At 67.5% G+C, this 112,335-nt stretch carries 111 protein-coding genes and 3 pseudogenes (2 of these 114 running past the window's edge); 63 read left to right on the top strand and 51 right to left on the bottom strand.

What is annotated here, in order from left to right; translation table 11 throughout:
* The 4 genes in view from LQZ85_RS11425 to LQZ85_RS11410 are tightly spaced (each overlapping or abutting the next) and all read left to right on the top strand, a layout consistent with a single transcriptional unit that may run on beyond the window.
* Positions 1–1,495 carry the 3' portion of an ABC transporter substrate-binding protein gene (locus LQZ85_RS11425; protein WP_056279213.1) on the top strand. The gene continues 164 nt to the left of window position 1, outside the view, so the window shows 1,495 of its 1,659 coding nt (coding positions 165–1,659); its start codon lies beyond the left edge, outside the window; it ends in the stop codon at positions 1,493–1,495.
* The gene (locus LQZ85_RS11420; protein WP_082586693.1) at positions 1,492–2,448 is read left to right on the top strand and encodes an ABC transporter permease; all 957 of its coding nucleotides are present in this window, start codon (positions 1,492–1,494) and stop codon (positions 2,446–2,448) included. Before LQZ85_RS11425 ends, LQZ85_RS11420 begins: the two co-directional genes overlap by 4 nt.
* On the top strand, positions 2,445–3,311 hold the full coding sequence (locus tag LQZ85_RS11415; protein ID WP_056279216.1) for an ABC transporter permease: 867 nt from the start codon (positions 2,445–2,447) through the stop codon (positions 3,309–3,311). The genes LQZ85_RS11420 and LQZ85_RS11415 overlap by 4 nt, the downstream gene beginning before the upstream one ends.
* On the top strand, positions 3,308–4,891 hold the full coding sequence (locus tag LQZ85_RS11410; RefSeq protein WP_056279219.1) for an ABC transporter ATP-binding protein: 1,584 nt from the start codon (positions 3,308–3,310) through the stop codon (positions 4,889–4,891). The genes LQZ85_RS11415 and LQZ85_RS11410 overlap by 4 nt, the downstream gene beginning before the upstream one ends.
* Before the next feature lie 42 nt (positions 4,892–4,933).
* Here LQZ85_RS11410 and LQZ85_RS11405 read toward each other — a convergent pair whose 3' ends face one another.
* From LQZ85_RS11405 to LQZ85_RS11370, 8 genes are all read right to left on the bottom strand, one after another.
* Positions 4,934–6,610, bottom strand: coding sequence for an amidohydrolase (locus tag LQZ85_RS11405; protein WP_230100898.1), 1,677 nt, complete (start codon positions 6,608–6,610; stop codon positions 4,934–4,936).
* 4 nt (positions 6,611–6,614) lie between these two features.
* Positions 6,615–7,082, bottom strand: coding sequence for a DUF3237 domain-containing protein (locus LQZ85_RS11400; RefSeq protein WP_056279221.1), 468 nt, complete (start codon positions 7,080–7,082; stop codon positions 6,615–6,617).
* A complete protein-coding gene (locus tag LQZ85_RS11395; RefSeq protein ID WP_056279224.1) occupies positions 7,079–8,776 on the bottom strand; it encodes an ABC transporter ATP-binding protein in 1,698 nt (565 codons plus the stop codon). Before LQZ85_RS11395 ends, LQZ85_RS11400 begins: the two co-directional genes overlap by 4 nt.
* Positions 8,773–9,636 carry an ABC transporter permease gene (locus tag LQZ85_RS11390; protein ID WP_056279225.1) on the bottom strand — a complete coding sequence of 288 codons (864 nt, stop codon included), beginning with the start codon at positions 9,634–9,636 and terminating at the stop codon, positions 8,773–8,775. The genes LQZ85_RS11395 and LQZ85_RS11390 overlap by 4 nt, the downstream gene beginning before the upstream one ends.
* Positions 9,633–10,580 carry an ABC transporter permease gene (locus tag LQZ85_RS11385; RefSeq protein ID WP_056279229.1) on the bottom strand — a complete coding sequence of 316 codons (948 nt, stop codon included), beginning with the start codon at positions 10,578–10,580 and terminating at the stop codon, positions 9,633–9,635. The genes LQZ85_RS11390 and LQZ85_RS11385 overlap by 4 nt, the downstream gene beginning before the upstream one ends.
* A gap of 30 nt (positions 10,581–10,610) precedes the next feature.
* Entirely contained in the window at positions 10,611–12,260 is a 1,650-nt protein-coding gene (locus LQZ85_RS11380) for an ABC transporter substrate-binding protein (RefSeq protein ID WP_230100897.1), read from the bottom strand.
* Between the two features lie 73 nt (positions 12,261–12,333).
* Positions 12,334–12,768 carry a DUF3237 domain-containing protein gene (locus LQZ85_RS11375; RefSeq protein WP_056279234.1) on the bottom strand — a complete coding sequence of 145 codons (435 nt, stop codon included), beginning with the start codon at positions 12,766–12,768 and terminating at the stop codon, positions 12,334–12,336.
* A complete protein-coding gene (locus LQZ85_RS11370; RefSeq protein WP_056279236.1) occupies positions 12,765–14,423 on the bottom strand; it encodes a CocE/NonD family hydrolase in 1,659 nt (552 codons plus the stop codon). Before LQZ85_RS11370 ends, LQZ85_RS11375 begins: the two co-directional genes overlap by 4 nt.
* A gap of 146 nt (positions 14,424–14,569) precedes the next feature.
* Here LQZ85_RS11370 and LQZ85_RS11365 point away from each other — a divergent pair, with 146 nt between their 5' ends.
* The 10 genes from LQZ85_RS11365 to LQZ85_RS11320 all read left to right on the top strand — a co-directional run bounded on the left by LQZ85_RS11365 (position 14,570) and on the right by LQZ85_RS11320 (position 22,745).
* Positions 14,570–15,139 carry a TetR/AcrR family transcriptional regulator gene (locus LQZ85_RS11365; RefSeq protein ID WP_056279238.1) on the top strand — a complete coding sequence of 190 codons (570 nt, stop codon included), beginning with the start codon at positions 14,570–14,572 and terminating at the stop codon, positions 15,137–15,139.
* A gap of 238 nt (positions 15,140–15,377) precedes the next feature.
* Complete coding sequence (locus LQZ85_RS11360; RefSeq protein ID WP_082586635.1) at positions 15,378–15,845, top strand: GNAT family N-acetyltransferase; 468 nt, start codon at positions 15,378–15,380, stop codon at positions 15,843–15,845.
* Positions 15,846–16,136: 291 nt separating this feature from the next.
* The gene (locus LQZ85_RS11355; protein WP_162253855.1) at positions 16,137–16,811 is read left to right on the top strand and encodes an acyl-CoA thioester hydrolase/BAAT C-terminal domain-containing protein; all 675 of its coding nucleotides are present in this window, start codon (positions 16,137–16,139) and stop codon (positions 16,809–16,811) included.
* A gap of 175 nt (positions 16,812–16,986) precedes the next feature.
* Entirely contained in the window at positions 16,987–17,559 is a 573-nt protein-coding gene (locus LQZ85_RS11350; protein ID WP_056279243.1) for a GNAT family N-acetyltransferase, read from the top strand.
* A 273-nt stretch (positions 17,560–17,832) separates the two neighbouring features.
* Positions 17,833–18,114: a metal-sensitive transcriptional regulator gene (locus LQZ85_RS11345; RefSeq protein WP_056279245.1), complete on the top strand. Its 282-nt coding sequence runs from the start codon at positions 17,833–17,835 to the stop codon at positions 18,112–18,114.
* Between the two features lie 31 nt (positions 18,115–18,145).
* Entirely contained in the window at positions 18,146–18,475 is a 330-nt protein-coding gene (locus LQZ85_RS11340) for a cation transporter (protein ID WP_056279247.1), read from the top strand.
* Between the two features lie 55 nt (positions 18,476–18,530).
* Positions 18,531–20,633: a heavy metal translocating P-type ATPase gene (locus LQZ85_RS11335; RefSeq protein ID WP_230100896.1), complete on the top strand. Its 2,103-nt coding sequence runs from the start codon at positions 18,531–18,533 to the stop codon at positions 20,631–20,633.
* Positions 20,634–20,684: 51 nt separating this feature from the next.
* Positions 20,685–21,146 carry a DUF6153 family protein gene (locus tag LQZ85_RS11330; protein ID WP_230100905.1) on the top strand — a complete coding sequence of 154 codons (462 nt, stop codon included), beginning with the start codon at positions 20,685–20,687 and terminating at the stop codon, positions 21,144–21,146.
* A gap of 82 nt (positions 21,147–21,228) precedes the next feature.
* A complete protein-coding gene (locus LQZ85_RS11325; protein WP_056279253.1) occupies positions 21,229–21,819 on the top strand; it encodes a DUF305 domain-containing protein in 591 nt (196 codons plus the stop codon).
* A gap of 59 nt (positions 21,820–21,878) precedes the next feature.
* Positions 21,879–22,745 carry a sialidase family protein gene (locus tag LQZ85_RS11320; RefSeq protein ID WP_082586637.1) on the top strand — a complete coding sequence of 289 codons (867 nt, stop codon included), beginning with the start codon at positions 21,879–21,881 and terminating at the stop codon, positions 22,743–22,745.
* Positions 22,746–23,061: 316 nt separating this feature from the next.
* Here the strand turns inward: LQZ85_RS11320 and LQZ85_RS11315 are convergent.
* From LQZ85_RS11315 to LQZ85_RS11305, 3 genes and pseudogenes are all read right to left on the bottom strand, one after another.
* Positions 23,062–23,730, bottom strand: a pseudogene (locus tag LQZ85_RS11315) (DEAD/DEAH box helicase); the annotation flags it as partial.
* Positions 23,731–23,833: 103 nt separating this feature from the next.
* Complete coding sequence (locus LQZ85_RS11310) at positions 23,834–25,435, bottom strand: SPFH domain-containing protein (protein WP_053098808.1); 1,602 nt, start codon at positions 25,433–25,435, stop codon at positions 23,834–23,836.
* A gap of 250 nt (positions 25,436–25,685) precedes the next feature.
* Complete coding sequence (locus LQZ85_RS11305; RefSeq protein WP_053098809.1) at positions 25,686–26,114, bottom strand: MarR family transcriptional regulator; 429 nt, start codon at positions 26,112–26,114, stop codon at positions 25,686–25,688.
* A 151-nt stretch (positions 26,115–26,265) separates the two neighbouring features.
* On the opposite strand from LQZ85_RS11305, the gene LQZ85_RS11300 reads away from it, so the two are divergent.
* From LQZ85_RS11300 to LQZ85_RS11290, 3 genes are all read left to right on the top strand, one after another.
* Positions 26,266–26,634, top strand: a complete 369-nt coding sequence (locus LQZ85_RS11300; RefSeq protein ID WP_056276953.1) for a GyrI-like domain-containing protein — start codon at positions 26,266–26,268, stop codon at positions 26,632–26,634.
* A 176-nt stretch (positions 26,635–26,810) separates the two neighbouring features.
* Positions 26,811–27,779 carry a polymer-forming cytoskeletal protein gene (locus tag LQZ85_RS11295; protein ID WP_157538084.1) on the top strand — a complete coding sequence of 323 codons (969 nt, stop codon included), beginning with the start codon at positions 26,811–26,813 and terminating at the stop codon, positions 27,777–27,779.
* A gap of 296 nt (positions 27,780–28,075) precedes the next feature.
* Entirely contained in the window at positions 28,076–28,351 is a 276-nt protein-coding gene (locus LQZ85_RS11290; RefSeq protein WP_056276957.1) for a hypothetical protein, read from the top strand.
* A 22-nt stretch (positions 28,352–28,373) separates the two neighbouring features.
* Here the strand turns inward: LQZ85_RS11290 and LQZ85_RS11285 are convergent, their stop codons facing one another.
* From LQZ85_RS11285 to LQZ85_RS11280, 3 genes are read right to left on the bottom strand one after another with little or no spacing between them, the layout of a single operon-like run.
* Positions 28,374–29,360 (bottom strand): hypothetical protein, encoded by a 987-nt coding sequence (locus LQZ85_RS11285; protein ID WP_230100895.1) that lies wholly within the window; start codon positions 29,358–29,360, stop codon positions 28,374–28,376.
* Positions 29,327–29,680, bottom strand: coding sequence for a DUF5655 domain-containing protein (locus LQZ85_RS17955; RefSeq protein WP_056276962.1), 354 nt, complete (start codon positions 29,678–29,680; stop codon positions 29,327–29,329). Before LQZ85_RS17955 ends, LQZ85_RS11285 begins: the two co-directional genes overlap by 34 nt.
* Positions 29,681–29,705: 25 nt before the next feature.
* Entirely contained in the window at positions 29,706–29,909 is a 204-nt protein-coding gene (locus tag LQZ85_RS11280) for a hypothetical protein (RefSeq protein ID WP_056276965.1), read from the bottom strand.
* A gap of 191 nt (positions 29,910–30,100) precedes the next feature.
* Between LQZ85_RS11280 and LQZ85_RS11275 the strand changes: the two genes are divergently transcribed.
* Together LQZ85_RS11275 and LQZ85_RS11270 are read left to right on the top strand one after the other, a co-directional pair.
* Complete coding sequence (locus LQZ85_RS11275; protein WP_056276968.1) at positions 30,101–30,772, top strand: BON domain-containing protein; 672 nt, start codon at positions 30,101–30,103, stop codon at positions 30,770–30,772.
* 37 nt (positions 30,773–30,809) lie between these two features.
* Entirely contained in the window at positions 30,810–31,649 is an 840-nt protein-coding gene (locus LQZ85_RS11270; protein WP_056276971.1) for a universal stress protein, read from the top strand.
* Here LQZ85_RS11270 and LQZ85_RS11265 read toward each other — a convergent pair.
* The 3 genes from LQZ85_RS11265 to LQZ85_RS11255 all read right to left on the bottom strand — a co-directional run bounded on the left by LQZ85_RS11265 (position 31,646) and on the right by LQZ85_RS11255 (position 34,467).
* On the bottom strand, positions 31,646–33,412 hold the full coding sequence (locus tag LQZ85_RS11265) for a heavy metal translocating P-type ATPase (RefSeq protein ID WP_157538118.1): 1,767 nt from the start codon (positions 33,410–33,412) through the stop codon (positions 31,646–31,648). The two genes, LQZ85_RS11270 and LQZ85_RS11265, sit on opposite strands and share 4 nt — an antisense overlap.
* An 82-nt stretch (positions 33,413–33,494) precedes the next feature.
* On the bottom strand, positions 33,495–33,965 hold the full coding sequence (locus LQZ85_RS11260) for a universal stress protein (RefSeq protein ID WP_056276975.1): 471 nt from the start codon (positions 33,963–33,965) through the stop codon (positions 33,495–33,497).
* A 79-nt stretch (positions 33,966–34,044) separates the two neighbouring features.
* Positions 34,045–34,467 (bottom strand): pyridoxamine 5'-phosphate oxidase family protein, encoded by a 423-nt coding sequence (locus LQZ85_RS11255; RefSeq protein ID WP_056276978.1) that lies wholly within the window; start codon positions 34,465–34,467, stop codon positions 34,045–34,047.
* Between the two features lie 157 nt (positions 34,468–34,624).
* Here LQZ85_RS11255 and LQZ85_RS11250 point away from each other — a divergent pair, with 157 nt between their 5' ends.
* Both LQZ85_RS11250 and LQZ85_RS11245 read left to right on the top strand, forming a co-directional pair.
* Positions 34,625–37,141 (top strand): phosphoketolase family protein, encoded by a 2,517-nt coding sequence (locus tag LQZ85_RS11250; RefSeq protein ID WP_056276981.1) that lies wholly within the window; start codon positions 34,625–34,627, stop codon positions 37,139–37,141.
* Entirely contained in the window at positions 37,138–37,806 is a 669-nt protein-coding gene (locus tag LQZ85_RS11245; protein ID WP_056276983.1) for a BON domain-containing protein, read from the top strand. Before LQZ85_RS11250 ends, LQZ85_RS11245 begins: the two co-directional genes overlap by 4 nt.
* Positions 37,807–37,819: 13 nt before the next feature.
* On the opposite strand, the gene LQZ85_RS11240 is transcribed toward LQZ85_RS11245, so the two are convergent.
* A complete protein-coding gene (locus LQZ85_RS11240; RefSeq protein ID WP_056276986.1) occupies positions 37,820–38,473 on the bottom strand; it encodes a response regulator transcription factor in 654 nt (217 codons plus the stop codon).
* A gap of 180 nt (positions 38,474–38,653) precedes the next feature.
* Here LQZ85_RS11240 and LQZ85_RS11235 point away from each other — a divergent pair, with 180 nt between their 5' ends.
* A complete protein-coding gene (locus LQZ85_RS11235; RefSeq protein WP_056276990.1) occupies positions 38,654–39,256 on the top strand; it encodes a pyridoxamine 5'-phosphate oxidase family protein in 603 nt (200 codons plus the stop codon).
* A gap of 167 nt (positions 39,257–39,423) precedes the next feature.
* Here the strand turns inward: LQZ85_RS11235 and LQZ85_RS11230 are convergent, their stop codons facing one another.
* Positions 39,424–39,873, bottom strand: a complete 450-nt coding sequence (locus tag LQZ85_RS11230; RefSeq protein ID WP_056276993.1) for a universal stress protein — start codon at positions 39,871–39,873, stop codon at positions 39,424–39,426.
* The gene (locus LQZ85_RS11225) at positions 39,870–40,682 is read right to left on the bottom strand and encodes a universal stress protein (RefSeq protein ID WP_157538088.1); all 813 of its coding nucleotides are present in this window, start codon (positions 40,680–40,682) and stop codon (positions 39,870–39,872) included. Before LQZ85_RS11225 ends, LQZ85_RS11230 begins: the two co-directional genes overlap by 4 nt.
* Positions 40,683–40,787: 105 nt before the next feature.
* On the opposite strand from LQZ85_RS11225, the gene LQZ85_RS11215 reads away from it, so the two are divergent.
* The 6 genes from LQZ85_RS11215 to LQZ85_RS11190 all read left to right on the top strand — a co-directional run bounded on the left by LQZ85_RS11215 (position 40,788) and on the right by LQZ85_RS11190 (position 47,474).
* Entirely contained in the window at positions 40,788–42,485 is a 1,698-nt protein-coding gene (locus tag LQZ85_RS11215; protein ID WP_082586506.1) for a GAF domain-containing protein, read from the top strand.
* Positions 42,482–43,129, top strand: coding sequence for a response regulator transcription factor (locus LQZ85_RS11210; protein WP_056277004.1), 648 nt, complete (start codon positions 42,482–42,484; stop codon positions 43,127–43,129). Before LQZ85_RS11215 ends, LQZ85_RS11210 begins: the two co-directional genes overlap by 4 nt.
* A 272-nt stretch (positions 43,130–43,401) precedes the next feature.
* Positions 43,402–43,983, top strand: a complete 582-nt coding sequence (locus LQZ85_RS11205; protein ID WP_230100892.1) for a flavodoxin domain-containing protein — start codon at positions 43,402–43,404, stop codon at positions 43,981–43,983.
* Positions 43,980–45,413: an MBL fold metallo-hydrolase gene (locus LQZ85_RS11200; protein WP_056277010.1), complete on the top strand. Its 1,434-nt coding sequence runs from the start codon at positions 43,980–43,982 to the stop codon at positions 45,411–45,413. Before LQZ85_RS11205 ends, LQZ85_RS11200 begins: the two co-directional genes overlap by 4 nt.
* A 108-nt stretch (positions 45,414–45,521) precedes the next feature.
* Entirely contained in the window at positions 45,522–46,580 is a 1,059-nt protein-coding gene (locus LQZ85_RS11195) for a zinc-dependent alcohol dehydrogenase (RefSeq protein WP_056277711.1), read from the top strand.
* Between the two features lie 126 nt (positions 46,581–46,706).
* Positions 46,707–47,474 carry an SLC13 family permease gene (locus LQZ85_RS11190; RefSeq protein WP_230100891.1) on the top strand — a complete coding sequence of 256 codons (768 nt, stop codon included), beginning with the start codon at positions 46,707–46,709 and terminating at the stop codon, positions 47,472–47,474.
* 17 nt (positions 47,475–47,491) lie between these two features.
* Here LQZ85_RS11190 and LQZ85_RS11185 read toward each other — a convergent pair.
* Both LQZ85_RS11185 and LQZ85_RS11180 read right to left on the bottom strand, forming a co-directional pair.
* Positions 47,492–48,007: pseudogene (locus LQZ85_RS11185) on the bottom strand (PfkB family carbohydrate kinase); the annotation flags it as partial.
* 63 nt (positions 48,008–48,070) lie between these two features.
* Entirely contained in the window at positions 48,071–49,087 is a 1,017-nt protein-coding gene (locus LQZ85_RS11180; protein WP_056277017.1) for an NAD(P)-dependent alcohol dehydrogenase, read from the bottom strand.
* A 131-nt stretch (positions 49,088–49,218) separates the two neighbouring features.
* Between LQZ85_RS11180 and LQZ85_RS11175 the strand changes: the two genes are divergently transcribed.
* The 4 genes from LQZ85_RS11175 (at position 49,219) to LQZ85_RS11160 (ending at position 53,515) form a co-directional block, all read left to right on the top strand.
* The gene (locus tag LQZ85_RS11175; protein ID WP_157538090.1) at positions 49,219–49,917 is read left to right on the top strand and encodes a DUF2306 domain-containing protein; all 699 of its coding nucleotides are present in this window, start codon (positions 49,219–49,221) and stop codon (positions 49,915–49,917) included.
* Positions 49,918–49,999: 82 nt separating this feature from the next.
* The gene (locus tag LQZ85_RS11170) at positions 50,000–51,037 is read left to right on the top strand and encodes a histidine kinase (RefSeq protein ID WP_230100890.1); all 1,038 of its coding nucleotides are present in this window, start codon (positions 50,000–50,002) and stop codon (positions 51,035–51,037) included.
* On the top strand, positions 51,034–51,720 hold the full coding sequence (locus LQZ85_RS11165) for a response regulator transcription factor (protein ID WP_056277718.1): 687 nt from the start codon (positions 51,034–51,036) through the stop codon (positions 51,718–51,720). The genes LQZ85_RS11170 and LQZ85_RS11165 overlap by 4 nt, the downstream gene beginning before the upstream one ends.
* Before the next feature lie 250 nt (positions 51,721–51,970).
* Positions 51,971–53,515, top strand: coding sequence for a DUF5979 domain-containing protein (locus LQZ85_RS11160; RefSeq protein ID WP_230100889.1), 1,545 nt, complete (start codon positions 51,971–51,973; stop codon positions 53,513–53,515).
* 66 nt (positions 53,516–53,581) lie between these two features.
* Here the strand turns inward: LQZ85_RS11160 and LQZ85_RS11155 are convergent, their stop codons facing one another.
* Entirely contained in the window at positions 53,582–54,124 is a 543-nt protein-coding gene (locus LQZ85_RS11155; RefSeq protein WP_056277023.1) for a hypothetical protein, read from the bottom strand.
* A 154-nt stretch (positions 54,125–54,278) separates the two neighbouring features.
* Between LQZ85_RS11155 and LQZ85_RS11150 the strand changes: the two genes are divergently transcribed.
* Together LQZ85_RS11150 and LQZ85_RS11145 are read left to right on the top strand one after the other, a co-directional pair.
* The gene (locus LQZ85_RS11150; protein WP_056277026.1) at positions 54,279–55,499 is read left to right on the top strand and encodes a histidine kinase; all 1,221 of its coding nucleotides are present in this window, start codon (positions 54,279–54,281) and stop codon (positions 55,497–55,499) included.
* A complete protein-coding gene (locus LQZ85_RS11145; RefSeq protein WP_053098815.1) occupies positions 55,496–56,098 on the top strand; it encodes a response regulator transcription factor in 603 nt (200 codons plus the stop codon). The genes LQZ85_RS11150 and LQZ85_RS11145 overlap by 4 nt, the downstream gene beginning before the upstream one ends.
* Positions 56,099–56,304: 206 nt before the next feature.
* Here LQZ85_RS11145 and LQZ85_RS11140 read toward each other — a convergent pair whose 3' ends face one another.
* A complete protein-coding gene (locus LQZ85_RS11140) occupies positions 56,305–57,027 on the bottom strand; it encodes a cation transporter (protein WP_056277721.1) in 723 nt (240 codons plus the stop codon).
* Positions 57,027–57,362 (bottom strand): helix-turn-helix domain-containing protein, encoded by a 336-nt coding sequence (locus LQZ85_RS11135; protein ID WP_053099385.1) that lies wholly within the window; start codon positions 57,360–57,362, stop codon positions 57,027–57,029. Before LQZ85_RS11135 ends, LQZ85_RS11140 begins: the two co-directional genes overlap by 1 nt.
* Before the next feature lie 121 nt (positions 57,363–57,483).
* On the opposite strand from LQZ85_RS11135, the pseudogene LQZ85_RS11130 reads away from it, so the two are divergent.
* Positions 57,484–57,954 (top strand): annotated as a pseudogene (locus LQZ85_RS11130) (GNAT family N-acetyltransferase).
* A 16-nt stretch (positions 57,955–57,970) separates the two neighbouring features.
* Here the strand turns inward: LQZ85_RS11130 and treZ are convergent.
* Genes treZ through LQZ85_RS11110 form a run of 4 tightly spaced genes read right to left on the bottom strand, consistent with a single transcriptional unit; the run spans position 57,971 to position 64,561 of the window.
* Positions 57,971–59,728 carry a malto-oligosyltrehalose trehalohydrolase gene (gene treZ, locus LQZ85_RS11125; RefSeq protein WP_056277029.1) on the bottom strand — a complete coding sequence of 586 codons (1,758 nt, stop codon included), beginning with the start codon at positions 59,726–59,728 and terminating at the stop codon, positions 57,971–57,973.
* Positions 59,725–62,073, bottom strand: coding sequence for a malto-oligosyltrehalose synthase (gene treY, locus LQZ85_RS11120; RefSeq protein WP_056277032.1), 2,349 nt, complete (start codon positions 62,071–62,073; stop codon positions 59,725–59,727). The genes treZ and treY overlap by 4 nt, the downstream gene beginning before the upstream one ends.
* On the bottom strand, positions 62,070–64,280 hold the full coding sequence (glgX, locus tag LQZ85_RS11115) for a glycogen debranching protein GlgX (protein ID WP_056277035.1): 2,211 nt from the start codon (positions 64,278–64,280) through the stop codon (positions 62,070–62,072). The genes treY and glgX overlap by 4 nt, the downstream gene beginning before the upstream one ends.
* A complete protein-coding gene (locus LQZ85_RS11110) occupies positions 64,277–64,561 on the bottom strand; it encodes a hypothetical protein (protein ID WP_053098820.1) in 285 nt (94 codons plus the stop codon). The genes glgX and LQZ85_RS11110 overlap by 4 nt, the downstream gene beginning before the upstream one ends.
* A 178-nt stretch (positions 64,562–64,739) precedes the next feature.
* On the opposite strand from LQZ85_RS11110, the gene thrC reads away from it, so the two are divergent.
* Complete coding sequence (thrC, locus tag LQZ85_RS11105) at positions 64,740–66,143, top strand: threonine synthase (protein WP_056277724.1); 1,404 nt, start codon at positions 64,740–64,742, stop codon at positions 66,141–66,143.
* 5 nt (positions 66,144–66,148) lie between these two features.
* Here thrC and LQZ85_RS11100 read toward each other — a convergent pair whose 3' ends face one another.
* From LQZ85_RS11100 to LQZ85_RS11085, 4 genes are all read right to left on the bottom strand, one after another.
* Positions 66,149–66,559, bottom strand: coding sequence for a VOC family protein (locus LQZ85_RS11100; RefSeq protein ID WP_053098821.1), 411 nt, complete (start codon positions 66,557–66,559; stop codon positions 66,149–66,151).
* 94 nt (positions 66,560–66,653) lie between these two features.
* Positions 66,654–66,920: a thioredoxin family protein gene (locus LQZ85_RS11095; RefSeq protein ID WP_053098822.1), complete on the bottom strand. Its 267-nt coding sequence runs from the start codon at positions 66,918–66,920 to the stop codon at positions 66,654–66,656.
* A 62-nt stretch (positions 66,921–66,982) separates the two neighbouring features.
* Positions 66,983–67,381, bottom strand: coding sequence for a DUF1801 domain-containing protein (locus LQZ85_RS11090; protein WP_053098823.1), 399 nt, complete (start codon positions 67,379–67,381; stop codon positions 66,983–66,985).
* A gap of 40 nt (positions 67,382–67,421) precedes the next feature.
* Positions 67,422–68,432, bottom strand: a complete 1,011-nt coding sequence (locus tag LQZ85_RS11085) for an FUSC family protein (protein ID WP_056277037.1) — start codon at positions 68,430–68,432, stop codon at positions 67,422–67,424.
* Positions 68,433–68,520: 88 nt separating this feature from the next.
* Here LQZ85_RS11085 and LQZ85_RS11080 point away from each other — a divergent pair, with 88 nt between their 5' ends.
* A complete protein-coding gene (locus tag LQZ85_RS11080) occupies positions 68,521–69,864 on the top strand; it encodes a M20/M25/M40 family metallo-hydrolase (RefSeq protein WP_056277041.1) in 1,344 nt (447 codons plus the stop codon).
* A 58-nt stretch (positions 69,865–69,922) separates the two neighbouring features.
* Positions 69,923–71,377, top strand: coding sequence for an MFS transporter (locus LQZ85_RS11075; protein WP_056277045.1), 1,455 nt, complete (start codon positions 69,923–69,925; stop codon positions 71,375–71,377).
* 31 nt (positions 71,378–71,408) lie between these two features.
* Here LQZ85_RS11075 and LQZ85_RS11070 read toward each other — a convergent pair whose 3' ends face one another.
* The 3 genes from LQZ85_RS11070 to LQZ85_RS11060 all read right to left on the bottom strand — a co-directional run bounded on the left by LQZ85_RS11070 (position 71,409) and on the right by LQZ85_RS11060 (position 73,073).
* Entirely contained in the window at positions 71,409–71,720 is a 312-nt protein-coding gene (locus tag LQZ85_RS11070) for a hypothetical protein (protein ID WP_230100888.1), read from the bottom strand.
* Between the two features lie 147 nt (positions 71,721–71,867).
* Positions 71,868–72,272: a VOC family protein gene (locus tag LQZ85_RS11065; protein ID WP_056277047.1), complete on the bottom strand. Its 405-nt coding sequence runs from the start codon at positions 72,270–72,272 to the stop codon at positions 71,868–71,870.
* Between the two features lie 33 nt (positions 72,273–72,305).
* Complete coding sequence (locus LQZ85_RS11060; RefSeq protein ID WP_056277052.1) at positions 72,306–73,073, bottom strand: siderophore-interacting protein; 768 nt, start codon at positions 73,071–73,073, stop codon at positions 72,306–72,308.
* A gap of 102 nt (positions 73,074–73,175) precedes the next feature.
* Here LQZ85_RS11060 and LQZ85_RS11055 point away from each other — a divergent pair, with 102 nt between their 5' ends.
* From LQZ85_RS11055 to LQZ85_RS11040, 4 genes are read left to right on the top strand one after another with little or no spacing between them, the layout of a single operon-like run.
* Positions 73,176–74,168 (top strand): ABC transporter substrate-binding protein, encoded by a 993-nt coding sequence (locus tag LQZ85_RS11055; RefSeq protein ID WP_056277055.1) that lies wholly within the window; start codon positions 73,176–73,178, stop codon positions 74,166–74,168.
* 52 nt (positions 74,169–74,220) lie between these two features.
* A complete protein-coding gene (locus tag LQZ85_RS11050) occupies positions 74,221–75,219 on the top strand; it encodes an iron chelate uptake ABC transporter family permease subunit (protein ID WP_056277730.1) in 999 nt (332 codons plus the stop codon).
* Positions 75,212–76,237 (top strand): iron chelate uptake ABC transporter family permease subunit, encoded by a 1,026-nt coding sequence (locus tag LQZ85_RS11045; RefSeq protein WP_056277058.1) that lies wholly within the window; start codon positions 75,212–75,214, stop codon positions 76,235–76,237. Before LQZ85_RS11050 ends, LQZ85_RS11045 begins: the two co-directional genes overlap by 8 nt.
* On the top strand, positions 76,234–76,989 hold the full coding sequence (locus LQZ85_RS11040) for an ATP-binding cassette domain-containing protein (RefSeq protein WP_053098831.1): 756 nt from the start codon (positions 76,234–76,236) through the stop codon (positions 76,987–76,989). Before LQZ85_RS11045 ends, LQZ85_RS11040 begins: the two co-directional genes overlap by 4 nt.
* A gap of 3 nt (positions 76,990–76,992) precedes the next feature.
* Here LQZ85_RS11040 and LQZ85_RS11035 read toward each other — a convergent pair whose 3' ends face one another.
* From LQZ85_RS11035 to LQZ85_RS11025, 3 genes are read right to left on the bottom strand one after another with little or no spacing between them, the layout of a single operon-like run.
* The gene (locus LQZ85_RS11035; RefSeq protein ID WP_053098832.1) at positions 76,993–77,190 is read right to left on the bottom strand and encodes a hypothetical protein; all 198 of its coding nucleotides are present in this window, start codon (positions 77,188–77,190) and stop codon (positions 76,993–76,995) included.
* A gap of 38 nt (positions 77,191–77,228) precedes the next feature.
* Complete coding sequence (locus LQZ85_RS11030) at positions 77,229–78,188, bottom strand: hypothetical protein (protein ID WP_056277061.1); 960 nt, start codon at positions 78,186–78,188, stop codon at positions 77,229–77,231.
* Positions 78,189–78,222: 34 nt separating this feature from the next.
* Positions 78,223–78,924 carry a winged helix-turn-helix domain-containing protein gene (locus tag LQZ85_RS11025; protein ID WP_053098834.1) on the bottom strand — a complete coding sequence of 234 codons (702 nt, stop codon included), beginning with the start codon at positions 78,922–78,924 and terminating at the stop codon, positions 78,223–78,225.
* A 328-nt stretch (positions 78,925–79,252) separates the two neighbouring features.
* Between LQZ85_RS11025 and LQZ85_RS11020 the strand changes: the two genes are divergently transcribed.
* From LQZ85_RS11020 to LQZ85_RS11005, 4 genes are all read left to right on the top strand, one after another.
* Positions 79,253–79,561: a GNAT family N-acetyltransferase gene (locus LQZ85_RS11020; protein ID WP_053099389.1), complete on the top strand. Its 309-nt coding sequence runs from the start codon at positions 79,253–79,255 to the stop codon at positions 79,559–79,561.
* Between the two features lie 153 nt (positions 79,562–79,714).
* The gene (locus tag LQZ85_RS11015; RefSeq protein ID WP_056277063.1) at positions 79,715–81,160 is read left to right on the top strand and encodes an MFS transporter; all 1,446 of its coding nucleotides are present in this window, start codon (positions 79,715–79,717) and stop codon (positions 81,158–81,160) included.
* A 109-nt stretch (positions 81,161–81,269) separates the two neighbouring features.
* On the top strand, positions 81,270–82,424 hold the full coding sequence (locus tag LQZ85_RS11010) for an exonuclease SbcCD subunit D (protein ID WP_053098836.1): 1,155 nt from the start codon (positions 81,270–81,272) through the stop codon (positions 82,422–82,424).
* Positions 82,425–82,475: 51 nt separating this feature from the next.
* A complete protein-coding gene (locus tag LQZ85_RS11005; RefSeq protein WP_056277068.1) occupies positions 82,476–85,472 on the top strand; it encodes an SMC family ATPase in 2,997 nt (998 codons plus the stop codon).
* Between the two features lie 26 nt (positions 85,473–85,498).
* Here LQZ85_RS11005 and LQZ85_RS11000 read toward each other — a convergent pair whose 3' ends face one another.
* Positions 85,499–86,056: a nucleoside phosphorylase gene (locus LQZ85_RS11000; RefSeq protein ID WP_056277071.1), complete on the bottom strand. Its 558-nt coding sequence runs from the start codon at positions 86,054–86,056 to the stop codon at positions 85,499–85,501.
* A gap of 112 nt (positions 86,057–86,168) precedes the next feature.
* Here LQZ85_RS11000 and nadE point away from each other — a divergent pair, with 112 nt between their 5' ends.
* From nadE to LQZ85_RS10985, 3 genes are all read left to right on the top strand, one after another.
* Entirely contained in the window at positions 86,169–86,987 is an 819-nt protein-coding gene (nadE, locus tag LQZ85_RS10995) for an ammonia-dependent NAD(+) synthetase (protein ID WP_056277074.1), read from the top strand.
* A 68-nt stretch (positions 86,988–87,055) separates the two neighbouring features.
* Positions 87,056–90,526, top strand: coding sequence for a bifunctional RecB family nuclease/DEAD/DEAH box helicase (locus LQZ85_RS10990; RefSeq protein WP_082586510.1), 3,471 nt, complete (start codon positions 87,056–87,058; stop codon positions 90,524–90,526).
* Between the two features lie 24 nt (positions 90,527–90,550).
* Entirely contained in the window at positions 90,551–91,342 is a 792-nt protein-coding gene (locus LQZ85_RS10985; protein WP_056277076.1) for a hypothetical protein, read from the top strand.
* 28 nt (positions 91,343–91,370) lie between these two features.
* Here the strand turns inward: LQZ85_RS10985 and LQZ85_RS10980 are convergent, their stop codons facing one another.
* Both LQZ85_RS10980 and LQZ85_RS10975 read right to left on the bottom strand, forming a co-directional pair.
* On the bottom strand, positions 91,371–92,408 hold the full coding sequence (locus LQZ85_RS10980) for a methionine synthase (RefSeq protein ID WP_157538097.1): 1,038 nt from the start codon (positions 92,406–92,408) through the stop codon (positions 91,371–91,373).
* Between the two features lie 20 nt (positions 92,409–92,428).
* Positions 92,429–93,436, bottom strand: coding sequence for a putative oxygenase MesX (locus LQZ85_RS10975; RefSeq protein ID WP_056277081.1), 1,008 nt, complete (start codon positions 93,434–93,436; stop codon positions 92,429–92,431).
* A gap of 122 nt (positions 93,437–93,558) precedes the next feature.
* Here LQZ85_RS10975 and LQZ85_RS10970 point away from each other — a divergent pair, with 122 nt between their 5' ends.
* Complete coding sequence (locus tag LQZ85_RS10970) at positions 93,559–94,539, top strand: LysR family transcriptional regulator (RefSeq protein WP_056277084.1); 981 nt, start codon at positions 93,559–93,561, stop codon at positions 94,537–94,539.
* Here the strand turns inward: LQZ85_RS10970 and upp are convergent.
* A complete protein-coding gene (upp, locus tag LQZ85_RS10965) occupies positions 94,524–95,156 on the bottom strand; it encodes a uracil phosphoribosyltransferase (RefSeq protein ID WP_042538962.1) in 633 nt (210 codons plus the stop codon). The genes LQZ85_RS10970 and upp overlap by 16 nt on opposite strands.
* Positions 95,157–95,237: 81 nt before the next feature.
* Here upp and tadA point away from each other — a divergent pair, with 81 nt between their 5' ends.
* The gene (gene tadA / locus LQZ85_RS10960; protein ID WP_056277087.1) at positions 95,238–95,693 is read left to right on the top strand and encodes a tRNA adenosine(34) deaminase TadA; all 456 of its coding nucleotides are present in this window, start codon (positions 95,238–95,240) and stop codon (positions 95,691–95,693) included.
* A gap of 23 nt (positions 95,694–95,716) precedes the next feature.
* Here the strand turns inward: tadA and LQZ85_RS10955 are convergent, their stop codons facing one another.
* Positions 95,717–96,688: a cation diffusion facilitator family transporter gene (locus tag LQZ85_RS10955; protein ID WP_072590790.1), complete on the bottom strand. Its 972-nt coding sequence runs from the start codon at positions 96,686–96,688 to the stop codon at positions 95,717–95,719.
* A 60-nt stretch (positions 96,689–96,748) separates the two neighbouring features.
* Between LQZ85_RS10955 and proC the strand changes: the two genes are divergently transcribed.
* Together proC and LQZ85_RS10945 are read left to right on the top strand one after the other, a co-directional pair.
* The gene (gene proC / locus LQZ85_RS10950) at positions 96,749–97,588 is read left to right on the top strand and encodes a pyrroline-5-carboxylate reductase (protein WP_056277093.1); all 840 of its coding nucleotides are present in this window, start codon (positions 96,749–96,751) and stop codon (positions 97,586–97,588) included.
* A 1-nt stretch (position 97,589) separates the two neighbouring features.
* A complete protein-coding gene (locus LQZ85_RS10945) occupies positions 97,590–97,877 on the top strand; it encodes a DUF1905 domain-containing protein (RefSeq protein ID WP_053098847.1) in 288 nt (95 codons plus the stop codon).
* Between the two features lie 21 nt (positions 97,878–97,898).
* On the opposite strand, the gene LQZ85_RS10940 is transcribed toward LQZ85_RS10945, so the two are convergent.
* Both LQZ85_RS10940 and LQZ85_RS10935 read right to left on the bottom strand, forming a co-directional pair.
* On the bottom strand, positions 97,899–98,570 hold the full coding sequence (locus tag LQZ85_RS10940; RefSeq protein WP_047520565.1) for a TrkA family potassium uptake protein: 672 nt from the start codon (positions 98,568–98,570) through the stop codon (positions 97,899–97,901).
* The gene (locus LQZ85_RS10935) at positions 98,563–99,993 is read right to left on the bottom strand and encodes a potassium transporter TrkG (RefSeq protein WP_053098848.1); all 1,431 of its coding nucleotides are present in this window, start codon (positions 99,991–99,993) and stop codon (positions 98,563–98,565) included. The genes LQZ85_RS10940 and LQZ85_RS10935 overlap by 8 nt, the downstream gene beginning before the upstream one ends.
* 104 nt (positions 99,994–100,097) lie before the next feature.
* Here LQZ85_RS10935 and LQZ85_RS10930 point away from each other — a divergent pair, with 104 nt between their 5' ends.
* The 7 genes from LQZ85_RS10930 to LQZ85_RS10900 all read left to right on the top strand — a co-directional run bounded on the left by LQZ85_RS10930 (position 100,098) and on the right by LQZ85_RS10900 (position 102,911).
* A complete protein-coding gene (locus LQZ85_RS10930) occupies positions 100,098–100,514 on the top strand; it encodes a metalloregulator ArsR/SmtB family transcription factor (protein ID WP_056277731.1) in 417 nt (138 codons plus the stop codon).
* A 325-nt stretch (positions 100,515–100,839) separates the two neighbouring features.
* Positions 100,840–101,031 carry a helix-turn-helix domain-containing protein gene (locus LQZ85_RS10925; protein ID WP_053098849.1) on the top strand — a complete coding sequence of 64 codons (192 nt, stop codon included), beginning with the start codon at positions 100,840–100,842 and terminating at the stop codon, positions 101,029–101,031.
* Between the two features lie 135 nt (positions 101,032–101,166).
* On the top strand, positions 101,167–101,265 hold the full coding sequence (locus LQZ85_RS10920) for an AURKAIP1/COX24 domain-containing protein (RefSeq protein ID WP_003792170.1): 99 nt from the start codon (positions 101,167–101,169) through the stop codon (positions 101,263–101,265).
* A gap of 81 nt (positions 101,266–101,346) precedes the next feature.
* Positions 101,347–101,649 carry a rhodanese-like domain-containing protein gene (locus tag LQZ85_RS10915; RefSeq protein WP_053098850.1) on the top strand — a complete coding sequence of 101 codons (303 nt, stop codon included), beginning with the start codon at positions 101,347–101,349 and terminating at the stop codon, positions 101,647–101,649.
* The gene (locus tag LQZ85_RS10910) at positions 101,646–101,936 is read left to right on the top strand and encodes a glutaredoxin family protein (protein ID WP_053098851.1); all 291 of its coding nucleotides are present in this window, start codon (positions 101,646–101,648) and stop codon (positions 101,934–101,936) included. The genes LQZ85_RS10915 and LQZ85_RS10910 overlap by 4 nt, the downstream gene beginning before the upstream one ends.
* Positions 101,933–102,232, top strand: coding sequence for a Dabb family protein (locus LQZ85_RS10905; protein WP_053098852.1), 300 nt, complete (start codon positions 101,933–101,935; stop codon positions 102,230–102,232). Before LQZ85_RS10910 ends, LQZ85_RS10905 begins: the two co-directional genes overlap by 4 nt.
* A 34-nt stretch (positions 102,233–102,266) precedes the next feature.
* Positions 102,267–102,911: a hypothetical protein gene (locus LQZ85_RS10900; RefSeq protein WP_056277098.1), complete on the top strand. Its 645-nt coding sequence runs from the start codon at positions 102,267–102,269 to the stop codon at positions 102,909–102,911.
* A 12-nt stretch (positions 102,912–102,923) separates the two neighbouring features.
* Here the strand turns inward: LQZ85_RS10900 and LQZ85_RS10895 are convergent, their stop codons facing one another.
* The 3 genes from LQZ85_RS10895 to LQZ85_RS10885 are packed head-to-tail and all read right to left on the bottom strand — an operon-like array spanning position 102,924 to position 108,788.
* Positions 102,924–104,225, bottom strand: coding sequence for a M1 family metallopeptidase (locus tag LQZ85_RS10895; protein ID WP_056277101.1), 1,302 nt, complete (start codon positions 104,223–104,225; stop codon positions 102,924–102,926).
* Positions 104,222–108,151 carry a Pls/PosA family non-ribosomal peptide synthetase gene (locus LQZ85_RS10890; RefSeq protein WP_230100887.1) on the bottom strand — a complete coding sequence of 1,310 codons (3,930 nt, stop codon included), beginning with the start codon at positions 108,149–108,151 and terminating at the stop codon, positions 104,222–104,224. Before LQZ85_RS10890 ends, LQZ85_RS10895 begins: the two co-directional genes overlap by 4 nt.
* On the bottom strand, positions 108,141–108,788 hold the full coding sequence (locus LQZ85_RS10885; protein WP_056277108.1) for a hypothetical protein: 648 nt from the start codon (positions 108,786–108,788) through the stop codon (positions 108,141–108,143). The genes LQZ85_RS10890 and LQZ85_RS10885 overlap by 11 nt, the downstream gene beginning before the upstream one ends.
* Before the next feature lie 239 nt (positions 108,789–109,027).
* Here LQZ85_RS10885 and LQZ85_RS10880 point away from each other — a divergent pair, with 239 nt between their 5' ends.
* From LQZ85_RS10880 to LQZ85_RS10870, 3 genes are read left to right on the top strand one after another with little or no spacing between them, the layout of a single operon-like run.
* Positions 109,028–109,843 carry a transporter substrate-binding domain-containing protein gene (locus LQZ85_RS10880; protein ID WP_053098857.1) on the top strand — a complete coding sequence of 272 codons (816 nt, stop codon included), beginning with the start codon at positions 109,028–109,030 and terminating at the stop codon, positions 109,841–109,843.
* A gap of 34 nt (positions 109,844–109,877) precedes the next feature.
* Positions 109,878–110,675 carry an amino acid ABC transporter permease gene (locus LQZ85_RS10875; RefSeq protein ID WP_053098858.1) on the top strand — a complete coding sequence of 266 codons (798 nt, stop codon included), beginning with the start codon at positions 109,878–109,880 and terminating at the stop codon, positions 110,673–110,675.
* Positions 110,672–111,427: an amino acid ABC transporter ATP-binding protein gene (locus tag LQZ85_RS10870; protein WP_053098859.1), complete on the top strand. Its 756-nt coding sequence runs from the start codon at positions 110,672–110,674 to the stop codon at positions 111,425–111,427. Before LQZ85_RS10875 ends, LQZ85_RS10870 begins: the two co-directional genes overlap by 4 nt.
* An 84-nt stretch (positions 111,428–111,511) precedes the next feature.
* On the opposite strand, the gene LQZ85_RS10865 is transcribed toward LQZ85_RS10870, so the two are convergent.
* Positions 111,512–111,688 carry a YegP family protein gene (locus LQZ85_RS10865; protein ID WP_072590798.1) on the bottom strand — a complete coding sequence of 59 codons (177 nt, stop codon included), beginning with the start codon at positions 111,686–111,688 and terminating at the stop codon, positions 111,512–111,514.
* Positions 111,689–111,774: 86 nt separating this feature from the next.
* Positions 111,775–112,335, bottom strand: partial view of an ABC transporter ATP-binding protein gene (locus tag LQZ85_RS10860; RefSeq protein WP_056277111.1) — the 3' portion only. Its footprint extends 519 nt past the window's final position; 561 of the gene's 1,080 nt are visible here — the last part of the coding sequence; its start codon lies beyond the right edge, outside the window; the stop codon is at positions 111,775–111,777.

The raw sequence follows: 112,335 nt of genomic DNA, 5'->3' as shown, positions 1-112,335 counted from the left end.
CAGCGGCGACATCGACTCGTTCACGTTCGCGACCTATGCCGAGCCCTACTCGCTCGACTACGCCTACGCCTTCGACTACGCCGACAACTCGATCCTCGCCAACACCTGCGAGTCTCTGCTGCGGCTGAACCCGGACTACTCCCTCAGCCCCGGCCTCGCGGAATCGTTCGCGCATCCGACGCCCGACACCTGGGTGTACACGATCCGAGAGGGCGTCACCTTCCACGACGGCACTGCGCTCACAGCGGCCGATGCGGTCGCGTCGATGAGCAGACACCTCGACCCGGCCGTCGGATCGTTCTGGTACTCCGTCTACCAGAACGTGAAGTCGATCGAGCAGACCGGCGAGCGCGAGGTGACGGTGACGATGACCGGGCCCGACTCGCAGTTCAATCTCGGCATGGGCGGGTCCGCCGGCGTGATCGAGTCGGCCGCGACCCTGGCCGAGAAGGGCGCCGACTACGGCAACTCGACGGGCGGTGTGAACTGCACCGGTCCCTTCGAGCTGACCTCGTGGGAGTCCGGTGAGTCGATCACGATGACCCGCTACGACGACTACTGGGATGAGGGACTCCGGGCGCGGTCCGGCGAGGTCGAGTTCGTCTTCATGACCGACCCCACCGCGCGCATCAACGCACTCAAGTCCGGAAGCGTCGACGGATCGTGGATGGTTCCCATGGAGGCCGTCTCCACGCTCCGATCGGCGGGCAAGGGAGACGTGCTCTTCGGGATGAGCACCGCGGTGGGCAACATCGTGGTCAGCGATCTCGACGGTCCCCTCGGCGACGTGCGCGTGCGCAAGGCCCTGCTGCTCGCGATGGACCGTGACGACATCCTTCAGGCTGCGTACCGAGGCGTCGGCGAGACGACCGACGTGATGACCACCCCGTCGGTCTGGCAGGACGCCTCTGATGCCGCGCGCACCGCTGCGTTCGACGACGTCACCTCCTACGAGCAGGACCTCGAGCAGGCGAAGAGCCTCATCGCCGAAGCCGGCGCCGAAGGAGCCGAGCTGACCTACGTCACCGCGCCGATCAGCAACGACTTCGCCGTCATCTCGCAGGCGACCGTCGCCGCTGCCCGGTCGATCGGGCTGACGGTGAACGTCGAGACCGTCACCCCGAACGCCTACACCGCGCTGTTCTCCGACCCCACCGCCCGCGAAGGCGTCGACCTCTTCTACACGAGCTGGTATCTCTCGAGCCCGGATGCGTTGGAGATGTACTCCGTGCTTCGGACAGGCGACTTCAGCAACTACGGCGGGTGGTCCGACCCGGAGTTCGACGCGATCCTGCAGGAGGCCGTCACGATCGACGATCCGGCCGCGCGCAGCGAGCTCACAGCCGAGGCCCAGCGGATCGCGAATGCGGAGCTGCCGTGGCTCCCGCTGTATCAGGCGCCGATATCGCTCTATCTGGGCGAGAGGATCACCGGAGTCCAGCCGTCGATCGCCTTCATGTACTACCCGTGGGCGGCCACGATCGGCGCCCGATGACAGCCGCGCGCCGGGTCGCCGGGAAGCTCGGTGGGCTGCTGCTGACCCTGTTCCTGGCATCGCTGCTCGTCTTCTTCTCGCGCTTCCTCGTGCCCGGCGACCCGGTGAGCTTCCTGTTGCGCGGGCGCAAGCCCAGTGCAGAGGCGGTGGCGCAGGTGACCGCCCAGTACGGACTGGACCTGCCGCCGTGGGAGCAGTACCTGCGATGGGTTCTCGGTCTGCTCCACGGCGATCTCGGGCGCTCGCTGCAGTACCGGCAGGACGTCACCGAGGTGATAGGCGACCGGCTTCCCGTGACCCTCATGCTCGTCACGATGGCGGGGACGATCGTGCTGGTCGCCGGCGTCGTGCTCGGTGCTGTCGCGGCGCTGAACCGCGGGAGGGCGCTGGATCGCTTCGTCCTGATCGGACTCACGGTGCTCGGCGCGATCCCGTCGTTCGTCGGGGCGATCGTCCTCATCGCGGTGTTCTCCGTGCAGCTCGGCTGGTTCCCCTCCTTCGGGTCGGGCCAGGGCTTCATCGACATGGTCTATCACCTGACCCTGCCGTCGATCGCCCTGGCGCTCGTCTTCATCGTGCTGGTCGGCAAGGTCACCAGGTCGGCCATGGTCGATCAGCTGAGCCGTGAGCACGTCGAGGTGTCGACGAGTCGGGGCGTGCGTCGATCGATCGTCGTGCGGCGGCACGTGCTGCGCAACGCCCTCGGTCCGATCCTGACCGTGAGCGGCGTGCTCGTGGCGGGGCTCATCGTCGCCAGCTCGATCGTCGAGGCGGCGTTCGGGCTGTCGGGGATCGGGTCGCTTCTCGTGCAGTCCGTCGATCGGCTCGACTTCCCCGTGGTGCAGGCCATCGTCCTCTTCGTCGTCTGCGCGTTCGTCGTCATGAACGCGATCGTCGACGTCCTCGAACCCTGGATCGACCCCCGATCCGCTGCAGGAGCTGGTGCCCGATGACCTCCTCGACTCCGACGCTCGCGATGCGGGTGCTGCGCGCACCTCGCGGGCGCCGCCCGCGATTCCTCTACCTGGCCAGCGTCGTCGTTCTCGGCGCGGTCGTGCTGGCGGCGATCTTCGCCCCCTTCGTGGCACCCTACGACCCGGATGCGGTGGACTTCACGTCGTTCCTCGCGCCGCCGTCCGCGGCCCACTGGCTCGGCACCGACTCCCTCGGACGTGACCTGCTGAGCCGCCTCATCTACGGCGGTCGCACGGCGCTCATCGGCCCGCTGCTCGTCGTGCTGTTCTCCACCGTCCTCGGCATCCTGCTGGGGCTGTGGGCCGGGTGGCGCGGAGGGTGGATCGATGCCGCACTCAGCCGGATGTTCGACGTGCTGTTCGCCTTCCCGTCTCTGCTGATCGCGATCATGGCGGTCGCGCTGTTCGGCAAGGGGCTGGTCGCCCCGGTCATCGCCATGAGCATCGCGTACGCGCCGTTCGTGGCACGGCTCACGAGGTCGCTGGTCATGGCCGAGCGCTCGAGGCCGTATGTCTCGGCCTATCGGGTGCAGGGATTCGGCGGAGGCTGGATCGCCTCGCGGCGAGTGCTGCCGAACGTCACGCCGATCGTGGGCGCGCAGTCGACCCTCAACTTCGGATACGTGCTCGCCGAGCTCGCCGGCCTGTCGTTCCTGGGGCTCGGCGTGCAGGCGCCGACCGCCGACTGGGGCGCGATGATCAACGAGGCGCAGTCGGGAGTCGCCGCAGGGCAGTTCCTGCCGGCGATCGCCCCGGCCATAGCCGTCGTGCTCGTCGTCGTGTGCGTGAACATCATCGGCGAAGAACTGTCCGACCGAATCGGCGGAGGGAACCCCTCATGAACGCTCTGCTCGACATCCGCGACCTGACGCTCGATCTTCCAAACGGCACCAGACTGCTGCACGGCATCTCGCTGCGGATCGCCTCCGGCGAGACCGTCGGCCTCGTCGGCGAGTCCGGCTCGGGCAAGTCGCTCACGGCCCGTGCGGTGCTGGGTCTTCTTCCCGATCGTGCGACCGTCGGCGGAGCCGTCGCTGTGAACGGACGGTCCCCGCTCGCGGGCGCGGCGGAGCGACAGGAGATCCGTCGGCACGAGGCCGCGATGGTCTTCCAGGATCCGCGCGCCGGCATCAACCCGATGCGGACGATCGGCGATCACATCACCGAAGGGCTGCGGCTCTGCGAGGGGTGGGCGAAGGAGGCCGCTCGCACCCGCGCCGTCGAGCTCCTCTCCGCCGTCAGGCTTCCCGCTCCGGCGGAACATCTGTCGCAGCATCCGCACGAGCTGTCGGGCGGCATGCTGCAGCGGGTCATGATCGCCGGGGCCCTGAGCACATCTCCCGGCCTGCTCGTCTGCGATGAGCCGACCACCGCTCTCGACGTCACGACACAGGCGGAGATCATCCAGGTGCTGCGGGATCTCTGCGAGCAGAGCGGGATGGGGATGCTGTTCATCACCCACGACCTCAACCTCGCGGGGTCGCTCTGCGATCGGCTCGTCGTCATGAAGGACGGCGCGATCGTCGAGGAGGGGGTGGCGCGGGACGTGCTGGTGGCGCCGACCGCCGAGTACACCCGGCGTCTGGTCGCGGCGACCCCCCGCATCTCGGGGGAGATCTCACCGCCGACGGCCGTGTCGGGTGCCGAGGCGCAACTCGTCGTGACGGGGGTGGGCAAGACGTATCGGCGGCGCGGTGCGGAGCCGGTCTCCGCCGTGATCGACGCGGGTCTGGTCGTTCCCCGCGGCGGTGCGCTCGCCGTCGTGGGCGAATCCGGGTCGGGCAAGTCGACTCTGGCGCGGATGATCGTCGGACTCGAGGAGCCGGATGCCGGAGCGATCACGATCGGCGGCCGATCCATGGCGGGCATCCCGCGATCGCGCGCCGAGCGGCTCGAGCGTGCCAAGAGCGTGCAGATGGTCTTCCAAGACCCGTACCTCTCGCTCGATCCGCGAATTCCCGTGGGGCGAGCGATAGAGGATGTGCTGAGACTCCACGGCGGCCGCACGGGGAACGACGCGGCCGAGCGCGTGCGCGAACTGATCACCGCCGTGGGGCTGGGAGAAGAGCATCTCACCGCCCGCCCGCGCACGCTGTCAGGCGGCCAACGTCAGCGTGTGGCGATCGCCAGGGCGCTCGCCGTCGAACCCGAGCTGCTGGTGATGGATGAGGCGACGAGCGCACTCGACGTGTCCGTGCAGGCTCAGGTGCTCGATCTCGTCGCCCGGATCCGCCGGGAGCAGGGGCTGACCCTGCTCTTCATCAGTCATGACCTGGCGGTCGTGCGAAGAGTCTGCGCCGAGACGATCGTGATGCGTCGCGGGGAGATCGTGGAGGCGGGCGCGACAGAGCGTCTGCTGAGCGATCCCCAGCACGAATACACCCGGTTGCTGATCGACTCGGTGCCCGTGCCGATCACGTGAACCGAGGCGGCGACGCACGGGACGGTGCGTCGCCGCGTCGGTTCACTCGCGCGTGTGCACGACGGCTCCGCCCACGATCGTGACGGCGGTGCCCACGCTGATCAGCGCCTCGGCCGGGATGGCGAACGGATCGACGGTCGACACCGCGATGTCGGCACGGCCGCCGATGCGCAGCATCCCCCCTCCGCCCAGCACGAGCTCGGCGGATCCGCTGGTGTACGCGGCGAGCGCCTCGGTGAGGGTGAGACGCTGGGTGGCGTCGAGGGGTTCGCGCGGCTGCCCGTCGGGGCCGGGGAGAGTGCGGTTGACGGCGACGTGGATCGCGAGCCACGGGTCGGCCGGCGATACGGGCCAGTCCGACCCCATGGCGATCGCGGCACCGCTGTCGGCGATCGCCCGGAACGGGTAGCCCGCGCGCATCCGCGCGTCGCCGATCATCGGCACGACGGCCGGGTCGACGGATGCCCAGAGGCCCTGGATGTTCGCGGTGATGCCGAGAGGGCCGAAGCGGCGGGCATCGTCGGGGTGGACCATCGACAGGTGCGCGAAGTGATGGCGCTGACCGGTGCCGTTGGCGCGTCGGGCAGCCTCGACCGCGGCCAGGGCGACACGCACGCCGCGGTCGCCCATGATGTGCAGGTGCATCGCGAACCCCGCGGCGTCGAGCGAGACGACGAGTGCCTCCAGTGCCTCGGCGTCGATGTGCAGTTCCCCGCTGCCGGCGTGGCTGCAGTACGGCTCGAGCAGCGCCGCGGTCTCGCCGTGGGGAACGCCGTCGACCATCGCCTTGGCGGTCGATGTGTCGAATCCGGCGGCCGCGTTCGCTGTTCGCACAGCGACGAAGCGCTCGACCAGCTCGGGCACCTGCGCGGCGGTGGTGCCGGGGGGAACCCAGAGCGCGCCGGACGTGCGGCTGCGGAGAGTGCCGTCGGCGATGGTCGCGAGATACGCGGCAGTGCAGTCGGCCTTGCCGTTGTACTCGCCGAGGATGGCCTCGTGCCAGCCGGTGATGCCGAGCGTCCAGAGGAAGTCCTGCGCGTTGAGCAGGCCAGCCGATATATCGGCATCGGTCGACGCCGGGATCGCTCGACCGACGAGCTCGGCCGCCGTCTCGTTGAGGTATCCGGTCGGTTCGCCCTCGTCGTCATGGTGGATGTGACCGTTCGGCGGCGCCGGGGTGTCGCGGTCGACTCCGGCGAGCTGCAGCGCGCGCGAGTTGACCCAGAGGGTGTGGTGCCCGGCGTCGCTGAGCGCCACAGGGCGGTCGGGCACGATCGCGTCGAGCAGCTGCCTGGTCGGGTGCGGGAACAGCTCGTGGCTCCAGCCGCCGCCGGTGATCCACTCGGCATCCGTCGCCTCGGCCGCTGCCGCGATCAGCGACAGCGTCTCGTCGACCGTGCTCGCGCCGGTGAGATCGCAGCTGAGCCGCTCGACACCAGCGAACGCGGCATGGATGTGCGCGTCGACGAAACCCGGAAGGATGCCGCCGCCGGCCGCCTCGATCACCCGGGTGTCCGGGCCAGCCAGGGCACGGATCTCGTCGTCGGAGCCGATCGCGATGATGCGCTCGCCGCGGATGGCGACGGCGGTGTCGGCGGTGCCCACCCGGCCGTCGAACACGTGGCCGTCGACGATGCACAGGTCGGCGGTGAGGGTGCGGGTCATGGTCGTGCCTCTCGTCGTGGCGGCTGCGCCGCTCTGGTCGTGCTCGTCGATCATCTCGTCACACCACTCGGAAGACGCGGATGACGACCTGGTCGTCTCCCGGTCGCGCGTAGCCGACGAACTGCGACTCGGCGAGCCAACGCAGGGGCTCCGCATCCGTCTGGAACACGAACGCCGTGCGGTAGTAGAGATCGTGCTCGGACGGCTGTCCGCCCGACTCGAACTGCGCGATCGCCGCCTCGTTCGCCCGCCAATAGCCGCGGTTGACGACATCGACGAGATGGCCGTCGATCTCGATCAGATACCGCGCATCGAGCTGGGTGGTGACGCCATGGTCGACCCACCAGTCGCCTCCGCCCGGAACGACACGCCCTTCAGCGCGAGGCCCGGTGACGCGGCCGCCGATGATCGGAGTGAAGTGCAGATGGCCGCCCTCACCCCGACCGATGCGCTGAGGCGGGGTCACATCGACCTGCAGCTCGAAGCAGAACTCGAATGCGGGGGTCATCAGCTCGGTGTCGGTCATCGCCGTCTCCTCGTGGTCGGTCGGTCGAGTCCGATCGTCGGGATCGGAGTAGTGCGCACCGGAATGCGCCGCTGCGGCGCCCAGCCCTCGCTCGGGATCGAGTCGAGAAGCAGGCGGGTGTACTCAGCCTGAGGGTCGTCGAGCACGGTGCCGGTAGCGCCGCGCTCCTCGATGCGGCCCTCGCGCATCACCACCACGTCGTCGCACAGTCGGCGGATGACGGTGAGGTCGTGTGTGATCATCAGCAGCGCGACGCCGGTCTCGAGGCGGATGCGTTCGAGCAGCGTCAGGATCTCGACTCGGGTGGTGACGTCGAGCGCCGACACGGCCTCGTCGAGCACGAGGATGCGCGGCTCGGCGGCCAGTGCCCGCGCGATCGCCACACGCTGCCGCTGGCCTCCGGAGAGCGAGCGCGGACGCGCGTCGAGCAGGGCGGGGTCGAGGCGCACGGAGTCCATCAGTGCGCCCACTCGCGCGGAGAGCGCGGCGCGGTCGTCGTCGCGGCGGTGCACGCGGATCGCTTCGGTGAGGCACTGTCGCACGGTCTGGCGTCGGTCGAGCGACTGATACGGATCCTGGAAGACCATCTGCGCGGTCTTCGCGCGGATGCGGCGCTCGGTGCCCGAGGCGGCGGGTGTGCTCCAATCGGAGCCGCCGACGTGCACGGTGCCGGCATCCGTGCGCTCCAGGCCGCAGATGATGCGGGCCGTGGTGGATTTACCCGACCCGGATTCCCCGACGATGCCTAGAGATCCTCCGGCAGCGAGGGTGAACGAGACGTCGTCGACGGCGGTGAGCACCTCGTGCCCGCGCCCACGGGCCGCTCGCACGCGGAATCGCTTGCTGAGACCGTCCACTCGCAGGAGCGGCTCGGTCTCGGCGGAACTCGACGGCCCCGCGGTCAGCGGCACGGCGTCGAGCGAGGCCGACATGAGGATGCGCGTGTAGTCCTGCGCGGCATCCTCTCTCATGCTCCCCGCCCGCAGCGTCTCGATCGTGCGCCCCTCTTTCATCACCACGACCCGATCACAGACGGCACCGGCGAGAGCGAGGTCGTGGGTGATGAACAGCAGCGACAGGTCGCGGTGGCGACGCAGGTCGCCGATCACCGCCATGACCTCCTCCTGTGTGGTCACATCGAGGGCGGTGGTGATCTCGTCGGCGAGCAGCAAACGGGGATCCATCGCCAGAGTGGATGCGATCATGACCCGCTGCAGCAGGCCGCCCGACAGTTCGGCCGGTCGCTGGCGCAGTCGACGGGCGGGAGAGGGGACTCCGACCTCGTCGAGCAGCTCGATCGCACGACGCTCGGCGGCGTCGACGGTGAAGCCTGCCACGGTGACCAGCGCCTCGGTGAGGAAGTCGCCGATCGTCCGCAGCGGGTTGAGGTGCGCGCGGGGCGTCTGGAACGCCATGCCGATGCGCAGCGCCCGCAGCTCGCGTCGCCCGCGGTCGTCGAGGGACGCGAGGTCCTGGCCTTCGACGCGGATGCTTCCCGCCGTCGTGAAGGACTCGGGCAGGAGGCCGGCGATCGCCCGCACGCTCAGCGTCTTCCCCGAGCCGGACTCGCCGACGAGGCCGACGGACTCGCCGAGGTCGACGTCGAGCGTGCAGTCGTGAACCAGCATGCGAGGCCCCTCGGGAGTCTGCATGCCGATCGCCAGGCCGTGCAGTTCGAGCACCGGTGCCGTCATCGTTCCTTCTCCTCTGCCCAGGTGGTGGTGCGTGCGCCGATGATGCCGACCGCGAGCACGGTGACGACGATCAGCGCCGCCGGGAAGAGCGACTGCTCGGGAGCCCCGGCGAGTATGGCGGCCTGCCCTCCGGCGATCATGGATCCCCAGTCGGCGGCGGGAGGCTGCTGGCCGAGACCCAGGAACGAGATCGCGGCGAGGTCGAGCATCGCGTAGCCGAAGCCGACCGTCGCCTGGGCGGCGACGACCGGGATGAGTGCGGGGATCAGATGACGGAAGCAGATCGCCGCGCTCGACACCCCCTGCACCCGCAGCGCTGCGACGTAGGGACGACCCAGTTCGCGCGAGGCCGCCGTCTGGGTGAGGCGCGCGACGACCGGGATGTACGCGATCGACAGTGCGACGACCGGGGCGACGAGTCCCTTGCCGAACATGGCCACGGCGAGGACGGCGAGCACCAGGCCCGGGATGGCGAAGATCACGTCGATGATGCGCGCGATCGTGCCGCGGACGAATCCGCCGAACCAGGCGGAGGTGACGGCCAGCGCCATGCCGAGCGTGGTGGAGAGCACGACGACGATGACCGGGGCCGCGACACTGGCCGAGGCGCCGGCGAGAACCCGCGACAGGATGTCCCTGCCGAGGTCATCGGTGCCGAACGGATGGTCGAGGGAGACCACGCCGTTCGTGGGCCCGACGTAGAGCTGGTCGGGTGAGTAGGGGGCGAGCCAGGGGCCGGCGACGGCGATCACGGCGATGACCGCGAGCACGACGACGGCCACGACCACGAGCGGGTCCCGTCGGGCGAGACGACGTGCGGCGACGGGGATGCGCCCCGCGGCGAGCTGACCGACGCTCATGCGTTCCTCCTGGTTCCCGCGCTGTCGGGATCGATCGCCGCCGCCAGCAGGTCGGCGATCGCGTTCAGTACCACGAACAGCGTGACGAGCAGCAGCGAGACGACCTGCACGACCGGGAGGTCTTTGCGGGCCGCAGCCTCGGTGAGGAGGGAGCCGATGCCGCCGAGGCCGAAGGCCTGCTCGGCGATTGCCGAGGCCGCGAAGAGCCCGGCGATCGTCGTGCCCGAGATCGCCAGGATCTGCGGCGCCGCGTTATGGAAGACGTGACGACGGAACACCCGCGGCCACGGGATGCCGCGGACCCGGGCCGTCTCGACATGCTCGGAGTGCAGCTGCGCCACGAGAGCGCTGCGCGTCACCCGGCTGATGTACGCGATGAACATCAGCGCGAGCGACGCCGCAGGCAGAACGAGGTGCCAGAGCCGATCGAGTCCTTCGTCACCCGCCCCGAAGGTCGGGAACCAGCCGAGCGAGGTGGCGAAGATCCAGATCAACAGGATCGCGACGATGAACGTAGGCAGAGCCATGCCGAGCGACGTCGAGACCGAGACGATCATGTCGGTACGGCGGCCGCTCACCGCGGCGAGGATGCCGGAGCCGAGGCCGAACACCGCGATCAGGGCCGTCGTGAGCAGCACCAGTTGGAAGGTCACCTCGAAGCGGGCCCCCACGAGCACGGAGACGTCGGTCTTGTAGACGAACGACCGGCCGAAGTCGCCGGTGACGACGCCGCCGAGCCAGTGCAGGTACTGCAACCAGACCGGGTCGTCGAGTCGGTACTCGGCGCGGATGGCCGCGATGAGCTCCGGGGTCGGACGAGCACCGCCCGCCAGCGCCGACACCGGGTCCCCGGGCGTCAGCAGCAGCGCCGAGAAGATGATGACGCTGGCGAGGAAGAGCGTGAGCGCGAGTCCGCCCAGCTTTCCGAGCACCATCCTGATCATGAGGGGATCCGTTCTGTCGTCCTGGACGACTCACTCGCCGCCGAGGTGCAGCGCCCAGGGGGAGCTGTAGATCGCGACCGAGGTGGTGATCCCGGTGAGGTCGTCGGACAGGTAGGTGAGCTGGTAGGCGCCGGCGAGGGTGACCTGCAGCTGGTCGGCGGCGAAGATCTCCTGTGCGCTCACGAACGCGTCGGCCGCTGTGGTGGCATCCGTCGCTGTGCGCGCCGCCTGGAGGTCGGCCGTCACCTCGTCGTTCGCATAGCCCGACCAGTTGAAGATGCCGCCGATCTCGGCCGGCAGCATGAACAGCTGCGGGTAGTCGAGCACGCCGGGCACCTCGAGGTATCCGGTCGTCGCGACGAAGTCGATGCCCTCGCGCAGCTCGGGCGTGTAGAACAGTGCCCCGAAGTCGGCGGGCTGGCGTTCGTCGATCGAGATGGTGAGGCCGATGTCCTTGGCCGCGCTCTGCACGATGGATGCCGTCTGCGAGAACTCCTTCGCGCCGGCAGGCACCGCGAGCACAAGGGGCACCGAGGTGTCGATGCCGGACTCGGCGATCAGCTTCTTGGCCGCATCCAGGTCGACCTCGGGTGCGGGGAGGGCGTCGTAGGCATCCTGGTAGATGTCCTTCGCCTCCATGCCGCTCCACACGAACGGGGGCACGATCGTCTTCTGCACCTCGCCGAGCCCCTGCAGGACGGTGTCGATGTAGACGTCGCGATCGATGGCGAGGCTCAGCGCCTGCCGCACTCGCGGGTCGGCGGCCGCGCTGTCGGCCGACGCGGGGCCGAAGCTGTACGAGGCCGTGGAGGGTCCCGCGATCAGGCGGCCGGCGCCGCCGTCGGCCTCGAAGCTCTGCCGCGATCCGGGAGGCACGGTGAATGCACCGTCGATCTCGCCAGCCGTCAGGGCGGAGGTGAGCGTGGGGCCGTCGGTGACGAACACGAAACGGATGCGGTCGGTCAGCGGAGCGCCGTTCCAGTAGTCGGGGTTCGCGGTGACCGAGATCTCGGAGCCCGGCTTCCACTCGTCGAGCTGGTAGGGGCCCGCGCACATCAGGCCGCCGCCGGAGGTTCCGAGGTCCTGACCCGCGGTGGCGCCGAAGGCGGAGCTCATGACGGCTCCGCCTCCGCCGCCGAGGGCATCGCGGAATGTCGTGTCCGGGGCTGCGAAGTGCACGATGACGGTGTCGTCGTCGGGCGTCTCGATGCTCGAGACCAATGCGAAGGCCGCGTACCACTGCGACGCGGGGGTGCGGTTGCGCTCCAGGCTGTAGGCGACGTCCGCGGCGGTCACCGGAGTTCCGTCCCAGAAGGTGACGCCATCGCGCACCGTGATCTCGAAGGTCACGGGATCGACCCACTCGGCCGTCTCGGCGATGCCCGCTTCGAGGGTGAAGTCGGGTTCGACCGTGAGCAGGCTGTCGCACAGGTTCGGGATGATGATGTTGGCAGAGGACGACGGGTCGAGCGTCTGAGGTTCGCCCTCGACGACCGCCCACGTCACTTCGTCGACGGGCGTGGTCGCCGCGGGCAGCGCGGTGACCAGCGACGAGGCGTCGATCTCGTCAGTGGACGAGTCTGTCGTGCCGGCGCGCGGTGCACAGGCGGTGGCGGCGAGAACGGTCGCGGTCGCCAGGGCGGCGGCGACGGTGAACCGGCGTCGGGTGGTGCGGGTCATGTCGGGTCCTCTCAGGTGCGTGCAGCGGGAGCGTCGTCGACCCCGCCGGGGGTGGTGGTGCGGGCGGTGCGGGTCATCTGACGACGTAGACGCGGATGCAGATCTGCTCGTCCTCGTCGCGGGCGAGGCCGATGAACTGGTTGCGGCTCAGCCAGCTGTGTTCGGGTGCGTCGGTCTGGAAGACCGGGGCGGTGCGGAAGTACGACGAGCCGTCGGCCTCTTCGCGGTAGTAGCCGCGGTTGAGGATGTCGATCGCCGCACCGTCGGCTGCGCGCAGCAGGTAGCGCGCCTCGAGCTGGAACGTGCCGTCGCGCTCGACAGACCAGTCGCCTCCACCGGCGATAACCGTGCCCTGCAGCAGGGGGCCATCGATCGTGCCCCCGGTGATGGGGGTGAAGGCGAGCACCTCGTGCGGTCCACGGCCCAGGTGGATGTCGGTGTCGACGTCGACCCGGATCTCGAAGGCGTACTCGAGGATCGGCTCGGGCTGAGGGGTGTTCGTGGTCATGACAGTTCTCCATCCAGGACGGGGAGGTGGATCGTGAGCCCGTCGGGGCCCCCGACGGTGAGGTGCTGCTGATTGGTCGCGGTCGGCCCCCAGGCCCACGGGTCGGCGCCGGTGCCGGTCTGGGGGATGAACTCGGGATAGTCGCTGCTCGACACGTGAACGCGGAGGCAGTGGCCGGCCTGGAGCCGGTATCCGATCTGCCCCAGGCCGATGTCGATGGTCGCGGGCGTCGTGGCTTCGGCGATCTGACGCTGCCCGCGGGCGATGCGCAGTGCTGTGCCGTCGGGTGAGACGTCGAGCAGTCGGACGAACAGGTCGAGCACGGGGCCGTCGGAGCGGACCGTCGCGGTGGCGCTCACGGGGCCGGCGAGGTCGACATCGGCGGCGACCGGAGACGACGTGAAGACGAGCACGTCGCCGCGGGCGCCGATCGGTGCGTCGTCCGGCATCTCGAGGAGGAAGGAGAAGGCGTCCTCGGCGCTCGACGGCACGAGGTCGTCGGGGTCGTGCGTCCACGTCAGCTCGGTCGGCTGCTCTGCGGCATCCGTGCGCAGCCCTCCCTCTGCGGTCGCCTGCAGCGTGACGGTGCGGATGCCGGCGGGCGGCCACGCCGCATCCGTCCGCTCCTCTGTCGTACCGGCGAGGTTCCAGCGCACTGCGGGGATGTCGGAGGGGGCGCCGTGGCCGCGCAGGTAGACCTCGAAGAACTCGAGCGCGGGGTCGAGAGTGCGGGGGAGGAGCGCACGCACCTGGTCGTCGGTGCGCTCGGCCACGCGGTCGGCCGGGTCGCTGAGCAGCTCGTAGCCCTCGTGGTCGATCGACTCGATGCGGAGGTGATGGTGAGCGGCCCACGCCGGACTCTTCGCGATGTCGTCGACATCGGCCCACGACAGGGGCGAGCAGTTGTCCCACCAGCCGATCGTGTGCAGCGCCGGAACCGAACGGCCGGCGAAGGGCGAGCCGAGCGGGAAGCGCGGCAGGTGAACAGGCCGCGGGTACCACTGGTCATAAGAGATCGAGCGCTCTCCGGCCTCGGCGAGAAAGTCTTCGACCTGGGCGGCGAAGTCGCGCCGAGTCCAGTCCGGCTCCCACAGGTAGGTGTCGTTGCCATGGAAATGGCTCACCGGATAGAGGTAGGTGATCGCCCACTCGACGTCCGAGACGCGCTCGCCGGGTGCGCGATGCACGGGTTCGCCGAGGCGGGTGCCGGTGACGCGAGGCGCGATCGCCTTGAGCGCGGGGTGGCCACTGGCCGCTGCCGCCCACTGGGTGTAGCCGTAGTAGCTGTCGCCCCACATCGCGACCCGGCCGTTCGACCACGGCTGCTGCACGATCCAGTCGAGCGTGTCCTCGCCGTCCCGCACCTCGTTGACGAAGAGCAGCGCCTCGCCCTCGGAGCGGAACTTGCCCCGCACGTCCTGGGCGACCACGCGGTAGCCGCGGGCCATCAGGTACTCGGCGATCAACGGGATGTAGGTGTAGGTGCCGCTCTTGTCGTACGGCAGGCGGATGAGGATGGTGTCGCCGGCGCGGTCGCCGCCGTCCGAGGGGAGGTAGATGTCCGCCGCGAGCAGCACGCCGTCGCGCATCCGGATGCGGGCGGGACGCGCCAGGTCGCTCTCGGGTGCCGCGGGGATGCGGATGTAGCGGGTCATTGCTCTCCTTCGAAACCTCTGCGCCGGGAAGACCGCGGTGCTCGATGAATCACAACGTAAGTCCGTCGAAGTTAATAGTCAAGTCTGACTAGACTAAAAACTTGTAACATCTATGTATCCTGCTGATGCAGGGAAAAGGGGGAACGATGGCACGTCCGACCGTGGCCGCAGAACGACGCGACCAGATCATCGAAGCCACCTTGCAGACCGTGGCCCAGCACGGCATCGCCGGAACCTCACTCGACCGCATCGCCGAGGCGGCAGGGATGTCGCGCGGACATGTGCGGCACTTCGTCGGGAACCGCGATCAGCTGCTCGCGGAGACCGCGCGGCACGTCTTCTCCGATGAGAAGGGCGGGCTGACGATCCTCCCGTCCACCCTGACGTCGTTCACCGAGGCGCTCGACTACCTGTTCGGCGAGGACTTCACCCGATCGGATGCCGAGAACGCCGTCGTGCTCGGTTTCGTCGAGCTCTCCCGTACGAACCCCGCGATCGCCGAGGTGCTCACGGAGGCGTACGGCAGCACGCGCACCACCCTGGCCGCGCTCGCGGCAGCGGAGTACCCGAACGCCGGTGCGGCGACCTGCGAGCTGGTCGCCGATGGAACACTCTCAGCCGCGCTCGGCAACGTGTTCATGGGTGACTTCGACCCCGACGAGGTGCGGACAGCGCGGGTGCGCCGCGCCGTCGAGGTGCTGGTCGCGGCACTCTGAGATCGGGCGGCGGGCGGCTGTTGCGCGTCTGCCGCCGGTGCGATGCCGCTGTCCTGCCGAAAACGCTGATGCCGACGTTTCGGCGGATCAGTTTCGGCGGGGAGTTCCGGCGGCTCGCCTGATGGTGTGTCGCTCGCGAGACGGTCACCCGGGCCCATGCTGCCGAAAACTATCGTTTTCGGCGGTGCTGATCTGCGCGTGACCGACCGAAGGCGGCCGCAGTCAATAGGCTTCGGTCATGTCGGTACGGAGAGCATTAGAGGCAGACGTTGATCGGTTGGGTTCCCTCAGCGAGGGAATCCAGCGGCTGCACGCGGAAGGAAGGCCCGACCTATTCAGAGCGCCTGATCGCGAGGTGCTGCGTGCGTTCCTTGCTGAGCAACTGGCCAACGGGGCGATCCTCCTCATTTCCGAGCTTGACGGTGCGGCCGCGGGCTACCTGCTCGCGGAGATCAGCGCGCGACCCGCGAATCCATTCCGGCATGCGTCCAAGAGCCTGTACGTGCACCACATCGCGGTTGACCCTGCCTTGCAGCGTCGGCGCATCGGTCAGGAGCTGATGGACGCTGCTGTGGCTATCGGACGAGCAGAGAACGTTGACGCCATGAGGCTCGACTCGTGGTCTTTCAATTCGAGCGCTCACGCGTTCTTCGAATCGGAGGGATTCACCCCACTCAATGTGGTCTTCGAACGAAAGCTGCTCTGACAGCCAGCAGCGGTAGCTCGGGCGCACCGAAACCCGTTGCCGAAAGCGGGTTCTGGAGAACCTTTGCGGCATCCCGTTCCGCCAACCCTGTGCGGCAACGCCGCAAACGATCGTTTCCGGCGCATCCGACTTTCGAGGCAAACTGGCCGTATGCGTCGAAATGAAATCGGTTCCCCAGAGGGCGTTCGATGGATTCCACCACGACCAACTGGCGTGGGAGTTCTGGTTATCGCTGGTTCGAGCGGTCGAATCGATGAAGCGCGAGCGCGAGTTCTCGCTGAGGCGGGCGCCGTGGCGGAATCTGTGAGATGGTTCGGCGGCCATGGGCAGCCCAGCGGCCCATGGGAGGTGCCACTCGAAACGTTCTTGCACCGCATCGAGGACCTCAGCCGCGAGTGCGATCGGGTGTGGATGATGGGAACATCTTTCGGTTCCGAAGCAGCCCTCCTCTGTGGCGCTCTGTCGAGTCAAGTCGATGGGGTGGTCGCCTTCGCTCCGTCTGACGTGGTCTGGGCTGGCTACGATGACCAGCGCGAAACCTCGCACTGGACTTTTGAGGGACGACCTTTGCCCTACACGCCCTTCGATTGGGACGGTTACGTCGCGGAGACACCTGCGCGCTTCAGGCCTCTCTACGAGAAGTCGCTCCGTACGAACGCTGCCCGAGCGGCGGAAGCCACGATCCCCGTCGAGCGCATTTCAAAGCTGGTCGTGGTTGCGGGCGGTGATGACCAGGTTTGGCCGAGCGTTGACAGCGCCGACCGCATCAGCTCGCGCCGCTCCTGCCACGGCCTCGACACGATCGTCGTGACAACCGCCGATGCCGGGCATCGAACCATACTCCCCGGGGAACCGCTTGTGACGGGAGGCGTGTCGATGGCCCGTGGCGGCTCGGAGGCCGCGGACACACAGCTGGGAACGCTCGCCTGGACTGCCATTCGGGAAGCGGTCATAGCCGAGCTGTAGGCGACGGCCTGCAGCCCGCCGAAATCCCCTGCCAAATCCTGGATACGGACGCCGTTAGTGGAGGCCGTTCTGAGGCAGATCTACCAGTCGCGCCGCAAACGATCGTTTGCGGCAGCACAGAGGGTCGTCACTCCCTGATGTCAGCGCGGGGAGTGACGGCTCATAAAATTCCCTCATGACACGGCCCATCTCGTTGACTACATTCGCGCAGTCGACATCGACGGCCGATTGGCACGACATCGCGGATCTGTTCGTCGCGAGCTTCTCCGTCGCGCCCTACTTCGAGGACCCCAACGAACTGCGAACCATCACAGACTGGGGTCCGTCAATGCTCGCCGGCGACGGCCGCTTAGTGACGGCGAGAGCAGACGGAGAACTGGTCGGATTCGCGCTGGCTCATGGACTAGGCGACGACGCCCCCTGGCAGCGCATCCTGTCGCAATTAGAGGACAGCGAGCAGGCAGCGGCCGCGCTTGCGACACCGCAGAACGCGCTCGTCGTGCACGAGCTGGCGGTTCGAGAGTCCGAGCGCGGGCGCGGCGTGGCTCGGGCATGCATGCATGAACTCCTGCGAGGCCGTCCCGAAACACAGACGTTCATCGGCGTCTACGAACGCGCGACCACAGTGCAGTCGATGTACAAGAATTGGCAGTTCGATTCAATTGGGCGAGTACCGATGCCGGGCGATGCGATCGCGTTGCATGTTCTCACTGCGCCGACGTCGCAAGCTCGCAAGAGGTTGGAGTGAACGGGCTCGCTGGCGGGCTCATGACCGCGGCAGGGTGACAATACAGACGCCGCCCTACATGCATCGGCTCCGCCGGAACTGTCTGCCGAATCATGGTTTTGGGCCAGGGTTGCGACTGGCTTTCCAAGCCAACTTCCGCGCAGACGCCGTAAACGATCGTTTTTGGCAGGCGCATCAAGTTCTCGTCGGGCTCGCACCGCTAGAAGGACCGAGTCACGCGGGAATGCGCGAACCGACCTTGAGTTTGATACCCCCAGGGGGTATCTTTTAACCATGAACGGGTACACCGACGGCAAGGCAGATCTCGCTAAGCGGTTGAGTCGCGTCGAAGGTCAGGTGCGAGGAATCGCACGGATGGTCGACGAAGACAAGTACTGCATCGACATCCTCACGCAGGTATCTGCAGCGACGAGAGCGCTCGAAACGGTGGCGTTGTCGCTGCTGAGCGATCATCTAAGTCATTGCGTGGCCGAGGCCAGCGCCGAGGGTGGCGAGGTTGCGGCAGAGAAGGTCCGCGAGGCTAACGAGGCCATTGCCCGTCTGGTCCGTTCATGACCGCCACATCTGTCTATTGAAGGAGCACACGATGACTGATCGCATTGAACTCGGCCTAAAGGACGCGAACGCAGGCTGCGCGTGCTGCGCCGTCCCATCGAACACCGAGGCGTCCGCACCTGCTGCGGCCTCATCTTCGGCCTCCGAAGAGGTTTTGGTTGCGGGGATGACGTGCTCGCATTGCGTATCGAGCGTCAGTAAGGAACTGGCGGCTGTGGACGGTGTCGAGTCCGTCGACGTCGACCTGAACGCCGGCGGCACCTCCCGCGTGACTATCCACAGCGCAGCACCGGTCGATCCTGCTGCTGTGAGGGCTGCGGTCGAAGAGGCCGGGTATACCCTCGCGACCAGCCAGGCCTGAGTCGCTAACCGTCTGCACCCGGGCTCAACCGGGCGCATCTGAGCAAGGAGTTCCGATGAGCCAGCATGACGAACACAGCCATCGCGCCGCACACGAGAACCACGGCGCGGCGCCGACAACGGAGCATGACCACGCTGCGATGATTCACGATCACGACGCTTCGCCAGAACATGGCGGACATGGTGGGCACGGTGATCATGTGGGCCAGTTCCGGCGGTTGTTCTGGATCATGCTGGTCCTTGCGGTTCCGGTCGTCGGGTTTTCGATGATGTTCTCGATGCTGCTCGGATACCCGCTGCCGGACGCTGCGTGGGTCGGTTGGGTGTCCCCGGTTCTCGGAACGGTCATGTATGTGTGGGGCGGGGCGCCGTTCCTCACCGGTGCGGTGAGCGAACTCCGGGCCCGCAAGCCCGGCATGATGCTGCTGATCGCTCTCGCGATCACGGTCGCGTTCCTCGCATCATGGGGCGCGAGCCTGGGCCTGCTGCACCACGAACTGGACTTCTGGTGGGAGCTGGCCCTGCTGATCGTGATCATGCTGCTCGGTCACTGGATCGAGATGCGTTCCCTCGCGCAGACGACCTCAGCGTTGGATTCCTTGGCTGCGTTGCTGCCTGACGAGGCGGAAAAGATCGAGGGCGATACAACCGTCACGGTTGCCCCGTCTGATCTGCTGGTGGGTGACGTGGTGGTGGTGCGCCCGGGCGGGCGGGTCCCCGCAGACGGGCGGATCGTGCAGGGCTCGGCCAGCATGGACGAGTCGATGATCACCGGAGAATCCCGGCCCGTGCGCCGCAGCGACGGCGACCAGGTCATCGCCGGCACCGTCGCGACCGACTCCGGTGTGCGGGTGGAGATCACCGCGATCGGCGAGGACACTGCTCTCGCAGGTATCCAGAAGCTGGTGACCGAGGCGCAGAGCTCGTCGTCGCGGGCGCAACGGCTCGCTGACAAAGCTGCCGGGTGGTTGTTCTGGTTCGCGCTCGGCGCTGCCGCGATCACCGCGATCGTCTGGACGGTTGTCGGCATGCCCGACGCCGCGGTGATCCGCACGATCACCGTGCTGGTGATCGCGTGCCCGCACGCTCTGGGCCTGGCGATCCCGCTCGTTGTGTCGATCGCGACGGAGCGGGCGGCTCGTGGGGGTGTGCTGATCAAGGATCGTCTCGCGTTGGAGAGTATGCGCACCGTCGACACCGTCTTGTTCGACAAGACCGGCACTCTCACCAAGGGCACCCCCGCCGTCACCGCGATCGACCCCGTGTCCGGCACCGATTCTGACCAGCTGTTGGCCTGGGCCGCTGCCGCGGAAGCCGACTCTGAGCACCCGCTCGCTCGCGCGATCGTCAACGCGGCGAAGGAGAAGAACCTCACGGTCCCTGCCTCGTCCGACTTCGAGTCCTCGCCGGCGGTCGGGGTCCGTGCGCGTGTCGATGGGCACATCGTGCAGGTCGGTGGGCCGTACATGCTCGAGCAGGAGAACGCCCAGGAGCTGGCGGTTGCCGATGAGTGGCGCAATGAGGGTGCGATCATCCTCCACGTCCTCGTCGACGGTCAGGTCGCGGGCGCACTGCGATTGGCGGATGAGATCCGCTCAGAGTCGCGTCATGCCGTCGAGGCCCTCCACGAGCGGGGTGTGCAAGTCGTCATGATCACCGGTGATGCCGACGCGGTGGCCGCCTCCGTGGCGGGCGAGCTGGGTATCGACCGGTACTTCGCCGGGGTGCGGCCGGAGGACAAGGCCTCGAAGGTGAAAGAACTGCAGGGCGAGGGCCGCAAGGTCGCGATGGTCGGAGACGGCGTGAACGACGCCCCCGCGCTCGCGCAGGCGGATGTCGGTATCGCGATCGGCGCGGGAACGGACGTCGCGATCGCCTCGGCCGGGGTCATCCTCGCCAGCGACGACCCTCGGTCGGTGCTGTCGGTGATCGAACTGTCACGGGCCAGCTACCGGAAGATGAAGCAGAACCTCTGGTGGGCCGCTGGCTACAACCTGCTCTCCGTCCCGCTCGCGGCCGGCGTGCTCGCCCCCATCGGGTTCGTGCTCCCGATGTCCGTGGGGGCCGTGCTGATGTCCCTGTCGACCATCGTCGTCGCGCTCAACGCGCAGCTGCTGCGCCGGCTGGATCTCCGCCCGGACGCAGTAGCGGGTAAGTAGCAAGAAACGGTCAGGGTGACGGACGTAGGCTGAGGAGAACGGGAGGTGAGTATGTCGCTGATCAACGTCGCACAACAGGTGCGGGGACCGCGCACGCTCACCCATACCGTCTTGGCCGTCCTCGCGGTCGCGGTGGGCGTCATCGCGGGTCTGCTGGCGATGCACTCCTTCAACTCGCACGCGACAACTGCCGGCCACCACGACACCGTCGCTGTCAGCACCCAGGCCGATGTATCTGCCCATCACCACGACACGTCCGCAGCCGCCGCCGTGCCGGACTCACCGACGGCGGATGCGGGATGCGCGACGTGCGGGGGCGGGGACCCAATGACGTGGATGGCGTGCGTTCTCGCGCTCCTAGTCGCCACGATCCTGCTCGGGCGGATCGGGCTCGGCTGGCGGCACGCGACACTGATCGCAATACTTACGGCCGCGACCATGCGCTGGCCCGCCCGTGCCCACGCCCTTCCGCCACCCCCCTCTCTCACGGTTCTCTGCATCAGTCGCACGTGATAACGCGCTAGCCCGCTCTGCGGGCACGCACCCCTGGCACCGGCAATAGCCGGGCCTCATCACCGACCCTTGGAGAACACTCATGAAGATTCGACCCGCGGCCATCGCCGCACTCACCCTCACTGCCCTGCTCGCCCTCACGGGCTGCGTCGTCACGACCGGCTCCGATAACGGCATGGACGGCATGGACCACGGCAGCGGCTCCTCCGCATCCGCCGACGCGAACACCGACGACGTCATGTTCGCCCGCATGATGAAGGAGCACCACGAGCAGGCCATCGAGATGTCCGATCTCCTGCTCAGCAAGGACGGTGTCGATGAGCGCGTCGTCGCCCTCGCGGAAGAGATCAAGGCCGCTCAGGAGCCCGAGATCCAGAAGATGGATCAGTGGCTCGAAGACTGGGACGCGGACATGGGCAACATGGGTGGCATGGACCATGGCGACGGCATGATGTCCGAAGAAGACATGCAGGCCCTCGAAGATGCCACCGGTCCCGATGCAGGGCGTCTGTTCCTCGAGCAGATGATCCAGCACCACGAGGGCGCTGTCGACATGGCACAAGAAGAAGTCGACAACGGTCAAAACAGCGACGCCATCGCACTCGCTGAGACGATCATCGACACGCAAACCGACGAGATCGCCACCATGAAGGAGATCCTCGCAACTCTGTGATCCCTGGGTGGGGTGCGGGGCTCCCGCACCCCACCTCGTGATCTGTTGCGCACACCATCATGCGAACCCTCAAGAAGCTCACGTTGCCCACTTTTCGACAGCGACACCGAGCGGCACTCACGCTCTCCACAACGATCGCGGCCAGCATTGTGCTGGCCGGCTGCGCGGCACCCGCCGAGCCCACCACCGGGCACGACCACGCCGCGTCCATCAGCCACGTCCACGCGATCGTGCCTAACCCCTCCGAGGACGGATACCTCCTGGGTGCCCATGACGGGATCTACACGGCCACACCGGATGGGGAGGTCGGCTCGCGTATCGAGACGACCGACTTCGACGCAATGGGCCTCATCACTGTCGGTGATGCTCTCCTCGCGTCCGGGCATCCCGGACCGACCACGGCCCCAGAACTCGGCTCCCCCAACCTCGGAATCATCCGGAGCGACGACAGCGCCAGATCTTGGACGCCTGTCTCATTCACCGACGAGAAAGACTTCCACGTGCTTGCCGTCGGGAAGAACGACACCCTCTACGGGATCGCCTCGGACTCTGCGGAGCTCCTCCGCACTGACGACCTCGGTGAGACCTGGTCGGCGGTCGGAGAAATTCTGGCGTTCAGCCTCGTCATCGACAGTGAAGGGCAACTGATCGCCGCCACCCCAGACGGGGTGCAAATCAGCACTGATGAGGGCACCACTTTTACACCTCTGAACGAGGCGCCTGCGCTCTATCTACTCGCCGTGTCACCTGACGGCAAACGGCTTGTCGGTGTCGGTCGCGGCGGACAGATCTGGGCCAGCACAGGATCCAAAGCCGAGTGGGTTCCAGCCGGCGTCACTCATGGCTCCGCGCAAGCGCTCGCGACCACGAACGACGGTGACATCTTGGTCTTCGATGACAGCGGCCTGGCGGCAATAGCCAAGTAAACGAGAGGACGATATCTCCAGCGAAAGACGCTCACCTGTCCCGCTACACGCCGAAACTGTCTGCCGATACGAGGTTTCGGCGAACCATAGCGGCACGCCTCAAGCGCCGACTAACTGCTGCTGCGAAAAACGATCGTTGTCGGCGCGAGTGGGCGTGCGCACCGCTGACTCAGCTACGCTCGCGGGGTGGTTGCTGAAGATGAGATTGTCCTTCACATAACACCGGACGCCGGGTGGCTTCCTTCCCGAGGGCGTGCCGAAGTGATCCGCCGAAGCACTCCGCCTCGCGGACCAGCTCGAGTGCGGCCGCTGTCGTCGTGCGTGCGACGTGGTCGAGGAAGCCCGAGGTGACACCGCGCTCATCGAGGCGCGGCGTCGGGCTGGGAGCCCAGCGCTCGGTGAGAGGGAACGCCGGCACAGCGTGGTCGACGATCGGCGCGGGCAGGTCGTCGGTGCCGAGGACGGAGGCGATGCGCGCGGCATCCAGCGTCGCCGACATGGCGACGACCACGAGGTCGTCGCGCAGCTCGCGGACCTCCGAGAGCAGGCCGATCAGCAGGTCGGTCTCGAGTGCGCGCTCGTGCACCTCGTCGAGGATGACGGCATCCACACCGTCGAGGCCGGGGTCGTCGATCATGCGACGCAGCAGCACTCCGGCGGTGACGAACTCGATGCGGGTCGCCGCACCTGCCGAGCGCTCGCCGCGCACGGTGAAGCCCACGCGGGTGCCGAGCGCCGAGCCGTCGAGATGAGCGAGGCGGCGGGCTGCGGCGCGAGCCGCGACGCGGCGAGGCTGGGTGACGATCACGCGCCCGGACGACCGTGACGCCAGCAGCGGCGGCACGAGAGTGGTCTTGCCCGTGCCGGGCGGGGCGCTCACGACCACTGCTCCGCTCCCGTCGAGCGCGGCCCCGAGTTCGTCCAGCGCGGCCGCGAACGAGAGCCCGGCGCCGATGGCGGCGAGGTCGAAGGGGGCGGCAGTCATTCCCTCAGTCTGCCTGGTCTCCGGAGTCATGGAGCACGGGTGGCGGAGACGACGGATGCCGCGACCGAATCGGCCGCGGCATCCGCTGTGCGCTGTGTGCTGACTACTCCGCTGCGGGAGCCGGAGGTGCCGGCGGCGGCGGGGTGGTCGGCGCAGACTGGCGGGTCGGCGTGGACGGTGCGGATGCCGCAGCCACGCCTTCGCCGATCCCGCGACCCACGGCCTGGCCCTGGATGATCGACGCGAGGTCGAGGCCGGTCGCCGCGCTGACGCTGTCGAACACCGACTTGAGTGCCTTCGCGCTGTCGGCGCCGACGACGCTCGACGCGCCGTCCTCGCCGGAGCCGCCGATGATCGAGACGCTGCCGATCGCGGCGTAGCCCTTCGAGAACTCGGCCATGATCGACGGCAGGGTGTCGAGCACCCGCTGCGACAGGAACGCGTCCTGGTTCGAGGCGATGGCCTTCGCCTCTGCCTCGACGGCGGCGGCACGCGCCTCACCCTCGGCGCGGATGGCGTCTGCTTCGGCGTTCGCGCGCAGTCGGCGGGCCTCGGACTCGGCCTCGGCCTGCGCACGCAGTGCGTCGGCCTCACCGGTGGCTCGGGCGATCGCGGCTGCGGCCTCACCGTCGGCCTTGGCCTTGTCGGCCTGCGCCTGCTGCTCGGCGATGCGGGTGCGGGCCTCGGCCTGCTTCACCTGCTCGATCGCGCCCGCCTCCGCCGCACGCTCACGCGTGTAGAGCTCGGCCTGTGCCCGGGTCTCTGCCTCATAGCGCTGTGCGTCGGCGACGCGCTTGACGTCGGCGTCGAGCTGGGCCTGGCGGTTCTCCGCCTGCTGCTGCAGCACGGCCTGCTGAGCCTGCTCGCGGGCGAGGTTCTCGGCCTGCTCGGCCTCGGCGCGAGCCCGACCGATGCCGGCGTTGGCGTTGGCGGTGTTCGTGTCGAGAGCCGTCTGCTCGACCAGGTTGGCTTCCTGGTTGGCGATGTTCTTCTGGTTGATCGCGCGGTCGGCGTTGGTCTGCGAGATCTCGGCAGACTGACGCTTCGCCTGGATCTCGGGAGCACCGAGCGACTGGATGTAGCCGACCTTGTCGGTGATGCCCTTGATCTGGAACGAGTCAAGGATCAGACCCTGCTCGGCGAGCTCCTGCGAGACGTCGGCGGCGATCTGGTCGGAGAACTTCTTGCGCTCGCGCATGAGCTCGACGACAGACAGCGTCGCGACGATTCCACGGAGCGCACCTTCGAGCTGCTCAGTGGTGAACTGCTCGATCGCCTTGTCCTGCGAGGCGAAACGCTCGGCGGCGCGGCGCACGAGGATGGGGTCGGAGCCGATCTTCACGATGGCGACGCCGTCGACGTTGAGGGTGACGCTGTCGAGCGACTGGGCCTCGGCGTTGAGCGACACCTGACGCGAGCGCAGCGAGATGATCTCGTGGCGCTGGGTGATCGGGTTGACGAGGGACTTGCCGTTCACGATGACCGTGACGGGCGACTCCGACATCTCGTCTCTGGTCGTGCCGTCGGCCGAGATGACGGCCCGCTGCACCTTCTGCTTGCGCCCCGAGATGACGAGCGCCTCATCGGCGCGAGCCACCTTGATCCAGCTGCGTGCGAACAGCAGCAGGATGAGCAGGACGACGATAGCGATGGCTATGCCGATCCCGACGATGATCAGGATGCCGACGATTCCGGCGATCTCCATGGATGACCTCCCTGGTTCCCCCCGAGGGGGCGGTCGTGGATGCCGGCGCGGCCGCGCGGGCGTTCACGCTCCACCCTGCCAGAAAAGAGGGGAGGGTGTCGGGACGGGATGCCGCCGGATCCCGGCGACGCGGAGGAGATCTGCGATACGGAGGAGGCTCAGCGCCGCGACATCCTCCGTACGGCGGAAACCCTCCGTATGCGCCGAGCTCGTTCGGTCAGCGACCGCGGACTGCGAGCGTGCGTCGGGGTCAGCGACCGCGGAGCTTCTCCGCCAGATCGCGGAGCGTCTTCAGCTCGGCGTCGTCGAGGCGCGACATCCGCTCGGCGATCGACCGGCCATGCACCGTGGCGACGCTGCGGAACTGGCGCACACCCGCGTCGGTGGCCCTGATCAGCGCACCGCGCCCGTCGTCGGGGTCGGGGCACTTCGAGACGAGTCCGCGGGCGACCATGCGGTCGACGAGGCGCGAGACGCTCGGCTGGCTGATCAGCATGTTCGCCGTGACGTCGCGCAGGCGGGCCGACATGCCGGGGGAGCGGGTCACCGTGAGCAGCACGTCATACTCCGCCTGCCCGAGATCGGTGTCATCGAAGTCGGTGTTCATCTCCGTGAACAGCTCGTGCTGTGCACGGAACAGGCTCTCCCAGGCCTCGAGGGCGAGCTTGCGATCGGTCATGGAGAACAGCGTACTGGCAACAGTAAAGGGCCGGTCGGAGAGGCTCCCGACCGGCCCTTGTCCCTTGCACCAAGAGTGTCCTGCAATCACATGCGGTGTATGCCACAGCAAACATTCACCGTGCGATCACTCTATAACGGCGAGGTAACGAATGCAACGGTTTGGTCACGGAAATCTCGACGGGCCTGCGTACTACGGCACGCCGACTGAGACCGTCGATATCGAAGCGGGCTACCCGATCGCCACGCACTTCGTTCCGACTCGCAACGTGATTTCAGGGATGTTGCCAGCAGGGGAACGGCTGGAAGCCACGCATGTCGGCCTGTACGAGACGATCGGGAGCGCGTACGCAGATGCCGCGCGGCATATGTCAGAAGCGAACCTCGCCCCGGCGGGTCTGATGTGGGAAACCTACCTATCGGACCCCACGACCGAACCCGATCCTCAGCACCTGCTGACCCGCATCTGCTGGCCAGTCACCAAGACCGGGAAGACGAGCAAGCAAGGGGACAGGCGATGATCAACGTGTCGCATGTCCTCCGGAGGTGTGCGTCAGCACTCTTCCTGGGCTTCGTCATCCTCGCCACCGGGCTGGGCGCGGCAGCGACCAGTCCGCAGGGCACAGGGTCATCGCAGGCACCTCTCGCGCCAGGCGACGCCCAGGGGCCGCAGTTCTACAGTGGCGTCTCCGTAGACGTGTCCGGAACGATCGACGGCGACGTGTACGCATCCGCGCAGAGTCTCGTGATCAGCGGGGACATCTCCGGAGACGTGATCGCAGCTGCCCAGAGCATCACCATCACCGGCGACATCGAAGGAAGCGTGCGGTTGTCCGCGCAAACCGTCACGATCAGTGGTGACATCTCACGCAGCGGCACTATCCTCGCCGCCGACGTCACCGTTGCGGATACGGGAACCGTCGGCGACGATCTCGTCGGCGCCACAGGCACCATGCACGTTACCGGCGCTGTGGGGAGGGACCTTGTGCTGAGCGTCGGCACCCTCCGCATCGCCGGCTCGGTGGGAGGTGATGTTACCTACGTCAGCGACACGGAAGCGTCCATAGCCGACGATGCGGTCGCCGGTTCAGTGCAACGCATCAGCCAGCCGCAGTCGCCAAAGGTCGAAGTGTCGCCATGGGGTGTGTTCGCCGGCTGGCTCCTCGGACTCGTCTACGCGCTCGTCGCACTCAGCCTCGTCACACTCTTCACCGCCCTTCTGTTCCCGCGCCTATTGCGACGAGTGACAGACCACCTTCGTCCGTCACCGTGGAAGGCGCTCCTCGTTGGTCTTGTCGCGTCGATTGCCGCGCCTCTGGTGCTTCTGTTGCTCTTCACGACGATTGTCGGAGCTCCGCTAGCGCTCGCAGTAACAATCACCTGGTTCCTGCTGACCCTCGCAAGCTTTCCGTTCGTCGCCCACTACCTCGGTTCCCTCATCCTTCGCGGGGACCGACGGCCGGTGAGCCGCTCGCTATTGGGCGGCGTGATCCTCATCGCGGCTCTGCAGATCCCGTGGCTGAACATCGTCGCATGGCTGCTCATGGTGTTCTTCGGCCTCGGCGCCCAGCTCCTCGAGATCCACCGTCAGCGACCGTGGCACGCCACGGAAACGTCGCCTACGCGGCCAGCACAGGAGGCATCGCCTGCGAACATCACTCACTGACGTGTGCCCCCGTCACACATGGGACGTTGGACTCTACGCCACCGCGTCGGAAGGACCAGCGTGGAACCATGGTGAAACTAGTCCGCTCCGGATCCCCGTGGGGAGACCGTGCACAGTGCAGAGAAATGGCTGAGGACGAGTGCTGGAACAGATTCGCGGACGCCGACGTCCGTATCGCAGCGCAGGTGGTGACTGGTCGAGAGGCCACGCCGGTATCTCACGTAATAGAGGACGGTCGCCTCATGTTCTGCGCCGCCTCCGGCAATGGCTCAAGAGACTTCCTGGCTCACAGCCTGATGTCCGTTCAGATCGATGGATACAACACGCGTGAGGCGTTCACCGTGTCCATGATCGGATACGCAGAGGACATCGCGCCAGGATCGGAGGCTCGCCGGCTCGACGGCCATGCACCGCAGCCGTCTCCGTCCACTGACCGGCGCTGGGTGACGTTCGTACCGATCAGCATCGAGGGTCGGATCTTCGCCGTCGACTCTGACCCGTCGGATCGAGAGCCGTCATCGGAGGCGCGGCAGCGCGGAACCGTTCAAGAGCAGCAGCTGTTGACTCCGTGATCTCCGAAGCGGCTTCCCGACTCTATCTAACGTCGGCCAGAGGCTCCGGGCCACTCCGCCTCGACTCTCGCGGCATCAGCACCCACAGGATGGCCGCCGGAACGGCAGGTGCAATCAGCGCGTAGGGGAGGTTCGTGCCGCCGCTCACTACTGCTTGATAGAGGGCGATCACCACAACACCGGCGGAGAACGAGACGAGGGCAGCGACAAGGCGGGCCCGAGCAGTCAAGCCGTGAGTCGCCACGAATGCGATGATGCCGTTGATAAGAAACGGCGCGATGAACAGGCCCTGGACCTTGAGGGTGAGACTTTCCCCGGGGTCGATCTCAGCGCCTGCGGACAGAGCGAAGAGGACCGACACGACCGCATAGCCGGCGAACGCCAGAGATGCCGCCACGAGTGCGCGCAGGAGGCGCTCGAAGATCGGCGGGAGTGCGGCGAGCACTCCCGTCGGGTGGCGGGCTATCAGCGCAGTAGCGATGCTGAAGAGGAGGGTCTGTCCGAGCATCTCGGGCAAGCCGATTAAGTGATACCACAGAGGAAGTCTGGTGCAGATGACTCCTTCGACCGATGATGGTGCCGCAGCTGCGGTCGAGAGGATGCCGATCCCGATGAGCAGCATCCACAGGCGAAGCCACCCGTAGCGCGGTATGAGAGCAGAGCGGAACGGCAGAAGCACGGCGGCGATGATAAGACCACGGAAAACCTGCACCAGCGGCCCGATCAGCACGGCGACGGATCCGAAATCCTTCATGTAGTCACGCACGATTGGTGCTGCGAACACCGACTCGTAATCGAGCATCGCCGCTGCGGCCGCGCCCACCACAAAGTAGGTGACGACATGGGCCACGGTGACCTTGCCGAGAAAGCTGATCTCCTCTGACTGCCTCACCCAGACAGCATGGCCCGCAGGGACCATGACTTCCGGACCGAAGGTCCCACCGACAGTGTGAACGAGGGCGAGTGCGGAGCCAGCTAGGCTGCTTCCTGGTAGGCCTGCACGACCCATCGAAGAAGTTCCTCATCGACATCGGTGACCGAGCGGAGCTCGATGTGATGCATCCAGGTCCGCGGCGACGGATGGACAACCTCCTTGATCCGTGAAGAGCTCAGCGGTCCATTCGTCGCGACAGAGACGACCATCGGTACTGCGCTCGTGATGTACCGGGACGGGTTCCACGCATAAGCGAAAGGGTGCCGCGCCCAGAATGCCACCTGGCTCCGAGTCACGATGAGTCGAACATGCGCGAGAGCACTGACAGAGCGAGCGAAGACGCGGTAGATCTCGACCGCCCGTTCATCAGGAACGAACAGCTGTTCTCCCACCATCTGCATCGTCACACCGGGTGTGCCGTCACGCCCCGAGGATGCCGAGCACGTGGAAGGTCACGTAGACGGGCCAGACCGCTGCCTGAAGCAGGCCGAGAACGACCTCCCAGAAACCCCCGCTGGAGTTCGAGACGAAATAGATGGCAGCACCGATGTAGCAGAGCAGGAAGAAGAACCCCCACGGGCCGGCTTTCTCAACGACCCTGATTCGACTCGGTTGTTCGTGCATGGACGGAGCTTCACACAGCCCGGGCGCAGCTCCTGGGTCGGAAGTCCTTTCAACCTTGACCCATGACCGAGACGGTCATGGGTCGCCTCTGATCCAGTCCCTGCGGGACCAATGACCCTGCATGGGGTTCGCGAAGTCGGGAAGTCTGTGGATAGCGCGCGATATCGCCCGCACCGAAGAGAGGACGAGCAATGAGCACTCCCACCGTGGCGCGCAGCGACCACGACATCCAGACCGCCGTTCAGGACGAACTCGATTGGACCCCGGACGTGGACGCCGCCGGAATCGGCGTTGCTGTCGAGGACGGCGCCGTGATCCTCACTGGTGAGGTCGACCAGCACTCGGAGCGTCTCGCTGCCAAGCGTGCGGCACGGCGTGTGAGAGGCGTGTCGACCGTCGTCGACGCATTGACCGTGCACCCGAAGGCATCGATCACGATCACGGACACGGACGTCGCCCGGGAGGTGCGACGCGCTCTGCAGTGGGCAGACAATGTCCCCGACACAGTCAAAGCTGAGGTGTCGGATCACAACGTGATTCTCACCGGCGAGGTTCTCTGGGACTTCCAACGCCGGGCCGCGCAGCGAACCGTGCAGCATCTGCGCGGGGTGCATCGGGTCGACAACAGGATCACGCTGTTCGCTCGAGTCTCTGCCAGCGATGCGAAGGAGCGAATCAGGAACGCGCTTGTCCGCAACGCGCAGCTCGACGCCAACCACATCGTCGTCACCGTCATCGGGAACAGGGCCACCCTGTCCGGACATGTGCGGTCGTGGGCAGAGAAGGAGCAGGCAGGTCGTGCCGCGTGGGCCTCTCCTCACATCACTGAGGTCGAGAACAACGTGAGAGTCCAGTCAGATTGATGACGAGAGCGTTCGCTGGAGCGGAAAGTAGGATCCCATGCCGGAGAGCATCCTGGTCGGCGTCGTCGACACTCACGCTTCGCGTGAGGCGGTCGAGTGGGCGGCACGACGCGCATATGACCGCAGTGGCAGACTCACCCTCATCTCGATCGTCGGTGGTGCTGTAGGTGCGGTCGGGGAGGGGGAGATGCTCCGGGAGGCTCTCGCGTTGACGGCGGCGATGCTTGCGCGTGAGGCGACTCGGCTGCAGTCACGGGGACTGACCGTCGACACGCGTGTGGGGCGGGGCGATCCGGTCGGCGAACTCATCGAGGCCTCGATAGTCTGCGATCTCCTCGTCATCGGAAGCGACCACCGTGGTCCGTCGAAAGGGGACCGACGCGGTCTGCACGGTGTCCGCATAGCGGCGGGCGCTCATAGCCCGGTCGCGGTGGTGCCCGACATCGATCTCACTAACCGAAGTGGAGTTGTCGTGGGCATCGACGGATCGGCTGATTCCGAGCGAGCAATATCGTTCGCTGCCGAGGAGGCTGACAGAGCTGGCGACGTCCTCACGGCTGTGACGACATGGACGACCGTTCCGCTGCCTGTGGGGATGCACGGTTACCCGTCGACCTACCTGTCAGGGATGCAGCAGGCGGCAGAAGAGACACTCGCCATTGCGCTGGCGGGGATCGGGCAACAGTATCCGGATCTCGTCGTGCATCGCGTGGTGGAGAGGGGCACTCCGGGACGGACGATCAGCGACCGGGCAGCCAAAGCCCGGCTGGCGGTGGTCGGGTCTCACGGGCGCGGGGCGATCGCTCGTTTTCTTCTCGGATCCACCAGCGAGGAAGTCCTCTCCCGGCTCGCGACCGCCACCGTCGTGGTGCGCTAAGCGAGATCCCGCGGGCCCCGCAACGCCCGCAATGCGTAGAGGATCGTGGCCAGATCCACCAACTCCTGCGTGACCGCGCCAGCGACTGCGGGGATGATTCCGGTCATCGCCACGATCATGAGCGCGAGACTCAGCCCGATGCCGATCCAGATCGCCGTGAGGGCGACCCGCAGCGTGTGACGGCCGATGGATACGGCGTCCACGACCTTCGACAGCGAATCCACCAGGATCACGATGTCGGCGGCATCGCCGGCCGCCGTCGCGCCCTTCGCGCCCATCGCCACGCCGATGTCGGCGGCGGCCAACACAGGGGCATCGTTGACTCCGTCGCCGATCATCATCACCGGGCGTGGCTGCAGGTCTTGCGCGAGCCGTACTTTCTCGGGCGGGAGGAGTTCCGCGTGAATGTCGTCGACACCGATTCGATGTCCCACGGATTCCGCCGTCGACCGGACGTCGCCGGTCAGCATGATGATCCGTTCGATGCCGTGACTCCGGAGCCAGGACACCACGGACGCGGCTTCGGGGCGCGCGTCATCGGCAAGTACCAGAACGCCGGCGAATCGTCCGTCCACGGCGACGTATGCGGCGGCTTCGCCGACGTCGAGCGCGGCCCTGGGAGTATCGGGTGCAATGGCGGTGACGTAGGCGGGCTTCCCGACGGTCACGGTGCGCCCGTCGATCGTCGCCACCACGCCGTTGGTCGCTTCTTCACGTGCGGCGCTGGCGGTGCGCAGCGCGAGGCCGCGATCCTCCGCAGCGCGACGGATACCGTCGGCGAGAACATGTGAGGAGTACTCCTCTGCGGAGGCGGCGAGCATCAGGAGCTCATCCTCATCGAAGCCTTCGGCGGGTCGGACTTCGATGAGTCGTGGGCGGCCCTGGGTGAGGGTTCCCGTCTTGTCGAAGGCGGCGGAACGCACGCGGGCGATCTGCTCGATGACGGCGCCGCCCTTCATGATCACGCCGGCCTTCGCAGCCCGGGAGAGCCCGCCGAGGAAGGCGACCGGGGCGGCGATCAGGAGTGGACAGGGCGTTGCCAAGACCAGGACCTCTGCGAACCGTGTCGGATCATTCGACAACGCCCACGCGGTCCCGGCGAGAACGAGCGAGACTGCGGTGAACGGGATCGCGAATCGGTCGGCCAGCCTCACCACGGGCGCATGGGAGTCTTCCGCTGCGCGCACGAGTGCGACGATCTGTTGGTACTGGCTGTCCTCGCTGGTCCGCACTGCTCGGATCCGTACCGCCCGGTTTCCGTTGATCGCCCCGGACATCACTTCGCCGCCCATCTCACGGGTGACCGGCATGCTCTCGCCTGTCAGCGACGACTCGTCGAAGGATCCGGTCTCCGTGAGAAGGGACCCGTCGATGGGCACTATCTCTGAAGGGCGGATGAGAAGCACATCCCCGATCTTGACCTCGTCGACGGGAACGTCATGAATGGCTTCGCCAGCGTCCGCGTCGGCATACTCCAGGACGTGCGCGGTGCGAGGCGAACGGTCCAGAAGTGCCGAGAGGTCGCGCTTTGCGCGTCGTCCGGCGAAGTCCTCCAGCGCCTCGCCTCCCGACAGCATCAACACGATGATCAGCGACGCTACGTACTCACCGACCGCCAACGTGGCGATCATCGCCACGAGCGCCAGTATGTCGAGACCGACGTGCCCTCGGAGCACATCCCGCACCATTCGCACCAGTGTCCAGCTGATGAAGGCGGCGACGTAGATCGTGGCCGCCCAACGACCGGTGTTCTCGGCTTCCATCACGAGCGCCGCGATGACTCCGACGAAGACGAGAACCGTGAGGGTGATGATCGGGTACCGCAACAGGACGGGCCTCAAGGGTTCAGGTCTCGTCCGAAGATGACGGAGAGGGCTCGCTGTCGACCGTCTTCTTCGTGTGAACGATGAGCACGGGGCAGTGGGCGTGTTCCGCGCAGGCTGCGCTGACTGATCCCAGGAGGAGCCCGACGAAGCCGCCGTGCCCGCGGCTGCCGAGCACCAGCATCGATGCCGAGTTGCTGAGGCCGATCAGGGTTCGTGCGGCCGACCCGAGCAGCACTTCGCTGGTGAGGTCGTGTGGTGGGTTGCCGGCGAATGCTCCCTGGATCGATTCGTCCAGAGCTTCGCGGGCGAACTCAGAGGGTGACCACTCGATAGCCAAGTACGGATCGATCGGGGGAGCCGTCCAGGTCGTGACGACATGCAGAGGCTCCTTCAGTGCCTTCCCCAGACGTGCTGCGTAGCGGAGGGCGTCGATAGAGGAATCGGATCCGTCCACGCCGACGACAATGTGGTGTGTGTGTGTGCTCGACATAGCTTCACGATCCTGCTTTTCGCTTCAGGTCACTGGGCCAAAGGTCACACGGAGCGTCGGGGCCTTCGCCCTTGCGGGGTCAGGGCGCGCTCTGCGCCTCAAGATCGAAGACCCTGCCGCGAACCTCAGACGCATCGATCCGTACCCAGCGGTCCTTCTCTTCCGGGGCCCATGGGTGCACATTCAGTCGTTCTGCCGCGAGCACGTCGGCGTCGCGATCGAATTCCTGGGCTGTCCCTTTCACCACCACGCTGAAGGCTTCATGCTCGTCGTAGCCGTCGATCTCGAAGGCGACGGCCGCGCGGATGGTCAGCTCGAGCAACTTCGTGCCTGCCGAGGTGCGAAAGATGATCGTTCGGCCGTCGGTCTTGTGGTTGATCGGGAAGATGTCGATCTCTCCAGCCGCACCGCAGGCGATCCGTCCGTAGGGGGCTCGGGCGAGACGTTCCCAGCACTCGTCCTCGGTCAGCTGTCGTGTCGGCGAGCGTTCGATCTCAGTCATGATTCTCCCGTCCTGAGAGGTTCCTGTCTCGCTCTCATCGTGCACGGGGGACTCAGCGAGCCGGGGGACCAAGGTCCCGTCATCGCGTGGGCTGCATCGGCACGGGCGAGGGACCTTCGGCTCTATCCCGCGACCGTCCCCGGGCAAGACTGCGTGCATGGACGCATCTCGGACTTCATCTCCCGCGCAGACCGAGACTCGTGGCGACACCGCGACCACATCCTCTTGGCCCCGAGGAGCCGGAAACCATCCTGCCGCGTCGACTCTGGAGGGTCTGAACGCCTGGTGGCGGGCGGCGAACTATCTGTCGGTAGGGCAGATCTACCTTCTCGACAACCCGCTACTCCGCGAGCCGCTCAGACCCGAGCACATCAAGCCTCGACTCCTCGGACACTGGGGAACGACCCCGGGGCTGAACTTCATCTACGCCCACCTCAACCGAGTGATCCGAGAACGCTCTCTCCAGACGATCTACATCGCCGGGCCAGGACACGGGGGACCGGGAATGGTCGCAAACGCCTACTTGGACGGCACGTACAGCGAGGTCTACAACAGCATCGACCACTCCGAGGACGGACTGCGCAGTCTCTTCCGCCAGTTCTCGTTCCCCGGAGGAATCCCGAGCCATGTGGCGCCGGAGACGCCCGGGTCGATCCACGAGGGTGGGGAACTGGGCTATTCCCTCTCTCACGCGTACGGCGCCGCGTTCGATAACCCCGACCTCCTCGTCGCTGCAGTCGTCGGAGACGGCGAGGCGGAGACGGGGCCGCTGGCAACGAGCTGGCACGGGAACAAGTTCCTCGATCCGCTGCACGACGGCGTCGTTCTGCCGATTCTTCACCTGAACGGGTACAAGATCGCCAACCCGACAGTGCTCGCACGTATGCCCGAGAAGGAGTTGCTCTCCCTCATGCGTGGGTACGGGCACACTCCATATCTCGCCTCCGGCGGGTTCGATGGCGAGGACCCGATCGACGTGCATCGACGTTTCGCGATCGTGCTGGATGACGTCCTCGACCACGTAGCACAGATCAAAGCGGATGCCGCGGCCGGCGTTCTCCGCACCCGGCCGGCATGGCCGATGATCATCCTGCGCACGCCGAAAGGATGGACATGTCCGCACGAGATCGACGGGCATCCGGCGGAGAACAACTGGCGTTCACACCAGGTGCCGCTGCGTGACGCGCGCGATACTGAAGCGCACACAGAGCTGCTTCACTCGTGGCTGCTGTCGTACCGGCCGGAAGAGCTCTTCGATCAGAAAGGTGCAGTGGCTGAGTGGGTGACGGCGCTGGCTCCAGAAGGAGAGCTCCGTATGAGTGCGAACCCGGTGGCCAACGGCGGGCTGCTGAGGAAAGAACTGCGACTCCCTGACTTCCGCGACTACGCCGTCGACGTGCCCAGCCCCGGTGCCACTGTGAGCGAGGCCACCCGCGTCCTCGGAGGCTGGCTTCGTGACGTGATCACGGCCAACCCCGAGAACTTCCGCATCTTCGGTCCCGACGAGACGGCATCCAATCGACTTGATGCCGTCTTCGAGGTGACAGACAAACAGTGGAACGCGGAGTCGCTGCCGATGGATGCCGACAATCATCTGTCGCGCACCGGCAGGGTGGTGGAGATGCTCAGTGAGCATCAGTGTCAGGGCTGGCTCGAGGGGTACCTGCTGACGGGACGACACGGCGTGCTCAACTCGTACGAGGCGTTCATCCACATCGTGGACTCGATGTTCAATCAGCACGCCAAGTGGCTGAAGACCTCCCGGAGCATCCCCTGGCGTCGCCCGATCTCCTCGCTGAACTACCTGCTCAGCTCGCACGTCTGGCGGCAGGATCACAACGGGCTCTCGCACCAGGACCCCGGTTTCATCGACCATGTCGTCAACAAGAAGGCCGACGTCGTGCGCGTGTACCTCCCGTTCGATGCGAACACCCTCCTGTCGACCTACGACCACTGTCTGCGCTCACGCGATTATGTCAACGTCGTCGTCGCAGGAAAGCAGCCCGCACCCAACTGGCTCGGGATGGATGCGGCCATCGAGCACTGCACCCGTGGACTCGGCATCTTCGACTGGGCGGGCTCCGAATATGCCGGCGAGGAACCCGATGTGGTGCTCGCCGCGGCCGGCGACGTGCCGACATTGGAGGTGCTCGCTGCGGCATCCATCCTTCGCCAGCGGCTTCCCTCCTTGAAGGTGCGCGTGGTGAACGTCGTCGACCTCATGCGCCTGCAGACCGAGGGGGAGCATCCGCATGGCCTCGGAGATCGAGAATACGACGCGATTTTCACCACCGACAGGCCGGTGATCTTCGCCTACCACGGGTACCCCTGGCTGATCCATCGTCTGACATACCGTCGACACGGCCACGACCAGCTCCACGTCCGCGGGTACATCGAGGAAGGAACGACGACCACCCCGTTCGACATGGTGATGATGAACGACCTCGACCGCTTCCACCTCGTGATGGACGTGATCGACCATGTGCCCGGCCTGGGACCCCGGGAGGCTGTCCTGCGTCAGGAGATGCAGGATTCGCGCGTGCGAGCGAGGGCCTACACGCGGCTCCACGGAGAAGACGCGCCTGAGATCAGGAACTGGGAATGGCACGAGCCAGAGCCAGCAGCAAGTGGTGAAGCCCTCGACGAAGAGCGGTCGAAAGGAACAAGACGATGAACACGACAGAACACATCGACGATCGAGATGTGCAAAGGGCTGTCTCTCAGGAGCTGCAATGGACACCGGGTCTCGATGACGCGGCGATCGGAGTGGCTGTGACAGACGGCGCGGTTGCCCTGTCGGGGGAGGTGAACAGCTACTCTGAGCGCCTCACGGTCAAGCACGCGGCTCTCCGCGTCCGCGGCGTGAGCACCGTAGTCGACGACATGATCGTGCGCCCGATGGACGGCGCGCAGATCACCGACACCGATGTGGCTAGGGAAGTCGACCACGCCCTCCACGCCACCGCGAACGTGCCGAACACGGTCAAAGCGGTGATCGACGACGGCGAAGTCACGCTCATGGGGGAAGTCGAGTGGGACCACCAACGCCGGTCGGCGAAGCGCGCAGTACAACACCTTCGCGGGGTCAGGAACGTGAACAGCCTGATCACGTTGAGCGCCCGGCCGTCGGCGGAAGATGCAGAAGAGCGCATTCGTGGTGCCATACTTCGGAACGCGGCGGTGGATGCGAACGCGGTCTCTGTCGCGATCGAAGGGACCACGGCGATCCTCACCGGCACAGTGCGCTCCTGGCCGGAGAAGAGTCAAGCGGCAGACGCGGCCTGGGCCTCACCACACGTGACATACGTGGACAATCGCATCGAGGTGCGCGCCCGGTAACCGGGGATCAGAGCTACGGGGCGCGATGGTCGAACGCGCGGCTGGCTCTCTCGGCCTGCAGGACCGCCGCCTGCGTGCGTCGCTCGAGACCCAGTTTGTTCAACAGAGATGAGACGTAGTTCTTGACGGTCTTCTCCGCGAGGCCGAGCCGGTCGCCGATCTGCCGGTTGGAGAGCCCTTCAGCGATGAGTGCGAGGACTTCCTTCTCGCGCATGCTCAGAGCACCGAAGCGAGGATCAGCAGTGTCGGCACGATCGACGGTGCCAGTGACATGGCGCACCATCGAGGGTTTGATAAGTCGCTGGCCCTGCGCGACGGCGCGGATCGAGTGAAGTAGTTCATCGGTGCGGAGCGTCTTCATCAGGTAGCCGGCCGCGTCTCCGAGAACGGCGGCAAACAAGGCATCGTCGTCATCGAACGCCGTGAATATCAGACATTGCACCTGCGGGTGCGCTTGGCGGATCTCACGACACAGATCGATGCCACTGCCGTCGGGGAGATGTACGTCCAAGACCGCCACATCCGGCAGAGTTGCGGCGACGACCGCTCGTGCATCGTGAACCGTTGCTGCTTCACCGACGACGCTGAGATCAGACTGCGTCTCGAGAAGATCCGCGATCCCGCGCCGCACCATCTCATGATCGTCTACGAGAACGATCCGGAACATGTCGCCCTCCGATCCCCTCACACTGGCGGGTAACCACAGAGTACAACTCCGCGGTGACGCGCCCTCGGGACTTTCGACCCTGCTCACAGGAAGGTGTCAGCGATTGACTGGACGCGTCTCGACCACCGACGACAACACGTCGGCGGCTGATCCGAAGACCCGATGCTCAGGAGACCCACCATGGCGAATGATGACCCCAACCCGTACTACCGGGATCCACCGACCGCGCCGGAGACGGCCGCGTCAGCCGGTGTAGAGGAGATCGGAACAGCCGCTTGCTGGAAACTCGTCGAGGCGAACTCGCTCGGTCGCCTTGCGATTCAGAACATCGACGGACGCCCTGATCTGTTTCCCCTTAACTACCTCGTGCATGAGGGCAGCGTGTTCATGAAATCGGCGCCTGGGGCTAAGCTGCGAAGCCTTGCCGGGCATCCGGACGTTGCTCTCGAGATCGACGGGGTGGATGGCGCGTTCCAGTGGAGCATCGTGATCCGCGGACACGCGATGCGCATGGACACGGATGCTGACATCGAAGCCTCCGGTGTTCTCACGCTTGCATCTGACAGTCCCACGGCGAAGCACAACTACGTGCGCCTCGTACCCGACACCGTGACGGGCCGCCGCTTCCCCGTTCGCGGCCGGTCCGCGACGCGGGGGAACGTCCCATCCGCTTCCACTTCGGGCGGGCGCGCACGTGGCGAGCACGTCGATCAAGGTGCTCCAGGGGCACGGGCGGCCGATAAGCCGCAGCCCATCCCGCACCTTCGGCCGTGGGGTGGATAACTCGTCGACGCTACGCCACTGCACCCGAAAGGGTCGCGGTCAGCCGCCTCTCATGGGGTTTCTCCGTTCGCCAGGTGTGGGGCCCTGGGGAACGAGGAAGGGCGGCGCCGAGGGGGGACGTGGGCAGGGGTGGTGCTTCGGGCAGACCACCCCTGCCCATACGAACGTCAGCCAACCGACCCGTTCGGCGTATGCACGATCAGCACCGGACAACGCGCGTGGGATGCACAGGAGGCGCTTACCGAACCGAGCAAGAGCCTCGAGAATCCGCCGCGTCCGCGGCTTCCCACGACGAGCATGGTGGCGCGATCGCTTTGTTCGAGCAGTACGGCAGCGGCCGGGCCGGGAACGGCTGACTGGCTGAACTGTTCCGGAGGGGATCCTTGAAAGGCCTCCTGCATCGCGTCTTGTAGCAGGTGTTCCGCATCTGCCTTCGGCGACCAGTCGGTGCTTGGGTCGAAAAGGCCCAGCATCACCGGGTAGGTCCACGCGATGATCGCTTGCAATGGTGCGTGGAGTGCTGTCGCGATCGTCGCGGCGCGGATGAGCGCCTCGACCGACGATGTGGAACCGTCTACCCCGACGACTACGGGCGGAGTGTTTGCGTTGTCGCTCATGAATTCTGGGCCGATCCCGGTGAGGTACGGTCGGCGGCAGAGCGCCGCACGACGAGGACAGGGGCATCAATATTCACGAGGACGTCGTGCGTCACAGCGCCGAGCGCGTGCCCGGCACCGCGTGGGTGCCCTACCCCTACGACGAGTAGTGCGGCGTTACGCGAGGCGTCGAGCAGTGCCTCTGCGGGCGGTCGCTGCGTGTAACGCGTTCGAACCCTCGTGCCCGCATCAACCATGCTCTCCACGGCAGCGACACGAGCCGCGATGGTCGCGCGCGTTTCGACCGTGGCAGGAATCACCCCGCTGAAGGACGAATGGATGAGTTCGATCGGCTCCTGGCGGGCCCGGGCCTCACCGGCGGCAGCGCCGACGATAGCGGTCATGAGATCGTCGTCCTTCACGCCGGCGACGATTCCCCGTCGGAAACGTAGATCGATCGTCGGGATAACCGCCACAGAGCACGGCGCCTCGGCGGCGATCTGCAGACTCACGGTGCCGAAAACGCGGCTATGAATGAATCCGGTCTTGCCCGTGCCGATGACCAGAACGTCATCGGCGGTCACGAACCGGGCGAGCGCTTCAGGAACCCGCCCGCCGATATGGACGATGTCCATTTCCTCTGTGCCGTCCTTGAGACCTAACGTTTCGTCGGTGATGCCATCACCGACGTGCACTCGCACCAGCGGAACGGCATCACGGCGGGCGTGGGATTCTGCCCACCGTCCTGCGGCAGCCGCGTCGGAATCGCCGACGCCAAGTACATATCGAGCGGGCATGCGTGCATCGCCTTCACAGATCAGATCGGGCACTCACACCATGCTGCGACCTGCGTCACCGCTCGCACAGAGGCGAAGGTCCCCCGAGCGGCGTTTGAGAGTAAGGTCATCACCAGCGGGAGCCCGGAAGGGAATGTGATGGCCGACGATCACCTCCACGTACCTGGCCGGCGACGGACGGACCCAGATGACACGATCGGGGAAATACTGGATCGTGCCCATCTCGTCCTCGCTGATCAGGGACGACTGAGAAGTCTTCTGCGCGCCAACCAGGCCGTCGTAGAGGACATCGAACTCGAGCACGTGCTCCGTCATATCGCGGAAGCAGCCGTCGCCCTGGTGGAAGCGCAGTACGGCGCGCTCGGCGTCATCGACCGCGACGGAGGCCTCGAGCAATTCATCCATGTAGGCATGGAGGAGGAGCTGGCCCACCAGATCGGACACCTTCCGGAGGGGCTGGGCATTCTCGGGGCGGTCATCGAGAACGAACATCCCATCCGGCTCGACGATCTCGGAGAAGACCCGCGGTCAGTCGGGTTCCCCGCGCATCACCCCCCGATGCGCAGCTTTCTCGGGGTGCCCATTCGCGTACGAGACGAGATCTACGGAAACCTGTACCTCACCAACCCAGCCGCGGGCTCGTTCTCGGAAGAGGACGAGGAGCTCGTGCTCGCCCTCGCATCGACAGCGGCGATCGCGATCGACAACGCGCGACGCTTCGAGGAGTCACGGAGGCTGCAGCGGCTGAGCGGTGCACTCGCGGAGATCAATGCTGCCCTCCTGTCACCCGACGCGGGCGACGTGTTCGGTGTTCTCGCAGAACGCGTGGCGACACTGGTTGACGCCGATGTGGTGTGCATCGTGGTCTCAGACCCGCTCACGGGCGACTACCGCATCGAGACCGCTCGCGGGTTCGGCGCCGAATCTCTCGAGGGCGCTGAGGTCCCTGCCAGTAACACCCTGATCTCAGCGGCCATGTCCGGCGGAGGTGTCGTCGTGGCCGACGGAGTCACCGAGATCCTGTCGGAGCAGCAGCAGGACACCGGTGGATCGACGGTGGCCGTGCCACTGATCGCCACCGGCGCACCTGTCGGTGCACTCTGCGTGACTCGCGATGAGAGCGGTCGTCGGTTCTCGCCCGAGGATCTTTCCAGCCTCGCGGAATTCGCAGCGCAGGCAGGTCTCGCACTCGCGCTTGCTCAGGCCCGCACTGATCGCCAGCGGTTGGATCTCATCGAAGAGCGCGCGCGTATCGCCCGAGATCTCCATGACAATGTCATCCAGCGTCTGTTCGGGACAGGTCTAGGGCTACAGGCGCTTGCCGCACGATTGCCTGCGCACGCTGTCGCCATCAGTGCGCAGGTCGCAGAGATCGACGCTGCGATCGCCGATTTCCGTACGGCGATATTCACTCTTCAGACCTCTGACCCCGAATCCGTTCGACATCGACTCATCGACGTCGCGAATGAACTCGCACCGCTGCTCCAGAGTCCGCCCCGAATCGCTTTCACCGGCCCGGTCGATCTGCTGGTGACCGGCCGACTCGCGGAAGACGTCATCGCGGTCGTGCGAGAGGCACTGAGCAACGTGGCTCGTCACGCCCACGCGAACAGCGCGGAAGTCAGCGTCTCCGTCACAGCGTCGCTCGTCACGGTTGTTGTGGAAGACGACGGGGTCGGCGTTCCCGAAAAACTCCCTCGGTCCAGCGGTACTGCGAACCTCCTCATGCGCGCACGTGCGCATGGCGGTACGTGCGAAATCGAGCGGCGAAGCACAGGTGGCACGCGGGTACGCTGGCGCGTGCCGCTCGGATCAACGTCGCAGGCATCGTCATGACCCGGGTCTTCCTCGTGGACGATCATGAGATCGTTCGCCGCGGCATCGCCCAGATCATCGATGCAGACCCGGGCCTCGAGGTTGTGGGGGAGTCCGGCGCGGTGCAGGGGACTCGCGGCCGTGTCTCAGCGACGATTCCGGACGTCGTCGTCCTCGATGTGAACCTTCCGGACGGAAACGGGGTGGATCTGTGCCGACTCATTCGATCCGACCACCCCGAGATCCGCTGCCTCATGCTGACAGCAGTCGACGACGATGCTGCGAGCGTCGCAGCGGTGATTGCAGGTGCATCCGGATACGTGCTCAAGACGATCCGTGGAACGGACCTCGTCGACTCGATCCATCGTGCGGCGCGGGGAGAGAACCTCATCCCCACCGAGGTCGCCGATGGCGTGCACCGCAGGCTTCAGGCTCGAGTAGCGGAAGCTCAATCGCCAGCGGTGGAGTTGACTCTCAGAGAACGCCAGGCGCTGATGCTGATCGCGGAGGGGCTCACCAACCGTCAGATCGGTGAGCGCCTTGGCCTCGCCGAGAAGACCGTCAAGAACTATGTCTCCGGGCTCCTCGCCAAGCTCGGGATGCAACGCCGCACCCAAGCTGCCGTGTTTGCGACAGAAGAGTGGGAAGGTCGCGCCCGGCCGTGATCAGGCGTCAGCCGGCTCGGCCGGCTGGTCCCGCGCATCACAGATCCGAGGTTCCGGCCTCACCACTTTCGCCGGGGGACCTTCGGCCCTGCCCGGCGAGTACGCGAACGGAAACGATGGGAGGAGGGGGAGCCACATCGCTGCTGAAGGAGCACCATGAACGACTCGATCTTCGCCGTCCTGCCCACCTTGCAGGTTGGTCCCGCTGACCTCGCACTTCCGCCGACCCAGCCCATCGACATCACCGCTCTGATGCTCGAGGAGAAGGAATCGTGACAGCGAACAGCTCACCCAGCCCGGGGCCGATGATCGCGATCGTCTACGAATCGCTGTTCGGCAACACTCGTCTCATCGCAGAGACAATCGCGGACGGCATCCGCGAACAACACATGCCCGTGACCGTCGTGCCGGTCGCGAAAGCAGCCGCGCTCCCAGAATGCGATGTCCTCGTGGTGGGAGCTCCCACCCACGCACACTCGTTGAGCAGCCCGGCGTCACGCACAGAAGCCGAACGATGGGCGCTCAATCCCTCGAGGCACCTGGCGCTCGAGAGCGGGAGTCTGACCACAGGAGTCCGAGAGTGGATCGAGCTACCACCCGCCGCACGACACGGCTACGTGGCCTTCGATACTCGTGTCGACATGCCACGCATCTTCACCGGCGCTGCGTCATCCGCGATCGGTAGGCGGTTGAAGAAGCACGGGCTACGCGAGGTGCTCGCAGCGGAGAGCTTCCTCGTGGATAAGGACAGCCATCTCCTCCCGGACGAGCATGACCGCGCACTGCGCTGGGGCCGTGAGATCGCGGCGACAACACGGACGCTGACGGGCCCCTCGACGCGCGTGCACACGTGAACGCCACGAAGACGCGTCAGCCGCGGACAACATCAGACGCTACCCTCGCCTTCCTCGGCGGCGCCGATACCGTGACCGGGTCGCGCTACCTCGTCACTGACTCCACCTCACGGGTTCTGGTCGATTGCGGTCTGTTTCAAGGCTTCAAGGTGCTGCGCCAGCGCAATCGTGCTCCGTTCCCGGTTCCACCGAGCTCTATCGACGCAGTCGTTCTCACCCATGCCCATCTCGACCACTCCGGGTATCTTCCGGCGCTCGTGCGCGATGGGTACCGCGGACACATCTACACGAGCGAGGGCACAGCGGCTCTCTGCCGGATCATGCTCCTGGACAGCGCGCACCTGCTGGAGGAGGAGGCGCGTCACGCCGCACGGCATGGATGGTCCAGGCATGAAAAGCCGCGACCGCTCTATACGGTCGATGACGCAAAGGTGGCACTCGAACGATTCGCCGCCGTACCCGAAGGGGGAGCGGTGCCGGTGGCGGGTTCGATGACCGCGAGACTTCTCGGTGCCGGCCACATCCTCGGGGCAAGCAGCGTCTACCTCGACGTCGGCGCACGGCGGGTGTGCTTCACCGGCGACCTCGGCCGCTCGGACGACCCCCTCATGCGCGCCCCTCACGCGTTCGAAGGAGCAGACGTCCTTGTCACCGAGTCGACCTATGGAGATCGCCGACACGCCAAGGTCGATCCCGAAGAGCAGCTGCGTGACATCGTGAATCGCACCGTCCATCGTGGGGGAGTGGTGCTGATCCCGGCGTTCGCTGTGGGGCGTACGGAGACAGTACTTCTGCACCTGTCGAGGCTTCGGGAACGTGGCGAGATCCCCGACGTGCCTATCTATGTCAACAGTCCCATGGCGGTCAGTGTCGCCGACGTCTATCGCAGCCGTCATGAGCAACACCGCATATCGAAGGATGAAGTCGAGCGGATTTACGGTCTCGCGACTTTCGTCCGGAGCGTCGATGAATCGAAACTCCTCAACCTGAGGGGAGGCCCGATGATCATAATCTCCGCGAGCGGGATGCTCGACGGTGGACGCATCTTGCACCATCTCCGCGCCTACGGACCCGAGCACCGCAACACCATCGTCCTGACTGGTTATCAGGCCGGGGGCACACGCGGCGCTCGACTTCTTGCGGGGGAACGGTCTCTCCGGATCTTTGGCAACGATGTGCCGATCCGGGCCGAGGTCGCGATGATCGATGCGATGTCAGCTCATGCGGATGCCGACGAGCTCATCGCATGGATGAAGGGTGCTCCGCATCCGCCCCAGGCCGTATACGTCACCCACGGCGAACCTTCCGCAGCGGACACTCTCAGACTCCGAATCGAACGGGAGATGGGGTGGCCGGCTCAGGTGCCCGATCAAGAGCAGCAAGTCCAGATCACGGCGCACCATGCAGCTGCGCACGCGGTATCGATCTGATGCATGAGATCAGGTCCTTCACCGACGCTGCGTCGAAGGACCTTTGACCCGACCAGCGCGCCTGCACGGCGAAAGACTTCGAGCGTACCCACCCGTCAAGGAGGAATGATGCGAGCAGCAGTTGTCTCAGAGTTCGGTTCACCAGCGCACGTCGACGAGCGTCCGATCCCACAGCCCGGTGCCGGACAGGTCCTGGTCCGCTTGGAAACGTGCGGCCTCTGCCACACCGACATCCACGCCATGCACGGAGATTGGCCAGTGAAGCCGAACCTGCCTCTGGTCCCGGGCCACGAAGGAGTGGGGATCATCGAGCAGATCGGCGACGGGGTGACCGGCCGGACTGTCGGGCAGCGGGTGGCGATGCCCTGGCTCGGCCACGCGTGCGGCGAATGCCGCTACTGCGTCAGCGGCCGCGAGAACCTCTGCGAGCAGCAGTACAACAACGGCTACGCCGTCGACGGAGGGTTCAGCGAGTACATGCTTGCCGACGCCCGCTTCGCCACCCCCGTTCCTGACGGTGTCAGCGCCCTCGACGCCGCACCTCTCACCTGTGCCGGAGTCACCACCTATGCGGCGATCAAGAACGCACGCGTCACCCCCGGAGAGACAGTCGCCATCTTCGGTGTCGGTGGGCTCGGACACCTCGCGGTCCAGTACGCACGCCTGGTCGGTGCGAAAGTCATCGCAGTGGATGTCACCACTGAGAAGCTCGACTTGGCCACTGAGCTTGGAGCGGATCATGTCGTCAACGCGCGCGACACGGACCCGGTACAGGCGATCCGGGATCTCGGCGGAGCGGACGTCGTCGTGGTCCTCGCCGTCGCGCCGGCAGTCTTCCATCAGGCATTCAGCTCCCTGAATCGCGGAGGCAGACTCGTCCTCGTCTCGCTGCCAGCCGGAGGGGAGCTGACCGTGCCGGTCTTCGACACCGTCCTAAAGGGGATCAGCATCATCGGCTCCATCGTCGGCACGAGACAGGACCTCGCCGAGGTATTCGCCCTGCATGCTGCAGGGCGAACACGTGTGGTCACTGAGACACGCGAACTTCAGAGCGTGAACTCCTCCGTCGACGAGGTGCTCGCCGGTACGGTGCCCGCTCGTCTTGTGTTCCAGTACCACACCGCGGACGTCGTGCCGGTCCGAGAGCCCGCTACGGCAGGTCGTTGAGGGATTGCGGGCTGAGATCTCCATGTGGGAGCCAGCCAGCCCCGAATCATGCGACAACCACAGAACATGAATCCGGTTGTCGACGACCGTGACGCCGATAGCCGGCAGATGCGGTCAAGTCCCCACGTGGGTCGGCGATGCCGTCCGGGCGACGTGGGCGGAAGGGCGACCGGCGCGGTCACGCTGCAGGCGGGTGACTCCGTGCTCGTCCAGGGGCCGTGGGAGGCACTGCACCGCTATACGAGCTCACCCGATGTGATTCCGGTCAGCTCGCCCCAGCAGATGCAGCGGACAGTGCCGCTCGGCCGGGGTGCGCGGCGCGCGCTGGTGATCCTCGGAGCGATGGTCGTGCTCCTCGCCACGGGTGTCGTCCCGCCCGTCATCGCTGGCCTTCTCGCGGCCGGTGCCCTCATCGTCACGCGGGTGCTCACCGTGACGCAGACGTTCTCGGCGATCTCGTGGCCCACTGTCACGCTCATCGCCGGGACGATCCCGCTGTCATCGGCGTTCGTCTCCACCGGCGCCGCCGATCTCGTCGGCGACGCGGTTCTCCAGCTGGTCGGCAACACCTCGCCCTATCTCGCTCTGCTCACCATCTGCGTCGCGTCGGTGATCCTCGGGCAGTTCATCTCGAACGTGGCGACCGTGCTCGTCATCGCGCCGATCGCGGTGTCGGTCGCATCGAGCATGGGCGTCAGCGTGCAGCCGTTCATGATGGCGCTCACGGTCGTCGGAGCGGCTGCGTTCCTGACTCCGATCGCGACACCCGTGAATCTCATGGTCATGCAGCCCGCCGGCTACCGATTCGGTGACTACTGGCGTCTCGGTCTCCCACTCGTCGCGATCTACGTGGCCGTCGCGGTGCTCTACGTCCCGCTCATCTGGCCGTTCTGACTCCCGATCACGCGGCATCACCGCACGAGGTGCGCGAGTTCCGGCCGACCGCCCAGCCGTGCCACGGTCGACGCGGCAGCCCGTGCAGCGAGATCCGCGACGCGATCCATCGACCACCCGTTCGCGATACCCCGCACGAGTCCCACGAAGAATCCGTCGCCGCCTCCCGTGCGGTCCACCACCGTCTCGTCGTCGTCATGTGCGCGGTAGGCGCTGCCGTCCTCCCAGACGACGAGGTCGCCTTCGCCTGCCACCTCCACGGCCGCTATGCGGGGTCCGCGAGCGAGCAGCCACCGGCACGCCTCGTGAGCCGAGTCCAGGTTCGACACGGCGATCCCCGTCAGTCCTTCGGCTTCCGTGGCGTCGGCACGCACGACGTCCGCTCCGGCGAGCAGTTCGTCGCGAACCTCCGGCTCGGGCGCTCCGTCGAGCGCCACCGTCGCGTCCGCTCGTCGCGCGATCATCAGAGCGGCCGACAGTGCATCGCCCGGTTGCTGAGACTGCAGACAGATCGTGCCTGCACGGCTGACCGCGCTCGCCGATGCCTCGACATCCGCGACGGTTAGCCGCGATGTCGAGCGAGATGCTGCCGGTCATCACCCATGCGCGTGGTTCGCTCCGGGCTGGGGGATGCGCAGCACCACGTTTCCCCGCTTGCGGCCGGTGTCGACATAGCGGTGCGCCTCGACGATGTCGGCCAGATCGAAGGTCCTGTCGATGACGGCCCGGAAGCGACCGGAATCCGCGAGGCTCACGAGGTGGGCGAGGTCCTCCGCGCCCGGCGTGCCGACGTTCCAGGTGACGAGCTTTCCCGACCGGCGAGTGTGCCCGCGGCTCGTCAGCATCGACCGCAGATCGCTGATGACGAGCAGCAGCGCACCGCCGGGGTTGATGAGTGTCTCCACCCGGCTGAAAGGGGCATTGCCGACGCAGTCGACGATCACGTCGTACGTGTCGCCCCCCGCCGCGAACTCCTCTCGGGTGTAGTCGGTGACCCGATCGGCGCCGAGGGACGCGACCAGTGGGACGTTGCCGCCGCTCGTGACGGCGGTGACGTCTGCTCCGAGCTGCTTCGCGAGTTGTATCGCGGCAGTGCCGACCGCGCCGGATGCTCCGTTGACGAGCACGGAGGTGCCGGGGCCGATCGCGACCTGGGCGAAGAAGCACTGCGCGGTGATGCCGCCGAACACCAGCGTCACCGCCTCTTCGAAGCTCATCGTGTCGGGAGCTCTGGTGATCGGGCCGTCGGCAGACAGGCGCACGTACTCGGCATGACCGCCGAACGCTCCGCCGGTCGAGGCGATCACCCTGTCGCCGGGTGCGAAGGCGGTGACGCCCGAGCCGACAGCCGCGACGACGCCCGCGGCATCCATACCCAGGATCGGCCGACTGGGACGGAACACGCCGAGTCCGACTGCGGCGAGCACCCCGAGGCCGGCCGGGATGTCCCGAGCGCGGGCGCGATGATCGCCGACGCTCACGGTGCTCGCGTGCACCCGGATGAGCACATCGCCGGGCCGGGGCGTGGGGACCGCCCGCTGTTCGAGGCGGACCTCCTCAGGGGCGCCGAAGCGGTGGTAGACGGCCGCGGTCATGGTCGTGTCAGTGGTCATGTCTCGATGCTTGTCGTCCCGGGGATGCTCGTCATCGGCCAGGAAGCCCGGATCCGCTCGGCCGAAAGTACGGTTCCGAGTCCGTGCTGACGGCCGATGCCCCCGACTGTCGATGAGACGAGCATCGAGACATGTCGCAGCAGATGAAGGCCGCCCGATCGACTCCCGAGCAGAAGGAGCGGCGTCGGCGATCGAAGAGCGGGTGGCCGGCGATCACCGGCCTTCTGCTGCTCAGCGTGCTTCCCGTGATCGGTGGAGTGCTTCGTCTGCAGGAGGTGAGCGGGGAACCCGTGAGGACTCTCCTCCTGGCGTCGACGGTCGCGATCGTCGCGCACATCGTGGCGATGACCGTCTACTGCGTTCTCGGGGCATTCCAGTTCTCACCCGCGCTGCGAACGCGGCATGCCTGGCACCGCGTGGCCGGCCGCGTGCTGATTCCCGCAGGATTCGTCGCGGCCCTCTCAGCGGCCTGGCTCGCGGTCTTCTTCGGTGGTCCACCGGATGAACTCGCGCTCGCGATGGTTCGTCTCGTCTTCGCCGTGGCGATGACCCTGTTCCTCGTGCGGAGCGTGATCGCGATCACACGACGCGACTTCGTGGCGCACGGGGCCTGGATGACCCGCGCCTACGCCACCGCCGTGTCGGGCGGAACCCAGGCGCTCGTGTTCGCGCTGTGGACGATCCCCCTCGGTGAGGTCGACGCCTTCGGTGAGGCATGGCTCGTCGCCGCCGCGTTCATGATCAACAGTGCCGTGGCGGAGCTGCTCATCCGGCGCCGCTCTCGCCGGCGGACGCGCGGGGTGTCGCGCCGTGGTGCGCTTGTATCATGACAGCGTGACCGGGCTCGTGCGTTCCGTGTGGAGTGCGCCGAGCGCTGTGCCCCCTCCGCCGTCCCGAGTCTGGCGGGATTGGGTGCTCCTGGCCCCCCTCGCCGTCCTGGCCGTGGTCGAGGGCATCGTCCGCACCGACCTGACGCAGCCGCTGTTCGCGGTGATCGCCCTCCTCGTCGTGCTGCCGACCGTGCTGTGGCGCCGCACGAAGCCGCTTCTCATGCTCATCATCGTGATGGTGCCGGTCGGTCTGCTCCTGCCCGACTCGGCGCTGTACTCGAGTCTCTTCGTGATGGTGAACGTGTACGCCGTGTACCGGTGGGGGGCAGGTCGCGACCTCGTGATCGGGTCGGCCATCCTCCTGGCGAGCCTCGCGCTGACATTCGTCCGCGGGGAAGGCTTCGATGAACTCGTCGGGGGGTTCGCGCTGCTGCTGACGGTCGCCCTGTTCGGCATCGCCTTTCGCTACCGGGCGGGATCGAGACGACGAAGCCTCGACCGGATCCGGATGCTGGAGCGCGAGCACCTGGCTCGCGACCTGCACGACACGGTCGCCCACCATGTCTCGGCGATCGCGATCCGCGCCCAGGCGGGCATCGCGGTGGCCGGGCGGGACTCGCGCGCAGCGCAGGATGCGCTCGGCGTGATCGAGGCGGAGGCGGCCAGGACGCTGAGCGAGCTGAGGTCGATGGTGCGAGTCCTGCGGCAGGGCGAGACGGCCGAGCTCGCGCCGAGCGCGCAGTTGGACGACATCGCGCAGCTCGCCGGAACGCGGCCGGGCGGAACGGTCGTCGTCGTCGAAGTCGCGCGCAACGACGACAGCATCCCGCCACCCGTGGCTGCCGCCGTCTTCCGTCTCGCGCAGGAATCGGTGACCAACGCCCTCCGTCACGCGCGACAGGTCACCCGCGTCGACGTCCGCGTGGAGGCAGACGCGGGTGGTGTGCGCCTGAGAGTGACGAACGACGGAGACGTGGCCGCGTCGCCGACTCCCGGCTTCGGCATCATCGGCATGAGGGAGCGTGCTGCCCTCCTCGGCGGTGCCTGCGAGGCGGGTCCGGCGTCAGGCGGCGGATGGATCGTCAACGCGGTGCTGCCCCGCGCCGGGTGGGCGCCATGATGATCCGAGTGCTCGTCGCCGACGATCAGGAACTCGTGCGCACCGGACTGAGCATGATCCTCGGCGCCCAAACCGACATCGAAGTCGTCGGTCAGGCGGCCGACGGCACCGAAGCGGTCGCCCTCGCCCGCAGTCTGCGACCGGACGTGTGCCTGTTCGACATCCGGATGCCCGGCCTCGATGGCATCGAGGCGACCCGGATGCTCGCCGGCCCAGGGGTGCCCGATCCCATGGCGGTCGTCCTCATCACGACCTTCGACCTCGACGAGTACGTCTTCGCGGGATTGCGGGCCGGCGCCAGAGGGTTCCTGCTCAAGGACGCCGGGTCGGAGCTGCTCGCCCAGGCGATCCGCGCCGCAGCGAGCGGTGATGCCCTGATCGCCCCCAACGTGACGGTGCGCCTGCTCGAGGCCTTCGCCGGATCGGCCGCCGCCGCACCATCGCCGCCGCCGGTCGAGTCGCTGACCGAGCGCGAGGAGCAGGTGCTCGCGAAGGTGTCTGCGGGTCTGAGCAACGGCGAGATCGCGCGCGAGCTGTTCATCACCCTCAGCACGGTGAAGACGCACGTGGCGAGCCTCATGACCAAGCTCGGGGTCCGCAATCGCGTCGAGATCGCCATCTGGGCGCATCAGACGGGGCGCATGAGCCCGCGAGCCACGGGCGGGGAACACCGGAATCGATGACGGCCGGGACGCGTCGAGACAGTCCGCGGTACGCGGCAGCCAACACCGCATCCCGGTATATCGGAGTTGTATACCGGTTGCCGCGTAATCCCCCCGCCTTTTCCTGATCTCTTAGATGTGTCGCATTGGGAGCGACGCGAATCGGATGGGGAGAACGATGACTGGGGAGCGTGGTGTCGTGCGTGCACGGACGAAGAGGATGAATGAGGCCAGGAGAGCCGAGGGAGCGAGGCCGCGACAGCGCGGCATCGTGGCGATCATCGTGGGGATGGTCTTGGCGATCGCGGGGCTGCTCGGCTCCACCGCACCCGCGATGGCGGCTCCGTCCGTGACCTATCCGGGGGCGATCGGCAGCGTCTCGCTCGAGAACGAGAACGGCGGTGGTCCGTTGGTGCAGTGGCAGACCGTGCGGATCACGGGCGAGTGGGCCGTCCCGACCGGGGCGCAGGCAGGGGAGACCTTCGGGATGACCCTGCCCGCGGAGTTCAGTCGTCAGTCGGCCGGTGAGTTCACGATCACAGACCCGGCGACGGGTCTGGTCATGGCGAACTGCGTCGCCGCTGCCGGGCAGGGGCCGGACATGGTGTGCACTCTGACCGCAGCGGTCGGCGGCCTCGAGGAGGTCGGCGGCTCGTTCTGGATGGAGGCGCGGGCTTCGCAGTCGACGACCAGCGAGACCGTCGAGTTCGACCTGGGCGACACGATCGAGATCGTCGACCTGCCCGGTGACGGCGGAGTCGTACCGGGAGATTCGGCGGAAGAGGACGAGCCCTACAAGTACGGCGGCGAGACCGCGACCCCTGGACTCCTGAAGTGGGTCATCGGTATTCCGAGCGGCTATGTCGACGACGGTGCCTTCACGATCGCCGACACGCTCGACGCCGGCCGCACCGACCATCACTACACCGGCGACGTCCGGCTGAGCCGGCGGGCCGTCGAGAACGGTGCACAGGTCGGCGACTGGAGCGAGGTCGACCCCTCTGCGTACACGATCGACATCGCCGGCGACGGACAGTCGTTCGAGTTCGCTGCATCCGGTCTGCCGACGGGCGGATTCGCGTATGAGCTGCTGTATTACACGCAGGCGGATGCGCCGGTGTCCGAGGGAGATGTCTTCGGCAACCACGCGATCGTCAACACGTTCGCGACCTCGGCGACTCACACGGTCGTCGAAACGGGTGGTGGCGACGGCAGTGGTGTCTCGTACACGACGTTCGGCATCACGAAGGAGCTCACCGGCGCGCAGGCGGATGCCGCTCGGGATGCGACCTACACCGTGCGCTATTCGGTCGAGGGTTCGGATGCGGCAGCCACCACGATGACGGTTCCGGTGGGGGAGTCGGTGCTCAGCGGACGTGCTCCGCTCGGTTCGACCTTCGTGATCGAGGAGATCGATCTGCCTGAGATCCAGGGTGTGACCTGGGGTGAGTGGACGATCACCGGCGACGGCGTCGTCGACGTCGGAGACGGCACCTTCGAGGTCACGCCGGAAACCACGGCCGGTATCGAGCTCACCCTCACCAACATCGCCAACCCGGTGCCCGTCGTGTCGCCGACGCCGACGCCGACGCCGACCCCGGCCACGCCGGTTCCGACCCCGACCCCGACGCCGGTCGCAACTCCGGCACCGACTCCGGCGCCGACGCAGACCCCGGTCGCGGCTCCCGGCGAGCTCGCTCTGACGGGAGGCGAATCGGGCGCGGCATTCCTGTCGTTGGCGGTCGCACTGATCGTCGGTGGCGGACTGGCCACCGGAATCGCCGCCAGGCGCCGTTCGAGCGCCGGACGTCGCTGACCCCGACACGCACGGAAGCCCACTCGCGTTCGGCGAGTGGGCTTCCGTGCGTTCGACGTCGTTGTCTCAGCGGATCGCGTAGACGGCGCTGCCGACGATCACCGCGACGATCGTCGTCCAGCCGATGATCGCGACAGCCTGCCAGATGAGGATGCGGACCTTGCCGACACCCGCCGCGGCGAGCATCGTGGCGGTGAACTGCGTCGGCAGCAGCAGCGGACCGAGCAGGCTGACCCCCGGCACGCCGTAGCGCTCGAACGCCCGCTGGAACTTCTCGCGGCGGGCGCCACCGCGGTCGGAGTCGATCGTGTCGGCGGGTGCCGTCTCGACGGCTCCGCCACCGGCCGCAACGGCCTGCCGGCTGCGGGACCGGTTCACGATCGCGGTGCGTGCACCGGAGCTCGCGATGACGAGCACGGCCACGCAGAGGAAGTTGCCGACGATCGCCGCGACGGCCGCGATCACCGGATTGATGCCGCCGATGATGCCGATCGACACGGCTCCCTCGCCCTCGATGAAGGGGATGGCGCCCGCGAGGGCGACGATGAGCGGCTGAATGAGTTCAGGCACCTGGGCGACGAAGCCCTGGAAGGTCTCGATGAGATTCATGGGTGGCTCCTGCCGGTCTGAGCGACGGTGTCTCCGTCGCGATGCATCCAGTCCACCGTCTGGCGTCGCGCTGCGGCAGTGCCGAACCGTCACTGCTTTCCGGGTGGTTCGCCCGCGGCATCCATGACATGTGTCACGCCCGTATCGTGGGGGCATGCGCAGCACTTCTCCGGTCGTCGATCCTGCCGACGACCCACCCCCGGGAGCCCGCCAGCTCGCCCGAGGCATCACCGCGACCTGGTGGTACACGGTGTCGGCCGTGGCCTTCCTCGAGCTCTTCCTGGTGCTGGTCTGGACGCTGCAGGCGCTCGCCGTGCCCGGCGATGCGACGGCGGCGTTCGTCGTCGGCGTGGGCGGCCTGCTCTGGTGGGGCTCCACCATCGTGCTGCTCGCGGACTATCGCCACCGGCTGGATGCCGAGCCGGGCATCGCGTGGACGCGCATCGCCCTTCCGCTGCTCATCGCGGTCGGCTACGGGATCGCGGGCGGCCTCGTGCTCGACAGCTGGCTGCTCGCGCTCATGCCCATCGCTCAGTCGGTGCTGCTGCTCAACTGGCCCAAGGGGGTGCGCCTGCGGATGGTCGTCCTGACCACCGTGGTGCTCGTGCTCGTCGCCGTCGCCGACGCCGCTCGGGGCGCGACCGAGATCGCGCTCCCCGGCTGGATCCCTGCGCTGTACGCGATCCTCATCCCGGCGATGTCGGTGAGCTCGCTGTGGTGGTGGGATGTGCTGGTCACCGTCGATCGTGCGAGGGCGTCGGAGGCCCGCCTCGCCGCGACGCAGGAGCGTCTGCGCGTGGCGACCGACGTGCACGACCTCCAGGGGCACCACCTGCAGGTGATCGCGTTGCAGCTCGAACTGGCCGAGCGCCTGATGAGGATCGATCCCGACGCCGCTCTCGAGCAGCTCCGGGCCGCGAGGGTCAGCGTCGACGAAGCCAGGCAGGGGACCCGAGATCTGGCGACGCGCTTCCGCTCGGTGCCGCTGGGTGACGAGGTGGCGAATGCCCGAGACCTTCTCGCCGCGGCCGGACTCTCCGTCGAGGCCGACATCGCACCCGACGCCGATGAGGCGCCGTCATCGGCTCTCGGTCCCGTCATCAGGGAGACGACCACGAACGTCCTGAGGCACGGGGCCGGGCGACGGGCTCGGCTCGACCTTCGCAGGGTCGACGACGGGTGGCGCTACGAGGTCGCGAACGATGTGGTGACCGGCGTGGCGACACACCCCGTCGGGTCGGGCCTCGACGGAGTGCGGCGCCGGATCTCGGAGGCGGGAGGAACCCTGGAGATCCGGGAGGATGCCGACGAGTTCATCGTCTCGGTGACGGTTCCGCGATCCGATGTGTCGACCGCAGATGGGCAGAGCCGATGATCCGTGTGCTCCTCGCTGACGATGAGGGGATGATCCGTTCGGCGCTCGCCGCCCTGTTGCGTCTGGAAGGAGACATCGAGGTGGTCGCCGAGTGCGCCGACGGTGAGCAGGCGCTCGCTGCTGCGCTCGCTCTGACGCCCGACGTGTGCCTGCTCGATCTCGAGATGCCCGGTCTCGACGGTGTGGAGGTCGCGGAGCGATTGAACCGAGCCATCGTCACGCGCTGCGTGGTGGTCACCCGTCACGCGCGTCCCGGGGTGCTTCGGCGGGCTCTCGCATCGGGTGTCGCGGGCTTCCTGCCGAAGTCACGAGGAGCGGATCAGGTCGCCGATGTCATCCGCAGGGTCGCCGCGGGTGCCCGCTACGTCGACCCTGAGATCGCGGCCGACGCGCTGAGCGACGAACGGTCGCCCCTCACGGATCGGGAGCTGGACGTGCTCCGCGCCGGGCGCCGCGGTGAGACGACGACCCAGATCGCCAGGACCCTCTCGCTCGCGCCCGGCACGGTGCGCAACCACATCTCGGCGGTGCTCGCGAAGCTGTCGGTCGGCACCCGCCAGCAGGCGGTGCTGATGGCCGAGGAGCGCGGCTGGATCTGACTGCGCGGACGCCTGACCCGTGAAGCCCGGAAGGGCGGGTGGGGCCGTGGGAGTTGCCCCACCCGCGAGCCGCTCAAAGGGGAGAGTGCGGCTCAGACCCGAAACCGGCTCGTATCCCCCCAGGCCGACTTCAGGTCTCGTATGCAAGACCCCGAACTCGACGGAAAGTGACGCGGGCGGGAATTCTTTCTGGAACTCCGTGGTCGTCAGTGCATGTGACGCGCGTCGTCGTGACGGTGGTCGTCGTGCACGTGGTCGTGGTCGTGGTCGTGGTCGTGGTGCTCGTGCTCGTCCTCGAGGATCATGCCGATCGAAGTGGCACAGGCGTCGCCCTTCCAGGCTTCGAGACCCTCGCGTACCGCGAAGACCGCGATGACGAGGCCGGCGACGGCATCCGCCCACCACCACCCGAACAGGCTGTTGACGCCGAGTCCGATGAGCACGGCGGCCGAGAGGTAGCTGCAGATCAGCGTCTGCTTCGAGTCGGCGACGGCCGTGGTCGACCCGACCTCGAGGCCGGCGCGTCGCTCGGCGAACGACACGAGCGGCATCACGATCACACTGACCGCGGTCAGCACGAGACCGACCGTGCTGTGCTCCGGCCGATCACCGCCGAGCAGCGACAGCACCGACGACGTGACGACATAGGCCGCGAGAGCGAAGAACGCGACGGCGATGACACGGAGGGTGGGCGTCTCCCAGCGCTCGGGGTCGCGTCGCGTGAACTGCCAGGCCACGGCCGCTGCCGAGAGCACCTCGATGCTCGAGTCGAGCCCGAACCCGATCAGCGCGGCCGACGATGCGACTGACCCTGCGGCGATCGCGACGGCCGCCTCGATCACGTTGTAGACGATCGTGAACGCCACGATGAGGCGGATGCGGCGGTGCAGAGTCGCGCGCCGTTCGGCGGTGAGAGTGCTCGTCGACATCAGCAGCTGCATCCTTCGCCGTCGCAGCAGTCCGGTTCGACGATCAGCGTGATGCGCATGAGCTCGTCGAGCGCGGTCGCGAGATGCGGGTCGGCGAGCGCGTAGCGGCTGCGGCGTCCGTCCTGGACGCTTTCGACGAGCCCGCATCCTCGAAGGCACGCGAGATGGTTCGACAGGAGCTGTCGGCTGACCCCGAGCTCGTCCGCGATGTCGGACGGGTACGCCGGCGCCGCTCGAAGCGCCAGCAGGATGGCTGCGCGCGTCGAGTCCGACAGGGCATGACCCAGGCGGGCGACGGCGGCGGTATGGGTGGGCGAGGCGGCGAGGGTCACGATGCAACTGTACAGAAAAGCGTGAATTAAGAGAATCGTGAATCTATGGTGACGCGCGGCAACATCCCCGACATCTTCGCTCGGTACCGTGAATCGGGCGGCGACATCGGATCGAGAGGGCGACATGGGAGTGACGGTCGAGCGGGTGACATGGTCGCATCCGGATGCGTAGCGGCTCAGGGCCGCGCAGCGCAGCGAACTCGATGCGCGGGACGGCAGCGACGACCATGAGCCGGGCGTCATCCCCTCCGCGGACGACGTGCCCGTCTTCCTCGTCGCACGAGAGGAGAGCGGGCTCGCCATCGTATGCGGCGGTCTCCGACCCCTCGATCCGGCCGTGCTCGGAACCGACACCGCAGAGATCAAGCGGATGTACGCGGCTCCCTCCGCGCGCGGGACGGGCGCAGCCGTGGCGCTGCTGCGCGCACTCGAGGGAGAAGCGCGCCTGCTCGGCATCCGGTCCCTCGTGCTCGAGACGGGCACCGCTCAGCCGGATGCCGTGCGCTTCTACGAACGCGAGGGCTACGGACCGATCCCGCTGTTCGGCCACTACATCGGCAGCGGTCTGTCCCTGTGCTTCGCCAAGTCTCTCTGACCTGGCCGAAAGGCGATCAGCGCGCAGGTGCGACGATCGCCGCGGACTCGGGTGCGAGCACGACGGTCCGCGCGATCGTCCGAACGGGCGCCGTCTCCAGCAGTATCCGCGAGTCGGGGGCGAGATCGAACTCCACCTCCTGCTCGGCGAGATTCACGAGCACCGACACCTCGCCTCGTTCGATCCGGTAGGCCCGGTTCTCCGGTGCGCCCTCCGTCTTCGACACGATGACGTGGTTGTGCGACATCTCGGGATCGGTCAACTCGGGCACCTCGCGCCGCAGGGCGATCAGGCGTCGATACAGATCGAAGATGCGGGCGTGCGATGCCGATGCGAGCTCGCTCCAGTCCAGCCGCGATCGCTCGAACGTAGCCGGGTCCTGTGGGTCGGGCACGGCGGCCGGGTCCCACCCCATGCGCGCGAACTCCGCGATCCGCCCCTCCGCGGTGGCTTTCGCGAGCTCCGGTTCCTTGTGCGAGGTGAAGAACTGCCACGGGGTGGACGCAGCCCACTCCTCACCCATGAACAGCATGGGGGTGCCCGGTGCGGTCAGAGTGAGAACCGCGGCGACGGCGAGTCGATCGGAGGAGAGCGAAGCGGTCAGCCGATCTCCCGCTGCACGGTTGCCGATCTGGTCGTGGTCCTGCGCGAATGTGACCAGTCGCCAGGCAGGGACGCTCGGCGGCAGCGGCGCGCCGTGCGTGCGCCCGCGGAACGACGAGTACGTCCCGTCGTGGAAGAACCCGGTCTGAGTGACCTTCGCCAGCGCGTCCGGCGCGGCGAAGTCGGCGTAGTACCCGTCGGTCTCGCCGGTGAGCGCGACGTGCACCGCGTGATGCCAGTCGTCTGACCACTGCGCGGTGAGGCCGTTCCCTCCCTCCTCGTGGGAGAGGACCATGACCGGGTCGTTCAGATCCGACTCGGCGATCAGGCTCAGCGGGCGATCGACCTCGCGAGCGAGCGCATCTACGCGCTCGGACAGCTCGTGCAGGAGGTGCGGGGTGCTCTCGTCGTGCAGTGCGTGCACGGCGTCGAGCCGCAGCCCGTCGACGTGGAAGTCACGGAGCCACATCAGCGCGTTCTCGATGATGTACTCGCGCACGGCCGGCTCGTCGAGGTTCACCGAGTCGCCCCACGCCGTGTGCCGGCCCTCGCGCAGATACGGACCGAACTCGGGCAGGTAGTTGCCGCTGGGTCCGAGGTGGTTGTAGACGACGTCCTGGATCACCGCGATGCCGCGTGAGTGGGCGGCGTCGACGAACCGCTGGTATGCGGCGGGTCCGCCGTACCCCTCATGCACGGCGTACCAGAGCACGCCGTCGTAACCCCAGTTCCAGTCGCCGCTGAACGCGTTGACCGGGAGCAGCTCGACATGCGTGATGCCGAGTTCGACGAGGTGATCGAGATGCCCGATGAGCGCGTCGAGCGTGCCGTCCGGTGTGAATGTCCCGACGTGCAGCTCGTAGATCACGCCACCGTCGAGCGGCGCACCGCGCCAGTCCCCGTCGGTCCACTCGAAGCGGGCCGGATCGAAGAGAGCCGAGGGCCCGTGCACGCCCCGCGGCTGCCGCAGCGACCGCGGATCAGGGCGCAGGTCGGTGCTGTCACCGAGGAGGAAGCCATAGCGCTCGCCCTCGGACATCGCCACATCGGTGCTCCACCATCCCGAACCGTCATCAGCCGACGTGAGGTCGTGCTCCGAGATCGTGGTGCACGCGGGTGTCAGACGACGCAGCCGCACGCTGTCGGCGCGGGGAGCCCAGACCGAGATCATCGCTCGTCCACCAGCAGCGCGACCGGATACGTGTCGAGCAGGTCGGCCAGCCGGATCGGACCGCGGCCGAAGCGGCGACCGGTGATCGCGTCCGTCGCCGGCAGTTCGCGGCGCAGCAGCACGGTGTCGCCCCATCCGCCGCGGCGCTCGAGTCCGACGGGCAGACGCGACGCCACCGCCAGCACACCGCCCCGGTCCATCGCGACCACATGATCCGACGCCTCACCGGCGACACCGCCCGGGCGATACCGGTAGAAGAGCTCGGGGTTGTCCCGGCGCAGACGCAACGTGCGCGACGTGACGAGCATCTTCGCGAGGCCCGAGTCGTCGATGGGAGGAAGGATGCCGCGAGAGACGTCGGCATCGAGTCGACCCAGCATCGCCGAACGCGCTGCGAAATCGACCGGCCGCCGGTTGTCGGGGTCGACGAGCGAGTGGTCCCACAGTTCGGTGCCCTGGTAGACGTCGGGCACACCGGGGGCTGCGAGCTGCAGGAGCTTCGCGGACAGCGAGTTGACCCGACCGGAGTCGACGATCTCGCCGACGAATCCCTCGAGGATCGGTCGAGCCCGCCCGTTCGCCGCCTCGGCGATCGCTTCGACGCCCTTCTCGAACTCGAGATCCGGATGCTGCCATCCGGTCGATTCCGCAGCCTCGCGCGCGGCCTTCAGCCCGTAGGCGAGCAGGCGCTCCGACGAGATCGGCCATGCTCCGACCGCGGCCTGCCAGAGAAGGGAATCGAGTGGCCAGTGTCCTGTCGAGGCGACGGCACGGAGCTCGGTCAGCACCTGCGCCCAGCGGTCCGGAATCTCGGAGAGCACCGACAGACGCGCACGGACGTCCTCGGATCGCTTGGTGTCATGGGTCGACAGAGCGGTGAGCGAGTACGGCCACGACGCGAGCCGCGCCTGCTGGGCGTCATGGAACTCGTCGACCGAGACGGAGGCGATCGAGGGATCGCCGCCGACCTCGGTGAGGGTGCCGAGGCGGGTGTGGCGGTAGAACGCGGTGTCCTCCACGCCCTTGGCCATCACCGCTCCCGTCACCTGCGGAAAGCGCTGCGAGACCTCGAGCGAGGTGTCGAGCAGCAGGGGCGTCAGCTCGGCGATCGATCCCGCGAGGTCGGGGCGGCGCCGTGCGGCGTCGTCGATCGCGTGCTGCAGATGCTCGCGTCCCGCCGGGAGGTAGGACCGGTAGACCGGGAAGCTCGCCACGATCTCGGCGAGCGCGTCCTCGGCGCCGACCACGCCGAACGGCAGAGCCCTGACGAGGCGTCGCACCTCGGACTGCAGGAGGTCGTCGGCGATCATCCGCTTCGTGGAGTGGATCAGGTCGGCCCAGGACTTCGCGGCCGGCAGACCGGTCTCGTCCCGCAGCCGCGAGTCGAGGAGGTCGAGGGCTGCGACTCCGTCGCCGTCGATCAGCACGCGGTCTATCTCGCCCATCGCGTCGTAGCCGGTCGTGCCGTCGGTGCGCCACCAGGACGGCAGCTGCTCACCCGGTTCGAGGATCTTCTCGACGACCGTGTACGCGCCGCCGGTGATGTCGGCGAGTCGCTCGAGGTACTCGCCGGGATCCGTCAGCCCGTCGGGATGGTCGACGCGGAGTCCGTCGGCCAGACCGTCGGTGATCCACCGGGCGATCTCGCGGTGCGACTCCTCGAAGACATCCGCGATCTCGACGCGGATGCCGGCGAGCTCGGACACGGCGAAGAACCGACGGTAGTCGAGGTCGGTGTTCTGGTCCTCCCAGAACCGCAGCTCGTAGTGCTGGGCGTCGAGGAGGGCAGGCAGATCGTCCGCGAGCTCTCCCGATCCCGGTGCCAGGGGAAGCACGTGGTCGAAGTACGACAGTGTTCCGTCGGGGGCATCGTCGGCCGGGGTCGTGTCGACGACGATCTCATCGGCTGACAGCACCTCCGCGAGAGACGACCCGAGGATCGGCAGTCGCACCCGTCCGTCGGACAGTCGCGGGTCGATGTCGAATGCCAGCGCATGACGCGATGAGCGCCCGAGCCGCAGCAGATCCCACCACCAGAGGTTGGCGCGCGGGACGGCCACGCCGACGTGGTTCGGGACGATGTCGACGAGGACCCCGAGCCCCGCTGAGCGGGCCGCGGCGGAGAAGCGCTCGAGCCCCTCGGGGCCACCGCGGGCATCGTCGACCCGCGAATGATCGACGACGTCGTAGCCGTGGTCCGACCCCGGCACGGCCGCGAGCAGCGGTGAGAGGTACGCCCACGAGGCACCCAGCTCGGTGAGGTACTCCGTGATCGATGCCGCGTCGTCGAGCGTGAAACCCGCTCGGATCTGCAGCCGATAGGTCGAGAGCGGGCGGTGGGTCATCGAGGCAGCTCCGGGGTCGGGGCGGGTGACGGGGCTTCGGCGCGCTCGGTCTGGATGCGCAGCGAGGCCTCGACGGAGTCGTCCGTCGGAACCTCGGTCTGATCGACTTCGCGCAGCACCAGCATCGAGTTGGCTTCGAGGGTCACCGGAGCGCCGGCCTCGATCGCGTCGCCTCCGGCGCGGTCGCCGGCGGTGTCGACGGCGACCTCCCACGCACGCCCGTGGCGCTCGTCGGGGAGCACGGCGTCGATCGCCTCCGTCCCGCTGTGGAAGTAGACGAGGAAGTTCTGATCCGTCACCGGCTGTCCACGGCGGTCCTTCTCGCGGATGCCCTGTCCGTTCAAGAACATGCCGATCGCGAGCCCGAATCCGGAATCCCAGTCCTCGGGCTCCATCCGGCCGCCGTCGGGTCGCAGCCAGACCACGTCCGGCACTCGTTCGCCGTCCTCCGACCGCACCGGCCGGCCGTCGAAGAACCGGCTGCGGCGGAACGTCGGGTGCATGCGGCGCAGTCTCGCCACCGCTGCCGTGAACTCGACGAGAGGACGATCCGCCGCCTCCCAATCGACCCAGGTGAGCTCGTTGTCCTGCGCGTAACCGTTGTTGTTGCCGTCCTGGGTGCGACCGAGCTCGTCGCCGTGCGCGATCATCGGCACTCCCTGCGACAGCAGCAGTGTCGCGAGGAAGTTGCGCTGCTGTCGGGCGCGGACGCGATTGATCGTCTCGTCGTCGGTGGGCCCCTCGACGCCGTTGTTGCTCGAGCGGTTGTGCGATTCGCCGTCGTTGTTGTCCTCGCCGTTGGCCTCGTTGTGCTTCTCGTTGTACGACACGAGGTCGCGCAGCGTGAAGCCGTCGTGAGCGGTGACGAAGTTGATCGATGCCACGGGGCGCCGACCGGAGTGCTCGTACAGGTCGGCAGAACCGGTGAGACGCGATGCGAACTCGCCGAGCGCCTGCGGCTCACCGCGCCAGAAGTCGCGCACGGTGTCGCGGTACTTGCCGTTCCACTCCGTCCACTGCGGAGGGAAGTTGCCGACCTGGTATCCGCCGGGGCCCACATCCCACGGCTCGGCGATGAGCTTCACCTGCGAGACGATCGGATCCTGCTGCACCAGCTCGAAGAAGGCCGCGAGACGGTCGACGTCGTAGAACTCGCGCGCGAGAGTCGAGGCGAGATCGAAGCGGAAGCCGTCGACATGCATCTCCGTGACCCAGTACCGCAGCGAGTCCATGATCAGCTGCAGCGCGTGCGGGTTGCCGGCGTTGAGGCTGTTGCCCGTGCCCGTGTAGTCGGTGTAGTAGCGACGGTCCTCTTCGAGGCGGTAGTACGCCTCGTTGTCGATGCCCCGCATCGACAGCATCGGCCCCATGTGGTTGCCCTCGGCGGTGTGGTTGTAGACCACGTCGAGGATGACCTCGATCCCCGCCGAGTGCAGTGCGCGCACCATGGCCTTGAACTCCTGCACCTGCTGACCGTGCTGCCCGCTGGAGGAGTAGTCGTTGTGCGGCGCGAAGAAGGCGAGCGTGTTGTAGCCCCAGTAGTTCGTGAGGCCCTTCTCCTCGAGGGTCGAGTCGTAGACGAACTGATGCACCGGCATCAGCTCGATCGCGGTGACGCCGAGGTGCACCAGGTGCTCGATGACCGACGGGTGGCCGATGGCCGCATACGTGCCCCGCAGCTCCTCGGGGATGTCCGGGTGCAGCTGGGTCAGTCCCTTGACGTGCGCCTCGTAGATCACGCTCTGTGCGTAAGGGGTCTTGGGCAGTCGGTCGCCCGCCCACTCGAAGAACGGGTTCACGACGACGCCCTTGACCATCGTCGCGGCGGAGTCTTCATCGTTGCGGGAATCGGGGTCGCCGAAGTCGTAGCCGAACAGGGGCTGCCCCCAGTCGACCCGGCCGGCCACGGATTTCGCGTACGGGTCGAGGAGGAGCTTGTTCGGGTTGAATCGCTTTCCCTGCACGGGGTCGTACGGTCCGTGCACGCGGTATCCGTAGAGCTGTCCTGGTTGCACGGAGGGCAGATAGCCGTGCCAGACGAACGCGTCGACCTCTTCGAGCGGAACGCGCTCCTCGCTGCCGTCGTCGTCGAACAGGCACAGTTCGACCTTCTCGGCGCCCTCGCTGAACAGGGCGAAGTTCGTGCCCTGGCCGTCGAAGGTCGCGCCGAGCGGGTAGGGGGAACCGGGCCAGACCTCGTGGCTCACTGAGCGCGCCGCTTCGAGACGGCGCGGTGCAGGACAGTCCTCACCGCGTCGTGGAAGTCATGCACCTGAGCGATCTCGTCGGCGTGCGGGTAAGGGTGGCCGACGTAGCAGACGAAGACAGGATGCACGTGCTCGACGTATCCGACGGGGCCGTCGTGCAGCACGACGTAGCGATCGAGGTCGACACGCTCGTAGAGGGGTTCGGCCGGCGTCGAGGCTGTCGTGGGAGCCTGGCCGTCCGCGGGCTTGTGGTCATGCGCGGTATGGGTCTTCGCAGTCATGAGGGCTCCTGTTCTGTTGATGGGGTCCACGCTAAGAGATACGAGTTCACAGCGGAACACCATTGCCTCCGCGCGATGAACGCGCTATGTCGTGAGACGCGCATCCTGATCGTGAAATCACCCCGCGCCCACCTGCGACAATGGAAGCCCCGTGCCGATCCCGAACCGAGGAGCTCCCGTGCAGTACATCTCCACCCGAGGCGGCATGCAGCCGCTGCCGTACTGCGAGACCCTGCTCGAGGGGCTCGCGCCCGACGGAGGACTGGCCGTCCCCGAGACGATGCCCACGGTCGACGGAGAGACGCTCGAGCGCTGGCGTGCCCTGACGTATCCGCAGCTCGCCACCGAGGTGCTCGGTCTCTTCGCCACGGACATCCCGCGGGCCGATCTCGCCCGCATGACGGAGGCCGCCTACGCGCCGTTCCCTGAAGAGGTCGTGCCTCTGCGGTCGATCGGCGACGATCTCACCCTGGTGGGCCTCTCCGAGGGGCCGACCCTCGCTTTCAAGGACATGGCCATGCAGTTCCTCGGGCAGGTCGTCGAGTACGCGCTCGAGCGCAAGGGCTCTGTCCTGAACATCCTCGGCGCGACCTCGGGAGACACCGGCTCGGCTGCCGAGCACGCTCTTCGCGGCAAGGACCGCATCTCGGTGTTCATGCTGTCCCCGAAGGGGCGCATGAGCGCGTTCCAGCGCGCGCAGATGTTCTCGCTCGACGATGACAACATCCACAACATCGTCGTCGACGGCGTGTTCGACGATTGCCAGAACCTCGTCAAGTCCCTCGCCGGCGACCTCGACTTCAAGCGCGCTCAGCACCTCGGTGCGGTCAACTCGATCAACCTCGCCCGCATCACCGCCCAGGTCGTCTACTACTTCTGGGCGTGGCTGCGTGCGACGGACGCCGGGGGATGGACCGAGGTGTCGTTCACGGTGCCGTCCGGAAACTTCGGCAACATCCTCTCGGGGTTCTTCGCGAAGGAGATGGGGCTGCCCATCCGTCGCCTCGTGCTCGCCGCCAACGAGAACAACGTGCTCGACGAGTTCTTCCGCACCGGCGTCTACCGGCCGCGGAGCGCCGCGCAGACGCTCGCCACCTCGAGCCCGTCGATGGACATCTCGAAGGCGTCGAACCTCGAGCGCTTCATCTTCGAACTCGTGGGTCGTGACGCGAGCCGCGTCGTGAAGGCCTGGCAGGAGCTCGACACCCAGGGGTTCTTCGATTTCACCTCCGATCTGGCGCGTTTCGTCGAGGAGTTCGGCATCGTCAGCGGCACTTCGACGCACGACGACAGGCTCGCGACGATCAGGTCCGTCTACGAGGCGACGGGAGACATCATCGACCCGCACACCGCCGACGGTGTCAAGGTCGCTCGCGAGAACGTCGAGCCCGGCGTGCCCATGCTGGTGCTCGAGACGGCGAAGCCGCAGAAGTTCGCCGAGACGATCCGCGAGGCGATCGGCGTCGAGCTCGAGTACTCCTCAGAGCTGCGCGCGATGCTCGACGCTCCGCAGCGCAGGACCGAGATGGCCGACGACGAGCACGAGCTCCGAGCGTTCATCGAGGCCGAAGCCCTGCGCTGAGCGACTCACTCGGGGTCGCCGTGCAGCATCCAGGGCACTCCGAAACGATCGACGAGCATTCCGAACGTGCCGCCCCACGGCGGGGTGTCGAGCGGCATGGTGATCGCCGCACCGTCGGACAGGGCGTCCCAGACCTGTTGCGTCTTCTCCTGCGAGTTGCCGCTGAGTGAGACCGAGAATCCCTGGGGCGGCTCGAACGGGATGCCGTCGGGGGTGTCTGAGGCCATGAGCACCAGGCCGTCCGGCGTCGTGAGCTGCGCATGCATCACGAGATCGTGCTGATCCGGGTTCTGGACCATGTCGGGGAACTCGCCGAACACGTTGATCTCGAGATCACCGCCGAGCACGCCCTGATAGAACTCCATCGCCTGTCGCGCCTCGGTGCGGAACGAGAGATAGGGATTGAGATTGGCCATGACTGCCCCCAGCCTTGTCAGGCGGGGCCGCCGTGGGTCCCGCTGCGGCTCATTCTGCGCCGGGGGTCGGACATCCGCAAGAGCGACGTCGCGCTCAGGCGGGGAGGGCCTTCACCGCCGCCGTGAGCACCTGAGGCACCGTCGGCACACCTTCGGCGCGGAACACTTCTGCGCCCGAATCATCGCGGATGATGACGGTCGGGGTGAAGCGGATGTCGAGCGCCTCCGCGGCATCCGGTTCTCTCGCGACGTCGATCTCGGTGACGGTCGCGTCGGGAAGGTAGCGCACGGCGTCCTCCACGACCGAGCGGGTGCGCGAGCACGCTCCGCAGAACGCGGAGGTCACGAGCGTCAGTTCCATGGCTCTCCTCTCGGCTCTCGAGGTGCAACCGCGCACCGTCTCGCGGTGTTCCCGAGCCGCGATCAGAACGAGGTGCGCTTGACGAGGCCCCGGTTCGTGCGGATGTGCTCGTAGTCCCATTGCACGACCCGCGACTCCGACAGCCAGACGGCGAGCCGGTCGGTGTCGATCTCCGAGGCGGAGGTGAATCTCTTCTCGGCGGCCTCGAAGGATCCTGAGGCGACGAGTCCGGGCTCTGCGAACGACTGGCCGCTCCAGAACATCAGTCGGACGGCATCCTTCAAGCGGTCGTATCCGACGATCGGATTGCCGTCGAGGAACCAGACCGGGTGCGCGTGCCAGACCTTGGCGGCGGCGTCGGGGAGTGCTCGGTCGATTTCGTCCGCGAGGAGGTCGCAGATCAGCCGATCCTCCGAGCTGAGCCTGCGGTGGTAGTCGGCGATCTCAGGCGCACGGGTCATGCTGCGAGTATGGCGCGTGCGACGGCAGACGTCGAGAGAGTCACACGGAAGACGTGGTCGCGCGCGGATGCAGCAAGCCGGAGATCGCACCCAGAGCAGCTCCGACGAGGGTGTCGACGATCCTCTCCCCGGCGACGTCCATCGAACCGATCTCGCCCGTCGCTGCGCCCGTCAGCAGAAGCACCAGAGGGGTGATGAAGACGAGCGCGAGAGCGTAGTGCCTGACGACGACGAGCTCGATCGTGAACTGCAGCGCGCCCAGCAGCAGAGCGAGCCACAGCCCCGACGGATGCAGCAGCGCGAGCAGCGCGTACACGCCGGCCCCGACCACGGTTCCGAGCATGCGATGGAGTCCGCGCTGGACGGCGGCGCGACGGGCGGCGGCCACGCCGATCACCGCCACCGCCGACCCCACGATCCAGTACGTCCGGGTGGGGTCGATCACCAGTCCCAGCAGGACGCCGATGACGGCGACGATCGCGACCCGGACCACGAGCATGCGCGAATCGGGGGTGAATGCGGGGCCCGGGAGCAGCTCGCTCAGCGGCCGAGCGGAGATCGAGCGCGCTCGAGGACGCAGAAGCGGCGCCATCGCGACCAGATAGGAGAACACGCAGCCGGCCGCGAGTGCCCCGAGATAGGTCAGCGGTGCCAGGGGCGAGCTCGCCACGACGTGCGCCGACAGGCCGAAGACCAGCACGAAGAAGAGCGGTCCGGGCGGGCCGAGCGGGAACCCGAACGCCAGGGCAGCGCTGACGACCGCGACCACCACGACGCCGATGCTCACGAGCCAGGCGTTGGCGGAGACAGCCACTCCGAGAGCGGCGCTGACGATGAGGCCCGCGGCGACGAACGGCAGGATCCTCGCCCGATCGATCACCGGTGCCGTCCCGGCGAAGAGGACCGTGAACGCGCCCGAGGCCGCGACGTAGCCGAGCGACGCCTCGCCGAGCACGGTCATGACCGCTATCGGCACCGCGATGCCCAGCGCCGCTTGGGTGGCGAGATGCCAGCGCGGACCGCGCTTGGGCGCCAGGGCGAACAGGCTCATCCCTCCATTGTCTCGCGGCGCCGGCGCTGAGCAGGACGGACGTCGACCGGAGTGCGGCGAGCCGGCGGGAATCGTCCCCGGCGATACGATGGCCGACGTGACGGAACCTCGACCGGGAATCGCCGAACGGCTTTCGCAGATGATCCAGCTGCCGACCGTGTCGGCCGAGGTCGAGGAGCGCGGAACCGAGCCGTTCGAGTCGTTCGTCGCTCTGATCGCGCAGCTCTACCCGCTCGTCCACGAGCGTCTCGCACTCGAACGGCACACCGATTTCGGGCTGCTCTTCCACTGGACGGGCAGGGACGCCGGCGCTGCGGGGCCGGTCGTGCTGATGGCGCATTATGACGTCGTCCCCGTCGACGAGAGCGACGCATGGACGCATCCCCCGTTCGAGGGCGTCATCGCCGACGGAGTCGTCTACGGTCGTGGTGCTCTCGATGACAAGGGTCCGCTGATCGTCGTGCTCGAGGCGGTCGAGAACCTGCTCGCCGACGGGTTCACCCCCGCACGGGACGTCTACCTGTCGTTCGGGGGCAATGAGGAGACCTTCGGTCGAGCAGCCGAGGAGATCGCCCGCGTCCTGCGCGATCGCGGCATCATCCCGTGGCTCGTGGTGGACGAGGGCGGCGCCGTCGTGGATGCGCCGCTGCCCTTCGTTCCGGGACGGGCGGCGATGATCGGCGTGGGGGAGAAGGGCGTCATGACGCTCACGCTCTCGGCGCGTGGTGAGGGCGGTCACGCCTCGGCACCGCCCGCTCTCACAGCGGTCCGGCGCGTGGCGAGGGCCGTCGATCGGCTCGGCCCCCGCACGTTCCGACCGCGTCCGTCGAAAGCGATCGGAAGGATGCTGTCGCAGCTCGGAGCTCAGACTCCCGGTCCGGCAGGGCATCTGCTCAGGCTGCTCGGCTCCGCCCCGCTGGTCACCGGTCGGCTGTTCACCGCGCTCGGCGGCGAGCCTGCAGCACTCGTGCGCACAACGGTGGCTCCGACCATGCAGTCGGGCGGCACTGCCGCGAACGTCCTGCCGTCGCAGGCCTCGGCGACGGTCAACCTGCGCATCGCGCTGGGTGAGACGACGCAGCAGACGGTGCTGCGGGTGCGTCGGCGCATCCGGGATCCGCTCATCACCGTATCCGTCGAGGAGGCGAGCGAGCCGTCGCCCGAGTCCGCGACCGACAACGCTCAGTTCACGCTGCTCGCCGACGCTCTCGCCGTCTCTCACCCGGGAGTCCCCGCGGTGCCGTACGTGATGATGGCGGCGACGGACTCCCGCCACTTCCACCGTTTCGCCCCCGCCGTCTACCGCTTCGCGCCGCTCGAGATGTCGAACGCACAGCGGGCGTCGATCCACGGCGTCGATGAGAACGTCGAGATCGTCGCGCTCGAGCGGGGGGAGCGGTTCCATCGGGCGCTCCTCGAGCGGCTAGGGTGATCTCACCCCTCCGCGGGCGCTTCGGCGCCCGATCCAGTCCTTTCATCGAGGAGCCGCGATGACGCGCACCCGAACTCTGGGAACCCTCGCCACCGTCGTCGGCTTCCTCGCCTTCGTCGAGTTCACCAGCGGCGTGCTGCAGGGCTACTACACGCCCATGCTCACGGACATCGCGCGGCACCTCGGCATCCACGACGCCGATGTCAACTGGCTCGAGGGCACCCAGCTCATGCTGTCGGCTCTGGTGGTGCCCGCTTTCGCGAAGCTCGGCGACATGGTCGGCCACAGGCGGATGCTGCTCATCTCGACGGCGCTCACCGCCGCGGCGGCGCTCGTCCTGCCCTTCACCGATTCGTTCCCCGTGTTCCTGGTCGGCTGGACGCTGATGGGGTTCTACGTCGTCTGGCTGCCGCTCGAGATCGCGCTCATCTGGTCGCGCTCCCGTCGCATGGAGGGGCGTTCGTCGATCACGGCGAAGGCCGCGGGACTCCTCGTCGCGGCGCTCGAAGGCGGCGCGATCATCGGTGCGCTCGTGGGCGGAGCCCTGATCGATGTCCTGCCCCTGACGGTGGTGCTGCTCATCCCCGCCGTGCTCATCGTCGTGTGCTTCTTCGTGATCCTGTTCGGGGTGAAGGAGTCTCCCGATCCGACCGGCGGTGTCTTCGACACTGTCGGCGTCGTGCTGATCTCGCTCGCGCTGATCTGCTTCACCGGGGGTCTCAGCCTGCTCCGTCTCGAGGGCGGACTCGTCAACCCCTGGTCCTGGGCCGTCGTCGTCCTCGGCCTTCTGCTCGTCATCCCGTTCGTGCTCTGGGAACTGCGCTGCGACGACCCGCTCATCGACGTGCGCATGTTCCGCTCGCCGGCACTCGGCCCGGTCTTCCTCACCGCCGGCCTCTTCGGGGTGAGCGTGCTGGGTGCACAGGCGCCGCTGTCGACATTCGCCCGCACCGACCCCGGTGTCTACGGCTACGGGCTCGGAACCACGGGTTTCGCGACGTCCCTGATCATCGGGCTCTACCTGATCGCGATGATCGCGGGAGCCCTGCTGTTCCCGCTCATCGCTCGTCTGCTGACTCCGCGGATCACCCTGATGGGCGCATCTCTGCTCGTCGGCATCGGCTTCCTGCTGTTCCTTCCGTTCCACGATTCGTACGTGCAGGTGGTGACCAACATGGTCATCGTCGGCCTCGGCTCGGGTGCTCTCGTGGCCGCCCTTCCCGCGGCTGCGGCATCGGCGGCTCCGGCGACCCAGACGGGCGTCGCGACAGGCCTCACGAACTCGGTCAAGACCGTGGGCGGCGCGATCGCCTCGTGCATCTTCGGGATCGCGCTCCTCAACGGCGTGAGCGGGGCGGTCGAAGGCACTGCGGGATCGTTCGCCGGGTACATCACCGTGTGGGTGGTCTGCGGTGTGACCGCGCTGATCGCCGCCGCGATCCTCGTCTTCGTTCCGAAAGAGGCCTTCACCGACCGCACAGATGCCGAGGCCGTCGCCGCACCCGTGGTCTGAGCTGCGGGCGGCCGGCTGCCGGTGTCAGTCGTCAGTCGCGGTCGAGGCCGAATGAGGGCTTGACGACGGCCTGCATGTCGCGGTCGAGTCCGTCGATCCGCGTGTTCACGGCATCGAAGCGGGCGTTCATCTCGCCCCGGAGTCCGCCGATCTGTGCGTTCATCTCCCCGCGCAGCCCGCGGATCTGTGCGTTCATCTCCCCGCGCAGCCCGCCGATCTCCCCGCGCAGCCCGCCGATCTCGGTGCGCACCACGCGGATGAACAACGTCGAGACGACCGTGAGCATGCCGAACATGAGCGCGGTGAAGCACCCGATCATGGTCCAGATCTGAGCGTCGTTCATGAGGTGCACCGTGTCATCCTCGCATCGTTCCAGACGAGGAATCGGAACAGGCGTCGCTGTATACCGCCATCCCGAGCAGTGGGAGGAACTCGTGTTCCGGCCTCGGTGTGCAGGAGAGCCGGGCTCACCCGCCGCAGAGCTCGCGCGTCACTCGGACTCGCGCGGCGGGTTGTGCATGAACTCGATACGGATGCCGTCGGCATCCTCCACGAACGAGGCGTAGTAGCGCTCCGTGTATCGCGGATATTCCTTGGGCTCGCGCACGGCCGACCATCCCGCATCGCGCGCGACGGCGTGAAGGCGGTCGACCTCGTCTCGCGTCGGCACCGAGAAAGCGATGTGCTGCCATCCCACGCGGCCGTGACGATGGGGCCCGGATTCCTCATCCCAGGCGTACAGGATGATCTCGGTCTCGTCGCCGTTGTGCCACGAGATCGAGTGGTCGTCCTCGCCGCCGCTCTGATAGCCGAGGGCCGTCAGCACGGGATGGAACTGCGCGCGACCGCGCTCCAGCTCGTTGACGGTGATGCCCAGGTGATCCAGAAGAGCCATGCGTCCAGTCTTCCAGTCGGCGCCCGGATCGCACTAGTGCGGAGCGTGGTACTCCGCTTCGCCCCGCTTCCAATAGCCCTTGACCACCGCGTTCGCGGAGTCGACGCCCCACCGGCTGAGCAGCGCGCGCCCGGGCTTCACGACCGACTGCTCGGCGGCGATGAACACGAACGGGTCGTCGCCGACCGAATCGTCGGCGGTCAGGCGGTTGAGGAATGCGATGAGGGCGGAGCCTTCGGCGGCGTCGCCACGGTGCAGCCATTCCACGTCGACCGGGGTGTCGATCTCGATCTCCCGGCCGACGGAGGCCGTCTCGATCACGATGCGGGCGGGCACCCCGGCGGGTATCGACGAGGCGAAGCGTCGGATCGCCGGGATGGCGGTCTCGTCTCCGACGAGAAGCCAGGATCCGGGGCTTCCGCTGAGCACGGCCGAACCGCGGGGGCCACCGACTCCGATCGATGCACCCAGCGGAGCGGTCGCGGCCCACGGGGCGCCGACCCCTGCGTCGCCGTGCACCGCGAACTCGACGTCGAGCCAGTCGTCGCCCCAGGCGAGAGGTGTGTACTCGCGACTCGGCGCCTCCCGCATCTGCTCGAGGGACTCCACGGGACCGGACGGGAAGAAGAGGCGCATGTGGTCGTCGGAGCCGGGAGAGTCGAAGCCCTCGAGGTCACTGCCACTGAGCTGGACACGCACGTAGCCAGGGGCCAGCCATTCCCGGGCGGTCAGCGTGACGGTGCGGAAGCGCAGATCGAGGCCGCGGCGCTCGATGGAGAAGCGGGATTTCGTATCGCTCATAAAGTAAGGCTAACCTATCTTGGAGGTGGAGTTAGGGCATCCTAAGTCCGCCGTTCCCGCGCCGTTTCCGCGCACTCATCACCGCAGAACAGGAGTCTCTCCATGTCCATGCCCAGAATCCTCACCGCTACGAGCGTCGGTCTCGTCGGCCTCCTCACCCTCGCCGGCTGCGCCTCCGGCTCCGACGCCGAGCCGGAGGGGACCGCAGCCGCAGCGGACTCGGTCACCGTCGAGGACAACAGCGGATCGCACGAGATCGCCACGCCCCCTGCATCCGTCGTCGCACTGGACAACCGCACGTTCCAGACCCTCTCCGACTGGGGAGTCGAGCTCTCGGCCGGCGCTGTCGCGCTCATGCCGGACACCGTGTCGTACCTCGACGACGAGTCGATCGTCGACATCGGCCTGCACAGCGAGCCCGACCTCGAGGCGATCGTCGCCGTCGAACCCGACCTCATCATCAGCGGCCAGCGATTCACCCAGCACAACGAGGCGATCGCGGAGCTCGTGCCGGACGCCACGATCATCGACCTCGAGCCGCGCGAGGGCGAGCCCTTCGACGAGGAGCTCAAGCGTCAGACCACCGTCCTCGGCGAGATCTTCGGCAAGCAGGACGAGGCGCAGGCGCTCGTCGACGATTTCGACGCGGCCGTCGAGCGGGCCAAGGCCGCATACGACGACGCCGACACCGTCATGGCGGTGAACACCTCCGGCGGCGAGATCGGGTACCTCGCGCCGACCGTCGGGCGCTCGCTCGGACCGATCTACGACATCCTCGGTCTGACGCCGGCGCTCGAGGTCGATGACGCCTCCGACGACCACCAGGGCGACGACATCTCCGTCGAGGCGATCGCCTCCTCCAACCCCGACTGGCTTCTCGTGCTCGACCGCGATGCGGTCTTCGCCGCCGAGACCCCCGACTACGTGCAGGCGTCCGAGATCCTCGAGAGCTCGGAGGCGCTCGCCGGCGTCACTGCCGTCGCTGACGAGCAGATCGTCTACATGCCCACGGACACCTACCTGAACGAGGGCATCCAGACGTACACCACGTTCCTCGAGGACCTCGCCGACGCGCTCGAGGCCGCGCAGAAGTAGGGCCGACCGGCGGCATCCGCTCCGAGCGGATGCCGCCGTCCGGCGTCGCATGATGACCCGCACCCACACCCGCACCGCATCCATCGAGTCGCCCCGTTCCGTCGGGCGGCTCTTCGACGTGAAGCTGCTCGTCGGCATCCTCGTCGTCGTCGCACTCCTCGTCGTGTCGCTCTTCACGGGCGTATACGACATCGCGGGGGCCGCGGACGGCGCGGAGATGTTCCAGATCACCCGCGTGCCGCGCACGATCGCTCTCGTCCTCGCGGGAGCCGCCATGGCGATGGCCGGGCTCGTGATGCAGCTCCTCACCCAGAACCGCTTCGTCGAACCCACGACCACCGGCACGACCGAGTGGGCAGGGCTCGGTCTGCTGACCGTCATGGTGCTGGTGCCGAACCCGTCGATCCCGTTGAGGATGACGGGCGCCATCATCGCCGCCTTCATCGGCACGATGGTCTTCTTCGCATTCCTGCGCCGCGTCTCCCTCCGGTCGTCGCTCATCGTCCCGATCGTCGGGATCATGCTCGGCGCCGTCGTCGGATCGGTGTCGACGTACTTCGCGCTCGTCACCGACTCGCTCCAGGCGATCGGCGTCTGGTTCGCCGGCAGCTTCACCTCGGTGCTCCGCGGGCAGTACGAGATGCTCTGGATCGTGGCGGTCGTCGGGGTCGTCGTCTTCATCGTGGCGGACCGCCTCACGATCGCCGGACTGGGGGAGGAGATCGCCACCAACGTCGGCGTGGACTACAACCGCGTGATCCTGCTCGGGACCGTGCTGATCGCCGTCACCACCGGAGTCGTCACGGTCGTCGTCGGCAACCTCCCGTTCCTCGGACTGATCGTGCCCAACATCGTCTCGATGGTCCGAGGAGACGACCTGCGCAGCAACCTGCCGTGGGTGTGTCTGCTGGGCATCGCGATCGTCACGGTCTGCGACATCATCGGCCGCACGATCATCATGCCGTTCGAGGTCCCGGTCTCGCTGATCCTCGGGATCGTCGGCGCGATCGTCTTCATCCTCCTGCTGCTGAGGCAGCGTCGTCGTGGCTAGCGCACTCGCGGTCGATGCCCGCACCTCCGGATCCTTCACGTCCGCGCATGCGCGCCGTCGCTACGCCCTGGTGCTGGGCGTCCTCATCGTCCTCTCCGCGGCCTTCGCCTTCGCCCTGCTCGCCTGGGACAACCCCATGCCGATCGGATCGCCTGGGTTCTGGCGCATCGCGAAGCTCCGCGTGACGAATGTGACCGTGATGGCAGTGGTCGCGGTGGCGCAGGCGATCGCGACCGTGAGCTTTCAGACGGTCACGAACAACCGCATCATCACGCCGTCGATCATGGGGTTCGAATCGCTCTATCGGGTGGTGCAGACGACTACGGTCTACCTGTTCGGCGTCGCAGGGCTCGTCGCGATCCAGGGCGTCTGGCAGTTCGGCCTGCAGGTCGTCATCATGGTGGGGCTCGCGATGGCGCTCTATGGATGGCTGCTGTCGGGGCGCTACGGAAACCTCCAGATCATGCTCCTGATCGGGATCATCATCGGCGGCGGACTCGGGGCGATCTCGACCTTCATGCAGCGGCTGCTCACACCGAGCGAGTTCGACGTGCTGGCGGCTCGCCTCTTCGGCAACGTCTCCAACGCGGACGCGTCCTACCTGCCGCTCGCGATTCCGCTGTGCGTCGCCGCATCCGCGCTGCTGTGGCTGCGGGCACGGCGGCTGAATCTCCTCGCGCTCGGACCCGACGTGTCGCGCTCGCTCGGACTCGACCACAAGCGTGAGCTCTATGCCGTGCTCTTCCTCGTCGCCGTGCTGATGGCGACCTCCACCGCGCTGGTGGGCCCGATGACGTTCCTCGGCTTTCTCGTCGCGACCCTCGCGTACCAGTTCGCCGATACATACGACCACCGGCTCATCTTCCCGGTGGCGGTGCTCACCGCCTTCACGATCCTCGCCGGGGCGTACTTCGTCATGAAGAACGTCTTCTACGCGCAGGGCATGGTGTCGATCCTCATCGAACTCGTCGGAGGAACCGTGTTCCTCGTCGTCATCCTCAGAAAGGGCAGGCTGTGATCACACTCGACGGCGTCCGCCGCGACTACAGCGACCAGGTCGCGATCGGCCCTGTGGACCTCCGGATCCCCTCCGGCGGCATCACGGCACTGATCGGTCCGAACGGCGCGGGAAAGTCGACTCTGCTGACGATGATCGGCCGGCTCGGCGGCATGGACGCCGGAGCGATCGAGATCGCCGGATACGACGTGGCGACCACGAAGTCGAAGGATCTCGCCAAGATCGTCTCGGTGCTGCGGCAGGAGAACCACTTCGTCACCCGTCTCACCGTGCGCCAGCTGGTGGGCTTCGGGCGCTTCCCGCATTCGAAGGGCCGGCTGACGCGCGCCGACGAGGAGCTCATCAGCAGAGCGATCGACTTCCTCGATCTCGGGGACCTCGAAGGTCGATACCTGGACGAGCTCTCCGGCGGCCAGCGACAGCGAGCCTACGTCGCCATGGTCCTGGCGCAGGACACCGAGTTCGTGCTGCTCGACGAGCCACTCAACAACCTCGACATGAAGCACGCCGTGCAGATGATGAAGCACCTGCGCCGGGCGTCGGAGGAGCTGGGGCGCACGATCGTCATCGTGCTGCATGACATCAACTTCGCGGGGCACTACGCCGACCACATCTGCGCCATGAAGGACGGAGCCGTCATCGAGTTCGGGTCGCCCGCCGAGATCATGACCGGCGACGTGCTCACCCGGGTGTTCGATACGCCCGTGCGGGTGGTAGAGGGGCCGTCCGGTCCGTTGGCGGTCTACTACTGACGCTCAGAGCTCGACGCCGTGGTCCTCGTCGTTGACGCCGGTGTTGTGGCCGCGCCGGGACTCGTAGCCGATGAACCAGCCGAGCCAGACGATCGCGGCGAGCAGGATGCCGAGCCAGACGTTCTGGAAGATCAGGCCGATCACGACACCGACGATGAGCAGCCCTGCCGTGACGGAGAAGCGGAGTGCGTTGCGGGACATGGCCTCAGCCTAGGGGCGATCCGCGCCGTGCGGCAGGGTCAGCGACTCCGATGATCTTCGGGGGAGAGCCGCGGCCCACGACGGGGTTCGCTCACCCTGCTCGCGAAGATGAGGCGGATCACTCGCTGCCGGTGGCCGGCCCACGGGGCGAGCAGCTCGAGCATCCCGTCGTCATCCGTGCGGTGGCCCGTGAGGGCATAGCCGACCTGATGGGCCAGGTGGTAGTCCCCGACGCTCACGGCGTCAGGATCGCCGAGGGCTCTGATGCGGGTCTCGGCCGAGGTCCAGATGCCGACGCCCGGCAAGCTCGTCAGCACGCGATCGCGCTCCTCGCCGGCGGGGGCGGCCAGAAGTGCGCGCGAGACGCTCTCAGCGCGCTCGGCGGCGCGCACGACGGTCTTCGACTGCGGCGGCTGCACCGCGACCCGGTGCCAGTCCCACGACGGGATGCGGCGCCACTGCGCGGCGGTGGGGGCGGTGTACATCGGCCTCGGGGTGGGACCGGGTGCGCGCTCGCCGAACTTCGTGACGAGCTGTCTCCATGCACGGAACGCCTCGAGGCCGGTCACCTTCTGCTCGATGATCGCGCACGCGAGAGCGTCGAACACGACGCCCGTGCGAGCCAGGCGGATGCCGACCGACCGGCGTGCGACGTCGGCGATCAGCGGATGATGGGAGGGATCGAAGCCGGTGGGGTCGTCGTTCGCGCCGCACAGCTCCGGGACGCTGTCGAGCGCGTGCTCCGCTCCGTCGCCCCACGCCGTGGCGATGATCTCGTCGCCGCGGGCGCGCAGCGCGAGTGCGGCAGGACCGAGCGGCGTTCGCAGCGTGCGCCAGATCACCGGGCCGTCGAACACCATGGTCGGGTCGCCGGGCCCCCGTCGCAGCATGCCCACCGTCGCGCGGAGATCGACGGGTGCGGCCGGCCGATACACGGTCTCGCGCGGCGCGCCGCGGGAGGCCGCATCGGCGGCTCCGGCATCCGCGGTCAGGGTCATGCGCCCACCATACGTGGCGGGGCTGACACTCGGATCAGAAGCGGTCGGGCGAGGGCGTTCCGTGGCCGTAGCGGATGACGACGTCGGCGTGCCGGTCGAAGCGGTAGCCGATGCCGCGCACGGTGCGGACGATGTCCTCGTAGCGGCCGAGCTTCGCGCGCAGACGCCGCACGTGCACGTCGATCGTGCGCTCGCCGGGAGTCTCGTCGTCCTGCGCCTGCCAGAGCGCGGAGACCAGCTCGCTGCGCTCGATCGTCCGTCCTTCACGGAGCACGAGGTACTGCAGCAGCTCGAACTCCTTGTAGGTGAACGCCGCGGACTCGCCGTCGATCAGCACGCGCTTGCGCGAGATGTCGACCACGACGCCGCCTTCTTCGTCGGTCGCCTCCTCTTCGGCAGCGGCCTTGGTGCGTGCGATCGCACCCGGCTCGTGCAGTGCGAGACGGACGACGTCGAGGTCGCGGCCGCCGGAGCCGTGCGGGGCCAGGGCGACGGTGGCGTGCGTCTCGGCACCCGGTGCGAGCTCGGCGAGGGTGCGGCGCAGAGCGTCGACCAGGAGCGGGAGGCTGACGCCGGCTTCGGCCGCCTTGATCTCGTCGAGACCGACGTAGAGGGCGAATCCTCGCGGCGAGCGGACGGCGGGAAGATCTGCATCGAGCGGTGCGGCGGGCTCCGACGAGACGGTGCGGACGGCGGTGGCGGCGGCGGGACGCTCGAGAAGTGCGATGTTCGACATGATGATGTAGTCCTCAGGACGTGAGCCGGAAGAAGGCTCTGATGCGTTGCATGAATGACCGGGCGAGCCGGGAAGCGAGCACGGGGTGGGTGCTCGGAGACCAGTCCTCGCAGATCGCGAGAAGTCAGGTCAGACGGAGTGGCTGTTCGTTCAGCGACACATTCGGCAACACATGCCAACGCGACCGGGCATCATCATCCCGGCAGTCCTGTTCGCCTCCTGGGCGGACAAAGGGCTTGCGTTGGTAGTCATGGGGGGATTATGTCGGAAGAAGTCCGCGCGTGTCAAAACGGCCGCCGGCCGGGGAGCGAGGCGTAACGTGGAGAAGGTGACCACTTCGACCCTCGCTGCCGGCTTCATCCTCACTGATGAGAAGGACGCCTCGCGGTACACGCTGACGCGCGACGGGCAGCTCGTCAGCGTGCTCGACTATCGCGACGACGGGAACACGATCGCCCTGACGCGAGCCTTCACCATCCCGACTTTCCGCGGCCACGGCTACGCGGGCGTCGTCGTGGAGGGAGCGGTCGCCGAGATCGAGGAGCGCGGAGATCGCAAGGTCGACGCCGTGTGCTGGTATGTCGCCGACTGGTTCCAGGCGCATCCCGAGCACGCGTCTCTGCTGCGCTCGCGCTGACGCATCGACGTGTGACGCTGTGTTACGCGGCGTCATTCCTCCGGTAATATGGATGCTCTGCTCAGCCCCGTCGGCTGAGGTGGTCAGGCGCTGACGCGCGCTGGTCCGAGGCTCGAAACCTCCGGCATCGTCCCCGACACCGGAGGTTCTTCCATGTCATCGTCCCTGCGCGCCCGCCCCCAGACACGGTGGTGGGCGCTCGTCGTCATCTCCCTCACGCAGCTGATCGTCGTCCTCGACGGCACCATCGTCAGCATCGCCCTGCCGCAGGCGCAGGCATCGCTCGGTCTGAGCGACGGCCAGCGTCAGTGGGTGGTCACGGCCTACGCCCTCGCCTTCGGCGCGCTGCTTCTGCTCGGAGGACGCATCGCCGACTACCTCGGTCGCAAGCGCACCTTCATGATCGGGATGGTGGGCTTCGGCGCGGCGTCCCTGTTCGGCGGCCTCGCGCAGTCCGGCTGGGAGCTGATCCTCGCGCGCGGCCTCCAGGGGGTCTTCGCCGCGCTCCTCGCTCCCGCCGCCCTCGCTCTCCTCACCGTGACCTTCCCCTCCGGGAAGGAGCGCAACACGGCGTTCGCCGTCTTCGGGACGGTCGCAGGAACAGGAGCGGCCGTCGGTCTGCTCCTGGGCGGATTCCTCACGGAGTTCACCGATTGGCGCTGGTGCCTGCTCGTCAACCTGTTCTTCGTCGCGATCGGACTGATCGGCGGAGCGCTCTTCCTGACGGAGAGCAGGGCGGACGGCGACAACCGCTACGACGTCTGGGGCGCGATCACCGTGACCCTCGGTCTCGGCTCCCTCGTCTACGGGTTCAGCCTCGCCGAGAACGGCTGGGGCGACCCGCTCACCATCACCTTCCTCGTGCTCGGAGTCGTGCTGCTCGCCGCGTTCGTCTGGGTCGAGAGCCGCGTGGCCCAGCCGCTCCTTCCGCTGCGGGTCGTCGCGGACCGGGTCAGGGGTGGTGCGTTCCTGATCCAGGGCGTGGCCGGAGCGATCATGATCGGCGCGACGCTCTACCTGACCTTCCACCTGCAGTTCGTGCTCGGGATGGGCGCGCTTCAGGCGGGCGCGGCGACCCTGCCGCTGCCGATCGCCACGATGATCATCGCCCCGATCGCGACCAAGCTGCTCGGAGTGATCGGACCGCGGCCGATGATGATCGTCGGACCGCTCATCGCCGCGGCGGGTCTGTTCCTGTTGTCGGGCATCACCCCGGACGGCGCCTACCTGGTGCAGATCGCCCCGGCGCTCGTGCTGCTCGGCGTCGGCATGGGCTTCGTCTTCATCCCGCTGCAGAACCTCGCTCTCACCGGAGTGGCTCCGCACGACGCGGGCATCGCGTCGGCAGTCGCCAACTCGGCCATGCAGATCGGCGGATCGATCGGCCTGTCGGTGTTCACAGCCGTGTACGCCGCGTCGGTCGGAGGGCACGCCCAGGCGGATCTCGACCCCGGGCAGTTGACCGACGCTTACGGCTGGGTCTTCATCGTCGCGTCGATCCTCATGCTCGTCGCCGCCGTGATCGCCGCGGTGATGGTGCGGGGCACGAAGGACGAGCTGATGCCGGCGCAGCCGGGACTGGCCGTCGCTGCGCACTGACGTCGTCGTGGCGTCCTCTCTCGGCCGGATCGCGGAGATCTCGATGCGGGGAACGGGCGCCACGGCACGCCTCGGACCGAATGTCGGTGGGGGTTCGTAGCGTGTGAGTATGCGAATCCTGCACACCTCCGACTGGCACATCGGCCGCACCTTCCATGGCAACTCGACCATGGACGCGCTGGCCGAGGTGCTCGGGGCGCTCACGGCGCAGGTTCGCGACCACGCGGTCGACGTCGTCATCGTCGCCGGCGACGTGTTCGACTCGGCGACCCCCGCCGGCCCCGCGTACACGCTTCTCGGTGACGCTCTCGTGGCGCTGCACGAGACGGGGGCCCGTGTGATCGTCACGAGCGGCAACCACGACTCCGCCGCGCGGCTGGGGTTCCAGGCGCGACTGCTGCGTGACGGCATCCATGTGCTGACCGACCCCCTCGCGATCGGCACTCCGGTGACACTGACAGACGCCGACGGCCCCGTGCACTTCTTCGGCATCCCCTACCTCGAGCCCGCCATCGTCCGACAGCACTGGAACGGGGCCGAACTGCGCACGCAGGCTCAGACGCTGGCGCACGCCATGGACCTCGTACGGGTCGGTATGAATGAACACCCCGGCCGGTCCGTCGCGATCGCCCACTGCTTCTCCGCCGGGGTCGACGCCACGGTGGGCCTCGAGCGCGAGGTCCGGCAGGGCGGTCTCGACGTCGTGCCGTTGACCGTGTTCGACGGTCCCGACTACGTCGCCCTCGGTCACATCCACGGGCGCCAGCAGATCAGCGAGCGCGTGCGCTACTCGGGCGCCCCCCTGCATTACAGCTTCGGCGAGCAGAACAAGCCGCGCGGGTCCTGGCTGGTCGAGCTCGACGCGACCGGACTGGCATCGGTCGAGTGGCTCGAGCTCCCCGTGCCTCGCCGTCTCGTCACGCTCACGGGCACCCTCGAGGAGATCCTGTCGACCGAGAACGTCGCCGCCCACGCGGAGGACTGGGTCTGCGCGGTCTACACCGACGCGCTCGCCCAGACAGAGCCGATGCGCCGACTCCGTGAGCGGTATCCGCACTGCGCGATGGTGCAGCATCAGCCGTCCCAGACCTCGGAGACGATCGAGCGGTCGTACGTCGAGAGATTGCAGGGTGCCGTGACCGATCCTGAACGGATCGAGGCCTTCCTCGAGCACGTCCGCTCAGGACACGGGGCGACCGAGCGCGAGGCCGAGCTGATCCGCGAGGTGCTCGATGACCGCGTTCGTGCAGAAGCCCTCGTCTAGTCCGGTGGCCGCTCGACGCGAAGACTCTCCGACAGCGAAGGAGGCGCTCTGATGCAGCTGCACCTCCTCGAGGTCGAGGGCTTCGGGCCGTTCCGCGATCGTCAGGTCGTCGACTTCGACGCCTTCGCAGACGACGGCATCTTCCTGATCGCCGGTCGCACGGGAGCAGGCAAATCCAGCATCCTCGATGCGGTCTGCTTCGCTCTCTACGGTGGGGTGCCACGGTACGAGGGTGGCGAGAAGCGACTGCGCAGCGACCACTGCGAGCCCGACGACGTCACCGAGGTCGTCGTCGAGTTCAGCACTCCGGCAGGCCGATACCGGGTCACACGTTCGCCCGAGTACGAGCGGCCCAAGAAGCGTGGCGGCGGGATGACGGTGCAGTCGGCAGCCGTGCATCTCGACACGCTGGTCGGCGGCGAGTGGATCGGACTCGCTGCGAAGGAACGCGAGGCAGCCTACGAACTCGACGAGATCCTGCAGCTCAGCCGTGAGCAGTTCCTGCAGGTGATCCTGCTCGCGCAGAACCGCTTCTCGGAGTTCCTGCTCGCCGGCAGTCGTGAGCGGCAGGCGCTGCTGCGGCGGCTGTTCGGCACCGAGCGGTTCGAGGACGTGCAGACGCGTTTCGACGAGCGACGCAAGGCGGCGGAGCGGTCACTCGGAGCCCGTCTCGCCACCGTGTCAGCCCGCCTCGACGAAGGCGAGCGACTGGTCGACAACGCCGACCTCGGGCATGACAGCGACGCGCAGGGAGGCGACACCGCATCGAGTGAGGCGGAGTCCCTCGTGATGACGACGGACGAGCGTCTCGACCGTCTGCGTCGCGCTCAGGCTCGAGCGGACTACCGCGCCGAGCGTCGCGCGGCGGAGCGTGTCGACGCCGAGAAGGAGTCGGATGCCGCGGATGCGGCGCTCGCGACGCTGCGAGACGAGCAGAGGGCGCAGATCGAGCGCGATCGTGCCAGGGCAGCGCTCGATCGTCTCGAGGCCGAGGAGCATCGGATCGCGGACGCGCGGACGGAACTGCACGAGGCTCGGACTGCGGAGCTTCTTCGGGGCCCGATCACGGCCGCGGCGACGGCGTCTTCTGCGCTCGATGCGTCGATCGAAGCCGAGAAGCGCGCACGCGCCGTGTGGGCGGCTCACGACATCGTCACGGACGATCTCGCGGAATGGGCGGCTGAGCGCACCAGGCAGACGGGCACGTGGCAGCGGGCGGCGGAACTGGAGGGTTCCGCGTCCGCTCTCGACGCCGAACTCACCGCGGCCGCGGATGCCGTGGCGGCGGCGACCGCGCGGATCGAGGCCGCGGAGGCCGATCGCCTCGCTCTTCCGGGACAGCTCGAACAGCTCACTCTGGACCGCGACGCCGCGAGGCAGCGTGCCGATCGCGTCGCGGATCTGGCTGCAGCGCGAGATGGTGCCGCCGTGCGGCATGCGGCGGCGCTCGAGGCGGAACGCCTCCGCGTCGCGCACGGCGGCGCGGAGCGAGAGCTCGCTGAGGCCAGCGCCGCGCTCGCCGCGGCCCAGACGGCGCTGGCTCAGCTCAGACAGCGGCGCCTCGACGGCATCGCGGGAGAGCTGGCGGCTTCCCTGCAGGACGACGACGCGTGTCCGGTATGCGGATCCCCCGAGCATCCCGCTCCCGCCGTGCACACGGATCCGGTGTCCGCCGACGACGTCGACGAAGCCGAGACCGAGCGCGACATCATCGCCCGGCGTGAGCGGGACGCCGCCGAGCACGTGTCCGCGCTGCGTGCGGATCTCGCCGCCGCAGTCACCCGGGCCGACGGCCGAGCAGCCGATGAGGCGGCCACAGAGTTGCACGACGCGACCGCCGCACACGCGGAGAGCGTCGAGGCCTCGCACGAGCGGACGAGGCTCGAACAGCGGCGCGACGCCCTGATCGAACGCATCCGGCAGCTCGAGATCGATCGCGAACGTGACTCCGCCGCGCTGGCCGCAGCCCGCGAGGAGCACTCGCTCGTGGCTCAGCGCATGGCCGAGGCGCGTCAGGCGATCGCCGACGCGAAAGGACCGTTCGACTCCGTGGCAGCGCGGCTCGCTGCGACGCTCGATGAAGTTCAGGCTGCTCTCGCGCTGGTCGAGGCGTCGGCCGAACGTGAGCGCAGAGCAGAGGCGGCGACCGCGGCGATGCTCGAGCGGGACGCCGCACTCGCCGCCTCCGAGTTTCCCGACGTGGCCGCTGTCGAGCGGGCGCTGCGCTCCGCCGCTTCCCAGGCGGCGCTCGAGAGCCGGATCACGCAGCATGCCGTGCTCAGAGAGAAGGAGCGCGCGATCCTCCTCGACCTCGAACTGCGCACGCTGCCCGAGGAGCCGATCGATCTCGATCCCGCCGAGCTGAGGTCCCTCGCCGCTCGGCAGCGCTGGTCGGCAGCGGTCGACGAAGCCGGGCGAGCTGCCGCCGTGGCGGAGCAGCTCGCAGCACTCATCGAGGCCGCCGCCGCCGAGCACGCGCGCACCGCGGAGGACGCCGCCGAGTACGAAGTCCTGCAGAACCTGGCCGACACCATCGCCGGGCGCGGTGCGAACACGCGAAAGATGACCCTCGAGACGTTCGTGCTGGCCGCGGAGCTCGAGGAGATCGTCGAGGCGGCCAATCGACGCCTCGGTGACATGTCGACCGGGCGCTACCAACTGCGTCACTCCGACGCGCTCGCCGCGCGCGGCGCGGCATCCGGGCTCGGGATCGTCGTGTTCGACGCATTCACCGGCCAGACGAGGCCAGCGCAGTCCCTGTCAGGAGGCGAGACGTTCCTGAGTTCGCTCGCCCTCGCTCTCGGACTCGCCGAGGTGGTCACGGCGCGAGCCGGCGGCATCCGTCTCGACACCCTCTTCATCGACGAGGGGTTCGGATCCCTCGACGGCGACACGCTCGACGTCGCTATGCGCACCCTCGACGAGCTCCGACAGGGCGGTCGCACCGTCGGGGTGATCAGCCACGTCGAGGCGATGCAGGAGCAGATCCCCGCGCAGCTCTCCGTACGCGCGACGCCGAACGGGCCGAGCGTCATCGAGACTCGCTGAGACCCCGCACCGACGCGGTGCGTGTCTCAGACGCCGTACTCCCGACGGATCACCTCGCGCAGCTGCACGCTGCAGCGGGCGATCGCCTCGCGGAAGTCGACGAGCGCACCGTCCTCGGCTCGATCGGAGATCGCTCGGAAAGCACGGATCGGCACCCCGAACTTCTCGGCGACCCAGATGTACGCATAGGTCTCCATGTCGACCAGTCCCGCACCGGACGGCCGGATGACGGCCGTGATCCCCGCATCGCCGACGAAGCTGTCTCCGGTCGCGATCAGCACACCCTCGCGGCCCGTCGACACGCGCGCCGGCAGGGAGACGTGCTGCCCTGCGACACCGTCGAGGTCGAACACGTCATGCTGCAGCGCGCTGCCGATCTCGTGGACCGTCGCCTCGAGTTCAGGGTCGATCCCACCGGCGGTGCCGACGACCACGACCTCGGAGTACTCCTTGGCGTCGAGCGCACGGGTCAGGGCGTAGACGGCCTGCATCTTGCCCTCGCCGGTCACGAGCTGGTCGAATCCCTCGAGCTCCTCCGGGAACGCTGCGAGTTCGGAGGCCATGGCTGCGACGAGAAGTTTCACTCCGCCATCCTCTCAGGTGCATCGGCCGCCGCGGAGTCACGCGCGTGCGATCCACGTCATCTCGATGTAACACTGGAGGAGGATACTGACGTCGGGTAGACCGGAGGAACACATGACCCTGCAGCAGCAGATTTCTGAAGCGCTCGGCGTGAGGGCCGAGATCGACCCCGAGATCGAGGTGGAGCGCCGCGTGCAGTTCCTCGTCGACTACCTGCGCACCACCGGCGCGAAAGGTTTCGTGCTCGGCATCTCGGGCGGTCAGGACTCGACACTCGCCGGTCGTCTGGCGCAGCTCGCCGTCGAGCGGGTGCGAGCAGAGGGCGGGGAGGCGAAGTTCCTCGCCGTCCGGCTGCCGTACCGCATCCAGAAGGACGCGGCGGATGCCCAGGCAGCACTCGAGTTCATCGAGCCGGATGCGTCGGTCGAGGTGAACATCCAGAACGGCGTCGACGGCGTCGAGGAGGACATCGAGTTCGCCGTCACGAGCGACATCAGCGACTTCAATCGCGGCAACATCAAGGCGCGAGTGCGCATGGTGACGCAGTACGCGCTGGCCGGCCACGACGGTCTGCTCGTGATCGGCACCGACCACGCGGCTGAGGCCGTGACGGGCTTCTACACGAAGTTCGGCGACGGGGCCGCCGACATCCTCCCGCTCGCCGGGCTCACCAAGAGGCAGGGGCGTTCGCTTCTCCTGCTCCTCGACGCTCCCGACCAGCTCGCCTACAAGGTGCCCACCGCCGATCTGCTCGACGGTCAGCCCGGTCGCGCCGATGAGGACGAGCTCGGACTCACCTACGAGCAGATCGACGACTTCCTCGAAGGGCGCCAGGTCGACCCGGAGGTCGCCGGGCGCATCGAGTCGCGCTATCTCGCCACCCAGCACAAGCGCAACCTGCCGGTCACGCCCGACGACTCCTGGTGGCGCTGAGCGGCCCATCGTGATCCCGTGTCGGATGCCGCGGCTAGTGTCGAAGTGTCCGACAGAACGGGAGCATCGTGCGGATCGACATTCAGGCGCAGCGCGTCATCTGGAGCGCGAGCGACCTCAAGGCGGCCGCCGAATGCGAGTTCGCGTGGTGCCGTGCGATCGACGCCAAGCTGGGGCGGGTCCCCGCGATCGACGAGCCCGAAGACGCGACGCTGGCGCGGGCGGCGCTGCTCGGAGACGTGCATGAGCGGAACGTCTTGGCGCGCTATCTCGATGATCTCGGCGCCGATCGGGTGCATCTCGTCGAGAAGGTGTCGTCCGTCGACGCAGTTGCCCTGGCGGCGGCGGTCGAAGAGACGGTCCAGGCACTCGGCTCCGACGCTGTCGTCGTCTTCCAGGCGGCTTTCGCTACACCCGAGTTCGTGGGATTCGCAGATTTCCTGAAGCGCGACGACGACGGTCGCTGGCGGGTGCAGGACTCGAAGCTCGCCCGAAAAGCGCGGGTCACGGCCCTCATGCAGCTCGCGGCATATGTCGATCAGCTCGATCGGCTCGGCATCCCACGATCCGACGAGGTCGACCTCATCCTCGGCGACGGCTCAGTGAGCACCCACTCCGTCGACGACCTCCTCCCGTTGTTCCAGGTGCGACGGGCGCGTCTGCGCGCGCTCATCGCAGATCGTCGCATCGACGACGGTTCCGCCGGGGCCGCGCTGGCGTGGGGCGACGACCGCGGCGATCTCGAGGTCGTGGCGTGCGGGCGCTGCGCCACCTGCGAGGAACAGGTGATCGCGCACCGAGATCTCCTCATGGTCGCCCGCATGCGGCCCGTGCAGCGTGCGCGACTGAGAGCCGCCGGCATCGAGACCATCGATGCCTTGGCAGAGGCGCCCACGCCCCCTGACGGCATGAACACCGACACGTTCGAGACTCTGAGGGCACAGGCCCGACTGCAGATCCAGGCGGATGCCGACGGTGCGCCGACCTATGACGTGCACTACGCGGCCGCGATCCATACGCTCCCGGTGCCGAGCCACGGAGACATCTTCTTCGACTTCGAGGGTGACCCTCTCTACACCGAGCCGGCGCCGGACGGTCAGGCTCACTGGGGGATCGACTACCTCTTCGGATGGGTCGACAACTCCGATCAGTACACCGCGCTCTGGGCACACGATTTCGCGGCGGAACGCGAGGCGTTCGAGAGGTTCCTCGACTTCGTGAAGCTGCGGCGCGCGGCTCATCCGGGCATGCACATCTATCACTACGCCCCGTATGAGACCTCGCACCTCGTGGCCATGGCGGCGCGGCACGGCGTCCGTGAGGGCGAGATCGATCGACTGCTGCGTGAAGGAGTGTTCGTCGACCTGTATCCGCTCGTGCTGCGGACCGTGCGGGTCGGCACGAGGTCGTACTCCATCAAGAAGCTCGAGCCTCTCTACATGGGCGCGGATGTGCGCACGAGCGACGTCCAGAAGGGCGATGACTCGATCGTGCAGTACGTCGCGGCTCGAGAGCTCGCGGCGGCGGGGGAGCAGGAAGAAGCGGATGCCGTGTTCGCCGACCTCGCCGACTACAACCGCTACGACTGCGTCTCCACCCGGCGCCTCCGCAACTGGCTGATCGACATCGCGAGGGCTGAGGGCGTGACTCCGGCGCCGCCGGATGAAGCGGACGAGGTGATCTACGAGCCGTCACCGCGCTCGGTGTCACTGCTCGCCGATGCGGAGCGCGCGGTCGACGCAGGCGACGACGGTCAGGTGCATCGCATCGCGGCCGCGGCGATCGACTACTTCCCGCGCGAGGCGAAGAGCTTCTGGGTCTCGCACTTCCAGCGACTGCGCGAACCCGTCACGATGTGGGACGGCACGCGTGACGTCGTGCGCATCGACCGCGCCTCATCGCGCGTGCAGAGGGACTGGAGCATCGGCGAGGGCCGACGGGTGATGTCGCGCGACATCGAGATCCGCGGCGAGGTGTCGCCGGGCACCACTCTGGGCGCCGGGGCGCAGCCGTTCGCCCTGTATCCGGTGCCGGCTCCCTTCGACACCGAGGCACCGTCACGAGCGGTGCATGTCCCTCACACCGTCACGGTCGCCGAGGTGCTCGACGACGGCTACCTGATCACCGAGACGGCGATCCAGGGGCAGACCTGGGACGAGCTTCCCCTCGCTCTCACTCCGGCTGCGCCGCCACGCGTCGTCTCGCTGCAGGGCGCGATCGATGAGTGGGCGGACTCCGTCCACGCGGCCGCCCCCGGGTTCCCGCGTGACGCGGCCACCGACGTGCTTCGTCGCATCCCTCCGCGCACGCTGTCCGGTCGTCCGCTGCCCGAGCAGGGCGACGACGTGATCGACGCCATCGTCCGAGGCGTGCTCGATCTCGACCGCAGCTACCTCGCCGTGCAGGGCCCCCCGGGGACCGGCAAGACCTACACGGGCTCGCAGGTGATCGCCCGGCTGGTGAAGGAGCACGGATTCCGGATCGGTGTCGTGGCGCAGTCCCACGCGATCATCGAGAACCTCCTCGAACGAGTCGTCGCCGACGGTGTGCCGGCGAGTCAGGTCGGCAAGGCTCCGAAAGACCCCTCCGTCGAGCCGGGCTACACCGTCATCTCCAAGAACGGCATGGCGTCATTCCTCGCCGAGCAGGCCGAGCACGGTGCGGTCGTCGGCGGCACAGCGTGGGACTTCAGCAACACCGCCCGCGTCGAGCGCGGAGGGCTCGATCTCCTCGTGGTCGACGAAGCAGGGCAGTTCTCGCTCGCGTCGACGATCGCCGTCGCGGCCGGAGCGAAGAACCTGCTGCTCCTCGGAGACCCTCAGCAGCTTCCTCAGGTCAGTCAGGGCGCGCACCCCGAGCCGGTCGACACCTCGGCGCTCGGCTGGGTCATGGACGGCGACGCGGTCATCAAGCCCGATCACGGCTACTTCCTCGCGAGATCGTGGCGCATGCATCCGTTCGTCGCGGCCCCGGTGTCCAGGCTCGCGTACGCGGGCCAGCTCGCCTCGGCACCCGGAACCGAGAGGCGGTCGATCGACGGCGTCGACGCGGGGCTCCACGTCGTCCCGCTGCGGCATCGAGGCAACGCCACAGAGTCGCCGGAAGAGGCGACCGAAGTGGTGGCGCTGGTACGCGGTCTCGTCGGACGCACGTTCACCGACAATGATGCGGAGTCCACGGCGCGCCCGCTGGCGCAGAACGACATCATCGTCGTCGCGCCGTACAACGCCCAGCGTCAGACCGTGCACGATGCGCTCGCCGCGGCGGGCTTCCACGACGTCCCGGTCGGCACGGTCGACAACTTCCAGGGCAAGGAGGCGGTGGTCTCGATCACCTCGCTCGCGGCGTCCAGCGGACGCGATGCTCCGCGAGGCCCGGAGTTCCTCCTGCTGCAGAATCGGTTGAACGTGGCGATCTCGAGGGCGCAGGTCGCGGCGTACCTCATCCACTCACCGGCCCTGCTCGACGATCTTCCGCGCACTCCCGAGGGGGTCGCTCGGATGAGCGCCTTCGCGCGTCTGGTCGGAGCGGCGAGCTGAGGTCGCCGTCGGCAGAGGAGAGCGATGACTCACACGATCGATGATGTCCTGCGAGCCTCGGCGGCGTGGGTGTGGTTTCCCCGCGGCAGCGAGCAGCAGCGGAGCCATCTGCAGCTGGTGCGGTATCCGACGCGATTCGGTGGCGGAGTGCGCGGCTCGCAGGTCGACTCGGATGCGGATGCCGCGACCGTCGTAGAACACGCCATCGACCGCACGAGGGCGTGGGACGAGAGCGAGCTGCGGTTCTGGACCAACGCGTCCGACCGCCCCGATCTCGAAGCCGAGCTCCGCAAGCGCGGAGCCGAGCACATCGACACCGTGGCCGTCTTCGCGAGCCGGATCGACAGCGCCACGATCGACAGCGCCGCGAGCGATGTCCCGCCTGAAGCCAGGGCGGAGGTCGTGCGAACGCTCGAGCAGGTTCGCGAAGTCGACGCGATCAATGTGCCGGTCTGGAAGCAGCAGCCGCTCGATGACGAAGGCCTGCGCATCGAACTCGACGAGATCACATCGGCGTACGACGCAGGCACGCAGGTGCGTGTTCTCGCCCGTCTCAGCGCGGACGGCGAGGCGGTCAGCACGGGCGGCTGCACGATCGTCGACGGCTTCGCACGTCTGTGGGGAGCGGCGACGATCGAGCAGGCACGGGGACGAGGAGCCTACCGTGCCGTCCTCGTGGAGCGGCTTCGCCAGAGCGCGGCACGGGGAGCGACCACGGCGTTGGTGAAGGGGCGCACCGCCACCTCCGCGCCGATCCTCGCGCGAGCGGGTTTCACGAAGTACGGCGAGGAGCGCTGCTACCTCGTGAGGGCGTGAGTCACACGACGCGGCTGTTCGAGCGCGGTCAGACGCCTGTGCCGCCGAGTTCGTCGCGCACGATTCGCGCTCCCGCTGACAGGGCGCTCATCTTGTCGAGAGCGACGCGCCTCGGTAGGGGCGCCATCCCGCAGTTCGAGCTGGGGATGAGCAGGTCCGCATCGACGAACTCGAGCGCGCGCCGCAGGGTGTCGGCGACTTCTTCCGGAGTCTCGATCTGCTCGCTCGCGACGTCGATCGCGCCGAGCATCACCTTCTTGCCGCGGATCAGCTCGATGAGGTCGAGCGGCACGTGGGAGTGGTGGCTCTCCAGCGAGACGATGTCGATGGTGGATCGCTGCAGAAGGGGGAACGACTCCTCGTACTGCCTCCACTCGGCTCCGAGGGTCGCCTTCCAATCGTTGTTGGCCTTGATCCCGTAGCCGTAGCAGATGTGGACCGCGGTCTCCGCACGCAGTCCTTCTGCTGCCCGCTCCAGAGCAGCGACGCCCCAGTCCTTCATCTCGTCGAAGAACACGTTGAACGCGGGCTCGTCGAACTGGATGATGTCGACTCCGGCTGCCTCGAGCTCTTTCGCCTCCTGATTGAGGATCGTCGCGAACTCCCATGCCAGCTTCTCGCGGCTGCGATAGTGGCGGTCCGACAGCGTGTCGATCATCGTCATCGGGCCAGGCAGCGCCCACTTGATCGGCTGGTCGGTCTGCTGGCGCAGGAAGGCCGCGTCGTCCACGAACACGGGCGCGCGGCGGCTCACTGCGCCGACGACGGTCGGCACGCTCGCGTCATAGCGGTCGCGGATGCGGACCGTCTCCCGATTCTCGAAGTCGACTCCGTCGAGATGCTCGATGAAGGTGGTGACGAAGTGCTGACGGGTCTGCTCCCCGTCGCTGATGATGTCGATCCCGCGTCGACGCTGCTCGTGCACTGCGGCGCGCAGGGCGTCATGCTTGCCCTCCACGAGCGCATCGCCCTGCAGCTCCCACGGCGACCAGAGGACTTCGGGCCGGGCGAGCCACGCCGGCTTGGGCAGACTTCCGACGATCGAGGTGGGGAGGAGTTCTCGCACGGTCGACGATCCGCGGCCGGTCATCGGACCGCAACGGGGGAGGCGGACGCGGGGGAGGACGGAGCGGGATACCCGGCAGCCCACCGGTCCAGCACCGTCCGGTGCGGCGTGACGAAGTGCTCATCGGCGTAGCGTCCCTGCACGACGGCGAGCTGGCTGCGCTCCTCGCGGTCGTACGTGATCTCCGTCTGCTGATAGTCGTCGTGGGCGAGGCTCGGACGGTAGACGCTCTCGGCCGGCGCATTCGCATTGTAGATCTCAGGCCGGTAGATCTTCTGGAAGGTCTCCATGGTGCTGATCGTGCCGATGAGCTGCAGATCGGAGTAGTCGCTCAGGAGGTCGCCGCGGAAGTAGAAGGCGAGGGGGGCGACGCTGCCGCGTGGCATGAAGTAGCGGACCTGCAGCCCCATCTTCCCGAAGTACTCGTCGGTGAGCGAGAAGGAGTCCTGCACGTACTCGGCGCCGAGCACGGGGTGGTGGTTGCCGTTGCGGTGATAGGTCCTGCTGGTCGAGACGCTGATGCAGATCACCGGCAGGGTCGAGAAGCGCTCCTGGTACGCCTCGGACTCGAGGAAATGCTGGAAGAGCTTGCCGTGCAGCACGCCGAAGTCGTCGGGAGTGGAGAATCCGCCGGCGGCCGCGCTCGCCGCAGGCAGGACGACGCTGAAGTCGTAGTCGCGGAGGTAGGAGGAGAAGTTGTTTCCCACGATCCCATGGTGGCGTTCGCCGGTCAGCCGGTCGACGATGTGGACGTCGAGCACCTCGAGCACCGGGAACTCCTCGTCGTTGCCATCGGCGAATCGCAACTGCACCGAGACGATGTCGAGCTCGACCGTGTAGCGCTCGTCGCCGCCCGCGAGGTCGTTGAAGCGACGGTCGATCATCTCCAGGGCGTTGCGGAGGTTCTGCTGGCGGCGCTCGCCGCGCGCGAGGTTGGCGAAGTTCGTGGTGATGCGCGAGCTGTCGGACGGGGCATAGTCCTCGTCGAAGCGAGTGGTCGTGATGCTGAACGTGATCTCGTTCGCCATGAGGGGCCAATCCGGAAGAGGGGAGGCCCATCGGGCCTCGCGAAAGCGGTGATCTCATAGTGCAGCGATGCCGGAGCTATCGGGTAATTCGGCTCCGCTATGCGGTGATATAGCCTTCTCCTATGCCTAGGCGATCGAGCGGGATCACACTGCAACAGCTCCAGTACTTCATCGAGGTCGCTGCGGAGGGGTCCATCACCGCGGCGGCCGACGTGCTCTATGTCGCGCAGCCCACGATGTCCGCGGCGATGAAAGACCTCGAGAGCCGAGTCGGACGCGATCTGCTCACCCGGTCGGCGCGAGGGGTGACGCTCACGAGCGACGGCACGGAGTTCCTCGGGTATGCCAGACAGATCGTCGAGCAGGCCGAGCTTCTCGAGCAGCGCTACCTCGGGCGGCCACCGTCGCGCCGCCTCCTCGGGGTCTCCACCCAGCATTACTCCTTCGCCGTCGACGCATTCGTGCGGATGGTCAAGCGCTCGAGCGCCGCCGAATACGAGTTCTCGCTCCGCGAGACCCGCACGTGGGACATCATCGAGGATGTGCGGACGCTCCGCAGCGAACTCGGCATCCTCTTCCGCAACGACTTCAACCGCAACGTGATCGACAAGCTCCTGCGGGACTCGGGTCTCGCATTCCATCCGCTCTTCATCGCCGAGCCGCACATCTTCGTCTCACGGCGGAACGCACTCGCGTCGCGAGACCGTGCGACCCTCGACGATCTCGTCGGCCTTCCGCGTCTCACCTTCGACCAGGGCGCGAACAACTCGTTCTACTTCGCGGAGGAGATCCTCTCGACCCTCTCGAGTGCGCGGGAGATCCGGGTCTCCGATCGAGCGACGATCTTCAACCTGATGATCGGTCTCGACGGATACACGATCTCGACCGGCATCATCAGCGACGATCTCGATCCCGAGATCGTCGCCGTGCCCCTCGACGTCGACGAGCGCATCGAGATCGGCTGGATCGGACGCACGGCCATACCGCTCACCGAACAGGCTCAGCAGTACCTCGGCGAGGTGCGAGACGTGGTGGCGAGCTTCGGCGTGCCCCTTCTCGAGGACGAACCGCGCGAGCCGGAGATCCGTCAGACGGTGCCGTAGAGCCGATCGCCGGCGTCGCCGAGTCCGGGCACGATGTAGCCCTTCTCGTTGAGGCGCTCATCCAGGGCCCCGAGCACGATCGTCACGTCGCGGTCTCCGACGAGCGCCTCGATGGCGGCGAGGCCTTCGGGAGTGCCGAGCAGGCAGATCGCTGTGACGTCCTTGGCCCCGCGGTCGAAGAGGAACTGGATGGCGGCAGCCAGCGAGCCGCCGGTCGCGAGCATCGGATCGATCGCGAAGCACTGACGATCGCTCAGGTCGTCGGGAAGGCGCTCGGCGTAGGTGGTCGGCTCGAAGGTCTCCTCGTCGCGGACCATGCCCAGGAACCCGACCTCTGCCGTCGGCAGCAGCTTCACCAGGCCCTCGAGCATGCCGAGGCCGGCGCGCAGGATCGGCACGACGATCGGACGGGGCTCCGAGATCTTCACGCCCATCGTCGTCGTCACGGGAGTGGTGATCTCGACCGGACTGACCTTCACGTTGCGGGTCGCCTCATACGCGAGAAGCGTCACGAGCTCTTCGGTCAGCTGCCGGAAGACGGGCGACGGGGTGCGATGGTCGCGCAGCACCGAGAGCTTGTGAGTGACGAGAGGGTGGTCGGCGACGTGGACACGCATGGATACAGGCTAATGCGCCGGGGGCTCCGGTACGACATCGGATGCCGCCGGCTGCCCGAGCGGCTGTCGTAGGCTCGACGCATGACCGCCTCCGACGCCCGTGCGATGCGACGCGCGCTCGAGCTCGCGGCCGAGGCATCGGCGGCCTCGGAGATCCCGGTCGGCGCGGTGGTGCTCGACGCAGAGGGCCGGATCATCGCCGAAGGACGCAATCATCGTGAGGCGACCCACGACCCCACGGGGCACGCCGAGATCGCGGCGCTGCGGTCGGCCGCGGCGTCCGTCGGCTCGTGGAATCTCGACGGCCACACCCTCGTCGTGACCCTCGAGCCCTGCATCATGTGCGCGGGGGCGATCCTGCAGGCGCGGATCGGCCGCGTCGTCTTCGGCGCGTGGGATGACAAGGCGGGGGCCGCCGGCTCCATGTACGACGTGCTGCGCGACCGTCGGCTGCCGTACCGCGCCGAGGTCGTCGGCGGGGTCGAAGCGGATGCCGCCACGGCCCTGCTGCGGAGCTTCTTCGAGCAGCGGCGCTGACGGCTACGGCACCCCGCGCGCGATCAGTCGGAGGACTTGAGCACGAAGACGTCGGTCGACGGCTCGGGGTCGAGCGACGGCCGGTACACGTCGGGCTCGATGTAGATCACGCGTGCGATCGGAAGAGCCTCGCGGATGCGGGCCTCGATCGCATCGATGTCGACAGCTGCCTCGCGCAGCGGCTTGTTCGCGTTGAGTGCGATCTTCGCCGCGACCATGAGCTCGTCCGGGCCCAGGTAGAGGGTCTTCATGTGGATGATCTTCTCGATCTCGTCGCCCGCGTTGATCGCGTCGACGATGCGATCGTGATCGGCCTGCGTGGCGCCCTCGCCCACGAGGAGGCTCTTCGTCTCGACGCCGAGCACGATCGCGATGAGCACGAGCAGGATGCCGATCATCAATGTGCCGAGTGCGTCGAACAGCGGGTTTCCGGTGATCACGGTGAGCCCGACGCCGAGCAGTGCGAACGTGAGACCGGTGAGTGCCCCGACGTCCTCGAGGAGCACGACGGGGAGCTCCGGCGCCTTCGCGCGGCGCACGAACGACACCCAGGACTGGCCCGTGTCACGGACGAGATTGCTCTCTCTGACGGCGGTGCGCAGCGAGAACGACTCGAGGCCGATCGCGACCACCAGCACGACGATCGGCAGCCACCACCACGTCTTGTCGAGTTCATGCGGGTGCGTGAGCTTGTCGATCGCCTCGTAGATCGCGAACAGACCTCCGACGGAGAACAGGATGATCGACACCACGAACGCGTAGACGTACCGTTCCCGCCCGTAGCCGAAGGGGTGCGCCCTGTCCGCCTCGCGCTTCGCCTTGCGTCCGCCCAGCATGAGCAGCAGCTGGTTGCCCGAGTCGGCGACCGAGTGGATCGCCTCGGCGAGCATCGATGCGGATCCCGACAGCGCCCACGCGAGGAACTTCGCCAGGGCTATGCCCAGGTTCGCCAGGAACGCCGCGAGAATGGCCTTGCCGCCGCCGGATGCACTCATGCGTCGAGTCTAGATCGGCTCGTCGGTGGTCGCCCGGTGCGCCCGCCGTAGGATGGCGACATGGCTGACTCGCTTCCCGCTCTCGCGTTCCTCGGTGCCGGATCGATGGGCGGCGCGATCCTCCGAGGGGTGGCCGCATCCGGCATCCAGGTCGACGGAGGAATCACCGCGACGAACCGCACGCCCGAGAAGGCGGCGGCCCTCGCCGACCTCGACGGGGTCAGGAGCATCGCCCTGTCCGAGACCACCGACGGCAACGCGGATGCGGTCGCGAAGGCTCGCATCGTCCTCGTCGGGGTGAAGCCCGCGATGGTCCCCGATCTGCTGCGCGAGATCGCCCCGCATCTGGCCGACGACGCGATCGTCGTGAGCCTCGCCGCGGGCGTCACGCTCCAGACCTTCGCCGACAACCTCGGCGCCGACGTGCGGGTCATCCGATCGATGCCGAACACGCCCTCGACAGTTGGCAAGGGAGTCACCGGTCTGGCCGCGGGGGCAGCGGCATCCGACGACGATCTCGCCCTCGTGCACCGCCTCTTCGCCACCGTGGGCGCGGTCGTCGAGGTTCCCGAATCGCAGATCGACGCCCTCTCGACGATCTCGGGTTCCGGCCCCGCCTACGTCTACCTGCTCATCGAGGAGCTGACGAAGGCAGCCGTCGGAATGGGCTTCAGCGAGAGCGACGCGCGGGTCATGGTGGAGCAGACCTTCATCGGCGCCACTGCGCTGCTCGATGCGTCGGGTGAGGAGCCGTCCGAGCTCCGCCGCAGGGTCACGAGCCCCAAGGGCACCACCGAGAAGGCCGTGGCGGTGCTGCAGGACGCGCACCTCGATCGCACCTTCGCGGATGCTGCCGCCGCCGCGCTCGCCCGCGCGAAGGAACTCGCGGCCGGAGCCTGACATGCAGCTGCGGTTCTCCGGGGAGATCTGGTTCTGGCGCGGTCCCGCGCCGTTCCATTTCGTCACCGTGCCGCCGGCGGAGAGCGAGATGATCGGTGAGGTCGCGAGCGTCGTCACCTACGGATGGGGGATGATCCCCGCATCCGTCACGATCGGCGACACGACCGTGACCACCGCCCTCTGGCCCAAGGACGGCGGCTACATCGTGCCGATCAAGAAGGCACTGCAAGACCGTGAGGGCGTCGGCGTCGACGACCTCGTCGAGATCGCGCTCGACATCGACGCCTGACGTCCGTCGCGCGGATGCCGGTCAGCGGTCGAGGGCGGCGAAGCGCTCGATGTCGCTGTTGGTGCCCGAGACGATGATCAGATCGTGGTTGGTCACGATCGTGTTCGCCTCGGCGTAGCGGAACGGCTTGCCCGGGCTCTTCACTCCCACGACCGTGACCTTGTACTTGCTGCGCACGCCGGACTCGTTCAGACCCACGCCGCGGATGAACTTCGGCGGGTACATCTTGGCCAGCACGAAGTCGTCGTCGAAGCGGATGAAGTCGAGCATCCGGCCGGAGACGAGGTGCGCGACGCGCTCACCGGCTTCTCGCTCGGGGTAGATGACGTGGTTGGCGCCGACGCGGGCGAGGATCTTGCCGTGCGACTGCGAGACCGCCTTGGCCCAGATCTGCGGCACCTTGAGGTCGACGAGGTTCGCGGTGATCAGCACCGACGCCTCGATCGACGAGCCGACGGCGACGACGGCGACCTGGAAGTCCTGCGCGCCGATCTGCCGCAGGGCGTCGATGTTCTTGGCGTCGGCCTGCACCGTGTGCGTGACGCGGTCCGACCATTTCTGCACGAGCTCGAGGTTGTCGTCGATCGCCAGGACCTCGCGGTCGAGACGATCGAGTTCGCCTGCGCAGGCGGCACCGAACCGGCCGAGACCGATGACGAGGACGGGAGCGTCGCCCCGGAGGACTTCAACCAACGATCGGCCTTTCCACGGGCAGTGAGTAGTACTGCGTTCGCGATGTCGCGGCGACGGCCGCGGCGAGAGTCACTGTACCAACGCGCCCCATGAAGATGGTGGTCGCGAGGACGTACGAACCGGCGTCGGGGAGATCGGCGGTGAGGCCGGTCGAGAGTCCGACGGTGGCGAAAGCCGAGATGACGTCGAAGAGGACGTGGCTGATGTCCGCCTTGGTGATCTGGGCGATGATGATCGTCGAGAGTGCCACGATCGTGGCTCCCCAGGCGACGACGCTCAACGCGACGCGCTGCACGTCGCTGGGGATGCGACGGCCGAACGCCTCGACGGACTGACGGCCCTTGGCCTCGGACCACACCGCGATCGCGAGCACCGCCAGGGTCGTCACCTTGATTCCGCCTGCGGTGGAGGCCGAGCCGCCGCCGACGAACATCAGCATGCTCGCGGCGAGGAGGGATGAGCCGTTCAGATCGTCCATCTCGATCACGTTGAAGCCGCCCGACCTCGTCATCGCGGACAGGAAGAACGCCTGGAAGGTCGTGTCCGCGGCATCCATCGACCCGAACGTCTTCGGGTTCGCGTACTCGAGGATCAGGAATACGGCGGCGCCGAGCACGAAGAGCAGCACCGTGGTGACCAGGGTGAGCTTGGTGTGCAGCGACCACTTCTTCACGTGCCACACGTGCTTGGCCAGGGTGTAGATCACCGGAAAGCCGATGCTGCCGAGGAACACGCCTGCCATCAGCAGCGTGAGGACCAGATAGTCGTCGGCGAACACGGCGACTCCGCCGGCATTCGGCGCGAAGCCGGTGTTGGTGAAGGCCATCGCGGCGAAATAGGGGGCCTCCCAGAGCGCTGCGATCGGCTCGACCCCGGCCATCACGAGTGCGGGGTAGAGGAGGACCGCGAGCACGCCCTCGATGATCAGCGCGGAGACGGCCACGGTCGTCAGGAGCTGACCGACTTCGCCCAGCCGGACGGTCTGGCTCTCGTTCACCACGCCACCGTGCGCGCGAAGGGGGTTGGTGTCTCCCGCGGCGAGGAGCTTGGCGCGGAGTCCCAGTCTCTTGGAGATGAGCATGCCCATCAACGAGGCGAGGGTGAGAACGCCGAGCGCGCCGATGTTGACGCCGATGAAGATCAGCACGTGACCGAAGGGCGACCAGTACGTCGCCATGTCGACGGTCGCGAGTCCCGTGACGCAGATGGTGGAGACCGCGGTGAACAGTGCATCGGCCAACGGCGTGACCGTGCGCGAGGCCGAGGCGATCGGCAGCGAGAGCAGCACCGTGAAGACCAGGATGAGCAGCGCGAAGATGACGATCGCGAAGCGCGAGGGCGACGACGTGATGATGTGCTTGCCCCAGGAGGCGGCGTTCTGGAGACGCTGTCGAGGCGACGACGCCGAAACGATGCCCGACATCGCGTCCCCCTTCGATCTTCCTGCTCCGACGTACGCGGATGCACGGCGCTGATCGCCGAGCCTTCGTCATGGTACTCCGTGCCGGGGACGACTACCCTGATCACATGACGGACATCTTCGACGTGATCGCAGACGGTACGAGGCGAGACATTCTCCAGCTTCTCCTGCGACGCACCGCCGAAGGGGATGCCGGAACGAGCGTGAGCCAGATCGTCGCCGACCTCGGCATCAGCCAGCCGACCGTCTCGAAGCATCTGAAGGTCCTGCGCGAGGCCGAGCTGGTCAGCGTCCGCGAAGACGGGCAGCGTCGTTTCTACAGCTTGGCCGTCGAGCCGCTCGAGGCCGTCGACGACTGGCTCGTGCCCTTCCTCATGGATGCCTACGGCGACGACGCACCCGACATCGACTACCCCGGACTGCCGCTGCCCGACGGAGCCGCACACGCGGCCGAGGTCGTCGGCCGTGCCGCGGCATCGGCCAAGCACGTGGTCGCGACGGCTCTCAAGCGCCTCGGCGGCTGATCGCGGCCGGAGACACACATCGCCCCTGACGATCGGGGGGCGTGTCGTCAGGGGCGAGGCCGCGGGCCCCAGCCCGCGTGACTCGGATGGTGCCATCGTGAGTCGCGTGGTCAGCCTCGCAGGGCAGTCTGAGCGGTTCCGGCATACGTCCTATGTCTCCGCTGTGACCTCGCCCGTTCCGCGGGCCATGCGCGGATTCGGGACCTTTCCCGTGCGCGCCTTCGCGACCGTCGGGGATGCACACTGATCACACAGGCCACATGGGTTTACACGTGTCCCACCTTGCCCATAGAGTGTGCACACAATCCAGAAAGGGGTACGTGGGATGCCCGAGGTTCCAGATGTCCGGTTCCTTACGGTGGCCGAGGTCGCCGAACTCATGCGTGTGTCGAAGATGACGGTCTATCGGATGGTGCACGCTGGGGAGCTGCCAGCCATCCGCTTCGGTCGCAGTTTCCGTGTTCCGGAATCCGCGGTCGCCGAAGCCCTGCAGCGACCGATAGCCGACGTCGGCTGACGTCCTCGGCGTCGTCTCGTGAGCGCGTGCAGCGGAAGCTCCACGGTTTGCTAGACTGATCCGAGGCATTTTTCCGTGCCCGTACCCGGGTGTCCGTCACCGACGACACCCAGCCACTGACTTAGTGAGGTTTCCGTGGGTTCTGTCATCAAGAAGCGCCGCAAGCGCATGGCGAAGAAGAAGCACCGCAAGCTGCTTCGTAAGACTCGCCACCAGCGTCGCAACAAGAAGTAAGCGACCAGACACGAGCGCCTGTCTCCGGACGGGCGCTTTGTGTCTCTGCCCCCGGTTTCCCACTCGTCGCAGGAGCATGCCATGAAGTCGATCACCGTCACCGAACTCGCCGAGCGGTCGAACACCCCGCTCATCGATGTCCGAGAGGTGGATGAGTTCGCCGCCGGTCACGTACCCGGGGCAGTCAACATCCCGATGTCCGAGATCGGCAACCGGCTCGAAGAGCTGCCCGCAGAGTCGTTCGACGTCATCTGCCAAGCGGGTGGGCGGTCGGCGCGCGTCGTCGAAGCGCTCGAGTCCCGCGGATACGACGCCACCAACGTCGAGGGCGGAACGGGCGAGTGGATCGCGCAGGGCCGCGATATCGAGGTGCCGTCGGCGTGACCACGCTGACCCTCATCGGCAAGCCGGACTGCCATCTCTGCGATGTCGCGTCCGAGATCATCGACGCCGTCGTCGCCGACCTGCCTGACGCGGCAGCCGAGCGCATCGAGATCGTGGAGGCCTCGATCGCCGACGATCCTGTGCTCTACGAGCTGTGGTGGGAGAAGATCCCCGTCGTCCTGATCGACGGCGACCTGCACGCGCACTGGCGTCTGTCCGCCGACCGACTGCGCGACGCGCTCGAATCAGCCGTGCAGCAGGACGCACTCGAGAAGGAAGCCCGATGATCCGTCACGTCGTCACCTGGAAGCTCGCAGCCGACGATGCGGCGACACGCGCCGAGCAGGCCGCCGAGGTCGCCCGTCGTCTGAACGCTCTCGACGGCGTCGTGCCGCAGCTGCGCTCGATCACCGCGGGCGCGAACGTCGCCTATCCCGACGCGAACTGGGACGTCACCCTCGTCGCGGACGTCGATTCGATCGCTGCTCTCGAGGAGTACCAGGTGCACCCGGCGCACGAAGAGGTCGTGGCGTATGTGCGCTCGGTCGTCGCCTCCCGTGTGGCCGTCGACTTCGAACTCTGAACCTCTGAACCTCTGATCGGCGGTTCTCGGTGTGATGAGCGCAGGGGGAATCGCAGGCGAGACCACCTGGCGTGACATCACGATCGCCTGGGCATCGCCCTCGCAGCCGCACGGTGTCACTGAAGCCGATGCCGCAGCGATGGGTCAGCGGGAACGCCTCCGCGAGCTGAGCGGCAGCCGTGCCCAGGCGTTCCTCGCCGGCAGGGCACTGATGCGCGCCCTCGTACGCAGGATCACCGGAACGCACGACGTGGTCATCTCGAGCCGCTGTGCCAGGTGCGGGGCGGACCATGGTCGGCCGCGCGCCGACGGCGTCTTGCTCAGCGTGAGTCATGCGGAGGGTCTCGTCGTCGTCGCAGTGGCTCCGGCAGCGGTGGGGACCGCGGCGTCGCTCGGCGTCGATGTCGAGCAGGCATCTGCGGCCGGCCGTGTCGACGAGCTGCGAACGATGTTCCCTGACGGCGCAGCCCCGGATCTCGCGGGGTGGACGCGCATCGAGGCGGCGGTCAAGGCGGATGGTCGCGGATTCGAGACAGAGCCGTCAGAGGTGCTCCTCCGACCGCGCGCGAACACGGATCCCTGCGTGTGGTCGGCAGCGCTTCCGGGTCGTGCCGCCACGATCGACGTCACGACGCTGGTCGGCCCACCGGGGTACGTGCTGAGCGTCGCTCGGGGGTGATCCCGCTCGGTCTCAGGACCGGGATGCAGGAAGCGCGGGCAGCGGGAATTCGTCGATCCAGGTCCGCACCAGGGTGCGCGCCCGGTCGTCGGCCACCTCGCCGACGAGGCCGAGGAAGTCGTCGCTGGTGACAGCGAGTCGCGCGAACCGCGCGGTCCACTCCCGCGTCAGAGCGAAGAACCGCTCATCGCCGATCGTGAGTCGCAGGGCATGCAGGGTGAGGGCGCCGCGCTTGTAGACGCGATCGTCGAACATGTCGTTCGGACCGGGATCCGAGAGCAGCAGATCCTGGGCGAGGCCGCGGAGGGCGGCGTGATGGGCCAGAGCGTTCTCGTGGGCGGTCGACGCGCCGGACGCTTCCGACCACAGCCACTCGGCGTAGCAGGCGAATCCCTCGTTCAGCCAGATGTCCCGCCAGCGGGCGACGCCGACGCTGTTGCCGAACCACTGGTGCGCGAGCTCATGCGCGATCAGGCGCTCGCTGCCCCCGGCTCCGTCCACGTGATTCGCACCGAAGATCGCCATGCCCTGCGCTTCGAGGGGGATCTCGAGATCGTCGGGTGTGATGACGACTTTGTAGGACTCGTAGGGATACGTGCCGAAGGCTTCGACGAACGTCTCCATCATGTGCGGCAGCGGGGCGAAGTCGGAGCGCACGCGACCCGCGAGAGCCCGCGGGTGGAACAGACGCCCGGGAGTCGTACCGAGAGCGACCCTGTCATCGTCGTACTGGCCGATCTGCACGGTCATCAGGTATGTCGCGGTCGGCACCGGCTGCTCGAAGATCCATCGGGTGCGACCGCGCTGCGTCGATCGCGTGGCTGCGCCGCCGCTGACCACGGTGTACTCGGGATCGGCCGTGAACTCCAACCGATACGTCGCCTTGTCCGAGGGCAGGTCGTTGCAGGGGAACCAGGTCGGCGCGCCGGTCGGCTGCGACGCGACGAGCACGCCGTCTTCGAGTTCTTCCCACCCGAGGAGTCCCCATCGAGTGCGCCGGGGCGACGGAGAACCGGAGTACTCGACCGCGACCGTGAGCTCCTGACCGCTCGCCCGCTCGCCCCCGAAGACCACTTTGAGTCGCCGGTCGTCCTGTCTGAACGAGGCGGCGCGATCACCGACCACCCGCACCTTCGTGACTTTGAGCCCGACGAGGTCGAACGAGACGTGCTTCGCCGATTCCTGCATCTGCAGTCGGATCGTCGCCGTGCCCGCGATGCGGTTCGTGGTCACGCGATAGTCGATGGCCAGGTCGTAGTGCAGCACCCCGTAGCGCCGATCGCCGCTGTGCGGGGTGTAGGGGTCGACGGTCATGCGTTCGAGGCCTGGTAGGAGCGCACTTTGACGGCACGCCACGGTCCGATGGGGTTGCCGCTCCATCGACTGCCGATCGGCACGAACTCGCCCCGCATCACGAGTGAGGCGGGCCCGACCGTGGCATCCGATCCGATCGTGGCCGCGGGCAGGATCACGCTGTGCGGACCGAGGGTCGCACCGCTCTCGAGGGTCACTGCGTCGATGCTCATCACTCGATCATGGAACAGATGCGTCTGAACCACACATCCGCGGTTCACGGTCGCACCGTCCCCGAGGGTGACCAGGTCGGGCTCGGGCAGCCAGTAGCTGTCGGTCCAGACGCCTCGGCCGATCTTCGCGCCGAGGGTGCGCAGCCAGATGGCGAGTGCAGGAGTGCCTGATGCGGCGTTGGCGAACCAGGGTGCGGCCACCATCTCCGTGAAGGTGTCCGACACCTCCGTGCGCCACACGAAGCTCGACCAGAGCGGATGCTCGCCGGCACGGATCGGCCCCACGATCAGCCACTTGGCGGCGGTGGTGATCAGAGCGGCGAAGGCGCCTGCGGCGAGCATCACGGCGCTCGAGAGCAGCACAGCCCATGCGAGTCCCCAGGCCTCGACCACCGCGGCGAGCGTGAGCATCACACTCACTCCGATCGCGCAGGTCACGAACACCGGGATGATGCGGCACAGCTCCCACAGAGCCCGCGCGAGGCGGAGTCCCGGGCGCGGGCGATACGTGCGCTCGAGATCGGAGTCGTTCACCACACGGCGCAGTCGCGCGGCGGGCGAGCCCAGCCACGATGAGCCCGCCTTGGCCTTGGGTGGAGCGACGGACAGGACGGCGACGAGGCCGTCGCGAGGCACGTTGTGCCCACCGGCGGCCATGCCGGAGTTGCCGAGGAACGCGCGCTTGCCGATGCGCGCGGTGCCCAGCCGCATCCATCCGCCCTGCAGCTCGTAGGTCGCGACCATGGTGTCGTCGGCGAGGAACGCTCCGTCGGCGATGGTCGTGAGCTTCGGGATGAGCAGCACGGTCGACGCCTCGACGTCGCGCCCGACCTCGGCCCCGAGGGCCCTGAGCCAGAAGGGAGTGGCACTGCTCGAGTACAGCGGGAAGTGGAAGGTACGGGCGGAATCGAGCAGACGCTCGGTCGTCCACGCCTGCCAGGCGATGCGCGAGCGCACCGGGTACACGCCTTCGCCGAGACCGGCTCCGAGCACACGCACGAAGACGAGCACGAGACCGGCGAACACGAATCCGGCGAGCAGCACTGCAGGAACCAGCAGCGCCAGGATGCTCGGGACGGCCGCTATCAGGGAGTCGGACCCGCGCATGCCCAGCGCGAGCACCCAGGCGCCGGCGGCGAGCGAGAGGACAGGGAGGACGCCGAGCGCGGCGGAGGAGACGGCGTAGGCCCACAACCACCGGGTGCGGCTGGGTGGGCGGCCCTCCGCGAACGGCCGCGACACTCCGCCGACGCGTGCCGCCGGCGATCCTGCCCAGCGCTGCCCGGCGCGGACCCGACCGAACACGGCCGAGCCGGGTGCGATCTCGGCGCCGCGACCGATCTTCGTGCCGGGGGCGAGGGTGCTGCGGGCGCCGATGGTCGCTCCCGCGCCGATGCGGATGCCGCCGATGCGCACGGTGTCGCCATCGATCCAATAGCCGGTGAGGTCGACCTCGGGCTCGATGGAGGCTCCGGAGCCGATGTCGAGCATGCCCGTGATCGGCGGGACGGTGTGCAGATCGACATCTCTGTGGATGCGGGCGCCGAGAGCTCGTGCGTAGTAGACGACCCAGGGAGCACCGGCCAGGCCGACCGGGTCGACCTGCTGGGCGATCTGCTCCGCGAGCCACAGACGCAGATGCACTCCGCCGCCGCGCGGATAGTCGCCAGGGCGGAGTCCGGCGAGCAGCAGACGCGCGGCGACGGCGGCGATCGTCATCTTCCCCACCGGGGTGACGAAGATCAGCAGGCCGACGATGATCGTCCACACCGGAACAGCGGGCAGGAATTCGAATCCGGGGGCCAGCCGCAGGAGCCAGCTCGCGGCGAGCAGGTACAGCAGCCAGCGGATGCCGGTGAACACGAACAGCGGGAGACCCGCGATCGTCTGCACCCACTGCATCCGTCGGGGGGTCGGGACGGGCTGGCTGAAGACGCGTTCCTCGGCGTCCTCGTCATCGGCCTCATCGTCGACGGCATCCGACATCTGGCGCAGCCGCGGCAGATCGTAGACGTCGGTCATCGTGAACTCCGGCGCCCGGCTGCGCAGGCGGGAGACCAGCTGGGCGGCCGCGAGCGACCCGCCGCCGAGCTGGAAGAAGTCGGCGTCCTCGTCGCCCGGGCGCACGCCGAGCACGGCGAACCACTGCTCGGCGAGCCACGCCGCCGTGCCGGACAGGGACGAGTCGTTCGCGTCGCCGGAATCGAGCGGCCAGGGGAGAGCCGCCTTGTCGACCTTCCCGGACGTGCGGACGGGCAGGTCGTCGACGATGGCGAGCAGGGGGATCAGCGGAGCGGGAAGCGTCTCCGAGAGCTCACCACGCGCCACCTGCCGGTCGAACCCCTCGTCGGGCACGACATAGCCGACGAGGATCGGCATGCCCGTCTCGGTCTTCTGCACCACCACGGTCGCCGCCGAGACGGAGCTCAGCGCCTGCAGCGCCGCCTCTACCTCGCCGAGCTCGATGCGGCGGCCGCCGATCTTGACCTGGTCATCGGCGCGACCCTGGAAGATCAGTCCCTCGGACTCGACCCGCACGACGTCGCCGGAGCGGTAGGCCCGGTCCCAGCCGAGAGCGGGCATGGGCGCGTACTTCTCGGCATCCTTCGCAGGGTCGAGGTACCGGGCGAGACCGACTCCGCCGATGATCAGCTCGCCGGTCTCGCCCTCGGCGACGCGCTGTCCGTCAGCATCGACCACGGCGAGTGACCACCCGTCGAGCGGGAGGCCGATGCGCACGGGACCCGTACCGTCCATCAGCGAGGCGCAGGCCACGACCGTGGCCTCGGTCGGGCCGTAGGTGTTCCACACCTCACGTCCGTCCGATGCCAATCGGGCGACGAGCTCGGGCGGGCAGGCCTCCCCGCCGAAGATCAGCAGGCGCACGTTCTCGATCGCGTCCTGCGGCCAGAGGGCGGCGAGCGTCGGCACCGTCGAGACGACGGTGATGCCGTGGCCGAGCAGCCAGGGCCCCAGGTCTTCGCCCGAGCGCACGAGAGCTCGCGGTGCGGGCACCAGGCAGGCGCCGTGGCCCCACGCGAGCCACATCTCCTCACAGGACGCGTCGAAGGCGACCGAGAGGCCTGCGAGCACGCGATCACCGGGACTCAGCGGTGCGGCCTGGAGGAACAGACGTGCCTCGGCGTCGACGAAGGCCGCGGCCGAACGGTGCGAGACCGCGACGCCCTTGGGCACGCCGGTCGACCCGGAGGTGAAGATGATCCAGGCATCGTCGTCGACCGTCGGCGGCGCGACGATCGGGATCGCGGAGGTGCGCGGATGAGGTGACTCGCCGCCGAGGAGATCGACCGCCTCGGTCGCTCCGGCCGGCATGTAGCCGGCGTCGGTGATCGTGCCCGCGATGCGGGCCTCGTGGAACACGAGATCGGCACGCTCCTGCGGGTCGTCGGCATCGACGGGGACATAGGCGGCGCCCGCCGCGATGGTGCCGAGGATCGCGATGTACAGCTCGCGGTGTCCGGACGACATGCGGATGCCGACGCGGTCGCCGCGGCGCACGCCTCTCTCGTGCAGCAGGGCCGCCGTACGCCAGACGTGCGCGAGCAACTCGGCGTAGCTGAGCGCCCCGTCCGCGTCCTCGATGGCCGAGGCGTCGGGATATCGCCGGGTCGTCTCCTGAAGGATGTCGATCAGCGTGCGGGGAGGAGGCGCGTCGGCGCCCCGGTCGAGCGCCTCCTGCACGTCAGCGCGCAAGGAGGTCGAGCAGAGCGGCCTTCGTCAGGCGCGAGTATCCGGTGCGGCCCTCGGCGCGGGCGCGGGCGCGCAGCTGGACCAGGGTCAGCGCGCTGAGCTCCGGTGCCGCTGCAGAGGTCTCTGTTGGTACCGGTGCCGGTGCCGGTGCTGGTGCTGGTGCCAGTGCGGGTGCCGACGTCGGGGTCGTGATCGTGACCGTCGGCTCGACGGTCGGAGCCGCGACCACGGCCTTCTTGGCCACGGCCTTCTTCGCCACGGCCTTCTGGGGGGCCTTCTTCGGGGCCGGCTGCTTCGCATCCGGCGTCGGCTCGACGGCGGACTTCTTGGGGGCCTTCTTCTGATCCTTCTTCGCGGCGGACTTCCTGTCCGACGCCTTCTTCTCGGCCTCCAGACGTGCGGTGGCCTGGGTGAGGCGCGCGGTCGCCGCGGTCGCCGACTTCGCGACCTTCTTGGGCCGGTCCGCGACCTTCTTCTTCGAGACTTTCGCCGCGTCCTTCGCGTCCTCGACGAGAGGCTTCAGCTTCTTGGCGTCCTTCTTGGGCAGGGACTTGATCAGCTTCTTCGCGTCCTTCGCCGCATCCTTCGCCGCGTCGAGAGCGGCTTCGGCGGTGCGCTGTGCTGAGGTCTTCTTTGCCATGATCGGGTCTCCTCTGAGTCCGGAGCGTGTCGGCTCGGGGTGTCGGCACAGAGGATACTCAGGCAAGGTGAACAATCGGTGCCGCATCGTGCGTAACACGCCCGTCATATTCGGTCACACTTGCAACACAAATGTGATCCGCAGAAGGCGGCCGACGGCGGGTTCGGCCCGGTGGTGCATGTTTAGATGTTCTCCTACCCGTCCGTGGGGAACCACACCCTCGTCCTTCAGGAGCTGACATGCAGCGTCGCAACATCATCGCCGGGATCGCGCTCGCCGCGACCGCCACCCTCGCCCTCGCCGGATGCGCGACCGGCGGCAGTGACGCGGGATCGGGTGAGCCTGCGGCCGGCGACGAGTACGACCTCATCGAGGCGGGAACCCTGACGGTCTGCTCCGACATCCCTTACGCACCGTTCGAGTTCGAGGGCGGCGACAACGGCACGGGTTACACCGGCTTCGACATCGACCTGCTCGACGCGATCGCGAAGGAGCTCGACCTGAAGCTCTCGGTGCAGGACGTCGGATTCGACGCGCTGCAGTCGGGCACCACGCTCGCCGCCGGACAGTGCGACGTCGGCGCCTCGGCCATGACGATCACCGACGAGCGCAAGGCGAACATCGACTTCTCCGAGCCGTACTACGAGTCGCTGCAGTCGCTGCTCGTGCGCACCGACTCGGGCATCGAGTCGATCGACGACCTCTCGGGCAAGAACGTCGGCGTGCAGCAGGGCACCACCGGAGAGGCCTACGCGACCGAGAACGCCGAGGGCGCAGAACTCGTCCAGTACCCCTCCGACGGAGAGCTGTGGCCCGCGATGCAGGCCGGACAGATCGACGCGATCCTTCAGGACCAGCCGGTGAACCTCGAGCACGAGAAGGCCGACAGCGCGTACAAGATCGTCGAGGAGTACGAGACCGGCGAGTCGTACGGCTTCGCATACGCGAAGGGCGAGAAGGACGCTCTGCGCGAGGCGATCGACGGCGCGCTGCAGGATCTCCGCGACAGCGGCGACTACCAGACGATCTACGACACCTACTTCACCGCGAAGTAATCGGCGAGCGACGTAGGACAGGGAGACCTTGACAATGGCGTTGAGGCGCACCACGAAAAGCAAGCTGTATCGGTACACCGTCTATGCGGTGCTGATCGCGGTCGCCGTCTGGCTGATCGTCAGCACCGACTGGGCCCGCATCGCGCAGCTGTATTTCAACCCGGAGGTCGCGGCGAAGATGCTTCCGGGCATCATCACCACGGCGCTCGTGAACACTCTGTGGTTCACGGCCGTCGCGTTCGCCGGCGGTCTGCTGCTCGGCGTCGTGCTCGCGCTGCTGAAGCTGTCGTCCATCGGACCCTTCCGATGGATCGCGACGGCGTGGATCGAGCTCTTCCGCGGGCTTCCCGCGATCCTCACGATCTTCGCCATCGCGTTCATCCTGCCGATCGGACTCGGCGTGCCGGGCACGAAGCTCGGCGGACCGGTCGTGCTCGGCCTGATCGGTCTGATCCTGGTCGCATCGGCGTACATGGCCGAGACGATCCGCGCCGGCATCCAGGCCGTTCCGAAGGGGCAGACCGAGGCAGCACGTTCGCTCGGCATGTCGCCCATGAAGACGACGTTCTGGATCGTGGTCCCGCAGGGGTTCCGCATCATCATCCCGCCGCTGACCAACGAGTTCGTCCTGCTGCTGAAGGACACGTCGCTGCTCTTCGTGGCAGGTTCCTTCATCTGGTCGAAGGAGCTGACGAACTTCGCGCGTGACGCGAGCACGCAGAACGCGAACGGAACGCCGCTCATCATGGCGGCGGCCCTCTACCTGATCGTCACGATCCCCCTCACGCGCTTCAGCGCGTACCTGGAACGAAGGATGTCGAGGCAGCGATGATCACCGATCTGATTGACGTCCACGCCCCCGCGATCGACCTGCAGGGGCTCGTGAAGAGCTTCGGCGACAACGAGGTGCTCAAGGGCATCGACCTCACCGTCACCGCCGGAGAGGTCGTCTGCATCATCGGCCCGTCGGGCTCGGGCAAGTCGACGCTGCTGCGCTCGGTCAACCTGCTCGAGGAGCCGACCGGCGGCAAGGTGCTCATCGAGGGGATCGACATCACTGATCCCGATGTCGACATCGACCGGGTGCGCACCCGCATCGGCATGGTGTTCCAGAGCTTCAACCTCTTCCCCCACCTCGATGTGATGGGCAATCTCATGATCGCGCAGCAGCGCGTGAAGAAGCGGTCCAAGGCTGAGGCTGAGCGGGTCGCGAAGGAGATGCTCGGACGCGTCGGGCTCGCCGAGAAGGCGGACGCCTTTCCCGGACACCTGTCGGGCGGTCAGCAGCAGCGTGTCGCGATCGCGCGGGCGCTGTGCATGAACCCGGACATGATGCTGTTCGACGAGCCGACGTCGGCGCTCGACCCCGAGCTCGTCGGCGAGGTGCTGCAGGTCATGCGCTCGCTCGCGGACGAGGGCATGACGATGCTCGTCGTCACGCACGAGATGGGCTTCGCCCGCGAGGTCGGATCACGTCTGATCTTCATGGACGGCGGCTACATCGTCGAAGAGGGCGACCCGCGCGAGGTGCTCGCGAACCCGCAGCATCCGCGTACGCAGGACTTCCTGGCTCGCGTCCTCTGAGTTCGCGTCTCACCTGTCACGACGAGACCCCCTCCCGCTGAGTCAGCGCGAGGGGGTCTCGTGTGCGGAGAGTGCTGTGCGAGGTCAGGCCTCCACGACCTCGGCATCCGCGGCATTGCGGCGCACGGAGTCGATGCCGTTCAGCGCGGACGATTTCGACGAGTAGCCCTCGCTGATCGCGATCACTTCGCCGTTGCCGGACTTGAGGCGGAACCGGTACTCGCCGGACTTGTCGGTGTACAGCTCGAACGTGCCTGCCATGAGGTGTCCTTTCTCGACGGTGAGGAGGGCACGAGGCCCTCGAGCATCACGGTATCTCGGAGTACTGCGCCAGCGATAGGGCTCGGTCAGCCGCGCGGATGCACGGCGACGGGCTCGGGAGCGACGGCGATCCGCACGCGATCGCCGAAGGCCGGGTGGATGCCCGGAGCGTGCTGGAGGCGCACCAGCTCGCCGGATTCGGTGCGCACGAGCGTGCGGCGCATGCTGCCGAGGAACGTGCTCTCCTGCACCAGCGCATCGGTCGCGGCATCGGCCTCGGATGCGAAGTGCACGTTCTCCGGGCGCAGATACACGTCGACGGGCCCGTCGGCCGGCGACTGCAGGGGAAGCTTCTGACCCCACACGACCACGTGATCACCCTCGGCGACACCCGAGACGACGCTCGAGAGCCCGACGAAGGCGGCGACGCCCGCCGTGGACGGCGTCGTGTAGAGCTGCTCCGGGGTTCCGATCTGCTCGATGGTGCCGGCGTTCATCACGGCGATCCGGTCGGAGACCGCGAGGGCCTCCTCCTGGTCGTGCGTGACGAACACGGTGGTGATGCCGAGCCGCAGCTGGATGCGCCGGATCTCATCGCGCAGCTGCACCCGCACCTTCGCATCGAGGGCAGAGAGCGGCTCGTCGAG

The sequence above is a fragment of the Microbacterium sp. Bi98 genome, from assembly GCF_918698045.1.
Taxonomy (GTDB): Bacteria; Actinomycetota; Actinomycetes; order Actinomycetales; family Microbacteriaceae; genus Microbacterium.
This window is presented reverse-complemented; position numbering and strand designations above follow the sequence as displayed.

Coding starts and splice junctions, on each gene's coding strand:
- LQZ85_RS11420 (WP_082586693.1), top strand. CDS start 1,492: ATGACAGCCGCGCGCCGGGTCGCCGGGAAGCTCGGTGGGCTGCTGCTG.
- LQZ85_RS11415 (WP_056279216.1), top strand. CDS start 2,445: ATGACCTCCTCGACTCCGACGCTCGCGATGCGGGTGCTGCGCGCACCT.
- LQZ85_RS11410 (WP_056279219.1), top strand. CDS start 3,308: ATGAACGCTCTGCTCGACATCCGCGACCTGACGCTCGATCTTCCAAAC.
- LQZ85_RS11405 (WP_230100898.1), bottom strand. CDS start 6,610: ATGATCGACGAGCACGACCAGAGCGGCGCAGCCGCCACGACGAGAGGC.
- LQZ85_RS11400 (WP_056279221.1), bottom strand. CDS start 7,082: ATGACCGACACCGAGCTGATGACCCCCGCATTCGAGTTCTGCTTCGAG.
- LQZ85_RS11395 (WP_056279224.1), bottom strand. CDS start 8,776: ATGACGGCACCGGTGCTCGAACTGCACGGCCTGGCGATCGGCATGCAG.
- LQZ85_RS11390 (WP_056279225.1), bottom strand. CDS start 9,636: ATGAGCGTCGGTCAGCTCGCCGCGGGGCGCATCCCCGTCGCCGCACGT.
- LQZ85_RS11385 (WP_056279229.1), bottom strand. CDS start 10,580: ATGATCAGGATGGTGCTCGGAAAGCTGGGCGGACTCGCGCTCACGCTC.
- LQZ85_RS11380 (WP_230100897.1), bottom strand. CDS start 12,260: ATGACCCGCACCACCCGACGCCGGTTCACCGTCGCCGCCGCCCTGGCG.
- LQZ85_RS11375 (WP_056279234.1), bottom strand. CDS start 12,768: ATGACCACGAACACCCCTCAGCCCGAGCCGATCCTCGAGTACGCCTTC.
- LQZ85_RS11370 (WP_056279236.1), bottom strand. CDS start 14,423: ATGACCCGCTACATCCGCATCCCCGCGGCACCCGAGAGCGACCTGGCG.
- LQZ85_RS11365 (WP_056279238.1), top strand. CDS start 14,570: ATGGCACGTCCGACCGTGGCCGCAGAACGACGCGACCAGATCATCGAA.
- LQZ85_RS11360 (WP_082586635.1), top strand. CDS start 15,378: ATGTCGGTACGGAGAGCATTAGAGGCAGACGTTGATCGGTTGGGTTCC.
- LQZ85_RS11350 (WP_056279243.1), top strand. CDS start 16,987: ATGACACGGCCCATCTCGTTGACTACATTCGCGCAGTCGACATCGACG.
- LQZ85_RS11345 (WP_056279245.1), top strand. CDS start 17,833: ATGAACGGGTACACCGACGGCAAGGCAGATCTCGCTAAGCGGTTGAGT.
- LQZ85_RS11340 (WP_056279247.1), top strand. CDS start 18,146: ATGACTGATCGCATTGAACTCGGCCTAAAGGACGCGAACGCAGGCTGC.
- LQZ85_RS11335 (WP_230100896.1), top strand. CDS start 18,531: ATGAGCCAGCATGACGAACACAGCCATCGCGCCGCACACGAGAACCAC.
- LQZ85_RS11330 (WP_230100905.1), top strand. CDS start 20,685: ATGTCGCTGATCAACGTCGCACAACAGGTGCGGGGACCGCGCACGCTC.
- LQZ85_RS11325 (WP_056279253.1), top strand. CDS start 21,229: ATGAAGATTCGACCCGCGGCCATCGCCGCACTCACCCTCACTGCCCTG.
- LQZ85_RS11320 (WP_082586637.1), top strand. CDS start 21,879: ATGCGAACCCTCAAGAAGCTCACGTTGCCCACTTTTCGACAGCGACAC.
- LQZ85_RS11310 (WP_053098808.1), bottom strand. CDS start 25,435: ATGGAGATCGCCGGAATCGTCGGCATCCTGATCATCGTCGGGATCGGC.
- LQZ85_RS11305 (WP_053098809.1), bottom strand. CDS start 26,114: ATGACCGATCGCAAGCTCGCCCTCGAGGCCTGGGAGAGCCTGTTCCGT.
- LQZ85_RS11300 (WP_056276953.1), top strand. CDS start 26,266: ATGCAACGGTTTGGTCACGGAAATCTCGACGGGCCTGCGTACTACGGC.
- LQZ85_RS11290 (WP_056276957.1), top strand. CDS start 28,076: ATGTCCGTTCAGATCGATGGATACAACACGCGTGAGGCGTTCACCGTG.
- LQZ85_RS11285 (WP_230100895.1), bottom strand. CDS start 29,360: ATGGGTCGTGCAGGCCTACCAGGAAGCAGCCTAGCTGGCTCCGCACTC.
- LQZ85_RS17955 (WP_056276962.1), bottom strand. CDS start 29,680: ATGGTGGGAGAACAGCTGTTCGTTCCTGATGAACGGGCGGTCGAGATC.
- LQZ85_RS11280 (WP_056276965.1), bottom strand. CDS start 29,909: ATGCACGAACAACCGAGTCGAATCAGGGTCGTTGAGAAAGCCGGCCCG.
- LQZ85_RS11275 (WP_056276968.1), top strand. CDS start 30,101: ATGAGCACTCCCACCGTGGCGCGCAGCGACCACGACATCCAGACCGCC.
- LQZ85_RS11270 (WP_056276971.1), top strand. CDS start 30,810: ATGCCGGAGAGCATCCTGGTCGGCGTCGTCGACACTCACGCTTCGCGT.
- LQZ85_RS11265 (WP_157538118.1), bottom strand. CDS start 33,412: ATGGAAGCCGAGAACACCGGTCGTTGGGCGGCCACGATCTACGTCGCC.
- LQZ85_RS11260 (WP_056276975.1), bottom strand. CDS start 33,965: ATGTCGAGCACACACACACACCACATTGTCGTCGGCGTGGACGGATCC.
- LQZ85_RS11255 (WP_056276978.1), bottom strand. CDS start 34,467: ATGACTGAGATCGAACGCTCGCCGACACGACAGCTGACCGAGGACGAG.
- LQZ85_RS11250 (WP_056276981.1), top strand. CDS start 34,625: ATGGACGCATCTCGGACTTCATCTCCCGCGCAGACCGAGACTCGTGGC.
- LQZ85_RS11245 (WP_056276983.1), top strand. CDS start 37,138: ATGAACACGACAGAACACATCGACGATCGAGATGTGCAAAGGGCTGTC.
- LQZ85_RS11240 (WP_056276986.1), bottom strand. CDS start 38,473: ATGTTCCGGATCGTTCTCGTAGACGATCATGAGATGGTGCGGCGCGGG.
- LQZ85_RS11235 (WP_056276990.1), top strand. CDS start 38,654: ATGGCGAATGATGACCCCAACCCGTACTACCGGGATCCACCGACCGCG.
- LQZ85_RS11230 (WP_056276993.1), bottom strand. CDS start 39,873: ATGAGCGACAACGCAAACACTCCGCCCGTAGTCGTCGGGGTAGACGGT.
- LQZ85_RS11215 (WP_082586506.1), top strand. CDS start 40,788: ATGGCCGACGATCACCTCCACGTACCTGGCCGGCGACGGACGGACCCA.
- LQZ85_RS11210 (WP_056277004.1), top strand. CDS start 42,482: ATGACCCGGGTCTTCCTCGTGGACGATCATGAGATCGTTCGCCGCGGC.
- LQZ85_RS11195 (WP_056277711.1), top strand. CDS start 45,522: ATGCGAGCAGCAGTTGTCTCAGAGTTCGGTTCACCAGCGCACGTCGAC.
- LQZ85_RS11180 (WP_056277017.1), bottom strand. CDS start 49,087: ATGACCACTGACACGACCATGACCGCGGCCGTCTACCACCGCTTCGGC.
- LQZ85_RS11175 (WP_157538090.1), top strand. CDS start 49,219: ATGTCGCAGCAGATGAAGGCCGCCCGATCGACTCCCGAGCAGAAGGAG.
- LQZ85_RS11165 (WP_056277718.1), top strand. CDS start 51,034: ATGATGATCCGAGTGCTCGTCGCCGACGATCAGGAACTCGTGCGCACC.
- LQZ85_RS11155 (WP_056277023.1), bottom strand. CDS start 54,124: ATGAATCTCATCGAGACCTTCCAGGGCTTCGTCGCCCAGGTGCCTGAA.
- LQZ85_RS11150 (WP_056277026.1), top strand. CDS start 54,279: ATGCGCAGCACTTCTCCGGTCGTCGATCCTGCCGACGACCCACCCCCG.
- LQZ85_RS11145 (WP_053098815.1), top strand. CDS start 55,496: ATGATCCGTGTGCTCCTCGCTGACGATGAGGGGATGATCCGTTCGGCG.
- LQZ85_RS11140 (WP_056277721.1), bottom strand. CDS start 57,027: ATGTCGACGAGCACTCTCACCGCCGAACGGCGCGCGACTCTGCACCGC.
- treZ (WP_056277029.1), bottom strand. CDS start 59,728: ATGATCTCGGTCTGGGCTCCCCGCGCCGACAGCGTGCGGCTGCGTCGT.
- treY (WP_056277032.1), bottom strand. CDS start 62,073: ATGACCCACCGCCCGCTCTCGACCTATCGGCTGCAGATCCGAGCGGGT.
- LQZ85_RS11110 (WP_053098820.1), bottom strand. CDS start 64,561: ATGACTGCGAAGACCCATACCGCGCATGACCACAAGCCCGCGGACGGC.
- LQZ85_RS11100 (WP_053098821.1), bottom strand. CDS start 66,559: ATGGCCAATCTCAATCCCTATCTCTCGTTCCGCACCGAGGCGCGACAG.
- LQZ85_RS11095 (WP_053098822.1), bottom strand. CDS start 66,920: ATGGAACTGACGCTCGTGACCTCCGCGTTCTGCGGAGCGTGCTCGCGC.
- LQZ85_RS11090 (WP_053098823.1), bottom strand. CDS start 67,381: ATGACCCGTGCGCCTGAGATCGCCGACTACCACCGCAGGCTCAGCTCG.
- LQZ85_RS11085 (WP_056277037.1), bottom strand. CDS start 68,432: ATGAGCCTGTTCGCCCTGGCGCCCAAGCGCGGTCCGCGCTGGCATCTC.
- LQZ85_RS11080 (WP_056277041.1), top strand. CDS start 68,521: ATGGCCGACGTGACGGAACCTCGACCGGGAATCGCCGAACGGCTTTCG.
- LQZ85_RS11075 (WP_056277045.1), top strand. CDS start 69,923: ATGACGCGCACCCGAACTCTGGGAACCCTCGCCACCGTCGTCGGCTTC.
- LQZ85_RS11070 (WP_230100888.1), bottom strand. CDS start 71,720: ATGAACGACGCTCAGATCTGGACCATGATCGGGTGCTTCACCGCGCTC.
- LQZ85_RS11065 (WP_056277047.1), bottom strand. CDS start 72,272: ATGGCTCTTCTGGATCACCTGGGCATCACCGTCAACGAGCTGGAGCGC.
- LQZ85_RS11060 (WP_056277052.1), bottom strand. CDS start 73,073: ATGAGCGATACGAAATCCCGCTTCTCCATCGAGCGCCGCGGCCTCGAT.
- LQZ85_RS11055 (WP_056277055.1), top strand. CDS start 73,176: ATGTCCATGCCCAGAATCCTCACCGCTACGAGCGTCGGTCTCGTCGGC.
- LQZ85_RS11050 (WP_056277730.1), top strand. CDS start 74,221: ATGACCCGCACCCACACCCGCACCGCATCCATCGAGTCGCCCCGTTCC.
- LQZ85_RS11035 (WP_053098832.1), bottom strand. CDS start 77,190: ATGTCCCGCAACGCACTCCGCTTCTCCGTCACGGCAGGGCTGCTCATC.
- LQZ85_RS11030 (WP_056277061.1), bottom strand. CDS start 78,188: ATGACCCTGACCGCGGATGCCGGAGCCGCCGATGCGGCCTCCCGCGGC.
- LQZ85_RS11025 (WP_053098834.1), bottom strand. CDS start 78,924: ATGTCGAACATCGCACTTCTCGAGCGTCCCGCCGCCGCCACCGCCGTC.
- LQZ85_RS11015 (WP_056277063.1), top strand. CDS start 79,715: ATGTCATCGTCCCTGCGCGCCCGCCCCCAGACACGGTGGTGGGCGCTC.
- LQZ85_RS11010 (WP_053098836.1), top strand. CDS start 81,270: ATGCGAATCCTGCACACCTCCGACTGGCACATCGGCCGCACCTTCCAT.
- LQZ85_RS11005 (WP_056277068.1), top strand. CDS start 82,476: ATGCAGCTGCACCTCCTCGAGGTCGAGGGCTTCGGGCCGTTCCGCGAT.
- nadE (WP_056277074.1), top strand. CDS start 86,169: ATGACCCTGCAGCAGCAGATTTCTGAAGCGCTCGGCGTGAGGGCCGAG.
- LQZ85_RS10985 (WP_056277076.1), top strand. CDS start 90,551: ATGACTCACACGATCGATGATGTCCTGCGAGCCTCGGCGGCGTGGGTG.
- LQZ85_RS10975 (WP_056277081.1), bottom strand. CDS start 93,436: ATGGCGAACGAGATCACGTTCAGCATCACGACCACTCGCTTCGACGAG.
- LQZ85_RS10970 (WP_056277084.1), top strand. CDS start 93,559: ATGCCTAGGCGATCGAGCGGGATCACACTGCAACAGCTCCAGTACTTC.
- upp (WP_042538962.1), bottom strand. CDS start 95,156: ATGCGTGTCCACGTCGCCGACCACCCTCTCGTCACTCACAAGCTCTCG.
- tadA (WP_056277087.1), top strand. CDS start 95,238: ATGACCGCCTCCGACGCCCGTGCGATGCGACGCGCGCTCGAGCTCGCG.
- LQZ85_RS10955 (WP_072590790.1), bottom strand. CDS start 96,688: ATGAGTGCATCCGGCGGCGGCAAGGCCATTCTCGCGGCGTTCCTGGCG.
- proC (WP_056277093.1), top strand. CDS start 96,749: ATGGCTGACTCGCTTCCCGCTCTCGCGTTCCTCGGTGCCGGATCGATG.
- LQZ85_RS10945 (WP_053098847.1), top strand. CDS start 97,590: ATGCAGCTGCGGTTCTCCGGGGAGATCTGGTTCTGGCGCGGTCCCGCG.
- LQZ85_RS10935 (WP_053098848.1), bottom strand. CDS start 99,993: ATGTCGGGCATCGTTTCGGCGTCGTCGCCTCGACAGCGTCTCCAGAAC.
- LQZ85_RS10930 (WP_056277731.1), top strand. CDS start 100,098: ATGACGGACATCTTCGACGTGATCGCAGACGGTACGAGGCGAGACATT.
- LQZ85_RS10925 (WP_053098849.1), top strand. CDS start 100,840: ATGCCCGAGGTTCCAGATGTCCGGTTCCTTACGGTGGCCGAGGTCGCC.
- LQZ85_RS10915 (WP_053098850.1), top strand. CDS start 101,347: ATGAAGTCGATCACCGTCACCGAACTCGCCGAGCGGTCGAACACCCCG.
- LQZ85_RS10905 (WP_053098852.1), top strand. CDS start 101,933: ATGATCCGTCACGTCGTCACCTGGAAGCTCGCAGCCGACGATGCGGCG.
- LQZ85_RS10900 (WP_056277098.1), top strand. CDS start 102,267: ATGAGCGCAGGGGGAATCGCAGGCGAGACCACCTGGCGTGACATCACG.
- LQZ85_RS10895 (WP_056277101.1), bottom strand. CDS start 104,225: ATGACCGTCGACCCCTACACCCCGCACAGCGGCGATCGGCGCTACGGG.
- LQZ85_RS10885 (WP_056277108.1), bottom strand. CDS start 108,788: ATGGCAAAGAAGACCTCAGCACAGCGCACCGCCGAAGCCGCTCTCGAC.
- LQZ85_RS10880 (WP_053098857.1), top strand. CDS start 109,028: ATGCAGCGTCGCAACATCATCGCCGGGATCGCGCTCGCCGCGACCGCC.
- LQZ85_RS10875 (WP_053098858.1), top strand. CDS start 109,878: ATGGCGTTGAGGCGCACCACGAAAAGCAAGCTGTATCGGTACACCGTC.
- LQZ85_RS10870 (WP_053098859.1), top strand. CDS start 110,672: ATGATCACCGATCTGATTGACGTCCACGCCCCCGCGATCGACCTGCAG.
- LQZ85_RS10865 (WP_072590798.1), bottom strand. CDS start 111,688: ATGGCAGGCACGTTCGAGCTGTACACCGACAAGTCCGGCGAGTACCGG.